The sequence below is a fragment of the Nonomuraea sp. NPDC049637 genome (assembly GCF_040675235.1).
Lineage (GTDB): Bacteria > Actinomycetota > Actinomycetes > Streptosporangiales > Streptosporangiaceae > Nonomuraea.
This window is the reverse complement of sequence record NZ_JBFAOM010000018.1, coordinates 79,839-178,940: the sequence shown is the minus strand read 5'-3', so window position 1 is coordinate 178,940 and position 99,102 is coordinate 79,839. Positions and strand designations below refer to the sequence as shown.

The 99,102-nt window shown below is 71.2% G+C and carries 92 protein-coding genes (1 of these 92 cut by a window edge); 39 read left to right on the top strand and 53 right to left on the bottom strand.

The window, feature by feature from the left end:
* Positions 1-73: 73 nt before the first annotated feature.
* Positions 74-694, bottom strand: a complete 621-nt coding sequence (locus tag AB0J71_RS25275; RefSeq protein ID WP_352326144.1) for a TetR/AcrR family transcriptional regulator — start codon at positions 692-694, stop codon at positions 74-76.
* Between the two features lie 103 nt (positions 695-797).
* On the opposite strand from AB0J71_RS25275, the gene AB0J71_RS25270 reads away from it, so the two are divergent.
* The 6 genes from AB0J71_RS25270 to AB0J71_RS25245 all read left to right on the top strand — a co-directional run bounded on the left by AB0J71_RS25270 (position 798) and on the right by AB0J71_RS25245 (position 7,830).
* The gene (locus AB0J71_RS25270; RefSeq protein ID WP_364416315.1) at positions 798-2,150 is read left to right on the top strand and encodes an MFS transporter; all 1,353 of its coding nucleotides are present in this window, start codon (positions 798-800) and stop codon (positions 2,148-2,150) included.
* Positions 2,151-2,170: 20 nt separating this feature from the next.
* Positions 2,171-2,923, top strand: coding sequence for an IclR family transcriptional regulator (locus tag AB0J71_RS25265; protein WP_352326147.1), 753 nt, complete (start codon positions 2,171-2,173; stop codon positions 2,921-2,923).
* Positions 2,924-2,975: 52 nt separating this feature from the next.
* On the top strand, positions 2,976-4,466 hold the full coding sequence (gene glpK, locus AB0J71_RS25260) for a glycerol kinase GlpK (protein WP_364416313.1): 1,491 nt from the start codon (positions 2,976-2,978) through the stop codon (positions 4,464-4,466).
* Positions 4,467-4,480: 14 nt separating this feature from the next.
* Entirely contained in the window at positions 4,481-6,031 is a 1,551-nt protein-coding gene (locus tag AB0J71_RS25255) for a glycerol-3-phosphate dehydrogenase/oxidase (protein WP_352326150.1), read from the top strand.
* Positions 6,032-6,223: 192 nt separating this feature from the next.
* Complete coding sequence (locus tag AB0J71_RS25250; protein ID WP_364416311.1) at positions 6,224-7,276, top strand: glycosyltransferase family 4 protein; 1,053 nt, start codon at positions 6,224-6,226, stop codon at positions 7,274-7,276.
* Positions 7,277-7,347: 71 nt separating this feature from the next.
* A complete protein-coding gene (locus tag AB0J71_RS25245; protein ID WP_352326153.1) occupies positions 7,348-7,830 on the top strand; it encodes a hypothetical protein in 483 nt (160 codons plus the stop codon).
* Between the two features lie 262 nt (positions 7,831-8,092).
* Here AB0J71_RS25245 and AB0J71_RS25240 read toward each other — a convergent pair whose 3' ends face one another.
* From AB0J71_RS25240 to AB0J71_RS25225, 4 genes are read right to left on the bottom strand one after another with little or no spacing between them, the layout of a single operon-like run.
* Positions 8,093-9,502: an NAD-dependent malic enzyme gene (locus AB0J71_RS25240; RefSeq protein ID WP_352326154.1), complete on the bottom strand. Its 1,410-nt coding sequence runs from the start codon at positions 9,500-9,502 to the stop codon at positions 8,093-8,095.
* 56 nt (positions 9,503-9,558) lie between these two features.
* Entirely contained in the window at positions 9,559-10,188 is a 630-nt protein-coding gene (locus tag AB0J71_RS25235; RefSeq protein WP_352326155.1) for a cytidylate kinase-like family protein, read from the bottom strand.
* 9 nt (positions 10,189-10,197) lie between these two features.
* Positions 10,198-11,136, bottom strand: a complete 939-nt coding sequence (locus AB0J71_RS25230) for a tetratricopeptide repeat protein (RefSeq protein WP_364389087.1) — start codon at positions 11,134-11,136, stop codon at positions 10,198-10,200.
* On the bottom strand, positions 11,120-11,671 hold the full coding sequence (locus tag AB0J71_RS25225) for a MarR family transcriptional regulator (RefSeq protein WP_352324306.1): 552 nt from the start codon (positions 11,669-11,671) through the stop codon (positions 11,120-11,122). The genes AB0J71_RS25230 and AB0J71_RS25225 overlap by 17 nt, the downstream gene beginning before the upstream one ends.
* A 229-nt stretch (positions 11,672-11,900) precedes the next feature.
* Between AB0J71_RS25225 and AB0J71_RS25220 the strand changes: the two genes are divergently transcribed.
* The 6 genes from AB0J71_RS25220 to AB0J71_RS25195 all read left to right on the top strand — a co-directional run bounded on the left by AB0J71_RS25220 (position 11,901) and on the right by AB0J71_RS25195 (position 16,069).
* Positions 11,901-13,232 (top strand): hypothetical protein, encoded by a 1,332-nt coding sequence (locus AB0J71_RS25220; RefSeq protein ID WP_352324305.1) that lies wholly within the window; start codon positions 11,901-11,903, stop codon positions 13,230-13,232.
* Between the two features lie 59 nt (positions 13,233-13,291).
* Positions 13,292-13,963, top strand: coding sequence for a DUF4230 domain-containing protein (locus tag AB0J71_RS25215; RefSeq protein ID WP_352324304.1), 672 nt, complete (start codon positions 13,292-13,294; stop codon positions 13,961-13,963).
* 229 nt (positions 13,964-14,192) lie between these two features.
* Complete coding sequence (locus AB0J71_RS25210) at positions 14,193-14,345, top strand: hypothetical protein (protein ID WP_352324303.1); 153 nt, start codon at positions 14,193-14,195, stop codon at positions 14,343-14,345.
* 234 nt (positions 14,346-14,579) lie between these two features.
* Positions 14,580-15,038: a hypothetical protein gene (locus AB0J71_RS25205; RefSeq protein WP_358283488.1), complete on the top strand. Its 459-nt coding sequence runs from the start codon at positions 14,580-14,582 to the stop codon at positions 15,036-15,038.
* A gap of 145 nt (positions 15,039-15,183) precedes the next feature.
* The gene (locus AB0J71_RS25200) at positions 15,184-15,792 is read left to right on the top strand and encodes a sigma-70 family RNA polymerase sigma factor (RefSeq protein ID WP_364416309.1); all 609 of its coding nucleotides are present in this window, start codon (positions 15,184-15,186) and stop codon (positions 15,790-15,792) included.
* Entirely contained in the window at positions 15,785-16,069 is a 285-nt protein-coding gene (locus AB0J71_RS25195; RefSeq protein ID WP_364416304.1) for a hypothetical protein, read from the top strand. The genes AB0J71_RS25200 and AB0J71_RS25195 overlap by 8 nt, the downstream gene beginning before the upstream one ends.
* Positions 16,070-16,148: 79 nt before the next feature.
* Here AB0J71_RS25195 and AB0J71_RS25190 read toward each other — a convergent pair whose 3' ends face one another.
* Positions 16,149-17,330, bottom strand: a complete 1,182-nt coding sequence (locus tag AB0J71_RS25190; protein ID WP_364416302.1) for an acetyl-CoA C-acetyltransferase — start codon at positions 17,328-17,330, stop codon at positions 16,149-16,151.
* An 86-nt stretch (positions 17,331-17,416) separates the two neighbouring features.
* Here AB0J71_RS25190 and mce point away from each other — a divergent pair, with 86 nt between their 5' ends.
* The 3 genes from mce to AB0J71_RS25175 all read left to right on the top strand — a co-directional run bounded on the left by mce (position 17,417) and on the right by AB0J71_RS25175 (position 20,585).
* Positions 17,417-17,839 (top strand): methylmalonyl-CoA epimerase, encoded by a 423-nt coding sequence (gene mce / locus AB0J71_RS25185; RefSeq protein WP_352350044.1) that lies wholly within the window; start codon positions 17,417-17,419, stop codon positions 17,837-17,839.
* Between the two features lie 191 nt (positions 17,840-18,030).
* A complete protein-coding gene (locus tag AB0J71_RS25180) occupies positions 18,031-19,320 on the top strand; it encodes a DivIVA domain-containing protein (RefSeq protein WP_352324296.1) in 1,290 nt (429 codons plus the stop codon).
* Between the two features lie 125 nt (positions 19,321-19,445).
* Complete coding sequence (locus AB0J71_RS25175) at positions 19,446-20,585, top strand: AI-2E family transporter (RefSeq protein ID WP_364416300.1); 1,140 nt, start codon at positions 19,446-19,448, stop codon at positions 20,583-20,585.
* Here the strand turns inward: AB0J71_RS25175 and AB0J71_RS25170 are convergent.
* The 3 genes from AB0J71_RS25170 to AB0J71_RS25160 all read right to left on the bottom strand — a co-directional run bounded on the left by AB0J71_RS25170 (position 20,545) and on the right by AB0J71_RS25160 (position 22,421).
* Entirely contained in the window at positions 20,545-21,339 is a 795-nt protein-coding gene (locus AB0J71_RS25170; protein ID WP_352324294.1) for an alpha/beta fold hydrolase, read from the bottom strand. The two genes, AB0J71_RS25175 and AB0J71_RS25170, sit on opposite strands and share 41 nt — an antisense overlap.
* Before the next feature lie 119 nt (positions 21,340-21,458).
* The gene (locus AB0J71_RS25165) at positions 21,459-22,220 is read right to left on the bottom strand and encodes an SDR family NAD(P)-dependent oxidoreductase (protein WP_364416298.1); all 762 of its coding nucleotides are present in this window, start codon (positions 22,218-22,220) and stop codon (positions 21,459-21,461) included.
* A gap of 75 nt (positions 22,221-22,295) precedes the next feature.
* Positions 22,296-22,421 carry a hypothetical protein gene (locus AB0J71_RS25160; protein ID WP_364416296.1) on the bottom strand — a complete coding sequence of 42 codons (126 nt, stop codon included), beginning with the start codon at positions 22,419-22,421 and terminating at the stop codon, positions 22,296-22,298.
* Between the two features lie 29 nt (positions 22,422-22,450).
* Between AB0J71_RS25160 and AB0J71_RS25155 the strand changes: the two genes are divergently transcribed.
* Entirely contained in the window at positions 22,451-22,666 is a 216-nt protein-coding gene (locus AB0J71_RS25155) for an ATP-binding protein (protein WP_364416294.1), read from the top strand.
* Here the strand turns inward: AB0J71_RS25155 and AB0J71_RS25150 are convergent.
* Genes AB0J71_RS25150 through AB0J71_RS25140 form a run of 3 tightly spaced genes read right to left on the bottom strand, consistent with a single transcriptional unit; the run spans position 22,629 to position 25,079 of the window.
* A complete protein-coding gene (locus AB0J71_RS25150; RefSeq protein ID WP_364416292.1) occupies positions 22,629-23,333 on the bottom strand; it encodes an alpha/beta hydrolase in 705 nt (234 codons plus the stop codon). The genes AB0J71_RS25155 and AB0J71_RS25150 overlap by 38 nt on opposite strands.
* A 10-nt stretch (positions 23,334-23,343) precedes the next feature.
* A complete protein-coding gene (locus AB0J71_RS25145; protein WP_352324289.1) occupies positions 23,344-23,634 on the bottom strand; it encodes an ATP/GTP-binding protein in 291 nt (96 codons plus the stop codon).
* The gene (locus AB0J71_RS25140) at positions 23,631-25,079 is read right to left on the bottom strand and encodes a 3-hydroxybutyryl-CoA dehydrogenase (RefSeq protein WP_364416290.1); all 1,449 of its coding nucleotides are present in this window, start codon (positions 25,077-25,079) and stop codon (positions 23,631-23,633) included. The genes AB0J71_RS25145 and AB0J71_RS25140 overlap by 4 nt, the downstream gene beginning before the upstream one ends.
* Before the next feature lie 36 nt (positions 25,080-25,115).
* Here AB0J71_RS25140 and nucS point away from each other — a divergent pair, with 36 nt between their 5' ends.
* From nucS to AB0J71_RS25115, 5 genes are all read left to right on the top strand, one after another.
* The gene (nucS, locus tag AB0J71_RS25135) at positions 25,116-25,778 is read left to right on the top strand and encodes an endonuclease NucS (RefSeq protein WP_352324287.1); all 663 of its coding nucleotides are present in this window, start codon (positions 25,116-25,118) and stop codon (positions 25,776-25,778) included.
* Positions 25,779-25,884: 106 nt separating this feature from the next.
* Positions 25,885-27,186 (top strand): carotenoid oxygenase family protein, encoded by a 1,302-nt coding sequence (locus tag AB0J71_RS25130; RefSeq protein WP_364416288.1) that lies wholly within the window; start codon positions 25,885-25,887, stop codon positions 27,184-27,186.
* 2 nt (positions 27,187-27,188) lie between these two features.
* The gene (locus tag AB0J71_RS25125; protein ID WP_352324285.1) at positions 27,189-27,746 is read left to right on the top strand and encodes a GNAT family N-acetyltransferase; all 558 of its coding nucleotides are present in this window, start codon (positions 27,189-27,191) and stop codon (positions 27,744-27,746) included.
* A gap of 32 nt (positions 27,747-27,778) precedes the next feature.
* Positions 27,779-29,251: an aldehyde dehydrogenase family protein gene (locus AB0J71_RS25120; RefSeq protein ID WP_364416286.1), complete on the top strand. Its 1,473-nt coding sequence runs from the start codon at positions 27,779-27,781 to the stop codon at positions 29,249-29,251.
* Between the two features lie 144 nt (positions 29,252-29,395).
* On the top strand, positions 29,396-29,938 hold the full coding sequence (locus tag AB0J71_RS25115) for a TetR/AcrR family transcriptional regulator (protein ID WP_352324283.1): 543 nt from the start codon (positions 29,396-29,398) through the stop codon (positions 29,936-29,938).
* A 168-nt stretch (positions 29,939-30,106) separates the two neighbouring features.
* Here the strand turns inward: AB0J71_RS25115 and AB0J71_RS25110 are convergent, their stop codons facing one another.
* From AB0J71_RS25110 to AB0J71_RS25095, 4 genes are all read right to left on the bottom strand, one after another.
* Positions 30,107-30,424, bottom strand: coding sequence for an STAS domain-containing protein (locus AB0J71_RS25110; RefSeq protein WP_352324282.1), 318 nt, complete (start codon positions 30,422-30,424; stop codon positions 30,107-30,109).
* A gap of 63 nt (positions 30,425-30,487) precedes the next feature.
* Positions 30,488-31,657, bottom strand: a complete 1,170-nt coding sequence (locus AB0J71_RS25105; protein ID WP_352324281.1) for a histidine kinase — start codon at positions 31,655-31,657, stop codon at positions 30,488-30,490.
* Complete coding sequence (locus AB0J71_RS25100) at positions 31,658-32,767, bottom strand: ABC transporter permease (RefSeq protein WP_352324280.1); 1,110 nt, start codon at positions 32,765-32,767, stop codon at positions 31,658-31,660.
* Entirely contained in the window at positions 32,764-33,660 is an 897-nt protein-coding gene (locus AB0J71_RS25095) for an ATP-binding cassette domain-containing protein (RefSeq protein WP_352324279.1), read from the bottom strand. The genes AB0J71_RS25100 and AB0J71_RS25095 overlap by 4 nt, the downstream gene beginning before the upstream one ends.
* 127 nt (positions 33,661-33,787) lie before the next feature.
* On the opposite strand from AB0J71_RS25095, the gene AB0J71_RS25090 reads away from it, so the two are divergent.
* Entirely contained in the window at positions 33,788-34,378 is a 591-nt protein-coding gene (locus AB0J71_RS25090) for a cob(I)yrinic acid a,c-diamide adenosyltransferase (protein WP_352324278.1), read from the top strand.
* Here AB0J71_RS25090 and AB0J71_RS25085 read toward each other — a convergent pair.
* The 19 genes from AB0J71_RS25085 to rpmE form a co-directional block, all read right to left on the bottom strand.
* Positions 34,375-34,755, bottom strand: a complete 381-nt coding sequence (locus tag AB0J71_RS25085) for a DUF2550 family protein (RefSeq protein WP_364389097.1) — start codon at positions 34,753-34,755, stop codon at positions 34,375-34,377. The two genes, AB0J71_RS25090 and AB0J71_RS25085, sit on opposite strands and share 4 nt — an antisense overlap.
* 29 nt (positions 34,756-34,784) lie before the next feature.
* Positions 34,785-35,186 (bottom strand): F0F1 ATP synthase subunit epsilon, encoded by a 402-nt coding sequence (locus AB0J71_RS25080; RefSeq protein ID WP_080042501.1) that lies wholly within the window; start codon positions 35,184-35,186, stop codon positions 34,785-34,787.
* Positions 35,187-35,254: 68 nt separating this feature from the next.
* Positions 35,255-36,703: a F0F1 ATP synthase subunit beta gene (gene atpD / locus AB0J71_RS25075; RefSeq protein WP_352320423.1), complete on the bottom strand. Its 1,449-nt coding sequence runs from the start codon at positions 36,701-36,703 to the stop codon at positions 35,255-35,257.
* A 1-nt stretch (position 36,704) separates the two neighbouring features.
* Positions 36,705-37,607: a F0F1 ATP synthase subunit gamma gene (locus AB0J71_RS25070; protein WP_352320421.1), complete on the bottom strand. Its 903-nt coding sequence runs from the start codon at positions 37,605-37,607 to the stop codon at positions 36,705-36,707.
* Positions 37,608-37,610: 3 nt separating this feature from the next.
* Entirely contained in the window at positions 37,611-39,260 is a 1,650-nt protein-coding gene (gene atpA, locus AB0J71_RS25065; RefSeq protein WP_352320419.1) for a F0F1 ATP synthase subunit alpha, read from the bottom strand.
* A 40-nt stretch (positions 39,261-39,300) separates the two neighbouring features.
* Positions 39,301-40,110 (bottom strand): F0F1 ATP synthase subunit delta, encoded by an 810-nt coding sequence (locus AB0J71_RS25060; RefSeq protein ID WP_352320417.1) that lies wholly within the window; start codon positions 40,108-40,110, stop codon positions 39,301-39,303.
* Positions 40,110-40,661 (bottom strand): F0F1 ATP synthase subunit B, encoded by a 552-nt coding sequence (locus AB0J71_RS25055; RefSeq protein WP_352320415.1) that lies wholly within the window; start codon positions 40,659-40,661, stop codon positions 40,110-40,112. The genes AB0J71_RS25060 and AB0J71_RS25055 overlap by 1 nt, the downstream gene beginning before the upstream one ends.
* A 32-nt stretch (positions 40,662-40,693) precedes the next feature.
* Positions 40,694-40,924, bottom strand: coding sequence for an ATP synthase F0 subunit C (gene atpE, locus AB0J71_RS25050; protein ID WP_138666586.1), 231 nt, complete (start codon positions 40,922-40,924; stop codon positions 40,694-40,696).
* Between the two features lie 69 nt (positions 40,925-40,993).
* Positions 40,994-41,791, bottom strand: a complete 798-nt coding sequence (gene atpB, locus AB0J71_RS25045) for a F0F1 ATP synthase subunit A (RefSeq protein WP_352320413.1) — start codon at positions 41,789-41,791, stop codon at positions 40,994-40,996.
* 67 nt (positions 41,792-41,858) lie between these two features.
* Positions 41,859-42,074 (bottom strand): AtpZ/AtpI family protein, encoded by a 216-nt coding sequence (locus AB0J71_RS25040; RefSeq protein WP_229824207.1) that lies wholly within the window; start codon positions 42,072-42,074, stop codon positions 41,859-41,861.
* A 65-nt stretch (positions 42,075-42,139) separates the two neighbouring features.
* Positions 42,140-42,562 (bottom strand): hypothetical protein, encoded by a 423-nt coding sequence (locus AB0J71_RS25035; RefSeq protein ID WP_364416284.1) that lies wholly within the window; start codon positions 42,560-42,562, stop codon positions 42,140-42,142.
* 131 nt (positions 42,563-42,693) lie between these two features.
* Positions 42,694-43,983 (bottom strand): MraY family glycosyltransferase, encoded by a 1,290-nt coding sequence (locus tag AB0J71_RS25030; protein WP_352320408.1) that lies wholly within the window; start codon positions 43,981-43,983, stop codon positions 42,694-42,696.
* A 57-nt stretch (positions 43,984-44,040) separates the two neighbouring features.
* The gene (glyA, locus tag AB0J71_RS25025; RefSeq protein WP_352320407.1) at positions 44,041-45,306 is read right to left on the bottom strand and encodes a serine hydroxymethyltransferase; all 1,266 of its coding nucleotides are present in this window, start codon (positions 45,304-45,306) and stop codon (positions 44,041-44,043) included.
* Between the two features lie 187 nt (positions 45,307-45,493).
* Positions 45,494-45,868, bottom strand: coding sequence for a hypothetical protein (locus tag AB0J71_RS25020; RefSeq protein WP_352320405.1), 375 nt, complete (start codon positions 45,866-45,868; stop codon positions 45,494-45,496).
* Positions 45,868-48,366 (bottom strand): hypothetical protein, encoded by a 2,499-nt coding sequence (locus AB0J71_RS25015; protein ID WP_364416282.1) that lies wholly within the window; start codon positions 48,364-48,366, stop codon positions 45,868-45,870. The genes AB0J71_RS25020 and AB0J71_RS25015 overlap by 1 nt, the downstream gene beginning before the upstream one ends.
* An 88-nt stretch (positions 48,367-48,454) precedes the next feature.
* Positions 48,455-49,111, bottom strand: coding sequence for an L-threonylcarbamoyladenylate synthase (locus AB0J71_RS25010; RefSeq protein ID WP_352320401.1), 657 nt, complete (start codon positions 49,109-49,111; stop codon positions 48,455-48,457).
* A 1-nt stretch (position 49,112) separates the two neighbouring features.
* The gene (gene prmC, locus AB0J71_RS25005) at positions 49,113-49,967 is read right to left on the bottom strand and encodes a peptide chain release factor N(5)-glutamine methyltransferase (RefSeq protein ID WP_352320399.1); all 855 of its coding nucleotides are present in this window, start codon (positions 49,965-49,967) and stop codon (positions 49,113-49,115) included.
* Complete coding sequence (gene prfA / locus AB0J71_RS25000) at positions 49,964-51,016, bottom strand: peptide chain release factor 1 (protein WP_352320398.1); 1,053 nt, start codon at positions 51,014-51,016, stop codon at positions 49,964-49,966. The genes prmC and prfA overlap by 4 nt, the downstream gene beginning before the upstream one ends.
* A gap of 85 nt (positions 51,017-51,101) precedes the next feature.
* Positions 51,102-51,320, bottom strand: coding sequence for a 50S ribosomal protein L31 (gene rpmE / locus AB0J71_RS24995; protein WP_352320396.1), 219 nt, complete (start codon positions 51,318-51,320; stop codon positions 51,102-51,104).
* Positions 51,321-51,541: 221 nt separating this feature from the next.
* Between rpmE and AB0J71_RS24990 the strand changes: the two genes are divergently transcribed.
* Positions 51,542-52,612, top strand: coding sequence for a hypothetical protein (locus AB0J71_RS24990; protein WP_364416280.1), 1,071 nt, complete (start codon positions 51,542-51,544; stop codon positions 52,610-52,612).
* 40 nt (positions 52,613-52,652) lie between these two features.
* Here the strand turns inward: AB0J71_RS24990 and AB0J71_RS24985 are convergent, their stop codons facing one another.
* From AB0J71_RS24985 to thrC, 5 genes are all read right to left on the bottom strand, one after another.
* Positions 52,653-53,288 carry a response regulator transcription factor gene (locus tag AB0J71_RS24985; RefSeq protein WP_352320392.1) on the bottom strand — a complete coding sequence of 212 codons (636 nt, stop codon included), beginning with the start codon at positions 53,286-53,288 and terminating at the stop codon, positions 52,653-52,655.
* Positions 53,289-53,298: 10 nt separating this feature from the next.
* Positions 53,299-54,564 (bottom strand): sensor domain-containing protein, encoded by a 1,266-nt coding sequence (locus AB0J71_RS24980; RefSeq protein WP_364416278.1) that lies wholly within the window; start codon positions 54,562-54,564, stop codon positions 53,299-53,301.
* A 141-nt stretch (positions 54,565-54,705) separates the two neighbouring features.
* Positions 54,706-56,709 carry a transcription termination factor Rho gene (gene rho, locus AB0J71_RS24975; RefSeq protein WP_364416277.1) on the bottom strand — a complete coding sequence of 668 codons (2,004 nt, stop codon included), beginning with the start codon at positions 56,707-56,709 and terminating at the stop codon, positions 54,706-54,708.
* A 454-nt stretch (positions 56,710-57,163) separates the two neighbouring features.
* Positions 57,164-58,069 (bottom strand): homoserine kinase, encoded by a 906-nt coding sequence (gene thrB / locus AB0J71_RS24970; protein ID WP_352320388.1) that lies wholly within the window; start codon positions 58,067-58,069, stop codon positions 57,164-57,166.
* Between the two features lie 44 nt (positions 58,070-58,113).
* Positions 58,114-59,172, bottom strand: a complete 1,059-nt coding sequence (gene thrC / locus AB0J71_RS24965; RefSeq protein ID WP_352320386.1) for a threonine synthase — start codon at positions 59,170-59,172, stop codon at positions 58,114-58,116.
* Between the two features lie 248 nt (positions 59,173-59,420).
* Here thrC and AB0J71_RS24960 point away from each other — a divergent pair, with 248 nt between their 5' ends.
* The gene (locus AB0J71_RS24960) at positions 59,421-60,809 is read left to right on the top strand and encodes a glycosyltransferase (protein WP_352320384.1); all 1,389 of its coding nucleotides are present in this window, start codon (positions 59,421-59,423) and stop codon (positions 60,807-60,809) included.
* A 20-nt stretch (positions 60,810-60,829) separates the two neighbouring features.
* Here the strand turns inward: AB0J71_RS24960 and AB0J71_RS24955 are convergent, their stop codons facing one another.
* Together AB0J71_RS24955 and AB0J71_RS24950 are read right to left on the bottom strand one after the other, a co-directional pair.
* Entirely contained in the window at positions 60,830-62,497 is a 1,668-nt protein-coding gene (locus tag AB0J71_RS24955) for a glycosyltransferase (protein WP_364416276.1), read from the bottom strand.
* Entirely contained in the window at positions 62,494-63,564 is a 1,071-nt protein-coding gene (locus AB0J71_RS24950) for a family 2 glycosyl transferase (RefSeq protein ID WP_364416274.1), read from the bottom strand. Before AB0J71_RS24950 ends, AB0J71_RS24955 begins: the two co-directional genes overlap by 4 nt.
* Positions 63,565-63,800: 236 nt before the next feature.
* Here AB0J71_RS24950 and AB0J71_RS24945 point away from each other — a divergent pair, with 236 nt between their 5' ends.
* From AB0J71_RS24945 to AB0J71_RS24930, 4 genes are read left to right on the top strand one after another with little or no spacing between them, the layout of a single operon-like run.
* Entirely contained in the window at positions 63,801-64,238 is a 438-nt protein-coding gene (locus tag AB0J71_RS24945; RefSeq protein ID WP_352320379.1) for a hypothetical protein, read from the top strand.
* Positions 64,235-65,731 carry a glycosyltransferase family 2 protein gene (locus AB0J71_RS24940; protein WP_364416272.1) on the top strand — a complete coding sequence of 499 codons (1,497 nt, stop codon included), beginning with the start codon at positions 64,235-64,237 and terminating at the stop codon, positions 65,729-65,731. Before AB0J71_RS24945 ends, AB0J71_RS24940 begins: the two co-directional genes overlap by 4 nt.
* Positions 65,728-67,767 carry a glycosyltransferase family 2 protein gene (locus tag AB0J71_RS24935; RefSeq protein WP_364416270.1) on the top strand — a complete coding sequence of 680 codons (2,040 nt, stop codon included), beginning with the start codon at positions 65,728-65,730 and terminating at the stop codon, positions 67,765-67,767. Before AB0J71_RS24940 ends, AB0J71_RS24935 begins: the two co-directional genes overlap by 4 nt.
* Complete coding sequence (locus tag AB0J71_RS24930) at positions 67,764-69,452, top strand: glycosyltransferase (protein WP_364416268.1); 1,689 nt, start codon at positions 67,764-67,766, stop codon at positions 69,450-69,452. The genes AB0J71_RS24935 and AB0J71_RS24930 overlap by 4 nt, the downstream gene beginning before the upstream one ends.
* A 16-nt stretch (positions 69,453-69,468) precedes the next feature.
* On the opposite strand, the gene AB0J71_RS24925 is transcribed toward AB0J71_RS24930, so the two are convergent.
* The 4 genes from AB0J71_RS24925 to AB0J71_RS24910 form a co-directional block, all read right to left on the bottom strand.
* A complete protein-coding gene (locus tag AB0J71_RS24925; protein WP_352320372.1) occupies positions 69,469-70,758 on the bottom strand; it encodes a homoserine dehydrogenase in 1,290 nt (429 codons plus the stop codon).
* On the bottom strand, positions 70,755-72,095 hold the full coding sequence (gene lysA / locus AB0J71_RS24920; protein ID WP_364416317.1) for a diaminopimelate decarboxylase: 1,341 nt from the start codon (positions 72,093-72,095) through the stop codon (positions 70,755-70,757). Before lysA ends, AB0J71_RS24925 begins: the two co-directional genes overlap by 4 nt.
* A 163-nt stretch (positions 72,096-72,258) precedes the next feature.
* On the bottom strand, positions 72,259-72,891 hold the full coding sequence (locus AB0J71_RS24915; RefSeq protein ID WP_364416266.1) for an anticodon-binding protein: 633 nt from the start codon (positions 72,889-72,891) through the stop codon (positions 72,259-72,261).
* Positions 72,892-72,907: 16 nt separating this feature from the next.
* The gene (locus AB0J71_RS24910) at positions 72,908-74,752 is read right to left on the bottom strand and encodes a hypothetical protein (RefSeq protein ID WP_352320369.1); all 1,845 of its coding nucleotides are present in this window, start codon (positions 74,750-74,752) and stop codon (positions 72,908-72,910) included.
* 83 nt (positions 74,753-74,835) lie between these two features.
* On the opposite strand from AB0J71_RS24910, the gene AB0J71_RS24905 reads away from it, so the two are divergent.
* Together AB0J71_RS24905 and treS are read left to right on the top strand one after the other, a co-directional pair.
* On the top strand, positions 74,836-76,458 hold the full coding sequence (locus AB0J71_RS24905; protein ID WP_352320367.1) for an asparagine synthetase B family protein: 1,623 nt from the start codon (positions 74,836-74,838) through the stop codon (positions 76,456-76,458).
* A gap of 264 nt (positions 76,459-76,722) precedes the next feature.
* Positions 76,723-78,417 (top strand): maltose alpha-D-glucosyltransferase, encoded by a 1,695-nt coding sequence (gene treS / locus AB0J71_RS24900; protein WP_352320365.1) that lies wholly within the window; start codon positions 76,723-76,725, stop codon positions 78,415-78,417.
* Positions 78,418-78,435: 18 nt separating this feature from the next.
* Here the strand turns inward: treS and AB0J71_RS24895 are convergent, their stop codons facing one another.
* The 3 genes from AB0J71_RS24895 to AB0J71_RS24885 are packed head-to-tail and all read right to left on the bottom strand — an operon-like array spanning position 78,436 to position 81,934.
* Positions 78,436-80,706: an FtsX-like permease family protein gene (locus AB0J71_RS24895; protein WP_364416264.1), complete on the bottom strand. Its 2,271-nt coding sequence runs from the start codon at positions 80,704-80,706 to the stop codon at positions 78,436-78,438.
* The gene (locus AB0J71_RS24890; protein WP_352349946.1) at positions 80,703-81,431 is read right to left on the bottom strand and encodes an ABC transporter ATP-binding protein; all 729 of its coding nucleotides are present in this window, start codon (positions 81,429-81,431) and stop codon (positions 80,703-80,705) included. Before AB0J71_RS24890 ends, AB0J71_RS24895 begins: the two co-directional genes overlap by 4 nt.
* A complete protein-coding gene (locus tag AB0J71_RS24885; RefSeq protein ID WP_352320361.1) occupies positions 81,428-81,934 on the bottom strand; it encodes a PadR family transcriptional regulator in 507 nt (168 codons plus the stop codon). The genes AB0J71_RS24890 and AB0J71_RS24885 overlap by 4 nt, the downstream gene beginning before the upstream one ends.
* A 130-nt stretch (positions 81,935-82,064) precedes the next feature.
* Here AB0J71_RS24885 and AB0J71_RS24880 point away from each other — a divergent pair, with 130 nt between their 5' ends.
* The 9 genes from AB0J71_RS24880 (at position 82,065) to AB0J71_RS24840 (ending at position 92,450) form a co-directional block, all read left to right on the top strand.
* Positions 82,065-83,312: an ABC transporter substrate-binding protein gene (locus AB0J71_RS24880; RefSeq protein WP_352320359.1), complete on the top strand. Its 1,248-nt coding sequence runs from the start codon at positions 82,065-82,067 to the stop codon at positions 83,310-83,312.
* Positions 83,313-83,320: 8 nt separating this feature from the next.
* A complete protein-coding gene (locus AB0J71_RS24875) occupies positions 83,321-84,649 on the top strand; it encodes an ABC transporter substrate-binding protein (protein ID WP_352320357.1) in 1,329 nt (442 codons plus the stop codon).
* A gap of 12 nt (positions 84,650-84,661) precedes the next feature.
* Entirely contained in the window at positions 84,662-86,035 is a 1,374-nt protein-coding gene (locus AB0J71_RS24870) for an ABC transporter permease subunit (protein ID WP_352320355.1), read from the top strand.
* Positions 86,032-86,931, top strand: a complete 900-nt coding sequence (locus tag AB0J71_RS24865) for a carbohydrate ABC transporter permease (RefSeq protein ID WP_352320353.1) — start codon at positions 86,032-86,034, stop codon at positions 86,929-86,931. The genes AB0J71_RS24870 and AB0J71_RS24865 overlap by 4 nt, the downstream gene beginning before the upstream one ends.
* 82 nt (positions 86,932-87,013) lie before the next feature.
* Positions 87,014-88,387: a M1 family metallopeptidase gene (locus AB0J71_RS24860; protein ID WP_352320351.1), complete on the top strand. Its 1,374-nt coding sequence runs from the start codon at positions 87,014-87,016 to the stop codon at positions 88,385-88,387.
* Positions 88,388-88,456: 69 nt separating this feature from the next.
* The gene (locus AB0J71_RS24855) at positions 88,457-89,134 is read left to right on the top strand and encodes a uracil-DNA glycosylase (RefSeq protein ID WP_352320349.1); all 678 of its coding nucleotides are present in this window, start codon (positions 88,457-88,459) and stop codon (positions 89,132-89,134) included.
* Positions 89,135-89,144: 10 nt separating this feature from the next.
* Positions 89,145-89,474 (top strand): hypothetical protein, encoded by a 330-nt coding sequence (locus tag AB0J71_RS24850; RefSeq protein WP_352320347.1) that lies wholly within the window; start codon positions 89,145-89,147, stop codon positions 89,472-89,474.
* Positions 89,475-89,600: 126 nt separating this feature from the next.
* On the top strand, positions 89,601-89,891 hold the full coding sequence (locus AB0J71_RS24845) for an MTH1187 family thiamine-binding protein (protein WP_352320345.1): 291 nt from the start codon (positions 89,601-89,603) through the stop codon (positions 89,889-89,891).
* A gap of 957 nt (positions 89,892-90,848) precedes the next feature.
* Positions 90,849-92,450 carry an FAD-dependent monooxygenase gene (locus AB0J71_RS24840; RefSeq protein WP_364416261.1) on the top strand — a complete coding sequence of 534 codons (1,602 nt, stop codon included), beginning with the start codon at positions 90,849-90,851 and terminating at the stop codon, positions 92,448-92,450.
* A gap of 117 nt (positions 92,451-92,567) precedes the next feature.
* Here AB0J71_RS24840 and AB0J71_RS24835 read toward each other — a convergent pair whose 3' ends face one another.
* From AB0J71_RS24835 to glgX, 4 genes are all read right to left on the bottom strand, one after another.
* The gene (locus tag AB0J71_RS24835; RefSeq protein ID WP_364416259.1) at positions 92,568-93,578 is read right to left on the bottom strand and encodes a hypothetical protein; all 1,011 of its coding nucleotides are present in this window, start codon (positions 93,576-93,578) and stop codon (positions 92,568-92,570) included.
* Positions 93,579-93,723: 145 nt separating this feature from the next.
* Positions 93,724-95,436: a malto-oligosyltrehalose trehalohydrolase gene (gene treZ / locus AB0J71_RS24830; RefSeq protein WP_364416257.1), complete on the bottom strand. Its 1,713-nt coding sequence runs from the start codon at positions 95,434-95,436 to the stop codon at positions 93,724-93,726.
* Positions 95,426-97,576 carry a malto-oligosyltrehalose synthase gene (gene treY / locus AB0J71_RS24825; protein WP_352320337.1) on the bottom strand — a complete coding sequence of 717 codons (2,151 nt, stop codon included), beginning with the start codon at positions 97,574-97,576 and terminating at the stop codon, positions 95,426-95,428. Before treY ends, treZ begins: the two co-directional genes overlap by 11 nt.
* A protein-coding gene (gene glgX, locus AB0J71_RS24820; protein WP_352320335.1) for a glycogen debranching protein GlgX crosses the window boundary here: on the bottom strand, positions 97,569-99,102 show its 3' portion. Its footprint extends 560 nt past the window's final position; only the last 1,534 of its 2,094 coding nucleotides appear in the window; its start codon lies off the right edge, out of view — the gene reads right to left on this strand; the stop codon is at positions 97,569-97,571. The genes treY and glgX overlap by 8 nt, the downstream gene beginning before the upstream one ends.

The window sequence follows — 99,102 nt, the reverse complement described above, 5'->3', positions numbered from 1 at the left end:
TTTTTCTTGTTTTTTGACTTGTTTTCTTTGGTGTCCTTGACCCCGCCCGCGCGGGAGGCCCCGTCGTGCCGCGTCAGGCCTCCCGCGCGACGAACGCGCCGGCCCGCGCCGCGGCCAGCGTGCGCAGCGCCGCGTCGCGGGCGACCGCCAGGTCCACCGGTTCCTTGGTGACCAGCAGGCGGTAGTAGAGCGGCGCGGAGATCGCCCGGATCACCTCCATGCCGTCGGTGCCCTCGGGCAGCTCACCCCGTTTCACCGCGAGGTCGACGACCTTGGCCCACTCCTCGATGCGCCGCAGGTAGAACGCCCGCAACGCCTGGACGGCCTGCGCGTCGGAGGTGCCCGCCGCGATCACCGCCTGGAACGTGGCCCCGAGCCGGTGGTCGGTGACCGCGCCCACGACGGCCACGGCGTTGGCCAGCAGGTCGCCCTCGATGGATCCCGTGTCGGCGTGCGGTGACGACTGCTCGGCCAGCTCGGTCATCAGGTCCGTCACCAGCCCGGCCCTGCTGCCCCAGCGCCGGTAGACCGTGGTCTTGCCCACGCCGGCCCTGGCCGCCACCTGGTCCATGGTCAGCCCATGGAAACCGTGCTCGACCAGCTCGTCCTGAGTGGCCTCCAGCACGGCCGCGCGCACGCGCGCGGTGCGGCCCCCTGGCCGCACAGTCCCCGCCAAACGGGACTCTTGTTCCATTAATGCCCCTCTCGTGCTATCGTCGTGCCGCATCTTAACGGAACTAGCGTCCCATTAGGGGGATGGCATGACCGTGCTCGCCGATCGGCCCCGATCCGATCGCATGACGTCCGCGCAGCGGCTGGTTCTGGTGCTCCTGCTGGGGTCCCAGTTCATGCTCGCCGTGGACTTCTCCATTCTGAACGTGGCGCTGCCGGTGATCGGTTCAGGTCTCGGCTTCGCGCTGTCCGACCTCCAGTGGGTGGCCACGGCGTTCGCGCTGGCCGCCGCCGGGTTCACGTTGCTGTTCGGCAGGATCGCCGACCTGTTCGGGCGGCGCCGGCTGTTCCTGGCCGGCATGGTGCTGCTCGGCGTCTCCTCGCTGGCCGGCGGCCTGGCCGTCTCACCCGGCATGCTGCTGGTCGCCCGGGTCGTCCAGGGCCTGGCCACGGCCGTCGTCACGCCCGCCGGGCTCGCGCTGCTCACCACGTCGTTCCCCGAGGGGCCGCTGCGGGCCAGGGCGCTCGGCCTGAACGGCGCGCTGATGTCGGCCGGGTTCACCTCGGGCGCGATCCTGGGCGGGCTGCTGACCGAGCTGCTGAGCTGGCGGTGGGCGTTCTTCGTCAACGTGCCCGTCGCGCTGGCCGTGGTCGTCGCCGCGCCCGTGGTGCTGAAGGAGAGCCGTCCCGCCGAGCGGCCCAGGATGGACCTGCCCGGCGCGGTGACCGTGACCGCCGGCCTGCTCGCGCTGGTCTTCGGCCTGACCAGGGCCGGCGAGCACGGCTTCGCCGACGCCCTCGGCCTCGGCGCGCTGGCCGTCGGCGGCGCCCTGCTCGTCGCCTTCTGGTACGTCGAGCGCCGCGCCGCCGCGCCCCTGGTGCCCGTCTCGATCCTGGCCAGGCCCAACGTCACGTGGGGCAACCTGGCCGGGCTGATCGCCTTCGCCACCGAGACGTCCCTCGTCTTCCTCATGACCCTCTACCTGCAGAAGGTGCTCGGCTACTCGGCCCTGGCGACCGGGCTGGCGTTCGGGGTGCTGGGGCTCGGCACCGTGCTCGGCGGCGTGCTCGCGCCCCGGGTCCTCGGCCGGCTCGGCAGGGGCCGGGCGCTGGCGGCCGGGTTCGGGCTCCAGGCCGTCGCGACGGCGTCGCTGGCGCTGCTCGGCGCCGGGCCCGGCTGGATCTGGCTGCTGCTGGCGGCCACGTTCGCGGGCGGGATCGGGAACATGGTGGCGATCGTCGGGTTCATGGTGACGGCCACGTCCGGCCTGCCGGACTCCGAGCAGGGCCTGGCCACCGGCCTGGCGACGATGACGCAGCAGGTCGGCATCACCATGGGCATCCCCGTCATGAGCGCCGTGGCCACGGCCGCGATGGGCACCGTGCTCCAGGGCGTGATCGTGGCGGTGCTCGTCAACGCCGCACTCACGTTCGGCGGAGTGCTGATTTCCCGCAAGCGTTCGGCAATGTCGAACTGATCTGCGCTAGGGTGGCCGCCGTGGGAGAGACGATTCAATCGGTGGAACGGGCGGCCGCGATCCTGCGGCTGCTCGCATCCGGCCCCCGCCAGCTCGGCGTGGCAGAGCTGGCCAGGGCGCTGGGCCTGCCCAAGGGCACGCTCCACGGCATCCTGCGCACGCTGGTCCGGGTCGGCTTCGTCGAGCAGGACGCCGCCACCGGCAAGTACCGGCTCGGGGCCACGCTGCTCCACCTGGGCAGCAGCTACCTCGACGTCAACGAGCTGCGCACCCGCTCGATCAACTGGGCCGACGCCCTGGCCGGGCGGAGCAGGGAGAGCGCCTGGATCGGCACCCTGCACGAGGGGCACGTGCTGGTGATCCACCACGTGTTCCGCCCCGACGACAGCATGCAGACCCTCCAGGTCGGCACCTACCTGCCGACGCACGCCAGCGCGCTCGGCAAGGTGCTGCTCGCCTACGACCCGTACGGCGAGTCGCTCGCGGCCCCGCCGCTGCCGGCCTACACCGACCGCACGCTGGTCGACGCCGCCAAGCTGGAGGAGGAGCTGGAGCAGGTCCGGGCCAGGGGGTGGGCGGCCGAGATGGAGGAGCTCACCGAGGGCGAGGTCGCCATCGCCGCCCCGATCAAGGACCCGCGCGGCCTCGTGGTGGGCGCCATCGGCATCCGCGGCGCGGTCGAACGGCTGACCGCCGACGGCGCCCTGACCATGGAGTACGTCTCCTACGTCCGCGACGCCGCCCGCGCGATCACCCGCGATCTGGCCAGATGACCGGTTGAACAACACCGGGGCGAACACGTAACATCGCTCACATCGTTCGACAATGTCGAACCCCGACTCCCAAGCGAGGAACCTCGTGCCTCGACCGCACTACATCGCCGCCATCGACCAGGGCACCACGTCCAGCCGGTGCATCGTCTTCGACCAGGCCGGCAACATCGTCACCGTCGCCCAGCGCGAGCACCGCCAGATCTTCCCCAAGCCCGGCTGGGTCGAGCACGACGCCGAGGAGATCTGGCAGTCGGTCCGGACCGTCATGGCCGAGGCCACCGAGGGGCTCGACATCGCCGCGCTGGGCATCACCAACCAGCGGGAGACCACCGTCCTGTGGGACCGGGAGACCGGGCGTCCCGTCTGCCCCGCGGTCGTGTGGCAGGACACCAGGACCGACGCGCTCACCCGCGCGCTCGCCGAGCACGAGGGGCTGTTCAAGGAGAAGGCCGGCCTGCCGCTGACCACGTACTTCTCCGGGCCGAAGATCCGCTGGCTGCTCGACGCGTACGGCCTGCGCGAGCGGGCCGAGCGCGGCGAGGTGCTGTTCGGCACGATGGACAGCTGGCTGCTGTGGAACCTGACCGGCCGCCACCTGACCGACGTGACCAACGCCAGCCGCACGATGCTGATGAACATCCACACGCTGAGCTGGGACGACGACCTGCTCGCCGCCCTCGGCGTGCCGCGCGCGATGCTGCCGGAGATCCGCCCGTCCGCCGAGGTCTACGGCCACACCGCGGCCGGCGTGCCGGTGGCCTCCGCGCTCGGCGACCAGCAGGCCGCGCTGTTCGGCCAGACCTGCTTCGAGCCCGGCGAGACCAAGAGCACCTACGGCTCGGGCAGCTTCCTGCTGATGAACACCGGCCAGGAGCCCGTCGTCTCCCGGCACGGCCTGCTGACCACCGTCGGCTACCAGATCGGCGACGGCCCGGCCACGTACGCCCTGGAAGGCGCGATCGCCGTCACCGGCTCGCTGGTGCAGTGGCTGCGCGACAACCTGGGCCTGATCTCCAGCGCCGCCGAGATCGAGACGCTGGCCAAGACCGTCGACGACAACGGCGGCTGCTACTTCGTCCCGGCCTTCTCGGGGCTGTTCGCGCCCCACTGGCGTTCCGACGCCCGCGGCGTGATCGCCGGGCTGACCGGGTTCGTCACCAAAGGCCACATCGCGCGGGCCGTCCTGGAGGCCACCGCCTGGCAGACTCGCGAGGTCGTCGACGCGATGAACGCCGACTCCGGCCTCGACCTGACCACGCTGCGCGCCGACGGCGGCATGACCGCCGACAACCTGCTCATGCAGACGCTGGCCGACGTGCTGGCCGTCCCCGTGATCAGGCCGATGGTCGCCGAGACCACCGCGCTCGGCGCCGCGTACGCCGCCGGCCTGGCCACCGGCTACTGGCCCGACCTCGACAGCCTGCGCGCCAACTGGCACAAGGCGTCGGAGTGGCGGCCGGAGATCGACGAACAGGTCCGCGCGCGGGAGTACCGCAATTGGAAGAAGGCCGTGGCCCGCACCCTCGACTGGGTCGAACAGTAGGACTGGAGCACGTCATGAACATCGCCATCGGCGCCGACCGGGCCGAGGTCCGGCACGAGCTCTCGCGCGCCACGTACGACCTGCTGGTGATCGGCGGCGGCATCCTCGGCACCTCCGTCACCTGGATGGCCGCGCAGGCCGGGCTGCGGGTGGCGATGGTCGAGGCGGGCGACTTCGCCGGGGCCACCTCCAGCGCGTCCTCCAAGCTGGTCCACGGCGGCCTGCGCTACCTGCAGACCGGCAACGTCAAGCTGGTCGCCGAGAACCACCGCGAACGCCGCGCCCTGGCCGCCGACATCGCGCCCCACCTGGTCAAACCGCTCAGCTTCCTGGTGCCGATCTACAAGGGCGGCCCGCACGGCGCGGCCAAGCTCGGCGCCGGCGTCTTCCTGTACTCCGCGCTGTCGGTGTTCGGCGACGGCATGGGCAAGGTCATCACGCCGCACCAGGCCATGACCCGCGTCCCCGCGCTGCGCAGCGAGGGCCTGCGCGCCGCCGCCGTCTACGGCGACCACCAGATGAACGACAGCCGCGTGGCCGTCATGACCGTGCGCGCGGCCGTCGACGCGGGGGCGGTCGTGCTCAACCACGCCGAGGTCGTCGGACTGCGCAAATCGGGCGCCAACGTGACCGGGGCCGAGCTGCGCGACCGCCTCGACGGCACCGAGTTCGGGGTGGACGCCCGGCTCGTCCTCAACGCCACCGGCCCGTGGGTGGACCACCTGCGCCGGATGGAGGACCCGCACGCCGCGCCGAGCATCAGGCTCTCCAAGGGCGCCCACCTGGTCATGCGCCGCCACGACCCGTGGAAGGCCGCGCTCACCACGCCGATCGACAAGTACCGGGTCTCCTTCGCCATCCCGTGGGAGGACCACCTGCTGCTCGGCACCACCGACGAGGCCTACGAGGGCGACCCTGCCGACGTGCGCGCCACCGACGCCGACATCGCCCAGATCCTCGACGAGGCCGGCCACGCCGTACGCGACTGCCAGCTCCGCCGCGAGGACATCACCTACGCCTTCGCCGGGCTGCGCGTGCTGCCCGGCGGCCCCGGGCAGGTGTCGGCCGCCAAGCGGGAGACCGTGGTGACCAGGGGCGCGGGCGGCATGTTGTCGGTCGCGGGCGGCAAGTGGACCACCTACCGGCACATCGGCAGGCACGTCCTGGAGACCCTCTCCCGCCTGCCGGGCCGGCCGCTCGGCGACGACCTGGCCGACATCCTGCCCGCCGTGCCGCTGCCCGGACTGGCCAGCCCGGACGCCGTCGCCATGCGCCTGTGGACCGAACGCGAGCCGGGCGCCCGCATGGACCCGCTGGTCGCCCGCAACCTGGCCACCCACTACGGCACGATCGCCTTCGACGTGGCCCGGCTCATCCGCGACGACCCCTCGCTCGGCGAGCGCATCCACCCCGACGGGCCCGACATCTGGGCCCAGGCCGTCTACGCCCGCGACCACGAGTGGGCGGCCACCGTCGACGACGTCGTGCGCCGCCGTACCACGCTCACCGTGCGCGGCCTCGACACGCCCGACGTCCGCACCCGCATCGAGCAGCTCCTCGCCTGATCGTCAACCGGGCCGCGGCGGCACCCCGCCGCCGCGGCTGCGACGAACGTCACCGCAGATCACAGGTTCGAAGCGGCCGGTACGGGGAATCCGAGATGTCGCATCTGTCGCCGCGGCCCCCCGGGCCACACCGACGGCGTCGGAGCGCCTACCGGCCGAACCCTCTTCTGCCGCCCCCATGGAGGTGACGTCATGTCCACCAAGTCCCGGCTGCACATCGCGATGGTGGCTCCCCCGAGGTTCGAGAACCCGCCCCGCTCGTACGGCGGTGTCAAGGTCATGATGGACGACCTCGCGCGGGCCCTGCTCAGACTGGGCCACCAGGTCACCCTGATCGGCGCGGGCCGGTCGGGCACTTCCCCCCACGTCCTGGCCGCCTACACCCAGCCGCCCTCCCACCCATTGGACGAACCCGCCCCTGGGGCGGCGGTCCCCGACGTCCGGCCGGAGGACCTGGACGTGGACGTCGTCCACGACCACTCCCCGGCGGGCTCGGTGACCGCCCTGAACCCCCGGATCCCGACGGTGGCCACCGTCCACGGCCCGGCCTCGGGCGAGCAGGCCGAGCGCTACCGCCGGCTCGGCGACTCCGTCAGCCTGGTGTCCACCTCGACGTCCCAGCGTATGCAGGCCCCCGACCTCAACTGGCTGGGCACCGTGCACAACGGCGTGGACCTGAAGAGCTTCCCCTTCCGCGAGCGCAAGGAGGACTACGCGCTCTTCCTCGGCCGGTTCAGCCCGGACAAGGGCGCCCACCTGGCCATCGACGCCGCCCGGCGGGCCGGCCGGCGCATCGTGCTGGCCGGCCGGCTGACCGAGCCGTCCGAGCGGGAGTACTTCGACCGCCACATCCGCCCCCGGCTCGGCGACGACGCCGTCTATGTCGGCGAGGCCGACGGACCGCGCAAGCGCGAGCTGCTGGCCGACGCCCACTGCCTGCTCTTCCCCAGCCGCCGGGAGGAGGCGTTCGGCATGGTCATGATCGAGGCCATGGCGAGCGGCACCCCGGTGGTCGCGCTGCGCGGCGGCGCCGTGGGCGAGGTCCTCGTCGACGGCATCACCGGCTACGTCTGCGACGACCCCGCCGACCTGGCCGAGGCGGTCGAAGCCGCGGGCGGCCTGAACCCGGCCGACTGCCGCATGCACGTCAAGCGCAACTTCGACGCGCTCGGCATGGCCATGGGCTACGAGAAGATCTACGAACTGAGCATCCGCGACCGGCGTCCGGCGCCGTTCGCCGCCTGACCCGCGCGTCCCCGTGCGGCGGATCGCCGCCGCACGGGGTGTCGCCCCCGTCCCGGGGGAAGGGGGTAGGCATGCGCACTGCCATGAACGAGGCTCTGATCAGGCATTTCACCGACCTGCGCGACGGCGTCCACGGCGGCGTCACCGCGCGGGAGGACAAGGAACGCCTGTTCGCCACGGCGGTCGAGCTGCTCGACCCGGTGGCGCGGGCGACGCTGGACGAGTTCAACGCCGACCTGCTCCTCGGCACGGGGCAGGTGGTGGCCAGCGGGCTCACCAGGTCTCAGGAGGGCGGGCTCAACGCCATGTGGTCGCTCACCTGGCCGGAGCAGCGCGACAAGGACATCCTGCCGATCGCGATCGTGGCCCACTACGGCGCCGACTTCCACCACCCGCACCTGCGCGGCAACACGGTCGGCGACTGGCCGCTGAACGTCTTCGACCACTCGGACGCGGCCGGCCAGCTCACCACCCTGCGCGCCATCGCCGCCGCCGACGCCCACAACCTGGTCTTCCAGGAAAGCTACCGCCTCATCCCCGCCGTCACCCGGTAGCCGTCCCCGCCCTCACGACTTCGAGCCTTCCGTCCTCACGGCCGCGAGCGTTCCGTCCTCACACCCACAAGCCTTCTGTCCTCACGGCCGTGAGCCTTTTTCCGTCTTTACGGCTTCGCGTGGTCAGGCCACCCGCCGTACTCCGGCTGGTGGCCTTCCAGGGCACGCCCGCTGACCCTTCACCGGCGCGCCGCCGTGACGGTGCGCTCTGTGGGCCGCCTGGGTGCGGGGGCCGAGCCTGTCTGGAGCGGCCCCCGCGCCATCACGCCTCGGTGAAACCGCGGGCCCGGCCGCCGGCGCTCTCGCGGACCGCGGCGGCCACCGCCGTCGCCACGTCGGGGTGGAAGACGCTCGGCACGATGTAGTTGGGGCCCAGCTCCTCCGGGGTCACCACGGCCGCCAGCGCGCCCGCCGCGGCCAGCAGCATCTCCTGCGTCACCCCGCCGGCCTGCGCGTCGAGCAGCCCGCGGAACACGCCGGGGAAGGCCAGCACGTTGTTGATCTGGTTGGGGTAGTCGGAGCGGCCGGTCGCCACCACGGCGGCGTGCTCGCGCGCGTCGTCGGGCGAGACCTCGGGCTCGGGGTTGGCCAGCGCGAACACCACGGAGTCCTTGGCCATCGTCGCGATGTCGTCGCCGGTCAGGATGCCGGGCGCGGACACGCCCACGAACACGTCGGCGTCCTTGACCGCGCCGCGCAGGTCGCCCGCGTAGCCGTCGGCGTTGGTGTGCTCGGCGATCCAGCGCAGCGAGTCGTCGAGATCGTCGCGGCCCTTGTGCACGGCGCCCAGGTAGTCGCAGACGACCACGTTGCGGGCGCCGGCGGCCAGCAGCAGCCGCAGCACCGCGTTCCCGGCCGCGCCGGCGCCGGCCATCGTGATCCTGACGTTCTCGATGGACTTGTTCACCACGCGCAGCGCGTTGGTCAGCGCCGCCAGCACGCAGATCGCCGTGCCGTGCTGGTCGTCGTGGAAGACCGGGATGTCCAGCAGCTCGCGCAGCCGGCGCTCGACCTCGAAGCAGCGCGGCGCGCCGATGTCCTCCAGGTTGATGCCGCCGAACCCGGGCGCGATCAGCTGCACCGTGCGGACGATCTCGTCGACGTCCTGGGTGTCGAGGCAGATCGGCCAGGCGTCGATGCCCGCGAACCGCTTGAACAGGGCCGCCTTGCCCTCCATGACCGGCAGCGCGGCCTCCGGCCCGATGTTGCCCAGCCCCAGCACCGCCGACCCGTCGGTGACCACGGCCACCGAGTTACGCTTGATCGTCAGGCGCCGCGCGTCCTCCTTGTTCCTGGCGATGGCCATCGACACGCGCGCCACGCCCGGGGTGTAGGCCATGGACAGCTCGTCGCGGTTGCGCAGCGGCACCTTCGACTTCATCTCGATCTTGCCGCCGAGGTGCATGAGGAACGTGCGGTCGGAGACCTTGTGGATGACGACGCCCTCGACCGCCTCCAGCTGGTCGACGATGGCCTGCGCGTGGTCGGTGTCACGCGCGGCGCAGGTGACGTCGATGCGGAGCTTCTCGTGGCCCGCGTTGGTGACGTCGAGGGCGGTCACCACGCCGCCGGCCGACTCTACGGCGTGGGTGAGCTGGCTCACGGCCTTGCCGCCTGCGGGCACCTCGAGACGCACGGTTATGGAGTACGACACACTCGGGACGGTCGCCACGTCAATCGCTCCTTCGGGACTGACCAAGAAGTCATCCAAGGATAGGGGGCATCAGGTCAACCCAGTGCCGTCGCTGCGGTGACGATGAGATCGACACACGCGGGGACGGGAATCGTCGTGCTGTCGAGCACAAGGTGATAGTGGCACGGATCACCCGGATCCGCGCGGTAGAAGTGGCGGACGTAGGCCGTCCTGGCCCGGTCGTTGTCCTCGACGACGGCCCGCGCCTCCCGCTCGCTCGTGCCGCTCAGCGTGGCCGTCTGGCGGACCCGGCGCTGCAGCGGCGCGTCGAGCCTGACGTGCAGGGCGCCGGGATGGTCGGCCAGCACCAGGGCGCCGGCACGGCCCAGGAAGACGCCTCCCCGGGCCAGGGCCGTCTCCTTCATCATGCGCTCGGTGCGCCGGACGAACTCCTCGGGCGGCAGCGGCATCGCGCCGGGGACGTACATGTCCACGCCGCCGAAGGTGACCGTGGGCAGCCGGATGGCGCCCGACAACAACCAGCCGAGGCCGTGTTCGGCGCGGTCGTCGTGGGCCAGCGCCTCCTCCAGCGTGCAGCCGAGCTCCTTGGCCACGGCGCTGGGGATGGCACGGTCGACGAAGGGCACGCCGAGCCGTTCGGCGACGGCCGGGCCGATGTGGCTGCCGGCCGTGCCGTAGGCCGCGGAGATCGTGACGACCCGCATACCCCCAGGTTAGAACAGGGCGCTCGCCAATGCTCTACGCGCTTTCGCCAAAGATGGGTCGTCCGACGGCAACGCGTCGAAAAGCCCGAGCAAGTGCTTCCTGGCCCGGTCGCGGTCGTCGCCCGACGTGCGCTTGACCACGGCCACCACGCGCTCGAACGCCTCGTCGACCGCGCCGGAGAGCATCTCCAGGTCGGCGGCCAGCAGCTGCGCCTCGATGTCGGACGGGTCCTGGGCGCGCCGCTGCACGTCGGCCGGGTCGGCCGCGGAGGTGCGCTTGATCAGGCCGACGCCCGCCAGCCCCATCTTGGCGTCCTCGTCGCCGGGGACGCGGGCCAGCAGCCGCTGGTAGGCCGCCTCGGCCGCGTCGAGGTCGCCGGCGTCGATGGCCTGCTCGGCCGCCACCAGGTCGGGGTCGGCGGGCGGCCCCTCGGGCGCCTGCGGCCCCTCCTCGGCCGCCGGCGGCCGGGCGTCGGGGTTGGCCTGGTAGAACTGCTCGACCGCGCCCATCAGCTCGTCGAGCCAGCGGCGCACCTCCTGCTCGGGCAGCACCTGCTGGAAGCCGGTGACGGCCTGCCCCTGGAAGATGGCCAGCACGGTCGGCACGGCCTGCACCCGCAGCGCCTGCGCGATCTGGGGGCTGGCATCGACGTTGACCTTGGCCAGCACGGCCCGGCCGCCCAGGTCGCCGATCACCTTCTCCAGCACCGGGCTGAGCTGGGCGCTGCCGGGCGCCCTCGGCGACCACAGGTCGAGCACCACCGGCACGGTCATCGACCGGTCGATGACGTCCGTCGTGAACGTCTCCTCGGTCACGTCGACGACCGAGGCCGAGGTGGCCCCCTGGGGACCGGCGGCCTCCCGCCGGGCCTGGGCCTCCAGTGCCTGTTTGCGCGCGCCCAGGTCCACAGCTCCGTAGAGCGACCCGGGCCTAGAGAAGTCCGCCATGCTCCTCATCTTGCCGCATGGACGGGCCCGCGAAGTCACCCGCCGCCACCCTCAGCGTGCGGAGCTGGTCGAAGATCTGGCGGAGTTCGTCCTCGGCGTACATCGTGAGGCCGAACTCGGCGGCCATCAGGTCGTCGGTGGCCCGGCGCACGACGTCCCTGCCCTTGCCGGTGATCTCGGCCAGCACGCCGCGGCCGTCGCGGGGGTTGGGCAGGCGGCGAACGAACCCGGACTTCTCCAGCCTGTCCACCGTGTTCGTGACGCTGGTGGGGTGGACCATGAGTCGTTCGCCGATCTTCCACAGCGGCAGCGAGCCGGTGTGGCTGAAGGTCAGCAGGACCAGGGCCTCGTAGCGGGCGAAGGTGAGGTCGTGGGGCTTCAGCAGGGAGTCGAGCTGCGACAGCAGGATCTGCTGCGCTCTCATGATCGAGGTGACCGCGGCCATCGCGGAGGAAGGCCCGAAGCGGGCACGCCAGCTCTCCGCGGCGCGGTCGATGGGATCGAACGGCAGATTGAGCGGCTTCGGCTGGGACACAGCGCTACGGTAGCGTGCCTCTCGTCCCGGTTTCGTCGGGCTACCTGGAGCGACAGGCTTCACCGCTTGACCAAGAATCCGACCGTCAATCATCACGCTCCGTTATGGTTCTCTCACGTAAGGTGACGCGGAAGCCAAGTCCATCTGCCGTGGGGACGGGTCTGGGCTGGCATTCTTCCGCTTTGCCGAGGGCACGGGGGGTGCTTGGTGAACATCAACGGGATACAGGGTGCGTGAGCACGCGGGCGTTACACGCGAGGAGCTGAAGCACAGCGCGGCCGTGACAGTGGCGGTGCTGCTCGCTCTCGGCCTGGTCGCGGCGTGGAACGTCCTGATACCCGGCGTCGACGCGTGGGAGAACATCCTGGCCGCGGTCATCGGCTCGTTGCGGATGACCGGGCCGGTGGCGGCCGCGTTCGCCGCGTGGGTGGCGTTGCGCAAGCGGCGCGCCCTGCGCGGGCGGTCGCTCACGACGTGGCGGGCGCTCAAGGCGCCGCTGGCGATCGTGGTGGTGGTGCTGGGCTCGTTCGGCGCGACGGTGCTGGTGCTGGCGGTCAAGACCGTGCTCACCGACCAGGCGGGGCGGCTCAGCCTGTCCGGCCTGGGCATGGGCATGGCGGGCCTGGCGCTCTACGCGGTGATCGGGTGGGTGGCCGGCTGGGTCGTGCCCAAGGCGCTCACGCCGCCGATCACGGGGCTGGCCTGCTACGTCGCCTTCTCCTGGCTGGCCGACGACCGGGGGCTGGCCGACCGGCTGGTGCCGGGCACGGGCGAGCCGTACGACCTGTTCCAGGGGCTGGGCGGGGCGCCGTTCTTCGACCAGACGATCTGGCTGCTCGGCATCACCTGCGCGCTGCTGCTCGGCTGGGCGGCGCTGGTGACCAGGCAGGCCCTGGTGCTGGCGTGCGCGCTGCTGGCCGTGCTGGCGGCGGGCATGGGCGTGTCGCGGATGCTGGCCCATCCCAAGCCGGCCGCGGCCGAGGACATCGCCTACGCCTGCCAGGAGTGGCCGATCACAGTCTGCCTGCACCCCGGGATGCGGGCCGGGCAGACCGAGCTGGGCGCGGTGTTCACGCAGATCGCCTCGCGCCTGGCCGGCACGCCGGCCGCGTTCACGCGGGTGGAGCAGCGGCCGCTGGACGAGCCGCTGAAGCCCTCCAACGGCCTGGCGCCGATCCACGTGCCCGACCTGTCGGCGGGGTTCGCCGAGGAGGCGGCCTACGAGTACATCGACGCGCTGGCCGCCCGCTGCCCCGGCACGCCGGCCGACGGCTACCGGGAGATCGTGATGGCCTGGCTGCGCGGCGAGCCGCTGCCCGGCGGCCCGCTGCCCGAGCACCAGTACGCCGCGTCCTGGTTCTCCGGTCTCGACGAGCACCAGCGCAGGGAGTGGCTGCGCATGTTCTACAGCGACTTCCAGGCGTGCCGCCTGTCCAGCACGCACTTCGGCGGCGGTCCGGCCCCCACCGCCGTCATCACGCCCCCCACCGGCGCCACGCCCGAGAGCAGCCACGTCTACCCGGTCTATCCCGATCCCGGCACGGCGGGCACCACCAGCTGAGGACGAAGATGTCACCCCGCGGCTGGCACTGATGATCGCCGAGCGGGTAGTCATGCCCCATGACGACTTCCCAGACGACGCCGCCGGACCTGGCTCCCCGGCGGCGGCGCAGGTGGCGATATGCGGCCGGGTTCCTCGTCCTGGCGGTCCTGCTCGTGGTGGGCGGCCGGCTGGCCTGGACCTGGCTCAACCCGTTCGGAGAGCAGACCGTCGACCGCAGCCAGCCGGTGCTGCTGCAGTCCATCAAGGACCTCAGCCGGTTCGAGGCGGCCACGGGCACCTTCCAGGTCGTCGTCGACCTGGAGAAGGACGCCAAATTCCTGCCCGACGCGGTCAAGGGCACCCGCACGCTGTTCGTGGGCGCGGGCGGCGTCGACGCCTACGTCGACTTCTCGGCCATGGGGGCGGGCGCGGTGACCGTGAACAAGGAGCGCACCGAGGCCACCGTCCGCCTGCCGCGCGCCCAGCTGGAGAAACCCAACCTGGACAACAGCCGCTCGTACGTGTTCGCCCAGCAGCGCGGCCTGCTCGACCGCGTCCAGGACTTCCTGTCGGGCTCCCCGGGCGACCAGCGTGAGCTCTACCTGCTGGCGGAGAAGAAGATCACCGAGGCGGCGGTGGCCAGCGACCTGCGGGCGCGGGCCGACGCCAACACCAGGTCGATGCTCACCGGCATGCTCAAGTCGCTCGGGTTCGCCAAGGTGACCGTGAAGTTCACCGACGAGCCCTGACGGGCGTCCTTACCCTGCCTGCGGGCCGCCCCACCCGAGGTGGAGCGGCCCGTCCGCGTTCCCGCCTAGGTATGCCGGGACGTCCTTAGTCCATGGGCACGGCTGCCTAAGTACCTCCCTACCTGCCCGAACCCCGGCAGATAGGACATCCGCCCGATGTGGCGGGAGGGGCCTTAGGAGGAGTCTTAAGAGTGCAGGGAACAAGGAACACGAACAGCAGGAGCATCGGATGAACGCCGAACTCGAGTACTCCGTCATGCAGCACCACGCCGCCGAACTCCGTCGGGCCGCCGCCGAGCAGCGGCGCGTACGGGAGGCGCTGAAGGGACAGCGTTCCGAGCGTCGCCACCGCTCGGTCTTCGCCAAGTTCCTGGCTTCATGACCGTCCACAAGCAGCCCGGCCGCAGCCTCCCTCGCGGCCGGGCTGAGATGCCCCCTTAGGGGGGCGCGCCGGTGCCGGATTCCTGGCCGGCCCGCGCGCAGCGTCACCGACACCCCGGTCCCGTTCCTGGTCGGACCGGGGTTTCGCGCGTTCACGCCGTACGTCGCGGGGGCTCGTACGGCGTGAACAGGACACTGACGGAGGATGTCAGTGATCGGCGCATACCGTCCGGGCATGGACAACAGCTTCGACTTCTTCGTCGGCACCTGGACCTCACGGCAGCGGCGGCTGCGCAAGGCGCTGGCCGGCAGCGACGAATGGTACGAGTTCACCGGCCGCACCAGGTGCTGGAGCGTCCTGGACGGCGCGGGCAACATCGACGAGGTCACCTTCCCCAGCGAGGGCTCCGCCGGGGTGACCCTGCGCCTGTACGACAAGGCGGCCGGCACGTGGTCGCTCTACTGGGCCGGCAGCGCCACCGGCATGTCCCTGCCGCCCGTCGTGGGCCGCTTCGACGACACCGGAGTCGGCCTGTTCACCTGCGACGACGTGTACGACGGCAGGCCGATCAAGGTGGCCTACGTCTGGTCGGACATCACCGCCGAGTCGTGCCGCTGGGAGCAGCGCTTCTCCCCCGACGGCGGGACGACCTGGGAGACGAACTGGACAGCCGACTTCACCCGCGCCTCCTGAATCCTTTTCGGCGGTCGGCGCCTCTCATGTCCGTACAACGGAACGAGACAATGGGAGCCCATCATGGTGATCGCCATCGCGGCCGGCGCTGCGGCCGTACTCATCTGCACGTGCGTGGTCGTCCTGCGGCGAAGGAGCAGGGAACGTGGCTGACCCGCGGCGCCTCGGCACGGCGGCCGGGCCCGGCGCCCCGGCGCCGGAGCCGGCCGGCGGCGGGCGCGCCTGGTCGGACGAGCAGCTGATCAACGCGGCCCGGGCCGGCGACGCCGACTCGATCGCCGCGCTGGTGTCGGGCGCCCACCCGCACGTGCGGCGCTTCGCCCACACGCTGTGCGCCACGCCGGAGGACGCCGAGGACGCCGCCCAGGAGGCGCTGATCGTCCTGTACCGCAAGATCGGCACCCTGCGCGCGTCCGGAGCGCTGGCCTCGTGGATGTTCCGGATCATCCGCAACGAATGCATCAGGCGGGCCCGCCTGATGCTGCGTCCCGGGCCGCCCGCGCCCTCCTCGGCCGCCGTGCGGTCGGCCGAGGAGGAGATGTTCGAACGGCTGGAGGCCGCGCGGGTGGCCGAGGCCATCGCGGCACTCCCCGCCGACCAGCGGCGGGTGCTCATCATGCGGGACGTGCAGGGGCTGAGCGGCCGCATGGTCGCCGACGCCCTCGGGCTGAGCGTCCCGGCGATGAAGTCCCGCCTGCATCGCGCCCGTGCGACTGTGCACGGCCTGCTGTCCCAAGGAGCCGTCCATGACTGAGCCCACCGCGGGGACGTCACTGCCCCGTCACCTGGCCCGCGGCGCGCTGGGCTTCGGCGCGCTGATCGCCTCGGTCGCGCTGATCCCGTGGACCGGGCCGGTCAGCCTGGTGCTCGCCATCCCTGGCGCGATCGCCCTGCGCGGCTGCCCGGCGTGCTGGGTGATGGCGCTGGTGCAGCTCGTCTCCATGGGACGCATGCAGCGCCAGTGCACCGACGGCGTGTGCGAGCTGGTCCCGGCGGGCGGGCGGCACACGGGCAAGGGCGCGGCCCATTGACCGCGCCCTGACCGGCGACCGCCCGCAGGGGCGGCGGACAGGCCCACCCGACGACAACGACCGGGTGGGCCAGGCCGGGTCAGGGCACGCGGATGATGAGCGCGTCGCCCTGCCCGCCGCCGCCGCACAGGCCGGCCGCCCCGAGGCCGCCGCCCCGCCGCTTCAGCTCGTACGCCAGCGTCAGCACGATCCGCGCCCCCGAGGCCCCGATCGGGTGCCCCAGGGCGATGCCGCCGCCGTTGACGTTCACCTTGTCCAGCGGCACGCCGAGCTCCTTGGCCGACTGCAGGACCACGCTCGCGAACGCCTCGTTGATCTCGATCAGGTCGAGGTCGTCCGCGGTCAGGCCCTGCTTGGACAGGGCGTGCTTGATGGCGTTGGCCGGCTGCGACTGCAGGGACGCGTCGGGCCCGGCCACGTTGCCGTGCCGGCCGATCTCCGCCAGCCACGGCAGCCCGAGCTCCTCCGCCTTGGCCTTCGACATGACCACCACGGCGCACGCGCCGTCGGAGATCTGCGAGGCCGACCCGGCGGTGATGGTGCCGTCGGCGGCGAAGGCCGGGCGCAGCTTGGCCAGCGTCTCGGCGGTGGTGTCGCCGCGGATGCCCTCGTCCTCGCGGACGACCACCGGCTCGCCGCGGCGCTGCGGGATCTCGACCGGGACGATCTCCTCCTCGAAGACGCCGTTCTTGGTGGCGGCGGCGGCGAGCTGGTGGGAGCGGGCCGACAGGGCGTCCTGCTCGTCGCGGGCGATGCCGAGCCGGGCGTTGTGCCGCTCGGTCGACTCGCCCATCGCGCACTGGTCGAAGGCGCAGAACAGGCCGTCGTGGGCCATGGAGTCGACGACGTCGGAGCCGCCGTACTTGACGCCCTTGCGCAGCCCCGGCAGCAGGTGGGGGGCGTTGGTCATGGACTCCATGCCGCCCGCGACCACGATGTCGAACTCGCCGGCGCGGATGAGCTGGTCGGCCAGGGCGATGGCGTCGAGGCCCGACAGGCAGACCTTGTTGACGGTCAGCGAGGGCACGGTCATCGGGATGCCGGCCTTGACGGCGGCCTGGCGGGAGGGGATCTGGCCGGCGCCCGCCTGGAGCACCTGGCCCATGATCACGTACTCGACGGCCTCCGGAGCCACCCCGGCACGTTCCAGGGCGGCCTTGATGGCGATGCCGCCCAGCTCCACGCCGGACAGCCCGGACAGGGCGCCGAGCAACTTGCCGATGGGGGTACGAGCTCCGGCGACGATGACGGAACTGGACATTGGCGGCGGCCTCCTGTGCTCACGAGGGGTTCTTTGACACCATACCCACGAGTAGGAGCTCGCCCGCTATGGAGGTAGGCCACACAATGTTCATGCGCATCGACCACATCGGGATCGCCTGCCACGACCTGGAGGAGAAGATCGCGTTCTTCTCGGAGACGTTCGAGCTGACCGTCGTGGCCCGCGAGGTCAACGAGGCGCAGGGCGTCAAGGAGGCGATGCTGCACATCGCCGACGGCGAAGGCGGGGGCTCCTACATCCAGCTGCTGGAACCGCTCTCCGACGACTCGCCGGTGGGGAAATTCCTCGCCAAACGGGGCGAAGGTGTCCACCATGTGGCATTTGGGGTTTCCGACGTCGCCGAGGCCATGACTAAGATCAACGAGAAGGGCGTGAGGGTGCTGGACGAACGTCCGCGGCACGGTTCGATGGGGTCGCAGATCGCGTTCCTGCACCCCAAAGATGTGGGAGGAATGCTCACCGAGTTGGTCCAAGCGGCCTCGCGCTAGCAAACGGAAATTTCGTACATAAGTAACTAGTCACGCAGAAAGCTGGACGGGGCCCGAAGGTGGCACCAGCGGAGTACGCTGGCTTCCCACCGGACAGGGAGCCTGCCGCGAGGCACAGGCTCCTGGCTCGGCTGCCCCGAACCCCCCGTCCGGCCCGTGTAGCCGTCTCGACAACCCAGGATCGAGCCTCCATGCAGTCCGACATCGACGCCCAGCTCAACAACTTCTTCGAGGACGCCCCGGCACGCGAGTTCGACGTCGTGCTCAGGGGCTACGACCGGCACCAGGTGCACGACCACCTCAAGCAGCTCGACCTGGAGCTACGCCAGTCCAGGGAGCAGGTCGCCAACCTGCAGCGCGATCTGTCCGACTCCCAGCGCCAGCTGCAGGAGCAGGAGCGTCCGACGTACTCCGGTCTCGGCGCCCGCATCGAGCAGTTGCTGCGCCTGGCCGAGGAGCAGGCCACCGAGCTCGTGCAGGCCGCCCGGACCGAGGCCAACGAGATCAAGGCCGCCGCCAAGGTCGAGGCCGCCGACCTGCGGGCCGCCGCCGAGGCCGAGGCCGCCGAGAAGCGGGCCCAGGCCACGCGGGAGAGCGACGACATGCGCTCCACCGCCGAGCGGGACGCCGAGGAGATCCGCTCCACCGCCCGCCGCGAGGCCGACGAGCTGACCAACACCACCGAGCGTGAGGCCGCCAAGCTGCGCGCCACCGCCGACCACGAGGTGGCCGAGAAGCGGGCCGACGCCGAGCGCGAGATCGCCAAGCTGCGCACCACCACCGAGCGCGAGGTGGCGCAGCTGCGCGCCTCGACCAAGCGCGAGCGCGACGAGGTGCTGACCACCGCCAAGCGGCAGGCCGACGAGATGCGCGCGCAGGCTCAGCGGGTGCTGGAGGAGTCGGAGGCCAAGCGGGCCCAGGACGAGGCCGAGTTCGAGATCCAGCTCGCCTCCCGCCGGGAGGAGGCCGAGCGCCAGGAGGCCGAGCGCCACGCCACCGCCCAGGCCAACACGCAGAAGATGGTCGCCGAGGCCGAGCAGCGGGCCGCCACGGCCGAGTCGCGCGCCACGAAGGCCACCCAGCAGGCCGAGCAGACGCGCCGCGAGGCCGACCTGCACGCCAAGCAGCTCGTCGCCAACGCCCGCAAGAGCGCCGAGACGATCATGTCGGAGGCCAAGAGCAGCGCCGAGACGATCGTCACCGAGGCGAAGAACGACGCCGAGCGCACCCGCACCACGATGCAGCGCCAGGTCGACGAGCTGACCAGGCAGCGCGACAGCATCACCAGCCACCTGGCCCAGCTGCGCCAGCTGCTCGGCGGCGCCGCCCTGCCGGGCCTGGAGCCGGAGCCCGCGGTCGCCGCGGCCCCGGCCAAGCCGGCCATCGCCGCACCGGCCGCCGAGCCGGTCGCGCCGCCCACGACGCCCGCTCCCAAGGTCGAGGCCAAGAGCGAGGACGACGCGGAGTGGTGGCAGGAGTGACGGCGGGCTAGCACGGGAGACCGCACACGGGGGCAGCGAACGGTTGGGAAGAGAGCCTGGTGACCTTGGGTCGCTAGGCTCTCTTTCTGTTTCACCGACACCTCCCGTCCCCCTAGGAGCCCCCCGTGTCCGCAGAAACCGAGTCCAGGACCGCCGAGGAGGCCGAGGCGCCCCAGGAGTCCGGGCCCACCGAGGAGCCGGGGCCCGCCGAGGAGCCGGCGCCGTACGGGCTGCCCGGCAAGCCGTTCGCCCGCGGGCCGTTCCTGTTCGGGCTGGTGGGCGGGCTGGGCGTGCTGACCGCCATCGCGCTCGCGCAGATGATCGAGAAGTCGCTCAGCACGATCATCCTCATCGTCGTGGCGATGTTCCTGGCCGTGGGCCTCAACCCGGCGGTCGAGGCGTTGCAGCGGCGCGGCCTGGGCAGGCGGCCGGCGATCTCGATCGTGTTCACCGGGGTGGTCGTGGCGTTCGCGCTGTTCGGCCTGGCCGTGGTGCCGCCGGTCAGCCAGCAGTTGTCGGAGTTCATCGCGGCCGTGCCCGGCTACATCACCGACCTGAGCAACCATCCGACGGTCCGCCAGATCGAGGCCGAGTACCACGTGCTGGCGCAGGTGCGCCAGTTCGTGACCAGCACGCTCGGGCCCGCGCTGGCCAGCGGCATCATGGGCGCGGGGCTGGTGGTGCTCAACGGCGTGTTCACCACGGTGACGCTGCTGGTGCTCATGCTGTACTTCCTCGGCTCGCTGCACACGATGCAGGAGTACCTGCTCAAGCTCGTCCCGGCCTCGCGCCGGCCGCGTACGTCGGCCATCACCGAGCAGATCCTCACCGGCATCGGCGGGTACGTGGCGGGCAACGTGCTCATCTCGGTCATCGCGGGCGTGCTGACCTGGATCTTCCTGTCGATCGCCGGGGTGCAGTACGCGCTCGCGCTCGCCCTCGTCGTGGCCCTGACCGACCTGATCCCGCTGGTGGGCGCCACGATCGGGGCGGTGCTGGTCACCGGGGTCGCGCTGCTGCAGTCGCTGCCCGCCGGCATCGCCTGCGCCATCTTCTTCGTGGTCTACCAGCAGATCGAGAACTACTTCATCTATCCCAGGGTGATGAAGCGCTCGGTGGACGTGACGCCCGCGGTGACGGTGATCGCGGCGCTGTTCGGCGGCGCCCTGCTCGGCATCGTCGGAGCGTTGCTGGCGATCCCGGTGGCCGCCGCCATCGCGCTGATCATCCGGGAGATCGTGCTGCCCCGCCAAGCTCGGTCCTGAGGAACTCGGTCACCGTCGCGTTGAACGCCTCCGGCTGCTCGACCGCGCTCAGGTGACCCGCCTTGGGGATGACCTCCAGCCTGCCCTCGGGCGCGGCCCGCGCCATGGCCTCGGCGTCGGCGGGCGGTGACAGCTCGTCCTCCTCCCCCACGACGATCAGCAGGGGCACCTTCAGCTCGCCCAGCGTGCCGAAGGAGTCCGGGCGCGCGGCCATGGCCCGTTGCGCCCAGGCCACGGCACCCGGCGGGGCCGACTGCACCAGGCCCTTGACCCGGCCGAAGACCATGGCCCTGCGTTCTTTGGTCGTGGGCCCGATGAGCGCCGGCAGCACCTCGCTGACCAGCACCTCGCTCCCCTCGTCCAGCACGGCGCGGGCGATGCGTTCCCGGTTCTCCCTGGCGGCGGGCGGGTCGGGGCTGGCCTTGGTGTCGGCCAGGACCACGCCCAGCACCCGGTCGGGATGCCGGCGGCAGAACGCCATGGTCACGTAGCCGCCCATCGACAACCCGCCGACCACCGCCCGGTCGATGCCCTCGTCGTCGAGCAGCCTGGCGACGTCGTCGGCCATCAGGTCGAGGGAGGGCTCGTCGTCGCCCAGCCGGGAGCCGCCGAACCCGCGCAGGTCGGGGGTGATGACCCGGCAGACCGTCGACAGCCCTTCGCGCTGGGCCAGCCACATCGCCGACGACAGCGGGAACGCGTGGAGCAACACCACCGGGAGTCCGCTCCCGGCCGATCTCGTGTAGAGCTGCACGGACCACACGGTAGCCCGGTTCACGGAGACATTCACTTATTGACCTATGCCGGTATACCGCGATAAGCCCGACCGCTTCCGGATTTGCCGTGCGGTGGTCGCGCACCGAGCACGCGGGCTCAGCCGATCGCGGTGGCCCCGCCGTCGACGAACAGCACCTGTCCCGTCATGTACGCCGACGCCTCCCCGGCCAGGAACACGGCCGGCTGGGCCATCTCCTCCGGCGTGCCCCAGCGCCGCATGGGCACGCCCGCGACCGTGGCCGCGGCGGCCGCCTCGTCCTGCCACAGGTTGCGGTTGAGGTCGGTGGCCGTCCAGCCGGGGCACAGGGCGTTGACCCGGACGCCCGCCGGCGCCCACTCGGCCGCGAGCGTCTTGGTCAGGGCCACCAGCCCGGCCTTGGCGGCGGCGTACGGGGCGAGCAGCGGAGCGCCGCGGGCCGCCACCGAGGCCACGTTGATCACCGAGCCGGAGCCGCGGCCCAGCAGGTGGGGCGCGACGGCGTGGCAGACCGCCATGGCGGAGTCGAGGTTGAGCCGCATCAGCTTGTCCCAGCCGGACAGGCGCAGGTCCTTGAACTCGACCAGGAAGTTCGAGCCGCCGGCGTTGTTGACGACCACGTCGAGGCGCCCGAGCCCGTCGATCGAGGCGGCGACGGCCGCGGCGGCCGCCTCGCGGTCGGTGAGGTCGGCCGGGATCACGACGGCCCGCCTGCCGAGCGTCTGCACCTCCTTGGCCACCTCGGCGAGGGGCTCGGCCGACCTGCTGACCAGGGCGACGTCGGCGCCCGCCGCGGCGTAGGCGAGCGCGATGGCCCGCCCGATGCCCTTCGACGCCCCGGTGACCAGAGCCGTCCTGCCGGACAGGTCGAACGCGCCCACACTGCCTCCTCGCTCGGAACCGAACAAGATTCTACAAATCTTGCCCGGCCCGCGCTATGCCCATACCACCCCGAATCACGACAGGACGGGCGCCGCGGGCGCGGCCGGAGCCTGCGGCGCGGCCGGCAGCCTCGCCCCTCGCGGCAGCAGCGACTCGCACGCCCTGACCGCCGCCCCGTACGTCGCCGACAGGGCGTCCACCCGCGCTCAGCGTCGCCAACAGCGGCCCGGTGATCCCGCCCGACCGGGTCGCGACGCTGCTCCAGCCGTTCCAGCGGCTGGCGGGCGGCCGCCGGGCGGTCGGCGACGGGCTGGGGCTCGGGCTGTCGATCGTCGCCGCCGTCGTCCAGGCCCATCACGGCACGCTGGAGGTGGTCGCGCGGCCGCAGGGCGGGCTGGAGGTGACCGTCAGATGTCCGTCGGCAGCGGGTACGCCCCCGGATTGACCCGCCGGACGATCTCGTTCAGCACGATCCGGACGTAGGGCTCGCCCACCCACAGGTGCTTGGCGCCGTCGACGCCGATGACCTCGGCCTGCGGCACCCTGGCGAAGCGCCGCCGGGCCTCCTCCGGACGCAGGTAGTCGTCGAACTCGGGCACCATCGCCACCAGCGGCCGGCCGAACCGGGCCCAGGCGTCGAGGTCGTCGTCGGTGGCCCTGTGCAGCGGCGGCGAGAGCAGGATCGCCCCCTCGACCAGGGGGTCGTGGGCCCATTTCAGGGTCAGCTCGGTGCCGAAGGACCAGCCCACCACCCACACCCGCGGCAGGTCGTTGAACTCGGCGTACTCCAGCGCCGCCGCCACGTCGAACCGCTCGCCCTCGCCGCCGTCGAAGGCGCCCCCGGAGGTGCCGCGTTCGGAGCTGGTGCCGCGCGTGTTGAAGCGCAGCACGGCGAGGTCGGCGAGCGCGGGCAGCCGGTTGGCGGCCTTCTTGTAGACGTGGCTGTCCATGAACCCGCCGTGGGTGGGCAGCGGGTGCAGGGTCACCAGGGTCGCCACGGGCGGCCGGTCGAGGGGCTGGGCCAGCTCGCCGACCAGGGTCAGGCCGTCGGCCGTCTGCAGCTCGATCGGTTCACGCCTGGCGGGCAGCACGGTGGCCGCGCGAATCTCCACGGGGGTCCTCCTAGTAGCGGCTGCGGCCGGGGCCGCGGTCGAGTCTCTTGCGCCAGCAGGCCGGATGCCAGTGGCGGCGCTCCTGGTCGCCGCCCGGCCAGTCAGGCCAGGCGACCAGGTGCGGCCTGCCGCCCAGGATCTCCTGGTCGCAGCCGGGGCAGCGGTAGGTCTTGGTCGAGGACGCGCCCGTGAGCATGCGCACCTTCCAGTCGCCGTCCGGCCATTCCTCCACCTTGTCGTTGCCGGTGGGCAGGCCGAGAGGGCGGGAGTCGTCCCTCCGGCGGGCGCGGCGGGGGCTCATGAGCGGGGGAACTCGCTCACACCGGCCGTGACGAGCTGGTCGAGCAGGGGGGCGGGGGCGAAGGCGGGCTCGCGGTACTCGGCGTACAGGGCCCGCAGGCCGTCGCGGACCCTGGCCGGGCCGAGGTAGCCGAGCATCTCGAACGGGCCGGCCGGGTAGCCGCAGCCCAGCCGCATGGCGGCGTCGATGTCGGCGATGGAGGCGTAGCCGGCGTCGTACATGCGGACGGCGTCGTTGAGGTAGGGGAACAGCAGGGCGTCGGCCACGAACCCGGCCCGGTCCTTGCACGAGACGGGCACCAGACCGGCGACCCGCATCAGGTCGCGCGCCGCCTTGGCGGCCGCGGGCGAGGTGAGCGCGGTGCCGGCCAGCTCGGCCACCTTGTCGCCGACGACGTGCACGCCGACCATCCTGGTGGGGTCGGACAGGCGTACGGCATGCTCGATCACCGGACGATCGGTGCAGCGCAGCACGGTGTCGGGCGCGTCGGACGGCCCGAACCCGGAGGCCCGCAACCGCTCGCCGAGCCCGTGCACGTCGGGCCCGTCGATGGCGAACGTGATGACCGTGGACTTCTCCGGCTCCTTGGCCGGCTCCTGCGGCCCGTAGAAGCCGTGGCCGCTCTTGCGGCCGAGCCGCCCGGCGGTGACCAGCTCGCGCAGCAGCGGCGAGGGCGCGTGCCGGCGGTCGCGCGTCTCGTCGAACAGCACCTCCATCACCTCGTACGCGGTGTCGAGCCCGATCAGGTCGAGCAGCGCGAACGGCCCCATCGGCAGCCCCACGCCCAGCCGCATGGCGTCGTCGATGCCGTCGCGCGTGGCGATGCCCAGCTCCAGCAGGACGGCGGCGTGGTTCAGATAGGGCAGCAGCAGCCGGTTGACCACGAACCCGGCCCGGTCGCCCGCCGGTACGGCGGTCTTGCCCAGCCGCCCGGCCAGCTCGCAGATCTCCGGGACCACGCCGGGCGCGGTCACCACCGTGCCCACCACCTCGACCAGCCGCATCACCGGCGCCGGGTTGAAGAAGTGCATGCCGACCACGCGCCCGGGCCGGCCCGTGGCGGCGGCGACGGCGGTGACCGGCAGCGAGGAGGTGTTGGTGGCCAGCACCGTCTCGGGCTTGCAGATCCGGTCGAGGTCCTGGAACAGCGAGATCTTCAGGTCGAGCACCTCGGGGATCGCCTCGATCACGAGGTCGGCCTCGCGCAGGTCCTCGCGCGAGGTGGTCAGCGTGATCCGCCCCAGGATCTCGGCCCGCTGCGCGGCCGTCAGCTTGCCCCGGTCGGCCGCCCTGGCCGTGGAGCGCTCGACGTGCCCGCGCCCTCTGGCCAGCGCCTCGACGTCGGCCTCGACGCCGATCACCCGGAGCCCGGCACGCGCGAAGACCTCGGCGATCCCGGCGCCCATCGTGCCGAGCCCGACAACTCCCACCGTTTCAAACGCCATGCGACCAGTTTTCCAGAGCCGCTAAGGTGGACCGTCATGCGGCTGGTCATCGCGCGGTGCAGCGTGGATTACATCGGACGGCTCACGGCGCATCTGCCGATGGCGCCGAGGCTCGTCCTCATCAAGGCGGACGGGAGCGTCAGCATCCACGCCGACGACCGCGCCTTCAAACCGCTCAACTGGATGAACCCTCCGTGCAAGCTCAAGGAGGACGGCGAGACCTGGACGGTCACCCACGGCAAGACCGGCGAGAAGCTGGTCCTGACCATGGCGGAGATCATCCACGACTCCAGCCACGAGCTGGGCGTCGACCCCGGCCTGATCAAGGACGGCGTGGAGGCCCACCTCCAGGAGCTGCTGGCCGAGCACATCACGACCCTGGGCGAGGGCTACTCGCTGATCCGCCGCGAGTACATGACGGCCATCGGGCCGGTCGACATCCTGTGCCGCGACGCGCAGGGCGCGACGGTGGCCATCGAGATCAAGCGGCGCGGCGAGATCGACGGCGTCGAGCAGCTCACCCGCTACCTGGAGCTGCTCAACCGCGATCCGCTGCTCGCGCCGGTGCGCGGGGTGTTCGCGGCGCAGGAGATCAAGCCGCAGGCGCGCGTGCTGGCCACCGACCGGGGCATCGACTGCGTCACCCTCGACTACGCCGCCCTGCGCGGCATCGAGCCGGAGAACCCGACCCTCTTCTAGCCCTCCCGGCCTCGCAGCGGGCCGGGATTCCCCATGGCATGACATTCCTGTGTTGACACGTCTCTTCTGGACGTTCTAGTTTCGACATATCGAGATTGGAGTGTTCATGGACGTTCCCGCGTATCTCAGCGGTGACCTGGCGCCCGTCCCCGACGAGATCGAGGCGCACGACCTGGAGGTCACGGGCGCGCTGCCCGCCGAGCTGACCGGGCGCTACTTCCGCAACGGGCCCAACCCCCGGCCGGGCGAGGATCCCGGCCACTGGTTCGCCGGGCACGGCATGCTGCACGGCGTCCGGCTGCGGGACGGGCGGGCCGAGTGGTACCGCAACCGCTGGGTGCGGACCAGCAAGTTCACCGACGACGCGCCGTTCGTCACCGACACCGGCGTCGACCGCGCCGCCGTGACCGCCAACACGCACGTCGTCCGGCACGCCGGGCGCATCCTGGCGCTGGTGGAGAACGGCCTGCCGCACGAGGTGACGCCCGAGCTGGCCACCGTGGGCCCGTGCGACTTCGGCGGACGGCTGACCACCGCGATGACCGCCCACCCCAAGCACGACCCGCTCACCGGCGAGCTGCACTTCTTCGGCTACGGGTACTTCCCGCCGTTCCTCACCTACCACCGGCTCTCGGCCGCCGGCGAGCTGGTGGAGAGCAGGGAGATCGAGGTGCCGGGGCCGACGATGATGCACGACTTCGCCGTCACCGAGCACCACCTGCTCTGGCTGGACCTGCCGGTGGTTTTCGACCTGAACCGCCGCGGCATGCCGTACGCCTGGGAGGACGACTACGGCGCCAGGATCGGCGTCGCCCCCCGGACGGGCGGCCCGACCCGCTGGTTCGACGTCGATCCCTGCTACGTGTTCCACGTCGGCAACGCCTGGGAGGACGAGCGGGGGCGCGTCGTCCTGAACGCCGCCCGCTACTCCCCCGGCGCGTGGTCCGCCGTCTGGAAGCAGATCGGCGGCGCCGCCGACCCGGCCCGGCACGCGGGCGCCGCCGGCGCGGCCGCCCTGCACCGCTGGATCCTCGACCCGGCCACCGGCACGGCCACGGAGGAGGCGCTGGACGACCGCGGCGTGGAGTTCCCCACCTTCAACGAGGACCTGCTCGGCCGGCCCAGCCGCCACCTCTACACGGTGGGCGCCGACGCCGTCGTCAAGTACGACGTGCGCGACGGCTCCGCCCAGGTCAGGAAGACCGGCGGCGCCACCGGCGAGGCCGTGTTCGTGCCGGCCGAGGGGGCCACGGGCGAGGACGAGGGGTGGCTGCTGTCGATCGTCACCTCCGGGGAGTCGTCCGAGCTGCTGGTGCTGGACGCGAGCGACCTGTCCGACGTCGCCTCGGTGCGGCTGCCCAGGCGGGTGCCGGCGGGCTTCCACGGCTCGTGGTTCGCGGAGGGCTGACGGTGGAGATCAGGCCGGCCGACGACTTCGACGCCGCCGGCGGCGCGCTGGCCAGGGCCTTCCATGACGATCCGGTGGTCGGGTGGCTGCTGCCCGGCGGCCGCGGCGCGGCGGGGATGTTCGCCACGATCGCCCGTCACCTGCACGCGTTCACCGACACGGCGCTCAGCGGGGGCGGCGCCGTGGCGGGGGTCGCGCTGTGGGACCCGCCGGGCCACCGGCCCGACGCGGAGGCGGCCGTGCCCGGCCTGCTGGCGGCCATGGGCGACCGGGTGCGCCAGGGCCTGCTGCTAGAGGAGGAGTTCGCCCGGCACAAGCCCGGCGGCCCCTACTGGTACCTGGCCCAGCTCGGCACCGTGCCCGAGCTCCAGGGCACCGGCGTGGGCGGCGCGCTGCTGCGCGCGGGCCTGGCCAGGTGCGGCGGGCTGCCCGTCTACCTGGAGAGCAGCAAGGAGTCGAACGTGCCCTTCTACGAGCGGTTCGGGTTCGCGGTCACCGAGCGGTTCACCCTGCCGGACGGGCCGCCGGTGTGGGGGATGCTGCGCCCGCCCCGGAGCTAGTAAGCGACGGCTTACCGGTTTATCGTGACGCCATGACCACGCTGACGTTCGACTCACTGAACCCGGCTACCGGCGAGGTCGTCGGCAGTCACCCCAAGAACGACACGCAGGCCGTGCACGAGGCCGTGGCCAGGGCCGAGACGGCCGCGGAGTGGTGGGCGGCGCTGCCCGCGGGCGAGCGCAGGCGCCGCCTGCTCGACTACAAGGCGGTCATCACGCGTCGCCTCCGGGAGCTGGCCGCACTGGTGCACGAGGAGACCGGCAAGCCCGTGGGCGACGCCACGCTGGAGATCGTGCTGGCCGTCACGCACCTCGACTGGGCGGCCCGCAACGCCGCCAAGGTGCTGGGCCGCCGCCGCGTGGCGACCGGCATGCTGGGGCTCAACCTGGCCGCCACCCTGGAGTACCTGCCGCTCGGCGTGGTCGGCGTGATCGGCCCGTGGAACTACCCGGTGTTCACCCCCATGGGGTCCATCGCGTACGCGCTGGCCGCCGGCAACGCGGTCGTGTTCAAGCCCAGCGAGCTCACTCCCGGCGTGGGCGTGCGGCTGGCGGAGCTGTTCGCCGAGTCGGTGCCCGAGCAGCCGGTGTTGCAGACGGTGACCGGGCTCGGCGAGACCGGCGCGGCGCTGGCCGCCGACCCCCGGGTGCGGAAGGTGGCCTTCACCGGCTCGACCGCCACCGCCAAGCGGGTCATGGCGGCGTGCGCGGAGAACCTCACGCCCCTCGTGGCCGAGTGCGGCGGCAAGGACGCCTTCATCGTGGACGCCGACGCCGACCTGCCCGCCGCGGCCGACGCCTGCCTGTGGGGCGCGATGTCGAACGCGGGCCAGACCTGCGCCGGCGTCGAGCGGGTCTACGTGGTGGACGCCGTGTACGAGCCGTTCATGCGGGAGCTGTCGGAGCGGGCCGCCCAGGTCAAGGCCGGCCAGGACTACGGCCCGATCACCATGCCGGCCCAGATCGACATCATCCGGCGGCACATCGACGACGCCACCAAGTCCGGAAAAGTGGTGACCGGCGGCCCCGACTCGGTACGGGCGCCGTTCGTCGACCCGGTCATCGTGGCGGACGTGCCCGAGGACTCCCCGGCCGTGCGCGAGGAGACGTTCGGGCCGACGATCACCGTCCGGCGCACCCGCGACGCGCAGGAGGCGCTGGAGCTGGCCAACGCCTCGGCGTACGGGCTGGCGGGCACGATCTTCTCGCGGAACGCGCGCCGGGCGACGCAGCTCGCGCGCGCGATGCGGACCGGGATGACCGCCGTCAACTCGGTCATCTCCTTCGCCGGGGTGCCCGCGCTGCCGTTCGGCGGGGTCGGCGACTCGGGGTTCGGCCGCATCCACGGAGCCGACGGCCTGCGCGAGTTCACCAGGCCGAAGGCGGTCTCCCGCCAGCGCTTCGCCCTGCCCGGCATGAACCTGACCTCCTTCAGGAGGGGGCCCGACGAGCTTGAGCGACTGATCAGGCTTGTCACGTTCTTGCACGGACGACGTAAAAGATAATCATCGCGCTCTTTCCCAAATCCGATCATCCGTCCATAATTGTGTGCTCTGGGGGCCACGATCATGTTGGACGGGTGGAATGTGAACCGGTCTTACCGGGGAATGTCAGCTGAGCAAAGGCTGGCGGACAGACGCGAGCGGCTGATGACGGCCGCCTACACGCTATACGCGAAACCAGGTTTCGCGGCGACGACCATCGAAAGATTGTGCTCGGAGGCGCGGATCTCCAACCGCGCCTTCTACGAATGTTTCGGCGGCCGCGAGGAGTTGCTCCAGGCGCTGCACGAGCGGTGCGTGGAGGAAAGCCTCGCAGTTGTGGCCAAAGCGTTACAGGAGGCGCCGGGCACGCTTGACGGAAGAGTCAAGGCGGGGATTCGCGCCTATATCGAGTTCGCCGCCGCCGACTGGCGGCGGGCCCGCATCATGCACCTGGAGGTACGCAGATCGGGCGACGTCCTGACAGCCTCGCGTCAGCGGGCGGTGGACTCCTTCGCCCGGCTCGTGGAGGAGGCGTCGGCGGATTTCCCGCAGGCCCGCTCGCTGAATCGGCGTCTGGTGGCGCTTGGCGTAATTGGCGCGCTGCAAGAGCTGCTGATCGAATGGATACTGGCCGACGAGCAGCCGACCATCGACGATCTGGTCGAGGTGGCGGTGCACATCTTCATCCGCAGCCTCAGTCCGTCGTGACCCGCCGATTACCCGCAGTGATGGGGTCACAGAATAATCACTTTCACAGTTCTTTGCGAGTGCCCACGCCCGTGATAGCGGGCCGGCCGAAATCTACATTCCCTCTATATTCGGCTCGTGAAAGGGCACGGGCGACGGCTGATCGGCGCCCGGCCCCGATATGTGACCTCAGGCCACCGCGGCCGCGGGAACCTCGACGTGCAGGACCCGATTCAGCCGGGTCACCGCCAGGATCCGCATGATCCGCGGGGGCACCCCCCGAAGAACGAGGCGGCGTTGCACGCTGATCGCGCGCCGATGCGCTCCGACCAGCACCCCGAGCCCGGTGGCGTCGATCATCTCCAGCTTGGAGAGGTCGAGGATGAGGTCGCCCTCGCCGGCGTCGAGCGCGGCGTGCAGCCGTTCGCGCACGCCGGCCGACGTGCCGGCGTCGAGCCGGGCGCCGATCCGTACCGTCTGGCCTCGTGGATTACGCCGGACGCGCATGCCACCTCCTCAATCACGCACACGGCGTGTGGTCGCCGGGATCGAAACCCCCGCTCTCCTCCCCTACCCATCTATCGGGAGTGACACGACAGCCGTCAGCAGGAACTGCCCGTCGCCGGTGGGACGGGCCGTCATGCGGCCGCCCACGGCGGCCATCCGCTCGCCCATGCCGGACAGCCCGCTGCCCAGGTCGTCGGCCTGCCTGCGCGCCACGCCGTCGTTGCGCACCGCCAGTTCCGCCTCCTGGTCGGTGAACCGCAGCGTGATGTCGCAGAAGGTCGCGGCGCTGTGCTTCAGCACGTTCGTGACCGCCTCACGCACCGCGTAGGCGAACACCGGCGCGACGCCCTGCGGCAGCTCGCGGTGCGGCAGGCGCACCTCGCAGCGGACGCCGGCCGCTTCGAGCACTCCCTTCACGCTATTCAGCTCAGCGGTCAAGTCAAGTTCGCGGTAGCCGCGCACGGCCTGGCGCAGCTCGCGCAGGGCCTTGCGGGTCAGCGTGTTCACCGCCGCCATCTCGTCCTTCGCGGCCTTGCCGTCGGCGTCGGCCAGCCGTACGGCCAGCTCGGTCTTGACGGCGATGGCCGAGAGCTGGTGGCCGACGAGGTCGTGCAGGTCCCTGGCGAAACGCAGCCGCTCCTCGGCCAGCGCCAGCCGGGTGTGCGCCTCGCGGCCGTCGTGGGCCTGCACGGCCAGCGACCAGATCCAGGCCCACATCCTGTTGGTGCAGGGCAGCGCCGTGGCCCACACGACGTCGAGGGCGGCGATGACGAGCAACGACACGAGGAAGGAGTCACCGCTCAGCGCCAGCAGGCCCGTCCCGCCCAGCACGGAAAGCGCGCCGAGCCCGACGCAGGCCGCGCACGTCGCCGCGCCCAGCGCCAGCGCCCGGCGCGCGGGCAGCCCGATCACCACCACGGACAGCCAGACCATGGGCACGAACCCCCAGCCCATCGGGTCGGCCCCGCCGAGCAGCGCCGCCAGGAACGCCAGAGCGCCGGTCCACACGACCTCCCTCGTGGGATACCGGCGCTCCATGACCGCGGCGACGACGCGTACGTAGAGCCAGGTGAAGGCGAGCGCCGCGATCGTCGCGAGCGCCAGGCGCGGCCAGCCGGCCGCGCCCGAACCGAGGCTGAACACGGTCGACGCGATCAGGAAGATCCACATGATCACGAGCGTCGAGTTCAGCATCCGGCGGGCCAGCCGGCGCGCCCGCGTGATCGCGTCCATCTAGCCGGCGCGCAGCACGTCGCCGAGCTTCAGCCGGGCGCCCGTGCGCAGCACCGCCCGCTCGTAGACCTTCGCGCCGAACGACAACACCGCCAGCACGGCCACGGCCATCGCCGCCATGGACGCCGCCACCTGCCACATCGGCACGTCGGCCGCCGCCATCCGGACCGGCATGATCATCGACGAGAACGGCGGGATGTAGGACATCACCGTGGCCAGCGTGCCCGTGGGGTCGTTGGTGGCGTAGAAGGCCACGAAGTACGTGACCATGATGAGCATGGTCAGCGGCGACATCACGCTGCTCACCTCCTCCTGGCGGGAGACCAGCGAGGCGAAGGCGGCCGCGAGCGTGGCGAAGAACGCGTACCCGAGCACGAACCAGACCAGGACGGCGACCACCAGCCCCGGCACACCCGGCGGGAAGTCGGCGGCGAACCCCGACACCGACGTGGCGACCAGGCCGACGGCGAGGATGGTGAGCAGGTTGATCAGCCCGAGCACGCCCAGCCCGACGATCTTGCCGCCGAGCAGCTGCCACGGGCGCACCGCCGCGAGCAGGATCTCCACGATCCTGCTGCCCTTCTCCTCCACGACGCCCATGGCCACCATCATGACCTGGCCCATGAGCAGCATGAAGAGGACGAGCACCAGCACCACGGCGATGCCGGTCTTGGCCGCCTGGTAGCGGGTGTCCACGCCCACGGAGACCATCTGCAGCGGCGGGATCGTCACCCCGGCCGCGCCGAGCCGCATCTCCCGGTTGGTGCTCTGCATGAGCACGCCGAGCTTGCTGTCGATCTCGCCGTCGGTGAGCACCTTGTCGCCGTTGACCAGCACCGCGTCCACGTCGCCGGCCAGCACGGCCTTCTTGGCCGCGGCCTCGTCGGGGAAGGAGCGCCACTCGAACTCGGCGTCCGGCGCGGCGGCCTTCAGCGGGAGCTGCTGGGAGTTGACCGTGCCCAGCGTGTACGAGTCGTTCCCACCCATGATCTTCGGCGCGAAGGAGACCGCCGCCACCAGCAGCGCGGTCACCAGCAGGCCGACCAGGAACGTCTTCGTGCGCACCTGCGTGACGATCTCGCGGCGGGCGACCAGCATCAGTCCGTTCACGCCACGGCCTCCTTGAAGATCTCGGTGAGGGTCGGCTGCTCGACCCCGAAGTGCTCGACGCGGCCCGCCTTCATGGCGCGGCGCAGGATCTCCTGGTCGTCGCCCTCGGCCGTCCGCAGGGTGTGCAGGCCGCCGTGGACGGTCACCGTGCCCGGCAGGCCGTCGGCCCAGCCCGGGGCGGGGTCGCGGACCTCCACGCGCAACGTGTCGCCCTCGGCGGCGCGCAGCTCGGCCACCGTGCCCGTCGCGACCATCCGGCCGCCGGAGACGATGCCCACCGAGTCGCACAGCCGCTCAACCAGGTCGAGCTGGTGGCTGGAGAAGATCACCGGCACGCCGCTCCTGCAGCGTTCCTGGAGCGCCCCGGCCAGGGCGTCCACGGCGAGAGGGTCGAGCCCCGAGAACGGCTCGTCCAGGACCAGCGCCTCGGGGTCGTGCACCAGCGCCACGGCGAGCTGCACGCGCTGCTGGTTGCCCAGCGACAACGTCTGCACCGCGTCGCCCCTGCGCTCGGTCAGCCCCAGCCGCTCGATGAGCTCGTCGGCGGCCTTCTTCGCGGCCGCGGGGGCGAGCCCGTGCAGCCGGCCGAAGTACTCGATCTGCTCGCTGACCCGCATCTTCTGATACAACCCGCGCTCCTCGGGCATGTAACCGAACCGCGTGCGGTCGTCGTAGCCCAGCGCGCGGTCCCGCCAGCGCACCGATCCGGAGTCGGCCTGGAGCACGCCCATGACGATGCGCATCGTCGTCGTCTTGCCCGCACCGTTCGCGCCCACGAAGCCGTACATCTCGCCCGGACGTACCGTGAAGCTGATCCCGTCCAGGGCGACCTTGCCGCCGGGGTTGTCGGGACCGCCCGCGAAGCGCTTGCGCAGCTCGCTGATCTCGAGCATCAGGTCCTCTCTCTCGTCATGGGTAGATTGTGGCTTTGGCGGCGTTCGCCCTGGTAGTCGTGGAAATCATGCGCGCGACATGGAAAGCGCGTCCCGTTCGGATGACATTTGTCATTACGCTGGGCTCATGACGCGTGCCGACAAGGACAAGCCCGTCGTCCTCTCCCGCATCTACACCCGTACGGGCGACGACGGCACCACGAACCTGAGCGACATGAGCCGCGCGGCCAAGACCGACACCCGGCTGGCCGCCTACGCCGACGTCGAGGAGGCCAACGCCTGCCTCGGCCTGGCCCTGTCCCACGGCACCCTGTCCGCCGACCTCGTGGCGCTCCTCGTGCGCATCCAGAACGAGCTGTTCGACGTGGGGGCCGACCTGGCCACACCGGTGGTGGACGAGCCGGAGTTCCCGCCGCTGCGCGTGGAGCAGTCCTACATCGACCGGCTGGAGGAGCAGTGCGACCGGCTCAACGCCGAGCTCCAGCCGCTGCGCAGCTTCATCCTGCCCGGCGGCGACCCGGCCACGGCCGCGCTGCACCTGGCCCGGGTGACCGTACGCAGGGCCGAGCGCACCACGTGGGCGGCGCTGGAGGCCCACGACGACGTCAACCCGCTGACCGCCAAATACCTCAACAGGCTGTCCGACCTGCTCTTCATCGCCTGCCGGGTCGCCCACGGCGGCAACGAGATCCTCTGGAAGCCCGGCGGCACCCGCTAGGCGACGTCGAGGTAGGCGCTGGGCGGCGCCGACTCCAGCCAGGCGAGGAAGCCGGTGAGGGCGTCGGCGCTCATCGCCAGCGACAACCCGCGCGTCGTGCCGCCGCAGTCGACGGCGTAGAGGCCGCCGTCGATCTCACGCCGAGCGGAAACGACGAGGCCGCGCCTCGCGATCGCGTGGCGCGGCCTCAGTCGGACGCCCATGAGCGGAATCCAGTGGAGCTCACCGTCGGCGTAGCGGGCCACCCCGCTCTGCCACCCTCGGCTGCCCACTTTCAGCCGACAGGGTACGCTGCCGCGCGAACGCGCGAGCGTCACCCCTCGCAGGACCACGAGGACGACCAGCAGCAACAACAAAACCGAAACCGTCGCCACCATGGCCGCCCCCCTGAATCCCGTTGTATGTATTAAACCTCTTCGCCCGCCGCGCGCAGCCGGGCCCTGGCCCGCTTGGCCTCGATCGCCGCGTCGGCGTCCTCCTGGTTGGCCTCGATCGAGGCCTGAGCCCGGTCGAGAGCGTCTCGGGCGGCCGCGACGTCGACCTCGGAACCGAGCTCGGCGACCTCGGCGAGCACCGACACCTCATCATCGGCCACGGAGATGAACCCCCCGTGAACGGCCGCGACGAGCTCGGGCTCACCTTCCCGCTTGACGCGCAGCACGCCGCCCTCGACGAGGACGCCGAGCACGGGTGCGTGTTGCGGCATAATACCGATCTCGCCGTCAACGGTCTTGGCAATCACCATGTCGGCCTCGCCCGACCAGATCTCACGCTCGGGTGAGACAACCCCTACGCGTAGCTTCGCCACTTCAGCAGGTTCCTTTCCGATCAGGTAGCGGCACGGGTTCTCCCACCCGTGCCACTACCGTAGGGCGATCAGCGACGCTCGAGTTCCTTGGCCTTGGCCACGGCCTGGTCGATGCCGCCGACCATGAAGAACGCCTGCTCGGGCAGGTGGTCGTACTCGCCGGCGCACAGGCCCTTGAAGGAGGCGATCGTCTCGTCCAGCGGGACGTTCTCGCCCGGCTGGCCGGTGAACGCCTCGGCGGCGTACATCGGGTGCGACAGGAACCGCTCGATGCGGCGGGCCCGCTGCACGGTGACCTTGTCCTCTTCGGACAGCTCGTCGATACCGAGGATCGCGATGATGTCCTGGAGCTCGCGGTACTTCTGCAGGATCCGCTTGGTCTCCTGGGCCACCCGGTAGTGCTCCTCGCCCACGACCTGCGGGTCGAGGATCCGGGAGGTGGAGTCGAGCGGGTCCACCGCGGGGTAGATGCCCTTCTCCGAGATCGGCCGGGACAGCACGGTCTGCGCGTCGAGGTGCGCGAACGCGTTGTGCGGGGCCGGGTCGGTGATGTCGTCGGCGGGCACGTAGATCGCCTGCATGGAGGTGATCGAGTGACCGCGCGTCGAGGTGATGCGCTCCTGGAGCACACCCATCTCGTCGGCCAGCGTCGGCTGGTAACCCACCGCGGACGGCATGCGGCCGAGGAGGGTGGAGACCTCCGAGCCCGCCTGCGTGAAGCGGAAGATGTTGTCGATGAACAGCAGCACGTCCTGCTTCTGCACGTCGCGGAAGTACTCCGCCATCGTCAGCGCGGACAGGGCCACCCGCAGACGGGTGCCCGGCGGCTCGTCCATCTGGCCGAAGACGAGCGCGGTGTCCTTGAGGACGTCCGCCTCCTCCATCTCCAGCCAGAGGTCGTTGCCCTCACGGGTGCGCTCGCCGACGCCGGCGAACACCGAGGTGCCACCGAAGTTGCGGGCGACACGGCGGATCATCTCCTGGATGAGAACCGTCTTGCCCACACCGGCGCCACCGAACAGGCCGATCTTGCCACCCTGCACGTACGGGGTGAGCAGGTCGATGACCTTGATACCCGTGACCAGCATCTCGGTACGGGACTCGAGCTGGTCGAAGGGCGGGGACGGCCGGTGGATGCCCCACTTCTCGGTGACCTGGAGCGAAGCGGTCGGCACGTCGAGCGACTCGCCGAGCGCGTTCCACACGTGACCCTTGACGACGTCGCCGACGGGCACCGAGATCGGGTGGCCGGAGTCGGTGACGGCCGTACCGCGGACCAGGCCGTCGGTGGGCTGCATGGAGATGGCGCGGACCAGGTTGTCACCCAGGTGCTGGGCGACCTCCATGGTCAGGGTCTTGGTCTCGCCGCCGAGGGTCACCTCGACGTTGAGCGCGTTGTAGATCTCGGGCATCGCCTCGACGGGGAACTCCACGTCGACGACGGGCCCCTTGACGCTGGCCACACGACCGGCACCGGCCGACGTGGGCTCAACAGTCTCAACAGCCTCTGCAGTCATTTCACTCTTTCCCCGCTGCGGCGTCAGCCAGCGCGTTGGCGCCTCCGACGATCTCGCTGATTTCCTGGGTGATCTCGGCCTGGCGAGCCTGGTTCATCTGCATGGTGAACACGCGGATCAGCTCGTTGGCGTTGTCCGTGGCGGACTTCATGGCGCGGCGGCGCGCGGCCTCCTCCGAAGCAGCCGACTGCAGCAGCGCCGTGAAGATGCGGGACTCCACATAGCGCGGCAGCAGCGTCTCGAGCACGTCGCCCGCGGTGGGCTCGAACTCGAAGTACGGCGGGATCGTCTCGGTGGCCGTCGCCTCGGTCTCCTCGACCTCCAGCGGCAGCACGCGCTTGACCACGACGTTCTGGGTCAGCATCGAGACGAACTCGGTCGAGACGATGTGGATCTCGTCGATCCCCGCCTCTTCCTTGAAGGAGTCGATCAGCGTCTGCGCGATCTCCTTGGCGTCGGCGTAGGCCGGCTTCCTGGAGAAGCCGACCCACTGGCCGCCCATCGTACGGTTGCGGAAGCTGTGCCAGGTGACACCCTTCCGGCCGGTGACGAACGGCACCACCGTCAGGCCGCGGCTCTCCAGCAGCCCGCGCAGGGCCTCGGCCTCGCGCAGGACGTTGGCGTTGAAGCCGCCACAGAACCCGCTGTCGCTGGTGACGATGAGGACGCCCGCCTTGGCGGGGTTCTCCTTCGCCACGGTCAACGGATGGTCGACGCTGGCCGCGTTGCTGACGACGCCGGTGACGGCGCGAGTGATCTCACGCTCGTACGGCAGCGCCGCCTGCATCCGCATCTGCGCCTTCACGATCCGCGAGGAGGCGATGAGCTCCTGGGCGCGCGTGATCTTGGCGGTCGACTTGACCGACCTGATCCGCCGCCGCAGCAGCCTTAGCTGGGCACCCATGAGCTACTTCTCCGTCGCCGGACGGACGACCTTCTTGATCTTCTCCTGGCCGACCTCGTCGGCCTCGAGCGGCGCCACCGGCTCGTCCTTGACCAGGAGCTCGCCCGAAGAGGTGGTGAAGCCCTTCTTGAACTCCGTGACGGCGTCCTTGAGGCTGGTCACCGCGTCGTCGGACAGCTCGTTGGTCTCGCGGATGCTGTCGAAGATGCCCTTGTGGCTGCTCTGCAGGTAGTCGAGGAACTCCTGCTCGAAGCGGCGGATGTCCTCGATCGGAACCTCGTCGAGCTCACCCGTCGTGCCCGCCCACACCGACACGACCTGACGCTCCACGGAGAACGGCGAGTACTGCGGCTGGATGAGCAGCTCGGTCAGGCGCTGACCGCGCTCCAGCTGGGCGCGGGAGGCCGCGTCCAGGTCGGAGGCGAAGGCCGCGAAGGCCTCCAGGTCGCGGTACTGCGACAGCGACAGACGCAGCGTGCCGGCCACCTTGCGCATCGCCTTGATCTGCGCCGAGCCACCGACTCGGGAGACCGAGATACCGACGTTGATGGCGGGACGGATACCGGCGTTGAAGTAGTCGGTCTCCAGGAAGATCTGGCCGTCGGTGATGGAGATGACGTTGGTCGGGATGAACGCCGACACGTCGTTGCCCTTGGTCTCGATGATCGGAAGACCGGTCATCGAACCGCCGCCCATGTCGGCGGAGAGCTTGGCGCAGCGCTCCAGCAGACGGGAGTGGAGGTAGAAGACGTCACCGGGGAACGCCTCGCGGCCCGGCGGGCGGCGAAGCAGCAGCGAGACGGCGCGGTAGGCGTCGGCCTGCTTGGTGAGGTCGTCGAAGATGATGAGGACGTGCTTGCCCTGGTACATCCAGTGCTGGCCGATGGCCGAACCGGTGTAGGGGGCGATGTACTTGTAACCGGCCGGGTCGGAGGCCGGGGCGGCGACGATCGTGGTGTACTCCAGGGCGCCGGCCTCTTCGAGACGGGAGCGCACCTGGGCGATCGTCGAGCCCTTCTGGCCGACCGCGACGTAGACGCAGCGCACCTGCTTCTCGGGGTCGCCCGACAGCCAGTTGTCGCGCTGGTTGAGGATGGTGTCGACGGCCACGGCGGTCTTGCCCGTGCCACGGTCACCGATGATCAGCTGGCGCTGGCCGCGGCCGATCGGCGTCATGGCGTCGATCGCCTTGATGCCGGTCTGCAGCGGCTGCTTCACCGGCTGCCGCTGGACGACCGAGGGGGCCTGCAGTTCGAGGGCGCGCAGGCCCTCGGACTCGATCGCGCCCTTGCCGTCGAGGGGGTTGCCGAGCGGGTCGACCACACGGCCGAGGAAGTTGTCGCCGACCGGCACGGACAGGACCTCGCCCGTCCGGCGGACCGTCTGGCCTTCCTCGATCTTGCTGAAGTCGCCCAGGACCACGACGCCGATCTCTCGGGGGTCGAGGTTCAGGGCCAGGCCGCGCGTGCCGTCCTCGAACTCGAGCAGCTCGTTCGCCATCGCCGAGGGAAGGCCGGAGACATGGGCAATGCCGTCGCCGGCGTCGACGACGGTCCCGATCTCCTCGCGCGCGGCGCCTTCCGGTTCGTACGCCTGGACGAAGCGCTCAAGCGCGTCCCGGATCTCGTCCGGCCGGATCGTAAGCTCCGCCATCTCTACTCTGTCTCCCTATTCATTCGGCGCTCACTGCGCCTCAGCCGGCCAACCGGCGGCGGACTTCTTCAATTCGTCCCACGATCGTGGTGTCGATGATCTCGTCGCCGATGCGGACCGAGAACCCACCGAGCACTCGCTTGTCCACCTCGACGTTCAGGTGCACGTCGCGACCGTAGGAGGTGCGCAGCCAGTCGGCCAGTCGCTGCTTCTGCGCGTCGGACAGCTCGACCGCGCTGCGCACGACCGCCACCAGGCGTCGGCGCTGCTGGGCCACGAGCTGGCCGAACTCCTCCAAGCCCGTCTCCAGGCTACGCCCTCGCGGGTGCACCGCCAGCTGCGTGATCAGGCGCTGGCTGGTGGGGGCGACCTTGCCGCCGAGCAGGTCGCCCAGCAGCTGCCGCTTGCCCTCCGCGGGCGCGGCCGCGTCGGCGAGCGCGCGTCGGAGGTCGGGGTTGGCGGCGACGATGCGGCCGAAGCGGAAGAGCTCGTCCTCCACGTCGTCGAGCCTGGACTGGCCCTCCGCCTCGGCGGCCGCGGCGACGACGCCGAGCCGTTCGAGCGAGTCGGCCAGGTCACCGGCGCGCGACCACCGGACCGAGACCGCGGCCTCGGTCGTGGCGATGGCCGCCTCGGAGACCTTGCCGCCGAGCAGGGCGCGGATGGTGCCCGCCTTCTGCTCGGCGGGCCTGGCCGGGTCGGACAGCGCCCGGCGCAGGCCGTGCTCGCGGTCGAGCAGATCCGCGACGGCGAACAACTCGTCGGAGAGCGCGCCGAGGTCGGCGCTGCCCGCGACCGCGTTGAAGCGCTCCTCGACCTCTGCCAACGAGGTCCTGCTCAGACCTCTCATTAGCGCACCGCCTGCGCGTTGCTGCTCTCGAGCTCGTCGAGGAACCTGTCCACGATCCGGCTCTGGCGGACCTCGTCCTCGAGGGACTCGCCGACGATGCGGCCGGCCAGCTCGGTGGACAGGCGGCCGATCTCCGTGCGGAGCTGCGCGAACGCGGCGGCGCGGTCGGCCTCGATCTGGGCGTGCGCGGCCTCGACGAGACGACGGGCCTCGGCCTGCGCCTCCTCGCGGAGCTCCGCCTTGATCTGCGCGGCCTGCTCGCGAGCCTCTTCGCGGAGCCGGCCGGCCTCGCGGCGGGCCTCCTCGAGCTGCTGCGCGTACTGCCGCTGGAGGTTCTGCGCCTCGGCCTGGGCCTCCTCAGCCCTCTTGATGCCACCCTCGATCGCGTCGGTCCGCTCGGCCAGAGTCTTCTGGATGCGCGGAACGAGAATCTTGCCGACGACGAGGAGGACGACGAGGAACGAGAAGATACCGACGACGAGCTCGAACGTGTGCGGAAGGAGCGGGTTCGCCCCTTCTTCCTGCGCGAGGAGCGTAGCTGCCTTAATCATGGGTGCAGCCTTTCGTCAGAATTCTTCTGGTCCTAGATGCCCTGGAAGATGAAGGGCGCGACCAGACCGATCAGGGCGAGGGCCTCGGTGAGGACGAAGCCGAGGAGCATGTTCTGGCGGATCAGGCCGTAAGCCTCGGGCTGACGCGCGATGGCCTGCACGCCCTGACCGAAGATGATGCCGACGCCGATGCCGGGGCCGATGGCGGCGAGACCGTAACCGATGGCGGTGACGTTGCCGGAGACCTCAGCGAGAACGCTCATTGCTATTTCCTTTACTGGACGGCCGGTGAAGGGAGTCCCACCGGTCATGGATATTCCGGTATGTGGTTCTCAGTGATCCGGGTGCAGCGCGCCGCCGATGTACATCGACGCCAGCATCGCGAACAGGAACGCCTGCAGGAACTGGATGAACATCTCGAACCCGGTCAGGAGGATCGTCATGAGCACGCCCACCACGCCGACGGGTGCGCCCAAGGGCGTCAGCTTCTCGAACAGGAACCAGAAGCCGACCATGCTGAAGAACGCGAGCAGCATGTGACCGGCGAACATGTTCGCGAACAGTCGGACCGCGTGCGTGAACGGCGCGATGATCATGTTCGACAGGAACTCGATCGGCGCCAGAAGGAAGTAGATGGGCTTGGGCAGGCCGGGCGGGAACATCATGTTCTTGAAGTAGCCGATGCCGCCCTGGTGCTTGACGCCCAGGTAGATCTTGATCGCGTAGATCGAGAGCGCGAGGACGGCCGGGAACGCGATGTGCGAGGCGACCGGGAACTGCGCGAGCGGGATCACCCCGAGGATGTTCCAGAACAGGACCAGGAAGAAGAGCGTGACCAGCAGGCCCATCCACCGATCGGCGTCCTTGCCGAGGAACGGCCGGGCGATCTGGTCGCGGACGAACATGTAGCCGTACTCGACGACGTTCTGGGTGCCCCTCGGCACGAGCTTCGGCTTGGCGAAGGCCACCCAGCACACGGCGATCACCACGAGCGCGCTGAGCATCGCCAGCAGCACCGGCTTGGTGAACCAGGTCACCCCGGGAATGATCGGCGTGAACGAATTGAACAGCTCATCGGGCGATGGCGCCCGGAAGTTGTCTTCGGGGGCGAGGACCGTCAGCGCAATCACGCGGCGTTCCCTTCAACGTCGTAGTGGATCACAAGGGTTTCCTCAGCGAGGCGATCGCTGCGTCGGGTTAGCGACCGAACTTCCGGTAGACCGCGTAGCCGCCGAGCACGACCCCAAGGACCACGCCTATGGGGAAGAACGCGGACATGTCGAGCCACCGGTCCAGCAACCACCCGAGACCGCCATAGACCGCCATCCCGGCGAGCAGATAGCTGGGGACTGACCACATGGCATCGGAGAAGTCGCGACCGTCGTGTTCCGGCCGGCGTTCCTGTGCGCTCATCGCGGCCCCGACGATAGCAGGCGAGTGGAGGACTAGTCATATCGGACCCCATCCCTTTACCTGCCTCATGAGTCGCCCTTTCTGGGGACCGAGGCTTCGGGGTCGACGTAGAGCATCTTGGTCTTCATGAACGCGCGGACCTCGAACCCGGTCCAGACGAGCGTGCATCCGACCACGGACCACGCGAAGGCCTGGGTGTTCCAGGCGGTGGTCTCACGGAAGGCGGTGAGCACCGCCATGATGGCGATGACCTTGACGAGGTAGCTGACCATGGCCGCGATCGCCATCATCTGCGGGGAGACGCGGGCGGCATAGGAGACCGCTACCACGCTGATGCTGAAGAAAACCCCGACGAGCAAGGTGCCGAGGGCCGCGCCGAGCGCTCCCTTGCCGCCCGCGAGGAGGAACGCCACGATGACCGCGACCACCCCGACCGCGAAGGTCGGAACAGCGGCGCTCTTGAGTACGCGCACGTCGTTGGCCTGCATCGGTGCTCCATCAGCATGTTGTCAAGCGAGCGTTTGCTACCTCCAGAACATGTGCGTCCGGAGGTCCCTGCTCGTGAAAGATATCACAAGCTCACGGAAGACCGCTTTTACCTGCCGTTTCTAGTTCCCGATCACGGACGGCTCGGAAATGCAGGAATGACCGGTTTGCCCTCGGCGCTCGCGCGTTCCTGCGCCGAAGGGCCGCCCTGCGGCGGCATCTGCCGCCTGACCTGGGTGTCCGGGCCGATCGGCGGCATCGGGCCGGTGGGCGGGCCGTCGTCGTCGGGCTGCTTGTCGCGCGTGGCGGCATGCGCGCCGCCCCTCCCCCGCCACCGCGGCGCGGCCATCAGGACGAGCACCGCCAGCGCCAGCACGATCACCACGACGAACAGCAGCACCGGCACGCCCTCGCGGGACATCGCCACCAGGCCGAAGGCGAACAGGAACGCCCACGCGTACATGATCAGCACCGAGCGGCGGTGCGAGTGGCCGATGTCCAGCAGCCGGTGGTGCAGGTGACCGCGGTCGGGCGCGAACGGCGACATGCCGTGGGACGTGCGCCGGACCACGGCGGTGATCAGGTCGATCAGCGGCAGGACCAGCACCGCCGCCGGCAACATCAGCGGCAGCAGCACCGGGACCTTGTTCATGTCCTCGATGGCGGCCGGGTCGAGCGGCGTCACCGTGACGATGGAGGAGGCGAGCACCAGCCCGATCAGCATCGCCCCGGTGTCGCCCATGAAGATCTTGGCCGGATGGAAGTTGTGCGGCAGGAAGCCCAGGCACGTGCCGATGAGCACGGCCGCGATGGCCGCCGTCGTGGTGATGTTCCCCACGCTCATGCTCTGGGCCAGCAGGATCGAGTACGCCCACGTGGCCATGGCGGCGATGCACACGATGCCGGCCGCGAGCCCGTCGAGCCCGTCGACGAAGTTCACGGCGTTGATGGTGACCACCACGATCATGATGGTGATGATCGTGCTCAGCGTGTAGTCGAGGCTCGTGGAGCCGCCCCAGTCCTTCGGCAGCGGGATGTAGAGCAGCCGCAGGTCGAAGTAGACCAGCACGCCCGCCGCCGCGATCTGCCCGCCGAGCTTGATGAAGGCGTCCATGCCCCACCAGTCGTCGAGGAAGCCGGTGAGCGTGATCAGGCCGCCGGCGACGATCAACGCGGTGACGGCTCTGCCGTCGTATCCCGACAGCGCCGCGCCCGTGTGTTTCAGCTGGCTGGCGACCAGCAGGCCGACCACCAGGCCGCCGTACATGGCCAGGCCGCCGAGCCTCGGAGTCGGCGTGGTGTGCACGTCGCGCTCGCGAACCTCGGGCATGGCGCCGATGCGGATGGCGAAGCGGCGCACCAGCGGGACCAGCAGATACGTCACCGCTGCCGAGATGAGCGCCATGAACAGGTATTCGCGCACGGACCTAGTTTCCCGGATGCTCCGGCCAGCTGTGACCGGAAACCGACACAGACCAGCTTAATATTCGCTGAGATATGGCTGATGGATGGCGAGAAGCGCCGCCACTCTTTCCCTGACCTCGGGCGCTGCGGCCGGGTCGCGCACGGACATCGACAGCAGACTTCCCAACTCCTTCATCTCGCGCGGGCCCATGCCCTGCGTGGTCACACAGGCCGTGCCCACCCGGATCCCGGAGGTGACGGCCGCCGGCTCCGGATCGTACGGGATGACGTTGCGGTTGAGGGTGATCCCGGCGGCCACGCAGCGCCGTTCGGCCTCGGCGCCCGAGACGCCCAGCTCACGCAGGTCGATCAGGGCCAGGTGGGTGTCGGTGCCGCCGGTGACCGGACGCATGCCCTCCCCGTCCAGCGCGTCGGCGAGCGTGCGGGCGTTGGCGACGACGCGGCTCGCGTACTCGGCGAACTCCGGCCGCAGCGCCTCCCCGAACGCCACCGCCTTGGCCGCCACCGCGTGCATCAGCGGCCCGCCCTGCACGAACGGGAACACCGCCCGGTCGATCTTGGCGGCCAGCTCCTCCGTGCACAGGATCGCGCCGCCGCGCGGCCCGCGCAGCACCTTGTGCGTGGTCAGCGTCACGACGTCCGCGTACGGCACCGCCGACGGGATCACCCCGCCCGCCATCAGCCCGATCGGGTGCGCCACGTCGGCCAGCAGCCACGCGCCCACCTCGTCGGCGATGCCGCGGAACACCGAGAAGTCGATCAGCCGCGGGTACGCCGTCGCGCCGCACACGATGACCTTCGGCCGGCGTCGCAGCGCCACGTCCCGCACCTCGTCGTAGTCGATGAGCTCGGTGTCGCGCCGCACGCCGTAGGAGGCGACGTCGAACCACCGTCCCGAGAAGTTCACCTTCGAGCCGTGCGTGAGATGGCCGCCGTGCGGGAGCGCCATGGCGAGCATGGTGTCGCCGGGCTGGAGCAGGGCGGCGTAGGCGGCCAGGTTGGCGCCGGCGCCGGAATGCGGCTGGACGTTGGCGTGCTCGGCCCCGAACAGCCTGCGCGCCCGCTCCACCGCCAGCCGTTCGGCCCGGTCGACGACCTCGCAACCACCGTAGTAGCGCCTGCCGGGGTAGCCCTCGGCGTACTTGTTGGTGAGGGTGGAGCCCAGGGCGGCCATGACCGCGGGGGAGGTGAAGTTCTCGCCGGCGATCAGCTGGATGCCGGTGCGTTCGCGTTCGAGCTCGTCGAGCAGCACCTGCGCCAGCTCCGGATCCTGCCGCCGCAACCGCCCGAAGTCAGGCCCGTAGAACGGCTCCCCACCCATTTCTCCACTGTACGACCGCATGTCCGTTTTGCCCAGATAGCTGGTCCCGTGACGGGCAGGGGGCCTTGAGGTCGTTTACCCACGAAAACCGGAGGACCGCGAAGCACCGGAACCGCAATGCTCCAGGGACGGCGAGCTCCAGGGAAGGCGAAGTGCCGGAACCGAGAAGCTCCGGGGAAGGTGGAGGTCAGGGGAAGGCGTGCGGTGCGCCGGTCTGGCTGGGGATCCACCTCGGGGTGTCGTCGGCCTCGTCGCTGATCGCGGTGAGCACGGCGTGACGGTAGAGAGCCAGCTTGGATCGCCATTCCCGGATGTCCTGCACATATCGATCGCCGACCGGCGCGTCCCAGGTCTGCGGGCTCTTGGCCAGCGCGTACGCCTTGTCGAGGGCCGTGCTGAGCTTCTCCAGCATGGGCATGACGGTGTTCCACGCGGTGACGAGACGTTCGTAGTCAGGGTTGAACTCGTAGGCCAGCGGCTGGTTGTCCAGCGGGCCCGCGGCGGTGACGGGCGGCATCTCGTCCCTGCTCCTGGGCCTGGGGGCGGGCGGGTCGACGTACATCACGCGCTCCTTCCCGACGTCCCGGGATCGACCTCACCCGATGGACCGTCCGGCCTGATGTCCCTGAGCCCCCAGTCACCCTCGCCGTACTCACCGGGCGGAACCTCCATGGACGGCATGTCGAATGGCTGAACGTCGCGGACGTCGTCGATCAAAGTCGCGATCGCCTCCGGCCCGGCCGCGAAAACATCCACAGCCACAACCCCGTCCCCCTCACTCACCCACTTCCCACCGGCACCCCCGCCATCCAAGCCCTGCGCCCCACCATCCCCATGACTCCCGACACCATGCCCCCCGCCACCGTGAACAGCCGCGCCCTGCCCCCCTGTGACGCCACCACCAGCGGACACGTCTCCTCCACCAGAAACGGCCGCCCCTCCGCCGGGCGCCGTAGGCGGAATCCGCACCCCACCAGAACCGTCACCCCGCCCCGCCACACCACCATCCGCACCCGCCCGACCAGCGTCCACCGCCCCACCATCAGCCCGAGCGCCATCCGCCGCCCCGCCGTCAGCGCGACCGGCATCCGCCGCGCCGCCACCGGTACCTACACCGGCACGCCCACCACCCGCGCCCCCATCGGCACGCCCGCCGTGGGTGTTGCCGCCAGTGCCCCCGCCGGCGTCACGGCTGCCGTTGCCGGTGCCCGCGTCAGCGCGGCTGCCGTTCGCGGCCTTGTCGTCGGCGCAGGCGGTGCCGTCACTGCGGCCGGTGTCCGTAGCGCCGCCGTCGGAGCGGCCGTTGTCGCTGTTCGCGCCACCGCCGGAGCCGTCACCGCGGCCCGTGTCCGTAGCGCCGCCGTCGGAGCGGCCGTGGTTGTTCACGCCGCCGCCGGAGCCGTCGGCTCGGCCTGTGCCGGTGTCCGTGTGGCCGTTTGCGCCGTCGGCTCGGCCGTGGTCGCCGATGGGCTGGTTGCCGGTGGCGTCGGGGCGGGTTGGGGTGGAGGAGGCGCCGTCGGCGTGGGTGCCGTGGGCGTTGCCCGTGTCTCCTGGGATGCCCTGGTGGGCGCCTGTGTCGCCCGTGGTGCCGCGGTAGGTGTCTCCTGTGGTCCCCGAGTGGGTGGCCGCATCGCCTTGGGTGCCGTTGGGGGACGTGGTGTCCCCTGCGGTGCCGAAGTGGGCGCCCGTGCCTTCTGACGTGCCATGGTGGTGGCCGGTGGCAGTTGCGGTGCCGTCGGGGGACGTCGTGTCCCCTGCGGTGCCGAAGTGAGCGCCCGTGCCTTGTGACGTGCCGTAGGGGTGGCCGGTGGCGGTTGGGGTGCCGTGGTGGTGGCCGGTCGCCGTTGTGGTGCCGTGCGGGTGGCCGGTGGTGCTGTCCGAGGTGGTCGCCGAGGGGTCGGTGCCGCCCTCTCCTGTCGGCACCGACAGCCCTTCGCCTCCGCCCCCCGTCGCCCCGGCGCCATCGGCGCGCACGGTCGGCATGTCGGCGGGTTGCGCGTTGTCGACGTTCTTGAGCAGGGATTCCAGTTGTTCGGCCGTGGGCGGGTCGATGGGGACCTGGAGGACCTTCACGCCGTCGACCACCACGACCTTGGGCTTGTGCGCATCGTCCGGCTGGTCGTCCGCGGGGACGTTGGCCGTGCCGGTGTCGGCCTCCGCTCCCCGGTCGCGCCTGCTGTCCTGGTCGGGGGCCTTGGGGTCGTCGCCGGCCGGGGTGTCGCCAATTCGGTCGCCGATCCGGTCGCCGGTGCGGCCGTCTGCGCGGTCGCCGGTCCGCTCACCGGTCCGGTCGTCGGTCCGGGTGTCGTTTCCGCTGGTCCCGGTGTCCTTGTCGGCGCCGTCGCACGCCTTCCCGTCCCCGTCGGCCCTGGCACCGTCGTCACCGGTCTTGCTGTCGGGTTCCTTCGGCGTCGGCGGATGCGTCGGCTTGGGGTCGTGGTCCCTCGACGCAGGCGGGTCCGTCGGCTTGGGGTCGTGGTCCCTCGACGCAGGCGGGTCCGTCGGCTTGGGGTCGTGGTCTTTCGGTGCGGGTGGGTCCGTGGGCTTGGTGTCGGGGGTTTTGGGGGGTGGGTCCGTGGGTTTCGGGTCGTGGTCCTTCGGGGTCGGGGGATGCGTGGGCTTCGGGTCGGCGGGGTGTTCCGGAGTGGCGGGGTCGGTGTGCTTGGGCGGGTCGTCGGCGCGGGGGTTGCCGTACTTGTCGTCGCGGCTGCCCGGCGACTCCTTGGGCTCGTCGGCCGTGCCGCCGCCGCCCGTTTTCGCTGTGTCGCCAGTCTTCGCCGTGTCGCCCGTCTTCGCTGTGTCGCCAGTCTTCGCCGTGTCGCCCAGTTTCCCGTCGGCGCGCTTCTCCAGGACGGCCAGCCGCGCGTTGACGTCCTTGACCATGTGATCGGCGGAGTCGGCCACCTGGACCGGACGGTGGGTGCTCCGCGTGGACAGCCCGGCACGGCTCAGCACCGCCCTGACCTGGTCCTCGGCCGTGCGCAGCGCCGAGGACGCGTGCTTGACCTCGGTCAGCAGGTCACGGACCAGCTGCGGATCCATGCCGTCGAACTTGCCCATGGGCCACTCCCGGACGTGTCGCCGTTCCGGGACTCACGGTAATCGCGGCCGCGGCGTCGCCGCAGCCGGGATGCAAAGACGGTATACGTCAGTCGTCGGTGGCGACGTAGCCGATGATGCCGCGCAGCTTCTCGACGGGGATCGCGCCGCGGCGCAACATCCGGGGCACCGCCGTGGTGAGGTCGAGGATGGTCGAGGGCGTGTTGTCGGTGGTCTTGCCGCCGTCGAGGTAGACCGCGACCGAGTCGCCGAGCTGCTCCTGGGCCTCCTCCGCCGTCGTCGCCGCGGGGGCGCCGGAGCGGTTGGCGCTGGAGACGGCCATCGGGCCGGTCTCCTTGAGCAGGTCGAGGGCGACCGGGTGGAGCGGCATGCGGACGGCGACCGTGCCCTTGGTGTCGCCCAGGTCCCAGGAAAGGGCCCTGTTGGCCCTGCAGACCAGAGTGAGCGGCCCGGGCCAGAAGGCGTCGATGAGATCCTGCCCGTAGGGCCCGAGGTCGTCCACGAGCGCTGTGGCGGCTCTGACGGTGCCCACGAGCACGGGCGGCGGCATGTCGCGGCCGCGCCCCTTGGCGTCGAGCAGCGCGGTGACGGCCGGCGGCATGAACGCGTCGGCGCCGATGCCGTAGACGGTGTCGGTCGGCAGCACGACCAGCTCGCCGCGGCGCACGGCGGTGGCGGCCTCGATCAGGCCCTCGGCGCGCTGGTCGAGGTCGGAGCAGTCAAAGCGTCTTCCCACGGCGTGCATCCTAGTCCTGGCCGAGTCTGGCCGTGACGAAGCGGTCCCTTCGGGTGAGGTCCTGGCGCAGGCGTACGTCGCGCCAGCCGTTGTCCTCCGGGAAGGTCAGATAGACGGCCCTGCCCTGCTCGTCGGCGTGTTCGACGGCCACCCAGCCGCCGGGGCGCAGCAGCCGGCGGGCGGTGCGTTCGACCGCGCGCACCTCGCCGAGGCCGTCGTCGCCGGAGCCGTAAAGGGCCCTGGAGGGGTCGTAGTCGCGGACCTCGGGGTCGCGCGGGATGGCGCCGGGCGGGATGTACGGCGGGTTGGAGATCACCAGGTCGACCTTGCCGTTGAGCTCGGGAAGGGCTTCGGCGAGGTCTTCCGGGTGCAGGTGCGTACGCCCCTGGCCCAGCTCGGAGATGTTGCGCTTGGCCCAGGTGTAGGCCGCGGGGTCGACCTCGACGGCGTGCACCTCGGCGAGCGCGACCTCCTGGGCGATCGACAGCGCGATGGCCCCCGAGCCGGTGCCGAGGTCGACGACGAGCGGCGCCGTCACGTCCATGGCGCGCAGGGTCTCGATCGCCCACCCGGCCATGACCTCGGTCTCCGGCCGCGGCACGAACACGCCGGGGCCGACCGCGAGCTCCAGGTAGCGGAAGTACGCGTGGCCGGTGATGTGCTGCAGCGGCTCACGCGCCTCGCGCCGGGCGATGCCCTCCCAGAACAGCGCGTCGAAGTCGGAGTCCTTGACCGTGTGGAGCTCGCTCCTGCGCACGCCGTGGACGAACGCCGCGATCTCCTCCGCGTCGGTGCGCGGCGAAGGCACACCTGCCTCGGCCAGCCGGGCGGTGGCGAGAGCGATCTCGTCCAGCAGAAATGTCATGAGTGTTGTGCGAGCTTCTCCGCCATCTCGGCGTCGATGAGTGCCTGGGTGACGGCGTTGAGCTCGCCGTCGAGAACCTGGTCGAGGTTATACGCCTTGAAGCCTACGCGGTGGTCGGAAATCCGGTTCTCGGGAAAGTTGTACGTGCGGATGCGCTCGGAACGGTCGACCGTGCGGACCTGCGACTTGCGCTCGGCCTGCGCCGCGGCGTCGGCCTGCTCCTGGGCCACGGCCAGCAGCCGGGCCCGCAGGATGCGCATCGCCGACTCCTTGTTCTGGAGCTGGCTCTTCTCGTTCTGGCAGGAGACGACCACGCCCGTGGGCAGGTGGGTGATGCGCACGGCCGAGTCGGTCGTGTTGACGCTCTGGCCACCGGGACCGCTGGAGCGGTAGACGTCGATGCGCAGGTCGTTGGGGTCGATCTGGACGTCGACCTCCTCCGCCTCCGGGTAGACCAGCACGCCCGCGGCGCTGGTGTGGATGCGGCCCTGGGACTCGGTGACGGGCACCCGCTGCACGCGGTGGACGCCGCCCTCGTACTTGAGCCTGGACCACACGCCCTCGTCGCCCTTGGCCTTGATGCCGACCGTGACGTCTTTGTAGCCGCCGAGGTCGGAGGGCTGGGTGTCGATGATCTCGGTCTTCCAGCCGAGGCGCTCGGCGTAGCGCAGGTACATCCGCAGCAGGTCGCCGGCGAACAGCGCGGACTCCTCGCCGCCCTCGCCCGCCTTGATCTCCATGATGATGTCTTTGTCATCGTTGGGGTCGCGCGGGATGAGCAGGTGCTTGAGCTTCTCCTCAAGCTGCGGGATGCGCTCCTCGATCTCGGCCGCCTCGGCCGCGAAGCCCTCGTCCTCGCCGGCCAGTTCCTTGGCCGCCGTCAGGTCCTCGCGGGCGGTGTCGAGCTCCCGGTAGGTGCTGACGATCGGGGTGAGCTGGCTGTAGCGCCGGCCGAGTGTGCGGGCCTTGTTCTGGTCGGCGTGCACGGCGGGGTCGGCAAGCTGCAGCTCCAGCTCGGAATACTCCTTGAGCAACTCGTCGAGGTTCACCGTGGGTCCTTCAGTGGTTTGAATGCCGTTTCACCAACAACGCCGACCCGGCGCACGTGGTGCGGCCGGGTCGGCGTCGGTGAAGCTACTTGCCCGTGGCCTTCTTGCCGAAGCGCTTCTCGAAGCGAGCCACCCGGCCGCCGGTGTCGAGGATCTTCTGCTTGCCCGTGTAGAACGGGTGGCAGGCCGAGCACACGTCGGCGTGGATGACGCCGTTCTTCGCGGTGCTGCGGGTGGTGAACGTGTTGCCGCAGGAGCAGGAGACCTGCGTCACGTGGTAATCGGGGTGGATGTCGGGCTTCATGGCTGTCCTTTCGGGCTGCGGCCGCCGGGTCGCCTTCACGCATGGCGTGAACCGGAACCGCAAAATGGTCAGCTACCAGTGTGCCAGATCGTGCAACCTGCCCAGGCCATGGGGCATTCCCGCGATCTTCATGACGCGGCCGCACGCGCCACACTAGGCTCCCTCGCACAAAACCATCACTTTTCCCACAAATGGGACTTAGCCAAAGGATCATCCAACTGATGAAGAGAAGGGTGCGGCTGCTCCTCGCGGCCGCCACGGGGGCCGCCGTTCTCCTCGGAGGCGCCGGTCTCTCGGCCACCGGCGCGTCGGCCTCGGCCCACGCGCTGGCGGACGACTTCGCGGGGGACGCGTCGGCGAGCGCGTACGTCCCGCTGGAGAAGGACGTCGACGCCACCGTCACGCTCAGGCTCAAGAACCCGGGCAACGTGACCAGCGTGACCGGCTCCATCGAGCCGCCCGGCAAGTCGGCCAGGGCGGTGTCGTTCGACTTCACGCCGAGCACCTCCACCACCACCCCGACCCCCACCCCGTCCCCGGCGACCGAGAAGACGGTCACCGGCAAGTGGACGATCACCAAGGACGACCCGGCGGGCGACTGGAAGCTCACCGTCAACGTCGCCCGCAGCGGCTCGAGCTACTCCACCCCGTTCTCCGTCAAGGTCTCCGGCAAGCAGGGCATCTCCGGCGCGAACGTCACGCCCGACCCCGTCCAGCTCGTCAAGGGCAGGGACACCAAGGTCACGGTCGAGGCGTCGGTGAAGGACGCGGGCACGGTCTCGGCCAAGCTCGTCAGCGACACCACCAGCGAGTACTACGACCTCGGTGCGCTGGCCCAGGAGTCGGACGGCTACTACCGCGGCGTCACGTACTTCACCGACGACACCACCGAGGGCGACTGGACCCTTGAGGTGTACGCCACCCGCGGCGGCCAGACGCTCAAGGGCGAGGCGTCCTTCTCGGTCGTCGCCCCGACCGGCGGCGCGTCCAAGAAGGCCAAGACCAGGGTGACGATCTCGGCGCCGAACAAGGTCACCAAGGGCCGCGCGTTCAAGGTCTACGGCAAGGTCTACCGCGGCGCCAAGGCGTACAAGAACAAGATCGTGGAGGTGTACTTCAAGACGAAGGGCACCAAGACGTACAAGTTCATGGGCTACGCCAAGGCCACCTCGGCCGGCAAGTACAGCAAGACCTTCAAGGCCAAGAAGGACGGCTACTTCCAGGTCAAGGTGCCCGGCACGAGCAAGACGCGCACCTCCCTGTCGCCGCAGGAGTTCGTGGACGTGAGGTAGCGGGTACGGCCCGCATCCCCAACCCCGGGTGCAGGCCGTATCAGCGACCCAGATACGTCAGGACGGCGAGAACCCGCCGATGGTCCTCGGGCGCGGGCCCGAGGGCCAGCTTGGCGAAGATGCCGGACACGTGTTTCTCCACCGCCCCTTCGGTGACGACCAGCCTGGAGGCGATCGCGGTGTTGGAGCGGCCCTCGGCCATCAGCGCCAGGACCTCGCGCTCCCGGGGGGAGAGCAGGTCGAGCGGCGCGCCCCTGCGCCTGCGGCTGAGCAGTTGCACGACGACCTCAGGATCGATCACCGTGCCGCCCGCCGCCACCTCGCGCACCGCCTCCATGAACTCGGCCACGTCGGCCACCCGTTCCTTCAGCAGGTAGCCGACGGCCTTGCCGATCAGCTCGCCCGCGTAGCGCTCCTCGACGTACTGGGACAGGACCAGGATCGGGAAGTCGGGCCTGGCCTCGCGCACCCGCAGCGCCGCCTTCAGCCCCTCGTCGGTGTGGGTGGGCGGCATGCGCACGTCGACGATCGCCAGGTCGGGCTCGTGTTCGTGGACGGCGGCCACCAGCGCGGGCCCGTCGGAGACCGCAGCGACGGTCTCGAAACCGCCGTCGGCGAGCAACCGCGCCAGCCCCTCGCGCAACAGTACGGAATCCTCGGCGATGACCACGCGCATGTGCACATGACTACCATTCGCAGGGCAGCTCCGCACGCACGATCGTCGGCCCCCCGACGGGGCTGTGCAGCACGAGCACGCCGTCGATGGTGGCCGCCCGGTCGGCCAGGCCCGACAGCCCGCCGTCCGGCGTGACGACGGCGCCGCCGATGCCGTTGTCCCACACGTCCACGACCACGCCGCGGTCGCCCTCGAACACCGCCACCGACGCCTCCGTCGCGCCCGAGTGCTTGGCGAGGTTGGTCAGGGCCTCGGCGACGATGAAGTAGGCGATGCTCTCCACCGCGGCGGGCGGCCGCTCGGCCAGTTCGACGGAGACGTCCACGTGCACCGGGGCCCGCGCGGCCAGCCCGGACAGCGCCGCGTCGAGCCCGCGGTCGGTGAGGATGGCCGGGTGGATGCCGCGGGCCAGGTCGCGCAGCTCGGCGATGGCCGCCTTGGTGCCCGCGTGGGCCTGGACGATCAGCGTCCTGGCCTCCTCCGGCTCGGTGTCGAACTTGGCCTGCGCCCGTCCGAGGTCCACCGCCACCGACAGCAGCCGCTGCTGCGCGCCGTCGTGCAGGTCGCGCTCGATCCTGCGGCGTTCGGCCTCGGCGGCGTCGATCCCCCTGGCCCGGCTGGCCCGCAGCCGCTCCTCCTCGCTGCCGCCGAGCAGCACCGTGGCCAGGGTGCCGTGCAGCCAGGCCATGCCCCGTACGAGATAGGCCGTCACGACGAGCAGCGCCACTCCGGCCGCGCCCGCGACCAGCACGCCCGCCCAGTCGTCGATGATCAGGCCGGTGCGCCCGTCGCTCAGGACGTACAGGACGCGCGCCAGGGGCGCGAGGAGCAGCACCGCCGTCGCCGTCCACAGGGCGAGCGACAACGCGGACTCGACCAGGCCCAGCGGGAGGAGCATGAGGAGGTAGCCGAGGTCCTGCCAGGTGGCCTTGTCGCCCAGCAGCCAGGTGAGGTGCGTGAGCAGCCCGCCCTCGGGCCTGCTCCGGTACGGGTCGGCGATCCGCACCCCGAACGCCGCGCCCATCAGCCGCCGCTCCAGCATCGCCCCGCCGCGCCACATCAGCACGGTCGCCATCGTCAGCGGCAGCCCCACCCAGACGATCACCAGCGGCACCGCCACCGTCGTCGCCATGGCCACCACGACGAACCAGACCAGCCCCAACCCCGCGCTGACCAGCAGGTACGGAGCCGCCCGCCAGGTCATCGGGTCCACCAGCACCCCTAACGGCCCCTTCGGCCCGAACCGCACCCTGTCCTTCAGCCTCACCGATCGCATGCCCCCAGCCTGCCGGGCGCCGCGGACGGGGTGAATGGAGCAGACGTCCGATCCGCAGGTGGGGTTAACCCCACCCCGCGCCCTGACATGCGAAAGGGGCGGCGGGAGAACCTCCCCGCCGCCCCTCAAGGCGCGTGGCCGCTAGTCGCGGTCGTTGCTCACCGTGGTCTTCTGCACCTGCAGAAGGAACTCGGCGTTGGACTTGGTCTCCTTCATCTTCTCCAGGAGAAGCTCCAGAGCCTGCTGCATGTCCAGAGCGTGCAGCACCCGCCGCAGCTTCCAGACGATCTGCAGCTCCTCCTTGGCCATGAGGATCTCTTCCTTACGCGTGCCGGACGCGTCGACGTCGACCGCGGGGAAGATGCGCTTGTCGGCCAGGGAGCGGTTGAGCTTGAGCTCCATGTTGCCGGTGCCCTTGAACTCCTCGAAGATGACCTCGTCCATCTTGGACCCGGTCTCGACCAGGGCCGTGGCGAGGATCGTCAGGGAGCCGCCGTTCTCGATGTTGCGCGCGGCGCCGAAGAAGCGCTTCGGCGGGTAGAGCGCCGTGGAGTCGACACCACCCGACAGGATACGACCGGAGGCCGGGGCCGCCAGGTTGTAGGCGCGGCCGAGACGCGTGATCGAGTCGAGCAGGACGACCACGTCGTGGCCCAGCTCCACCAGGCGCTTGGCGCGCTCGATGGCCAGCTCGGCGACCGTGGTGTGGTCTTCGGCCGGACGGTCGAAGGTCGAGTGGATGACCTCGCCCTTGACCGACCGCTGCATGTCGGTGACCTCTTCGGGACGCTCGTCCACGAGCACGACCATCAGGTGGCACTCGGGGTTGTTGCGGGTGATCGCGTTGGCGATCGCCTGCAGCACCATCGTCTTGCCGGCCTTCGGCGGCGAGACGATCAGACCACGCTGGCCCTTGCCGATCGGCGAGACCAGGTCGATGATCCGCGTGGTGAGGATGTTGTGCTCGGTCTCCAGGCGCAGGCGCTCCTGCGGGTAGAGCGGCGTCAGCTTGTTGAAGTCGGGCCGGTTGCGGGCCTGCTCCGGGTCCATGCCGTTGACGGTGTCGAGGCGGACCAGGGCGTTGAACTTCTCGCGGCGCTCGCCGTCGCGCGGCTGGCGCACCGCGCCGGTGATGACGTCGCCCTTGCGCAGGCCGTTGCGGCGGATCTGGGCCAGCGAGACGTAGACGTCGTTGCTGCCCGGCAGGTAGCCGCTGGTCCTGACGAACGCGTAGTTGTCGAGGATGTCGAGGATGCCGGCGATCGGGATGAGCACGTCGTCGTCGCCGATGACGGGCTCGGTGCTGTCGAAGCGGTCACGGCCGCGGCCGCGGTTGCGCTCCCTGAAGCGGCCCCTGCGGCCACGCCCGCGCTCGTCGTCGTCGCCGCCGCGCTGGTCGCGCTGGTCACCGCGCTGGTCACCGCGCTGGTCACCGCGCTGGTCGCCGCGCTGGTCGCCGCGCTGGTCGCCCCTGCCGCCGGCGTCCGTGGCGCGCTGGTCGCCGCGGCTGCTCTCGGCACGGCCGCCCTCACCGCGGTCGGCACGGTCGCCGCGCTCACCGCGCTCGCCGCGGTCGCTACGCTCACCGCGCTCGCCGCGGTCGCTGCGCTCGCCACGCTCACGGCGCTCGCCGCGGCTGCGCCGCTCGCGGCGGCTCTCGCGCTCGCCCCGCGTGTCGGCCTGACCGGCGTCCACGACCTGGGCCTGCTGCTCGACGGCCGGCTCGGCCGGCGCGGCCACGGGCTCGGGGGCCGCGGCCACCGGCTCGGCGGCCTGCGGTGCGGCCTCGTCGGCGGGCTTGGTGCGGGAACGTTCCCTGCGCGTACGGGTGGGCCGCTCGGCCACGGGAGGCGCGGCCTCCGTCAGGACGGGCGCCGCCTCGACCGCGGCCGCCGCCGGAGCGCCGTCTCCGGAAGCGCCACCCTGCTTCTCCTGGATGGCCGCGATGAGCTGGCTCTTCCGCATGCGCCCGGTGCCGCTGATGCCCAGCTCAGCGGCCATCTTCTGCAGCTCGGGCAGCACCTTGGCGGACAGGCCGGTGCCGGAGCGACGCGCACGAGGCTTGGCCGCGGCGCGGGTGGGGGTGTCGCCGGACGCGGGCTGAGCGCCTGGTGCGTCGGAGAGGAGTTCGGTGGTGTCGCTCAACTAAAAGGTCCTTCCCAGGGGTCGGGCGCCGGTTTTGTTCTGCCGGGCGTCCCGGAGGTGCTTGCGACCCGGCGGGACAGACCGGGTCGGGGTGCACGTTGCGATCTTCGGCTGTCGCGGACGGCCGCCACTCTTGGGGAGGGGTTCGTCCAGGCCGCCACAGGACCGTGGCGCGTGGCTGACACCCCCCAGATTGCTGTCGCCAACCAGATGTCGATGTGCGTCGAACGCGCAGGTCCCCGTCGTCGCCGCCTCACGTTGGGCCAACCGGGTGTGGGCCAACCGGAGGCAACGGATTCCGGGGAGACAGCCGCGCTGCTCACGCCTCGCGACGTGAAGCATGATGCAGCGATGTATGGCTGACAAGCACGCACCCACCAAGGGGGCATCTGGTGCGGCTATCAGCCTAACATCACCAGCGCACACGGCTATTCCCTGAAGGTCTAAAGAGGCATCAGCGTGTCTCGGGGAACTGAACGTTCGCACCAACCGGGTCGACGTCCATTTGCTGGATGTGCCAGTCATTACCCACTTCTGGCGCGATCAAATCCTGCGTATCCGGTGACGAAAACGCAAGAACCGTGGGACCCGCCCCCGAAACGACCGCGGGCACGCCGACTGCACGCAGACGTTCTACCAGACGCGCGCTCGCCGGCATGGCAGGCGCGCGATAGGGCTGGTGGAGACGGTCTTCGGTGGCGGCGAGCAGCAGCTCTGGTTCCGGCCGCGAGGTCAGCGCGGCGATCAGCAACGCGGCCCTGCCGGCGTTGAAGGAGGCGTCCTTGTGGGGCACGTCCTTCGGCAACAGCCCCCGAGCGGTCTCCGTGGCCAGCCGCGTCGAAGGAACGACGGCGACCGGGCGGACCCTCTCGTCGGGGGCCAGCTTCACCATACGCGGTACTCCCGCATGGTCGGTCCAGGCCACCGTCAGGCCCCCGGCCAGGCACGGAGCGACGTTGTCCGGGTGGCCCTCCATCTCGGTGGCCAGCGCGAAGACCTCGTCGTCGGACAGGCCGCCGTCGCTCAGCGCGCGGGCGGCCAGGATGCCGGCGCAGACGGCGGCCGAGGACGAGCCCAGGCCGCGGGCGTGCGGGATGCGGTTGACGCAGCGCAGGTCGATGCCCGCGGGCTGCGGCGCCCCCATGCGGGCGTACGCCTCGCGCATCGCCCGGACGACGAGGTGTCCCTCGCCGAGGTCGACCTCGCCCGCGCCTTCGCCCTCCACGCTCACGCGCACGCCGGGCTCGGCGGTGAGCGTGGCCTCCACGTCGTCGTAGAGGGTGAGCGCCAGGCCGAGCGCGTCGAAGCCCGGCCCGAGGTTGGCCGACGTGGCCGGCACGCGGATTCGCACCGTCGTCATCAGTTCACTGTTCCCTTGTCATTCGCTCACTGCCCGTGCGCCTCTCAGGCGAGGTTGAGCGCCGCGGCGGCGGCGTGCACGTCGATCGGGATGACCACCGGGGCGGGCGCGCCCGAGATGGCCCAGTCGGGGTCCTTCAGGCCGTTGCCGGTGACGGTGCAGACGATGCGCTGCCCGGCCGCCACGAGCCCCTGGGAATGCGCCTGGAGCAGCCCCGCGACGCTCGCCGCCGAGGCCAGCTCCACGAACACGCCCTCCTCCTGGGCCAGCAGCTTGTACGCCGCCGCGATCTGCCGGTCGGTCACCGCCTGGATGACGCCGCCGGACTCGTCGCGGGCCGCGGTGGCCAGGCCCCAGGACGCCGGGTTGCCGATGCGGATGGCGGTGGCGATCGTGTGCGGGTGGGTCACCGGGGCGCCCTCGACGATCGGCGCGGCGCCGCTGGCCTGGAAGCCGAACATGCGCGGACGCTTCGTCGAGACGCCGTCGTCGGCGTACTCCTGGTAGCCCATCCAGTAGGCCGAGATGTTGCCCGCGTTGCCCACCGGGATGCAGTGGATGTCGGGGGCGTCGCCGAGCGCGTCGACGATCTCGAACGCCGCAGTCTTCTGGCCCTGCAGCCGGAACGGGTTGACCGAGTTGACCAGCGCGATCGGGTAGCTGGAGGACAGCTTGCGGGTCATCTCCAGGCAGTCGTCGAACGACCCCTCGACCTGCAGCAGCGTGGCCCCGTGGACGAGCGCCTGGGCCAGCTTGCCCATCGCGATCTTGCCCTTCGGCACCAGCACGGCGCAGGTCAGCCCCGCGCGTACGGCGTAGGCCGCCGCGGAGGCCGAGGTGTTGCCGGTGGAGGCGCAGATGACCGCCTTGGCGCCCTCTTCGACCGCCTTGCTGATGGCCATGGTCATGCCACGGTCCTTGAAGCTGCCGGTCGGGTTCGCGCCCTCGACCTTGAGAAAGACCTCGCATCCCGTCAGCGCCGACACGCGGTGCGCCGGGACGAGCGGGGTGCCGCCTTCGAGGAGCGTGACGACGGGCGTCTTCGTGGTGACCGGAAGACGCTCTCGGTACTCCTCGATGAGGCCACGCCACGACCTGCCCATGATGACTCCCTACCTGCGGTGTTGGCCACCGAGTGTACGGGGTGCTCGACGCGGACGCGGAGCCGAGTCCATTGGGTGGACAGGTACGTGGACAGGTCGTTGGACAGCGCCACTATTCAGGAAATTCTCAGCATCTCCCGATAAGGTCTCGGCAGGGGGTCACCATGAACGCGCGTCCTGCTTTGAGGCAGAACGACTATTCACCAGTAGTGCCGCCGGAACTCGGGGGCTGGTCGCCGGGGTTGTCCGTGAGCGTGGTGATACCGGCGCACGGCGGGCAGGACAAGCTGGACCTGACGCTGGCCGCGCTGGCCGCGCAGACGTACCCGGACCATCTCATGGAGGTCCTGGTCGTCGACGACGGCAGCGCGCCGCCCATCCGGCTGCCGGAGATCCGGCCGGTCAACACCAGGATCGTCCCGGTACGCGACGGCTGGGGGATCTCCAACGCGGTCAACACCGGCGCCAAGGCCGCCGACGGGGAGATCATCCAGCGGCTGGACGCCGACATGGTCGCCTGCCGCGAGCACATCGAAGCCCTGGCCCGCTGGCATCACGTGACCGACTACCTGGTCACGATCGGGATGAAGAAGTTCGTCGAGGCGCCGCCGGTCACCCCGCGGCAGGTCTACGGCGCCGGGCGCCTGGACGAGGTGTTCGACCTGGCCGGGGCCGTGTCGAGCTCGACCGAGGCGACGATCGAGAAGACCGACGGGCTGCGCAGCAGCCGCAATCCGTACCACGTGTGCACCGGGCCGACCTTCGCCCTGACCCGCGAGGTCTTCGACGCCGTGGGCGGGCTCGACCCGACCGTGGTGCGCGGCGAGGACACCGAGTTCTCCTACCGGCTGGCCATGCACGGCGTGGTGTTCGTGCCCGACCCGGCCGCCCAGGCGGTGCACCTCGGGCTGCCGGCGCAGCACCGCGACCGGGAGCGGGCCGTGCGGGCGGTGGAGCCGTACCTGGCGCACCGGATCCCGCTCCGCCGGGACCTGCGCAAGGACCGCGGGCGGCGGTGGCTGGTGCCGTACGTGGAGATCGTGCTGGACGTCACCGACACCTCCGAGTCTGTGGTGCGGCGCGCGGTGACGGCGGCCCTGGACGGCAAGCTCCAGGACGTCGTGCTGACGCTGGTGGGCCCGTGGTCGCGGCTGGACGACGGGCGGCGCGCGGTGTTGTCGGACCCGTGCTTCGAGCTGCGGCTCATGCGCGACCTGTTCGCGCACGACGAACGCATCCGGCTCATCGACGAGGCCGCACCCACGCCCGCGCCCACGCCGTTCCGCTACCGGGGCCCGGTGGACGTGCCGCTGCACCGGGCGACGCTGGAGCGCATGGTCGAGTCGGTGCAGAAGGACCTGGCCGGGGTGCTCGTCGTCGACCTGCCCGACGGGCGCACGGCCCGGCTCGAACGCACCTCGGCGCTGGGCCGGGCGCTGCTGCTGGCCGGCCCCGGCGCCGACCTCGACGACGTCATCGACACCACGCACGGCGTACGGCACGAGCCGCCGGACCGCTACTGGCCCGCGCCGCCGCAGCCGGAGCCGGTCACCATCCCCGCCACGGTCGCGGTGCCGGCCGAGTCCGCCGACAACACCCTGTTCAGGCGGCTGAAGTCGGCCCTGCGCCCGAACTGACCGCCGCCGGCGGGACGCGGTCAGCCGCGCAGACGGCGGCCCAGCGCCCGTTTCATCGTGGCCGACAGCAGGGTGCGCAGGCTCTGCTGGGCGCGGTTCGCCGCGGCGAGCTGGCGGCGCAGGGTGCTCACGTCGCGCCGCAGCTCGACGGCCGTCCTGCGCCACCGGGTGGCCTCGTCCCGCCACTTGGTCACCTGGGCGCGCAAGCGGTCGGCCTCCGCCGCCAGCCGCTCGGTCTCGGCCTGGGCCTCCAGCCGCGCCCGGTACGCCCCGCGCCGCCCGATCAGCGGCGCCGCCTCCGTGGTGAACCCGTAGGTCTCCCCCTCGACCCAGGACACGCCGGACACGGCGTCCACCACGTCGTCGAGGTCGCCGGGCTCACCGTGCTCACCGTGCTCACCGGGGTGGTCGGCGGCCACCATGCGGGCCCTGGCGAAGGCCGAGCAGCGTTCCAGGCGGGCCGCCACGACACCCTGCGACGACTCCCGCAGCAGCACGGCGACCAGGCCGAGGCCCTCGTCGCGGGCCAGGTCGAGCAGGCGGGCGAGGGTGTCCTCGCCGGGGATCCAGCCGGGCGGCAGGCGCAGCACGAACGGCGTGGCCGGGTCCACCTCCTCGGCCGTGGCCAGGCGCACCCGTCCTTCGTGCAGGTAGTGGCCGTGGACGAGGGCCAGGTCGAGGGCGGGGTCCTTGAGCGGGGAGCGGTGCTCGCGCTCCAGGTCGTCCCAGGGGCCGAGCAGGAGCACCGACAGGTCGGGAACGGTCCCGGCGAGCAGGGCGTCGACCGTCGCGCGCACGCTGTCGTAGCCGGCCGTGCCGTCCACGACGGCGGTGACGTACGGGATCTTCCACTGGCGGGACGGATGGGAGCGCAACCACCGGTACGCCGGGATGCGGTCGGCCACGAACGCGTGGCTCACCCGGTCGATGGACTCCTTGTCGCGCATGCGCATGGTCGGGCCCAGATGGTAGGCGCGGGCGCGCGGCTCGGGCACGAACACCGCGCCCGCCTGGCCCAGCCGGTAGCCCATCTCGGTGTCCTGGCCGAGGATCAGCTCGTCGTCCATGGGGCCGGCGGCCTCGATCAGGCGGGCGCCGACCGAGGTCGCGCCGCCGACGTGCAGGCTGAAGGGACGCTGGGGGTTGGCGGTGAGGCCGTCGGTGCGTTCGACGAGGTCGACGATCCAGGTGTGCGGCTCGGCGGGCTCGAAGTGCTCCTCCAGGTCGGCGGGCAGCTCGGCGGGCAGCTCGGCGTCGGTGAACCTGATGTAGCCGGTCACGACCAGGTAGGGGGCCGTGTGGTGCCAGCGCATGTGGGCCTCGATCGCGCCCGGGGTGAGGACGACGTCGGAGTCGAGCCAGTGGATCACGTCGCCGGTGGCCTCGGCCAGGCCGGCGTTGCGGGCGTTGGCGCGGCCGGGCCGGTCGCAGACGATCAGGCGGGTGCCCTCGGGGCGGACGGCGGGCAGCCGCAGGGGCGGCAGGCTGCCGTTGTCCACGACGATGACCTCGGTGAGGGCGGCCGGGTAGGTCTGGCGGGCGAGGCCGGCCAGCACCAGGTCCAGCTTGTCCTGGCCGCCGTAGGCCGGGATGATCACGCTGACCGTGAGCGACGGGGTGAGGCCCTCGCCGGGCCGCAGCACGCGATAGTCGTTGCCGCGCACCGGCGGCTTCTGGCCGTTGTTCATGCGGCTTCCATCAGCAGGCTCGGCCGGAAGCCGTGCCATTGGTTCGTGGCGATCCTGACGAAATGGGCCAGGGGCAGCTGCCAGGTGTGCTCCTCGGTGAGACCCCTGCGCAGGACGTAGCCGAGGCCGTGCGTGCGATAGGTGCGCGCGCCGATCTTTTGCGCCGCTTTCAGGAACTCCAGATCGACCGCACGCGGGAGCGCAGGAAACCCTCCAATTTCCCGAAATTTCGCGCTTTGGAGCAAAATTGTGCCTCCAGCTACGTGATCCGCCCAAACCTCGCTAGGGTACGCCGCTCCGCTCGCGAACGTCGTCCGCCGGATCGTGGCGCGCAACGGCTCCAGGTAGAAGAACTCGGCCGTCGTGCCCACCACGTCGGCCCCCGCGTACGAGCGGGCCATGAGCAGGTCGGACAGGTGGCAGGGGCCGTACCAGTCGTCGTCGTCCCACTTGGCGAGGTAGTCGCCCGAGGCCAGGGCGGCGGCCCGGTTCAGCACCTCGCCGAACGGCACCGTCCGGTCCGCCTCGACCCACCTGACGGGCAGCGAGCACGCCTCGACGGCCGCGCGTACCTGCTCGAACGCCACCCCGTGCAACCCGAGCAGGACCTCGGCCTCGACGCCCCGCTGCCGCTCCATCTGCGCCAGCGCCGCGCCGACCAGGGCGGGCCGCTTGGTCGACATGACGATGCTGACCGTCGCGCGAGGGGGCCGGTGGACCAGCCGCCGCAGCCGTACGCTGTGCTCCTCGCGCCGCAGGTCGGCCAGGGAGCGCCCGGTGCCGTCGGCGGGCTCGGCGAGCCAGTCGCGGTCGGTGAGCAGCGCGGCCAGGTCGCCCGGCACCCAAGCGGGGGCGTCCTGGGCGGTCAGCGGGATCCCGGCGCCGGCCAGCTCGGTCAGGCCGTCGAGCGGCACCGGCGCGGCGGGCCAGTCGATCTCCAGCCCGCGCCGGGGACGCAGCTCGGGCACGTCGGGCGGCCCGCCGTCCACCTGCCATCCGTCCGCCCAGTGCAGCCGGGCGAACCCCTTGCCCGGCGTACGCGTGAAGCCGCAGGGGGTGACGGACATGGACGATGCTCCTCGACCGGACGGGACTGGATCGGCGCCTACCTTACGCCCGTTTTTACACGTCAGTAGACAGACAGGCAGGTATCGCATGGCGGGCGGCACGGGTCCCGAGGCGGCGGTTCCCAGTTTTCCTCCAGGAACTTATGGCACGGTAGTGGTCAGGTTTTATTAGGGTGGCAAATATCCCGCCCATCCTCCTATGCCCGACTCGTCGTGACTATGAAAGGTTTGCGCGGATGCTCTCGCCCCGCCGACTGGCAGCGGCCGCCGCACTTCTCTCAGTCGTGGCCGCCGGGGTGCTCACCCTCCTCGTCCTGGCCGGCCTGCTCACCCTCGGCGCGGCGGCGGCCGTCGCGGCGTTCGCGGTCACGCTGGCCGCCCTCGCCCTGCTGCTGCTCACCGTCCGCCGCGTGGACGGCAAGGCACACCGGATCGACCTGCGCATGAAGAAGCACGAGGCCGAGCTCGCCCGTGCGACGACCGCGGTCAAGAACCTCGAATCCCGGCTGGAGCTGCTGGTCCAGGCGGTCGAGGAGTCGGCCGCGCGGCGGGCCGACGACATCGGGGCGATCCTCGCCTCGCTCGGCGAGGACCGCGTGAACGCCATGACCAGGGCCCGGGAGGTCGAAGAGCTGCGCGAGGAGGTTCGCGCGCTGGCCAAGGGCCTGGCATGACCCGCGTCCGGCACAACGACTACGGGGTGCTGCGCCCGCCCGCGATCGGGGACTGGACGCCCGAGCTGCGCGTGTCCGTGGTCATCCCGGCCTACGACTGCCAGGAGGCGCTGGAGCGCACGGCGTCCGCGCTGGCCGCGCAGACCTACCCGGCCGAACTCGTCGAGATCGTGGTCGCCGACGACGGCAGCACGCCGCCGGTCGAGCTGCCGGGGGCCCGCGTCGTACGGGTGACCGGCGGCTGGGGACGCGGCGCGGCCCGGCAGACCGGGCAGCTGGCCGCCACCGGCGAGGTGATCCACTGGCTGGACTCCGACATGATCCTGGCCCCCGACCACCTTGAGGCGCACATGCGCTGGCACCACCTGCTCGACCACGCGGTGGTGATCGGCGACATCCGGTTCGTGACGGCCCCGGGCGAGGAGGGCACGCAACCGGAGTACACGCGCAGGACCCTGGAGTCGACCCGGATGCTGAAGGACGCGGGGACGAGCGCGTACCTGCTGCACACGGGGGCCTCCACGTCGGTGCGCGCCGAGCTGCTGCGCGCGGCCGGCGGCGTGGACGCCTCGCTCAACATGGCCGAGGACACCGAGCTGGGCTACCGGCTGGCCCAGGCGGGGGCGGTGTTCGTACCCGATCCGCAGGCCAGGGCGTGGCACGTCGGGCCGTCCACGGTGATGCTGCGGGAGAAGGAGGTGCACCGGCACAACTGGTCCTTCCTGGGCGATCTCGTGCCGGATCTGCGCTGGCTGCGCGGCCATCCCCGGCGTCACTGGCGGGTGCCGTACGTGCGGGTCGTGGTGCGCGCGACCACGTACGAGGAGACCCGGGCGAGCGTGGACGCGGCGCTGGCGGGCACGCTGCCCGACGCCGCGGTCACCGTCGTCGGCCCCTGGGGCCGGCTGACCGGCGAGCGCCGGTCCAGCCTCGACGACCCGCTGCTGGACCTGCGGCTGCTGCACAACCTGTACGCCCACGAGCCGCGCGTCACGTTCGCGGAAAGCGAACCGGTCAGCGCCGCCCCCACCCCGTTCCTGCTGCGGCTGCCCCCCGGATGGGTCCTCGGGGCCGACACCCTGGCCGGGCTCGTGCGACTGGCCGACAAGGACGTGCTCGGCCTGCTCTGCGTCGCCCTGGCCGAGAACGCGGACGGCGTCGTGGCCGCCCGGCTGGAGCGCACGGCCGCCTTCGCCCGCGCCGCACGCTTCGACGGCCCCACCGACGACCTGGTGGACGAGCTGTTCGGCGTCCTGTGGGTCGAGGGCGGCGAGCACGGCTTCGGCACCGCCGCGGAGCCGCCGCCGCTGGCCGGCGACCCGGCCAAGTGGCGTGCGCTGGCGGCCCGGCGGCTGGCGGAGACCAAGGAGCTGCGGGCCCAGGTCGACCGGCTCTCCGCCGAGGTCGAGCGCCTGTCCCGCGCGCAGGACGAGGAGGACCCCGCTCCCGGGCCGCTGAGCTCCCTGATCCGGCACCTGCGGAGCGCCGGGTGAGCGCAGAGCGGCGGACGGTCACCGCGCTGCTGGCCGAGCTGCCGGACGCCCGCGTGTTCCTGGCCGGCATCGAGGGCCACACGTTCGTGGACGGCGGCGAGGGCCGCGCCGGGCTGCCCGCCGGCGCCGTGGACCTGGACCGGGACCTGCTGGAGCCGCCCGCCGAGCCGGAGTCGGCCGACCACGTCCTCGTGCTCGCCAGGACGCCCGCCGACCTGCGCAGGGTGGCGACCCTGCACAAGCTGCTCCCGCTGGCCGGGCGGGTGGTGGTGTGCGTGCTCGACGCCCCCGCCTCGCACCCCGCGCCGGTGCCCACGCCGACCCCCGCCCACCGCTGGCGCTCGCTGACCGACCTGCGGGTCTACCAGCCCAGGAGCCGGGTGTGGGTGGTGGACGCCCGTTTCTCGGCCGCGACGCCCGCCGGCCGTACGGTGACGGCCACCGCCCGCGCCTTCGCCGGTCACCGCCTGGACGTGATCGCCGCGCCCGCCGCCGGCATCGCCGGGATCGGCTCGGCCGACTGGCGTCCCGGCGACCCGAACGCCACGCCCGCCGAGGTGAGCGGCCCGGTCCCCGAACGCGTCGGCGCCCCCGGCAGCGACGTCGTGCTCCGCACGCTGGGCGACGTCGCCCTGCGCGGCCTGCCCGGCGACGCCCTGCGCCCGCCGGGCGACAGCCGGGTCCCGGACGCGCCCCCGGCCCCCACGCCGGGCGGGTCCGCCGAGCCCGGCGGGATCGGCTGGGCCGGGGATCAGGCGCCCGTCGAGCGGCCCACGATCGTCGCGGCGAGCTGGGAGAGCATCCGGCGTCCCGGCGGGGCGGGGTCGCCGCTGGCCGATCCCGACGTGCTCGGCGAGCCGTCGATGGTCCCGCCCGTGGACGAGCGCCTGGTGAACCCCCAGGGGTTCGTGACCACGCCGTCCCGGGGCATGGCCGCGCTGGCCGAGCGCGACGGCCGCTGGTCGGTGCTGCTCGACGGCAAGGTCGTGACGACGTTCGCCGAGTCGGGCGGGGTCACCGACGCCGACGTGGCCAGGCTCCGGCAGATCCGCGGCGTCGACGTGAGCTGGCAACATCCGCACAGCGGCCCGCTGGCGGCCGTGCGGGTGCTGGCCGGGCTGGCCGCCGCCGGGGTGCCGCTGGTCACCGGGGCCGTGCCGCGCTGGGCGGGCGCTCTCGGGGACGAGCTGGTCGCGCTGCTGCCCGCCGCCCCCGACCTGTCCGACGAGCTGCGACGCGAGGAGCACAGCATCCGGCTGCGCCGGGCCGCCCTGCGCACCCACGGCGTGGCGGCGCGGTGGGAGCAGCTCGGCGCGCCCGCCCCCGCTCCCCCGCTCACCTCCGTCCTGCTGGCCACCCGGCGCGCCGAGATGGTGCCGTTCGCCCTGCGGCAGATCGCCCGCCAGCGCGACGCGCAGCTCGAAGTGGTGCTCGCGCTGCACGGCGTCCCCCGGGAGCACCCCGACGTCGCCGCCGCCCTGGCCGCCTTCGCCGGCCCGCTGACCGTGTACGAGGCCGACCCCGCGGCCGTCTTCGGCGAGGTGCTGAACGAGGCCGCCGCCAGGGCCTCCGGCTCGTTCCTGCTCAAGATGGACGACGACGACTGGTACGGCCCCGACTTCCTGGCCGACCTGCTGCTCGCCCACGCCTACTCGGGGGCGCAGGTGGTCGGCACGGTGCCCGAGTTCGTCTACCTGGCCTCGATCGACGTCACCGTGCACCGCAGCCAGGTCACCGAGCAGATCACCAGCTTCGTGGCGGGCGGCACGATCCTGGTGGAACGGTCGGCGTTCCAGGCCGTGGGCGGCTTCCGGCCGCTGCGCCGCTCGGTGGACACCCAGTTCCAGGAGGCCCTCCAGGCGGCGGGCGGCCAGATCTACCGCACCCACGGCCTGGGCTACATCCTGCGCCGCGGCCCGGCCGCCGCCCACACCTGGCAGGAGCCGATCGGCACGTTCCTGCGCCGCAACCGGCGCCAGTGGCGTGGGTTCCGCCCGAACGCCCTGATGGAGCTGGAGGGGAGCAGCCGCCCATGACCGTCCCGCGCATCCGTGGCAACGACTTCGGCGTCCTCGACCCGCCCGAGCTGGGGGCCTGGGAGCCGGAGCTCGCCGTCACGGTCGTCATCCCGGCGCACGACCGCCAGGAGACCCTGGACCTGACGCTCGCCGCCCTGTCCGCGCAGAGCTACCCGGCGCACCTGCTCGACGTGATCGTGGTGGACGACGGCAGCGCCACCCCCATCCGCCTGCCCGGCCTCGCCCCCGGCGGCACCAAGCTGATCTCCAGCCCTCCCGGCGGCTGGGGGCGCGCCTGGGCCGTGCAGGCGGGCCTGGACGCCGCCGCCGGCGACGTCGTCCTCGTGCTGGACGCCGACATGGTCCCGCACCGGCGGCACGTCGAGGCCCAGCTCCGGTGGCACCACCTGGCCCCGTACGTGGTGGTGCTCGGCTGGATCGACTTCACCTCGGCCGGCGAGCCGCCCACGCCGGAGCAGGTCGTCCGGGCCCTGGACGCGGGCGCCGAGGACGACCTGTTCCCCCTGTCGCCGCACCGGCACGACTGGGCCGAGAAGATCATCCACGATCACGACGGCCTGCGCACGGCGTCCGGCGCGACGGCCGCCCGCGTGCACGTGGGGGCCACGGCGTCGTACCCGGCGGCGCTGCTGCGCTCGATCGGCGGCCTGGACACCTCGCTGGTGCTGGCCGAGGACACCGAGCTGGGGTACCGGCTCGTGCAGGCGGGGGCGGTGTTCGTCCCGGACCCGCAGGCGCGGGCCTGGCACGTCGGCCTGCCGACCGCGATGCGCGACGTCGCGGAGTTGAAGCGGTACAACGACCCGTACGTGGCCGACCGGGTTCCCTACCGGCGGTACCTGCGTACGGATCCGGGGCGGCAGTGGCTGGTGCCGTACGTGGAGGCGGTGGTGGCGGCGGACGGCTACGAGGACACCCGCGCCACCGCGGACGCCGTGCTCGCCTCCTCCATCCCCGACGTGCGCCTCACCCTCACGGGCCCCTGGACCGCGCTGCCCACCGGACGCCGCTCGCCCCTGCGCGACCCCGACCTGGACCTTCGCCTGCTCAAGGCCACCTTCCAGCACGACCCGCGGGTCCGCCTGGCCGCCGAGCCGCCTCCCGGGCCGCCCGCCGGCACGACGGCCCCCTTCCGCCTGACCGTGCCGCCCGGCTGGACCCTCTCCCCCGGCACGCTCGAACGCCTGATCGCCCACCTGGACGAGCACGACCTCGGCAGCCTGTGCCTGGCCCTGGACGAGACCCCGCAGGGCGTGGTCGCCGCCCGCCTCGACCGTACGGCCGCCCTGTCCAGAGCCGCCCTGGTCGCCGCCCCCGGCGACCACCCGGACGACCTGATCGACGCCCTGTACGGCCTGGAATGGGCGGACGGCGCGTCGTGGGGCCTGCGCCGCCGCCCCGACGTCTACCCGCCGCGCAGGCCGCCGGTCGCGGAGCTCGCCCTGCTCACCGCCCGCCACGAGAAGGACCTGGCCCTCCACCGCAAGCGCGTCGCCGCCCTGCGCGCCGAGCTCGCCCAGCTGCGCCGGGAGGCCGCCAAGAACGGCAGGGACGCCTCCCGCTGGCGGGAGAAGGCCGAGAGCTGGCGGCGCGAGGCGGTGCGCCTGGCCCGCGAACAGGACCGCACGGTCCTGAAACGCGCCGTCCGCCGCGTCCGCGACCTGGCCTTCCCCGCCCACTGACCGGGCGGGGCGGCTGTCAGTCGTCGCCCTCCACGCGCATCACGCCGGCGACCGCGCGGACGATGTCGAGCTCGCGCAGCCCCTCCATGGTCGCCGTGAGGGCCGCGTCGGTGGCGCGGTGGCTGACGATGACGAGCTGGGCGTCGTCGCCGTGCCCCTCCTGGCGGACGGTCTGGATGGACACGTCGTGCTTGGCGAACAGGTCGGCCACCCGCGCCAGCACGCCGGGCTTGTCGGCCACGTCGAGCGCCACGTGGCAGCGCGTCACCGTGTCGCCCATCGGGTGGACGGCCAGGTCGGCGTAGGTGGACTCCTCGGGCCCGTGGGTGCCGGCCAGCCGGTTGCGGCCGACGGCCACGAGGTCGCCGAGCACGGCCGAGGCCGTCGGCGCGCCGCCGGCGCCCTTGCCGTAGAACATGAGCTGTCCGGCCGACTCGGCCTCCACGAACACCGCGTTGTACGCCTCGCGCACCCCGGCGAGCGGGTGGGTGCGCGGGATCATCGCCGGGTGCACCCGCACGCCGAACGAACGGCCGTCGTCGGAGCGCTGGCAGATGGCCAGCAGCTTGATGACGTAGCCCATGGCCTTGGCGGAGGCGACGTCGGTCGCGGTGATCTCGGTGATGCCCTCGCGGTGCACCTTGTCGGCGGTGACCCGGCTGTGGAAGGCCAGGCCGGCCAGGATCGCGGCCTTGGCGGCGGCGTCGAAGCCCTCGACGTCGGCCGTCGGGTCGGCCTCGGCGTAGCCGAGCGTCTGGGCCTCCTCCAGGGCGTCGGTGAAGGACGCGCCCGTGCTGTCCATCTTGTCGAGGATGTAGTTGGTGGTGCCGTTGACGATGCCGAGCACGCGCTTGACGTGGTCGCCGGCCAGCGACTCGCGCAGCGGGCGCAGCAGCGGGATCGCGCCGGCGACGCTGGCCTCGAAGTAGAGGTCGCCGCCGCCCCGGCGGGCCGCCTCGTGCAGGGCCGAGCCGTCCTCGGCCAGCAGGGCCTTGTTGGCGGTGACGACCGACTTGCCGCGTTCGAGGGCGGCCACGATGAGCGTGCGGGCCGGCTCGATGCCGCCGATCACCTCGACGACGATGTCGATGTCGTCGCGGGTGACCAGGGACTCGGCGTCGGTGGTCAGCAGCGCCGGGTCGACCTCGATGTCGCGCTTGCGCCCGAGCCTGCGCACGGCCACGCCGGCCAGCTCCAGCGGGGCGCCGATGCGCGCGGCCAGGTCGTCGGCCTGCTCGTGCAGGAGCCTGATGACCTGCGAGCCGACGACGCCGCAGCCCAGCAGAGCCACTTTCAGCGGTTTCACAGCTGCCCCCTCAACAGGTCGTCCTCGGTCTCGCCCGCCACGATCACCCGGGCCGCGCCGTCGGCGACGGCGACCACGGCGGGCCTGGGCAGGTAGTTGTAGTTGCTGGCCAGCGAGCGGCAGTAGGCGCCGGTCGCGGCCACGGCGACCAGGTCGCCGGGCGCCAGGTCGGCGGGCAGGTGGCAGTCGCGCACCAGGATGTCGCCGCTCTCGCAGTGCTTGCCGACCAGGCGGCTGAGCATGGGCGCGGCGTCGCTGGCGCGGCTCACCAGGGCGGCGGTGTACTCGGCGCCGTAGAGGGCGGTGCGGACGTTGTCGCTCATGCCGCCGTCGACGCTGACGTACGTGCGCAGCCCCTCGACGTCCTTGACCGTGCCGACCTCGTAGAGGGTGATGCCGCCCGGGCCCACGATGGTGCGGCCCGGCTCGACGGTCAGGCGCGGCACCGGCAGGCCGGCGTCGGCGCAGACCTTGGTGACGATCTCGCGCAGGCCGTCGGCCAGCTCCTTGATGTCGGGGGCCTCGTCGCCCTCGACGTAGGCGATGCCGTAGCCGCCGCCGAGGTCGAGCTCGGGCAGGACGACGCCGTGCTCGTCCTTGATCTGCACCAGCAGCGTGGCCAGCCGTCGCGCGGCCACCTCGAAGCCGGCGGTGTCGACGATCTGCGACCCGATGTGGGAGTGGAGGCCGACCAGGTCGAGCTGCGGCAGCGCGAGAATGCGGCGCACGGCCTCGGCGGCGGCGCCGGTGTTGAGCGACAGGCCGAACTTCTGGTCGTCGTGGGCCGTGGCGATGAACTCGTGGGTGTGGGCCTCGACCCCGGTGGTCACCCGGATCATCACCTTGGGCCGCTTGCCGAGCTGCTCGGCGAGGTAGCCGAGGCGGGCGATCTCCTCGTAGGAGTCGACCACGATGTGCCCGACGCCGCACTCGAGGGCGCGGGTCAGCTCGGCCTTGGACTTGTTGTTGCCGTGGAGGGTGATGCGCTCGGGCGGGAAGCCGACGCTGAGCGCCACCGCCAGCTCGCCGCCGCTGGCGACGTCGAGCCCGAGGCCCTCCTCGGCCAGCCAGCGCACGATCTCCTTGCACAGGAACGCCTTGCCCGCGTAGTGGACGTCCGAGCCCTGGAAGGCCGTGGCGTAGTCGCGCATGCGTGAGCGTACGTCGGCCTCGTCGAGGACGTAGAGCGGCGTGCCGAACTCGCGGGCCAGGTCGCGCACGTCGACGCCGCCGACCGTGAGCGTGCCGTCGGTCCGGGTCGACGTTCGGGGCCAGATCGCGGGGTCGATCCGGTTGAGGTCGGCGGGCGCCATCGGCGGGCGCTCGTGGGGCAGCATCTCGGCGTGCCGGTCCCCGGCTGGATGGACGAAGCTCACCCGATCGAGGCTATCGGAACCGCCGCCCCTCCCAGGACCGCTGCCCACGTATCGAGACGCGATCAAGGTCAACAAGCAACATTTTCACGATTTTTCGCGCTTTAGCCGGATATTTTACGATCCATCACAATCTTTCCGGCCCAACCAGTACCCCCCGGACGGCCTCCGCCAGCCGCACCCGCGCCGTGTGCACCGGCCGGACCGGCTCGTCCCCCATCGGGACGGCGGGGGCGTGCTCGTGGGCGTCGTGGTAGGCCAGCGCCAGCCGGACGGAGAAGGCGTCCCAGCCGGGGTCGCGGCTGACGGCGCGTCCGGGCAGCTCGGCCAGCACCCGCAGCACCCGGCGGTCGTGGGGGCCGTCGAGCAGCTCGGGCCGGAAGCCGGTGAGCGGCACCCCCAGCTCCCCGGCCCACCGCCGCACCGCGCAGGCGCGGGCGCGGGCGTACCGGACGACGAAGCCGGGGTTGTCCCACGTGCGCGGGAAGTCGGGCCAGCCGGGTTCGGGCAGGACGGGCGGGTCCAGGGACTCGACCAGCCGTCCCGGCACGTCCACGACGATGCGCAGGAAGCCGTTCGGCCGCGCCCGCGCCTCGGCCACCCCGTCGAGCGCCCGCACCCCCGCGGCCAGCTCGTCCGGCGGGACGCGGCGGCGCAGCGCGGCGGCCGACACGTAGACGGCCTCGCGCTCCCAGGTGCCTTCGGGCGCCGGCGGCTCCCCCAGCACCTCCTCCAGCGACTGGGCGAGCAGGTCGGTCATCGACTCAGCGTAGGCGTCAGATCAGCGCGTGCGGCTCCGCGGAGCCGTACTCGACCAGGTGGGCCGCGCCGAGCAGCCAGCGGTCCTCGTCGCGCACCCGCACGTAGCCGAACCGGTCGGCGGAGAACACCTTGACGCCGTCGGTGCGGCACTGGCGCATCATGACCTCGTCCCAGCCCTCGGTGAGGTCGGCGAAGCCCACCTCGCGCAGGGCGTTCCTGCGGGCGAGCAGGGTGGCCCCGGCGATCTCGGGGAGGTAGGAGTACTCGGCCTCGGGCTGCTTGAGCAGGGTCGCCTGGGGCTTGCGCAGGTGGGCGTAGAAGGCGGCCTTGCCGACGATGTCGGCCGTGCTGAACAGGAAGGCCCGGCGCAGGTCGGACAGGTAGTGCGGGCCGTAGACGTCGCGCGGGTCCATGACCGCGACCAGGTCGGCCTCGCACAGGTCGAGGCCCTTGGCCAGCATCGCGCCCTCGCTCATGGCCGGGTGGGGCCGCCGGTACAGCACCTCGGCGTCGGTCAGCACGTCGCGGGCGCGCAGCTCGGCCTCGGGCGGCCCGATGACGATCACCTGGGCCACGCCGGACTGCCTGGCCACCTGGGCCAGCGCGTGCTCCATGCGCGACGGGTCGAGGATCGGCAGCAGCACGGAGGTGTCGAGAGTGGCGCGGGCGCTGGGCAGGCCGATGGCCTCCAGCAGCTCGTCCACGCGCTCGGTCATCGTCCCCGTGTCGTAGGCCCGGCGCAGCGCCACGTGCGCCCGCCGCGAGTCCGGCTCGGTGCCGATCGGCGTGCCGCAGGCGGCGATCTCGGCCAGCCGCCACTGCGGCGTTCCCGGCGGGCAGTCGGCCGCGGCCGGCCAGCGGTAGGAGGTGAGCGCGTCGGGATAGGCCAGGTGCGGCGGCAGGAGCTGGTCGAGCGTGAGCACCCGGTCGACCCGTCCGCCGGCCAGCGGCAGCGGGTTGTGCACCCGGGGCTGCACGCCGAAGTGCAGGCGCGGCCACGGGACCGTGGTGTCGGCGGTGAAGCGGTGCTCGAACAGCTCGGCCGCGGCGGCGTAGTCGGCCACGTCGCCCTGGGTGTGCCAGAAGACGGTGCGGATGCCGCGCTCGGCGCACCAGGCCAGCAGCGCCCTGAGCCCCTCGCCCGGCTCGCCGGTCAGCTCCTCCAGCCAGGGCCCCTGCGTGACGGACTCCACCACGAGCAGGTGGGGCACCTCCAGCGGCAGCACGCGGGCGAAGTCGCGCGGCGTGAACCCGGTCGTCTGCCGCCACTCGTAGCGCAGCAGCGCCTCGACGTGCGGATCGGCGACGACGGCGGCGGTCAGGTGCGGCCGGGTGTTGGGCCCGGTGGGAATCCGGTACGGCTTGAGCTTGAACGACGCCCCGCCCAGCGTCCTGGTCGTGCTGGTGGCCTGGAACGACGCCCCCGGACGCGCCTCCTTGGCCCCCTGGACGGCCACCGGCCGGCGCTTGGGCGCGCTGGGCCGCTTGACCGGCCTGGCCGCGCCCCTGAGCCCCTTGGCCAGGCGCATCGGGTTGTTCTTGCCGCTCTTGATGGCGTCGCCGAGCCGGTTCCAGCGGGCGACCTTGATCGAGGACAGCTTCCAGTTGGCGACTTCGGCCTGGAAGCGCTGCTCGGCCAGCTCCTTGCGCAGCCGGTCGGCCGCGGCCCGCTCGGCCTCCAGCCGCTCCTCGGTCTCGCTCAGCTGCTCGGCCAGTTTCCTGGCCTCCTCGGCGCTCTGCTCGGCGGCCGCCAGCCTGGACTGCGCGGCGTCCAGCAGCCTGGCCAGTTCGGCCGCGCGCTCGGCCTGCGCGACAGCATCCCGCAACGCCCGACGCGTGCTCTCCAGCTCGGTAGACAACCGGACCTCCGCTCTCTTAGCCCGGCAAAGGATACTCTTTTGCAGGAAGCGTCTCGAAGGGATGAGATCCGGTGCAGTTCAACGTGCGACCCTACGTATGCGGCGCTCTCGGCCGGATCGACATCTCCATACTGGGAAAACTCGCCGCCGCGGGCCCCAAGGTGCGGCCCGCGCTCCAGACGGACGAGGCCGCGCTGTTCAGCTCCGCGCCGCTGCCGCCGTACCACCGGGCGGGCGGCGCGTTCGCGTTCTCGTGGGGCGAGCGCAAGCCGGCCGCCGCCGAGGACTGGATGACGGTCGCGGAGACGTACGAGACGCCCGGGCTGATCGGCGACGGCGCGCGGGTGACGCTGCACGGCGGCGCGCTCGGCCTGGTCGACGTCTACTACGTCCGCCAGGGCGACGCGGTCTACTTCTCCTCGCTGATCCAGCCGCTGCTCAGCCTGGTGCCCATCGAGATCGACTGGGCCGCCTGGGCCTCGATCATCCAGGTGACGTTCCCGCTGGGCGAGGCGACCCCGTACCGGGAGGTCAGGCGGCTGCCGGGGTCGAGCGCGCTGGTGTTCGAGCACGGCCGCCTGGCCACCGAGCGCCGGTTGCCGCGCTGGCTGCGCACGGAGCCGTACGAGGCGTGGACCAGCCCCGAGGAGATCGTGGAGCTGCTGCACCACGTCTACGAGGACTACGACGGCCGCAGGCTGCTCGTGCCGGTCAGCGGCGGCTACGACTCGCGCCTGCTGGCCAGCGTGGCCGTGGCCCGCGGCGCCGACGTCGAGTCGTGGACCACCAGCCCCGACGACGGCACCGACACCGACATCGCCTTCGCCAGGGCGATCACCCGCGAGCTGGGCATCCCGCACCGGGTCGTCACCCAGGACGCCGCCGCCTACCCCGCCGACGCCGCCGAGGTGGCCCGCCGGCTGGAGTACCTGACGCCGCACCACGCCTGGTACGCGCCGTTCGCCAAGGAGGTGCACGGCTCGGGCCGCATCCTGGTCGACGGCCTGGCCGGCGGCCCGCTGCTGAAGAACTTCATGGTCAGCGGCGCCGCGCTGGAGGCCAGGACGCAGGCCGAGCGGTCGGCGGCGCTGCTGGGCTCGCTGTCGCTGGGCGCGCCCGCGCAGCCGTTCCTGTCCAAGGCGGCCGCGCAGTGGATGGAGGAGACCGTGCGCGAGCAGTTCGCGGCGGCCACCTCGATGCTCCACGGCCACCGGGCCGAGCTGCCGCTGTCGGTGCTGCACACCAGGACCGTGCGCGGCATCGCGCGTTCGGCGGTCAACCTGGTGGGGCCGGAGGCGTCGTTCGCGGCGCCGTTCATCCATCCCGCCTTCTTCGACGCCGCGCTCAGCGTCGGCGTCGCGCGCAAGGACAAGGGCCGCTTCTACCGCGAGGTGCTGCACGCGGCCAATCCGAGGGTGGCCGCGCTGCCCTCCACGAACGTGGTCAAGCAGCCGCTCCAGCGGGTGCCCCTGCGTTCCACGGCCGCGCCGGCGCGGGCCTATTCCCACGCCATGCTGGAAGTCGTGGCCCGCCGCGTGCCCGCGATGCTCTCCGACGAGCTGCACGAGGTGATCGCCGGCGGCCCGGACGCGCTGACCCGGTTCAACGGCTGGAACGACCGTTTCTGGGTGCGCGGACTGGTGCTTTTCGGACTCTGGCTGAACGACTTCGAGAACGACCTGCCGGACGTCACCGCACCTTTTTAGTGAACTCTGGGTAACAGGGCGATTACATACGGATCTCGCGGGTATTACACGTCGCACAGCAGAAGCGGGTTCCGGAAAGCCACCGGGCTGGTAGTGTTCGGCCCGTAAGCGCCGCAACAAACGGGCACCAGATCACAAATCCGGTCTCGTTCGAGGGCATGGAGTTCGCAGGGATGACGACTCCACGCGGCGCGGTCACCAGCTAAGAACGCCGGGGTAACCGGTGACTTCGTCCTGCCCACATCTCTTCCTGTGAGCGACATCATGATCAACGCATCCCCATCACCTGAGTCGATCTCTGAGGCTTTCGTCTCGGAAGATCCGCGATGGTACAAGCGGGCGGTGTTCTACGAGGTTCTCGTCCGGGGGTTCAAGGACTCCAACGGTGACGGCACGGGCGACCTGCGCGGTCTCATCGAGAAGCTCGGGTACCTGGAATGGCTCGGCGTCGACTGCCTCTGGCTGCTGCCGCTGTACGAGTCCCCGCTGCGCGATGGCGGTTATGACATCTCGGACTATATGAAGATCCTTCCGGACTTTGGTGACCTGGGGGACTTCGTCCAGTTGATCGAGGCCGCGCACGAGCGGGGCCTGCGGATCATCACCGACCTGGTCATGAACCACACCAGCGACAGGCACCCGTGGTTCCAGGCTTCCAGGCACGACCCGGAGGGGCCCTACGGGGACTTCTACGTCTGGTCCGACGAGCCCACCGGCTATCCGGACGCGCCGATCATCTTCATCGGCGCCGAGGAGTCCAACTGGACGTACGACCCCGTGCGCAAGCAGTACTACTGGCACCGTTTCTTCCACCACCAGCCGGACCTGAACTATGACAACCCGGCGGTGCAGGAGGCCATGCTGGAGGTGCTGCGGTTCTGGCTCGACCTGGGGATCGACGGCTTCCGCCTCGACGCGGTGCCGTACCTGTTCGAGCGCGAGGGCACGGCGTGCTCCGGGCTGCCCGAGACGCACGCGTACCTGAAGAAGATCCGCGCGGAGGTCGACCGGCTCTACCCCGACCGGGTGCTGCTGGCCGAGGCCAACGGCTGGCCCGAGGACGTCGTGGAGTACTTCGGCGACCCCACCACCGGCGGCGACGAGTGCCACATGGCCTTCCACTTCCCGCTGATGCCGCGCATCTACATGGCGGTGAAGAAGGAGACCCGCGAGCCGATCTCCGAGATCATGTCCCGCACCCCCAAGCTGCCCGACACGGCACAGTGGGGCATCTTCCTGCGCAACCACGACGAGCTCACGCTCGAGACGGTGACCGAGGAAGAGCGCGACTACATGCACAAGGAGTACGCCAAGGACCCGCGCATGCGCGCCTACCTCGGCATCCGGCGTCGCCTGGCGCCCCTGCTGGACAACAACCGGGACCTGATCGAGCTGTTCACGGCGCTGTTGTTGTCGCTGCCGGGCTCGCCGGTCATGTACTACGGCGACGAGATCGGCATGGGCGACAACATCTGGCTGGAGGACCGCGACTCGGTCCGCACGCCGATGCAGTGGAGCCCCGACCGCAACGCCGGGTTCTCCTCGGCCGACCCGGGCCGCCTCTACCTGCCGGCCGTCATGGACCCGATCTACGGCTTCCAGGCGGTCAACGTGGAGGCCCAGCAGCGCCACGCGGGCTCCCTGCTGCACTTCACCCGCAGCATGCTGGAGATCCGCAAGAACCACCCGGTGTTCGGCCTGGGCGCCTACACCGAAATGTGGTCCTCCAACCCGTGCGTGCTCACGTACGTGCGCGAGGACCGCGACGACGTGATGCTCTGCGTCAACAACCTGTCGAAGTTCCCGCAGCCCGTCGAGCTGGACCTGCGCAGGTTCGAGGGCATGGTGCCGGTCGAGGCCCGCGGCGGGGTGCGCTTCCCGAAGATCGGTGAGCTGCCCTACCTGCTGACCCTGCCGGGCCACGGCTTCTACTGGTTCGCGCTGAAGGCCGGGGACTGAGCACAGCCCCCGGGCGGATCAGCGTGACGTGACAGGCACCTGGGCACGGGCCGCGCGGCGGGCGGGAATGAGCGCCACCGCAAGGGCCGTGCCCACTGCCGTCACCACGGCCACCGCCAGCGTCACCGGCGAGGGCGCGCGGCCGATGCCCGCGCCCACGCCGCTCGTGTGACCCTGCAGGTCGATCAACCCCACCACCACGGACGCCCCCACCGCCGTGCCGGCGCCGACGCCGAGCACGACCAGCAGGCCGGTGCCGGTCACCAGCGTGGCCATCACCTGGCGTGGCGTCAGCCCCATGGCCTTGAGCACGGCCAGGTCGAAGGCGTGGTCGCGCAGGCCGATGGCGCTCGCGGTGAGCAGGTTGGCCAGGCCGATCAGGGCCAGCACGGCGATCAGCGCCACGATCACCACTCTGATGATCGACAGCCGGTCGGCCGGGTTGACCGCGGCCTGCACGTCGAGGTTCTCCCCCGACTCGGCCAGCAGCCTGGCGCGCACCTCCGCCTTGTCGGCGCCCGGCCGCAGGGCCAGCGCGTAGTACTGGGGCGGCACGGAGTCCTTGGCGGCCAGGCTGTCCAGGCCTACCGAGAGCACCTCGCCGTCCAGGTCGGGCTCGACGGTACGGCCCACGATCCGGACGATCAGCGGCGAGCCGCCCACGGTCAGCCGCACCCGGTCGCCGATCCTGACCCCCAGCAGGTCGAGCAGCCCCTGCCCGGCCACCGCCTCGCCGCGCTCGGCGTAGCCCCTGCCCTCCATCACGGGGAACGGGTAGGGGTCGGTCGAGCTGCCGACCGCCCGCACCCGGACCGATCGGGCCTCGCCCGGGGCCAGGGCGTTGACGTCGCTGCCCGGGTAGACAGCGCGCACGTCGCGGTCGCGTTCGGCGATGCGCTGGGCCTCGGCCGACTCCATCTGCTTGCCGGGGCGGACGTACAGGCCGGCGTGCTGGCCGACCTGTTCGGGGTGGCTGAGGAAGTTGTCGAGGGTGGCCCAGACGCCGAGGCCGATCGTGATCATCATCATCGGCACGGCCAGGCCGAACGCCGTCAGGAACGCCGGCACGCGCCTGGTGAAGGCGTCGCGGGTGCCCAGGATCAGGGCGGGCGGGAGGCGTACGAGCAGGCCGAGCCGGGCCAGGCGGGACAGGTGGCCGCGCGGCGGCGAGGCCGGCACGGCGGGGATCGGCGGCGTGCGCGCGCCCCGCCAGGCGGGCACCCCCACCGCCCCCAGGACGACCAGCGCCGTGCCCGCCACGATGGCCAGCACCGGCACCGGCGCGGCCGAGTACGTGCCGAGCACCACCGCCGTGGCCCCCCAGCCCGCCAGCGCGCCGAGACCGACGCCGAGCAGGCCGAGCGCGCCGTGCTCGACCAGGAGCAGCAGGGCGACCTGGCCGCCGGTGAAGCCCATGGACTTGAGCGTGGCCAGGTCGCGGAGCTGGCCGAGCACCCGGCCGCCGGCGGCGTTGGCCAGCGCGAGCGCCGCGGCGACCATGCCCACCACGCCGAACAGCGCGAGCAGCGTGCCGAGCAGCCGGTTGTCCAGCTCCATGGCGGCTCTGACCTCGCGCCAGGTGTAGACGCGCTGGAGCTTGTCCTCCAGCATCACCACGACGCGCTGGGCCACGACCTGGCTGGCGTCGGGGTCGGACAGGCGCAGCCCGGTGACCCATTCGCTGCGGCCCAGCATGGGCTCGACGCGGTCGAGCGTGGCGGGCAGCACCCAGGCCAGGCCGGGCGTCCATTCGGGGTAGAAGCCCTGGTCGGCGGAGTCGGCGATGCCGCGCACGTACAGCGTGTGGCGTTCGCCGTTGAGCGCGATGACGGTGAACGGCGAGCCGATCGCCAGGCCCAGCGATCTGGCGAAGGAGTGTTCGACGACCACGCCGTCGGGCTGCGAGCCGTCGAGCCACCTGCCCTCGGCCAGCACGGGATGGGCTACCCGGGGCGGCGAGGCGGGCATCGCGCGCAGCGACGCGGGCTCCTTCTTGCCCTCCTGGGCCACGGTGACGGGGGCGGAGCGGTAGGGGCCCGCGGTGCCGGTGACGCCGTCGATGCCGCCCAGGGCGACGTCGGGGTTGTCGTCGGTGTAGACCCAGACGTGGGCGCCGTCGGTCTGGGCCGACAGGCTGCGCCACGGGTTGGTGCCGTCCTCCAGGAGGGTCGCCGCGGTGATCAGGGCGGCCACGATCCCGGCCACGACCAGCACGGTGAGCACCGCCTGGCCCTTCCTGGCCCGCAGGTCGGCCTTGATCCACCGGCTTCCGGCCAGGGTGGTGCTCATCGGAGGTCGATCACCTCGCCGGCGGTGCGGGTGCGGCGGCGGGCGATGCGGCCGTCGTCGACGATCTCGCCGTCGAACAGCGACACCAGCCGGTCGGCCAGGCCCGCCACCCGGGCGTCGTGGGTGACCATGACGATCGTCTGCCCCTCTTTGTGCACGTCGCTGAGCAGGCGCAGCACGTCGCGCGTGTTGCGGCTGTCGAGGTTGCCGGTGGGCTCGTCGGCCAGCAGCAGGCTGGGCTTGTTGGCCAGGGCCCTGGCCAGCGCGACGCGCTGCTGCTCGCCACCGGAGAGCTGGGCGGGCGAGGCCCCGGCGCGGTCGGCGAGGTTGAGCGCGCCGAGCAGGCTCTCGCGCCGCTCGCGCGCCACCTTGGGCGAGGCCCCGGCCAGCAGCGCGGGCAGCTCGACGTTGTCGCCGACGGTCATGTTGGCGACCAGGTTGAAGAACTGGAAGACGAAGCCGACCTTCTTGCGCCGCAGCAGCGCCCAGGCGCTCTCGGAGAGGGTGTCGACCCGCTGCCCGTCGAGCCAGATCTCGCCGCTGGTGCGCGCGTCGAGGCCGCCGAGCATGTGCACGAGCGTGGACTTGCCCGAGCCGGACGGCCCCATCACCGCGACGAACTCGCCCGGCTCGACCTGGAGGTCCACCCCGCGCACAGCCGGCACCGGCACTGCGCCATCTTGGTAGATTTTGACCAGATTGACCGTTTTTAGGACCGAGCTCATGCCAGATCCTCCTGGCATCGCTCCAGCCAGTCAAGATCGGCCTGAAGGTGCAGCATGGCCCCTTCGATCAGCAGCAGCGCCACCCGGTCGGCAGGCGCCGTACGGGAGAGCAGGTCGTTGAGGTCGCCCATGAGCGACAGGTAGTGGCGGCGCTGGCGGTTGATCAGCGCCATCCGGTCGGCGATGCCGGTGAGCGGCGCGAGCACGAGCTTCATGAAGAACTCGTCGCGCACCCGAGGCCCCTCGGTGGGCTCGTCGACCCAGATGGTGAGCAGGTCGCGGCCCTTGGCGGTCAGGTAGTAGACCTTCTTGTTCGGCCGGTTGGACTGCTCGACGTCGACGGCCCGGACCAGCCCGTCCTTCTCCAGCCGGCCGAGCGTCACGTATATCTGCCCGATGTTCGGGGAGGGGTAGGCGCTGCCGAACGTCTGTTCAAGGGCCTGTTTGAGCTCGTAGCCGTGGGCCGGTTCCTTGGCCAGGAGCGCCAGCAGGTGAAGCCGCACGCCTCACCTCCCCGCTTTGTGTTACGTGAGCGTTACGTAGGTATCCGTTGACCATCAGATTACAGGTGTGCATAACATGAATGCATCTACCTAACACGTATGTAACCCCGCTGATTGTGGAGGAAACAGAGTGCTGCGCCCGCTTTCGTTCGCTCTGGTCGTCGTGCTGGCGGCCGGATGCACGGTGGCGGGCGACGAGGGCGGCGGCGAGAAGGGGACGGGCGGCACAGGCCCGATCACCTTCGCCACCGGACGCGACACCACGGCGTACCTGCAACCCTTGCTGGACCGCTGGAACCAGGCCCACCCGGCCGAGAAGGTGACGCTGCTGGAGCTGCCCGAGGCCGCCGACGAGCAACGCGCCCAGATGGTGGCCAACCTCCAGGCCCAGAGCAACCGCTACGACGTGCTGGGGCTCGACGTGGTGTGGACCGCCGAGTTCGCGGAGAACGGCTGGATCATCCCCCTGGAGCGCGGGTTGTTCCCGCTCGACAGGTTCCTGCCGCCCGTCGTGGACACGGCCGTCTACAAGGGCAAGCTCTGGGCCGTCCCGTACACCAGCAACGCGGGACTGCTCTATTACCGGACCGATCTCATCAAGAAGCCGCCGCAGACCTGGGCAGAACTTCGCGATGAAGCACGAGAAGTAACGAAAAAGCGGGATATCGGAGGCTATGCGGCCCAACTCCTGGCCTACGAAGGCTTGACCGTGAACTTCTCCGAGGCAGTGCAGTCGGCGGGCGGGCAGATTCTCAACCACGACGGCACGGAAGTGACCCTCGATCCGGCCAAGGGGAAGATCGCCCTCGACTTCCTGATGCAAGGGCTGCGGGAACGCTGGATCACCGGCGACTCGCTGACCTTCAAGGAGGAGGAGACCCGGCTGGCCTTCCAGGACGGGAAGCTGGCCTTCGCCCGCAACTGGCCGCACGCCTACGGCCCGGCCAGGGCCAAGCTGGGCGACCGCTTCGCGGTGACCCGGCTGCCCGGACTCAACGGCCAGGGATCCAGCTCCCTCGGCGGGATCAACCTGGCCGTCAGCGCCTACTCCAAGCACCAGCAGACCGCACAGCAGTTCATCCGCTACTTCACCAGCCTGGAGAACGAACGCCGCGTCCTCACCGAGGGCTCCTTCCCGCCCGTGTGGACCGAGCTGTACGACGACCCGGCCCTGATCAAGCGGTTCCCGTACCTGCCCGTGCTCAAGGAGAGCATCCTCGCCGCCAAACCGCGGCCGGTGAGCGCCAACTACAACCAGGTGAGCCTGGTGATCGCCAGCTCGGTCGCCAAGGCCCTGGCCGACCCCGAGAACGAGTCCGCCGACGACGTCGCGGCCTCCATGAAGTCAGAACTCGAAGAGATCATCAGAACCCAGTGAGGCAAGCCATGCGTAAAGCCAGAGCAGCAGTAGTCCTGGCAGGGCTCGCGGTAGCCGTCGCCGCCTGCGGCAACGCCCCGACGACGACGACCCCCACCGCCTCGGAGTCGGCGCCGGCCAGTTCCGCCGCCGGCGCCAAGACGCTCGAAGGCGTCAAGCTGGAGGTCGCGGCCAAGTGGACCGGCGCGGAGCAGAAGAATTTCGAGCAGGTGCTCAAGGCCTTCTCCGACAAGACCGGCGCCACCGTCACCTACGCCTCCACGGGTGAGGACACCGGCGCCTACCTCGGCCCGCGCATCCAGGGCAAGAACCCGCCGGACGTCGCCATCCTGCCGCAGCCGGGTCTGGTGCAGCAGTACGCCAAGCAGGACGCGCTCAAGCCGCTGTCCGCCGAGGTCACCCAGGAGATCGACACCAACTACACGCCGTACTGGAAGGAGCTCGGCTCCGCGGACGGCAAGGTGTACGGCGTGCTGATCAAGGCGGCGCACAAGTCGCTGGTCTGGTACCGCTCCGAGGCGTTCGAGGAGGCCGGCGTCCAGGTGCCGACGACCTGGGACGAGCTGATCAAGGCCGGCCAGACCATCGCCGACTCCGGCACCCCGCCCTTCTCCCTCTGCGGCGCCTCCGGCTGGACGCTGACCGACCTGTTCGAGAACGTCTACCTGTCCAGCGCCGGCCCGGAGAACTACGACAAGCTCTCCAAGCACGAGATCCCCTGGACCGACGCCAGCGTCGCCACCGCCCTGGAGAAGATCGCGCAGATCGCGGGCAAGAAGGAGTTCGTGCTCGACGGCGCCTCCGGCGCGCTGCAGACCGACTTCCCCACCTGCGTGACCAAGGTCTACGGCAACAAGAAGGCCGCCATGGTCATCGAGGCCGACTTCGTCGCCACCCAGGCCACCCAGGACGGCGCCAAGGTCGGCGAGGGCGCCAAGTACTTCCCGTTCCCGAAGGCCGGCGACACCGCCCCGGTCGTGCTCGGCGGCGACGTGGCCGTGGTCATGAAGGACTCCCCCGGCGCGATGGCCCTGGTGCAGTTCCTGGCCTCCAAGGAGGGCGGCGAGATCTGGGCCAAGCTCCCCGGCTACCTGTCGCCCAACAAGAACGTCTCCCCCGACAACTACCCCGACGAGCTGACCAAGCAGCTCGGCCAGACGATCGTCTCCGCCGGCGACGCCGTCCGCTACGACATGTCGGACCTGGCCCCGAGCGCCTTCGGCGGCACCGACGGCAAGGGCGAGTGGAAGGTCCTCCAGGACTTCCTGCGCAACCCGAGCGACGTCAAGGGCGCCCAGGCGGCGCTCGAGGCCGAGGCCAAGAAGGCCTGGAAGTAAAGAGGTAAGGCCGTGACCGAACGGTTGGACGGCCCGGCGGCCCCGCCCGCGAAGATCGCGGGCGGGCCTTCCGCAGGACCGGCTGAAACCCCCCGTACGAGACGACGCCTCGGCCCATCGCCGGCGGTCGCCATCGCCTTCCTCCTGCCGGCGGCCCTGCTGCTCGGCGTCTGGGTGGTCTACCCCATCGTCTACTCCATCTTCCGCAGCCTGTTCGACGCCTCGGGCAGCGGGTTCGTGGGGCTGGGCAACTACGCCACGATCTTCAGCGACCAGGGCATGCTGGTCACGATCCGCAACAACCTCATCTGGGTGGTCGTGGCGCCGATCGTCGTCACCACGATCGGCCTGATCTTCGCGGTGCTGACCGAGCGCATCAAGTGGGCGACGGCGTTCAAGCTGATCGTGTTCATGCCGATGGCGGTCTCGCTGATGGCCGCGGGCGTCATCTTCCGCCTGGTGTACGAGGAGAGCCCCGACAAGGGCCTGGCCAACGCCGTGCTCACCACCGTGCACGACACGTTCTCCTCCTCCAAGGGCTACCCCGAGGCCCGGCCGCGCGGCGGCGACGACTCTCCGGTGACCGAGCAGAACGGCGCGGTCGTCACCAAGGAGCCCGCCCAGGCGGGCCGGCCGGTGCTGATCCCGATCGTCGGCGTCAAGCCGCAGACCATGCCGTCCAACGCCCAGCCCGCCCGCGCTCCCTCGGGTGACGGCCTGGCCGGGACCGTCTGGTTCGACTTCACCCAGGGCGGCGGCGGCCAGAGCGGCGCGGTCGACCCGACGGAGAAGGGCCTGCCCGGCATCACCGTCGAGGCGGTCCAGAACGGCAAGGTGGCGGGCACCGCCACCACCGCCGACGACGGCACGTTCCGCTTCGAGGGCCTGCCCGCGGGCTCCTACGTCGTACGGCTGCCGGAGTCGAACTTCCAGGCCAGCTACGGCGGCCTGACCTGGCTCGGCCAGACGCTCATCACGCCGGCGATCATCGGCGCGTTCGTCTGGGTGTGGGCCGGGTTCGCGATGGTGCTGATCGCCGCCGGCCTCGCCGCCATCCCGCGGGACGCCCTGGAGGCCGCCCGCATCGACGGCGCGACCGAGTGGCAGGTGTTCCGGCGGATCACCGTGCCGCTGCTGTCGCCGGTGCTGCTCGTCGTCTTCGTGACGATGATCATCAATACGCTGAAGGTCTTCGACCTGGTCTACATCATCGCGCCGGCCTCGGTTCAGCCGCAGTCGAACGTGGTCGCGCTGGAGATGTGGCGCGTGTCGTTCGGCGGCGGGAACAACCAGGGGCTCGGCAGCGCACTCGCGGTGTTCCTGCTCATCCTGGTCCTCCCCTTCATGATCATGAACATCCGCCGGTTCAGAAGGGAAGACACATGACGACCGCGACCGTGAACGCGCCTCACGGACTGGAGTCGGGCGCGCCGCGCAGGGGCGTGGCGAGCAGGATCGTGGACCGCCTCGGCGGCGGGGCCGTCCAGGTGATCATGATCGTGCTCGGCCTGTTCTGGCTGGTGCCGACGCTCGGCCTGCTGGTCGTCTCCCTGCGCACGGTGAAGGTGAACAACGCCGAGGGCTGGTGGACGATCTTCACCAAGCCCGCCGAGCTGACCCTGGCCAACTACAAGAACCTGCTGGCCAGCGGCTTCACCTCGTCGTTCTGGAACACGGTGGCCATCACCGTGCCGACCACGATCCTGGTGATCGGCATCGCCGCCATGGCGGCGTACGCGTTCGCGTGGATGGAGTTCCGCGGCCGGGACACGGCGTTCCTGGTCGTGGTGGGCCTGCTGATCGTGCCGATCCAGATCGCGCTGATCCCCGTCGCCGCCTTCTACGGCGGCATCGGGATCTTCGGCACGATCCCCGGCGTGGTGCTGTTCCACACGGCGTTCGGCCTGCCGTTCGCCATCTTCCTGCTGCGCAACTTCTTCGTCGGCATCCCGGCCTCGCTGCTGGAGGCGGCCAGGATGGACGGCGCACCCGAGTGGAAGATCTTCGCCCAGGTCGTGTTCCCGCTGGGCAAGCCGGCCATCGCCTCGCTGGGGATCTTCCAGTTCCTGTGGGTGTGGAACGACATGCTCATCGCGCTCGTGTTCGCCAACACCGACAACCAGCCGATGACCAAGGCCCTGCAGTCTCAGATGCGGCAGTTCGGATCGAACGTCGACATCCTCTCCTCCGGGGCGTTCCTGTCACTGATCATCCCGCTGGTGCTGTTCTTCGCCTTCCAGCGGTACTTCGTCCAGGGCATGATGGCCGGTTCCGTCAAGTAGGCCATTCCCGGCGGGCGCCCGCCTCCCGAGGGGGGCAGGCGGGCGCCCGTAACATGTCCTTACGGACCTCCGATGATTGTTCATGAAGCGTCTTCTCGCCCTCGCCGCAGCAGCCTTCATCTCCCTCCCCCTCACCCCCGCCGCCGCGCTCGGCGGCACCCCGGGCGCGCCCGGGGCGGGCGACCCGTACTTCCCCGGTCAGGGGAACGGCGGCTACGACGCCGGCCACTACGACCTCGCCCTCGACTACGAGCCCTCCTCCAACGTCCTGACCGGTCTCGCCACCCTCACCGCCCGCGCCACCCAGGCGCTCAGCCGCTTCGACCTCGACCTGTCCGGCTCGCTGTCCGTACGCTCGGTCACCGTGGACGGCCGGCCCGCCGCCTTCACCCGCAGCGGCGACGAACTGGTCGTCACCCCCGCCGCCGGGCTCGCCTCCGGGCAGGGCTTCTCCGTCGCCGTCCGGTACGACGGCAGGCCCACCCACGTCCTCGACCCCGACGGCTCCAGGGACGGCTGGATCAGGACCAGCGACGGCGTCTTCAACGCCAACGAGCCGCAGGGCGCGATGACCTGGTACCCCGGCAACCACCACCTGTCGGACAAGGCGACGTACCGGTTCTCGGTCACCGTGCCGAGCACCAGGGTCGCGGTGGCCAACGGCGACCTGGTGGCCAGGACGTCGGCCGGCGGCCGCACCACCTACGTGTGGGACGCCCGCGAGCCCATGGCCAGCTACCTGACCACGGTGTCGATCGGCAAGTTCCAGCTCACCGACACCAGGTCCGGCGGCTACCGGGTGATCACGGCCGTGGACCCCAAGTTCGCCGGCAAGGCGACGGACTTCGCCGCCCGCCACGCCCCCGTCCTGGACTACTTCAGCTCGCTCTTCGGCCCGTACCCCTTCTCCTCCACGGGCGGGATCGTGGACCACGAGCCGAACGTCGGCTACGCCCTGGAGACCCAGACCCGGCCCATCTACCCCGCGGTGCCCGGCGAGTCGCTGCTCGCGCACGAGCTGGCCCACCAGTGGTTCGGCGACTCGGTGACGCCGACCTTATGGCGGGACATCTGGCTGAACGAGGGCTTCGCGACGTACGCCGAATGGCTCTGGCTGGAGAAGATCGGCAGCCGTACCGTCCAGGCGTCCTTCGACGGCGTCTACGCCAGGCCCGCGGACGACGAGTTCTGGCAGACGCCCACCGCCGACCCCGGCGGCGCCGCCGCGCTCTTCCACGACCCCGTCTACGACCGCGGCGCGGCCACCTTGCATGTCCTGCGCCGCACCGTCGGCGACAGCGCGTTCTTCACGATCCTGCGCACCTGGGCGAACGACCACAAGTACGGCAACGCCGACACCGCCGCCTTCGTCGCCCTGTCCGAACGCGTGTCCGGCAGGCAGCTCGACGCCCTCTTCGACGCCTGGCTCTTCCAGCCCGGCAAGCCGTCGTTGTGATCATTCCGGTACGGCCTGCGTGTCCGTTCGGGCGGCAAGCCGTACCAGACCTAGATAAGCTTCACGGCCATGGCCGGTCGTCCTTTGCATGAAGTCGTCGAAGCCGGATGGGCTCAGGCTCTTGAGCCCGTATCCGAGCAGATCTCCTTGATGGGTGAGTTCCTGCGCAACGAGATCGCCGAGGGCAGGCAGTACCTGCCCGCGGGCCCCAACGTCCTACGCGCGTTCAACCAGCCCTTCGACGACGTCAGGGTGCTGATCGTGGGCCAGGACCCCTACCCCACGCCCGGCCACCCCGTCGGGTTGTCGTTCTCGGTGGCGCCCGAGGTGCGGCCGATACCCGGGAGCCTGCTCAACATCTACAAGGAGATGGAGTCCGACCTCGGCCTCCCCCGCCCCGCCAACGGCGACCTGACCCCGTGGGCCGAGCAGGGCGTGCTGCTGCTCAACAGGGTCCTGACCGTCATGCCCGGCAAGCCCGCCTCCCACCGGGGCAAGGGCTGGGAGCAGGTCACCGAGCAGGCCATCCGCGCCCTCGTGGCCCGCGACAAGCCGATGGTCGCCATCCTGTGGGGCCGCGACGCCCGCAACCTCGCGCCCATGCTCGGCAGCGTGCCGCGCATCGAGTCGGCGCACCCGTCACCGCTGTCGGCGCGCAGCGGCTTCTTCGGCTCGCGGCCGTTCAGCCGGGCCAATGAGCTGCTCACCCAGCAAGGCGCCGCACCTGTCGAGTGGAAGCTGCCCTAGCATCGTCGCCATGAGTGATGAACCGAAATACCTGCGCCTTACGGTCGAGCTGACCGTCGAGGTGCTCGACGTGAACGCGCTGCAGGCGGCGGCGCTGGCCGAGATCCGGCATCCCGACGCCGACCTCAGCGACGAGGAGCGCTCCGAGCAGGCCGACCTCGTCAACTCCGACGAGACCGGCGCCTCGGCGCTGCAGTGGCTGATCGAGCCGGACCACGTGCTGCAGCTCGTGGACCACATCACCGAGATCGAGCCGCGCGAGGCCGTTCTCGGGGTGGAGCCGTCCGAGGGGCCGAGCGAGGACGAGGACGAAGACCACCACGACCACGACCACGCGTGACCTCTCGCACGTGACGTGACGTGACGTACGGCGTTCAGCCACGACGCCCCACCCGCGTCGTGGCTCTTCGCCCCGGATACGATCGTCCCGTCCGGGCTCTTTCCGTTCTCCGAGGGATCTGTCGCCATGATCGTGGCTTTCTCCATCACCCCGCTGGGCGTCGGCGAAGGGGTCGCCGAACCGGTCGCCCGCGCCGTCAAGGTGGTCCGCGAGAGCGGCCTGCCCAACCGCACGGACGCGATGTTCACCACGATCGAGGGCGAGTGGGACGAGGTCATGGACGTCGTCAGGCGCGCGGTCGACGCCGTCTCGGAGGTCGCCCCGAGAGTCAGCCTGGTCCTCAAGGCCGACCTGCGTCCGGGCGTGACGGACGGCATGACCACCAAACTCCAAAGCCTCGAACGCCACCTCCCCTGACCCACCGTCCCACCGCAGAACAGCTCAACCCCACCAGGGACACCTGGGACCTGGGTCCCAACAGGGACTTTGCGCCGGAGTCGCTCCCCGCAATCCGCCCTCGCCAGCGCCCCGACACAGAGGCACCCGCTGGAAACCGACACCCGCCCCATGCCCGGCACCCCACCCATGTCCGGCACCCGCCCCCCGGCCCAGTAGCCACCCCCGGCCAGCGCCTGGGCGGCGGCCCGAAACTCAACATGCTCGAAGCCCTCGGACGTGGGCGCGTACCGCGGAGCCCGCAATGAACACACGGCGCGCGGCCCCGCGCGGCGGCAAGAGGGCAGGGCACCTCCTGTGGCGGGCACATGTTGACGAGTCCCGCACCAGGCACCTGGCCCGCAAGCCCCCACGACGGACACAGGACTCGGAGCCCCGACCCAGGCACGTACCGCGGAGCCCCGCAGCGGGGCATGAGCGCGGCGCCACGGCGTTCAGGGTGGCGACGGCCGGCGCCCGCGCGTGATGCGAACCCCCGGGCCCATGCGTAGCGCAAACCCCCGGGGCCCATGCGTAGCGCGCACCCCCGGGCCCGTGCGTAGCGCGCACCCCCGGGCCCGTGCGTAGCGCGAACCCCCCGAGGCCCCTGCGTAATGAGAAGCCCCCCGAGGCGCGTGCGTAGCGCGAAGCCCCGTAGCGGGCGCATCGGACCGAGTTCCAGATCGGGCACGTGTGCTGAAGGCCTGCCTCAACGTGCCACAACGCGGCCTCCTTGGGATGTCAGCGCTGCACGATTCCCGGGTTGGGCGGACATCGCCCGTTGGGCCGTGGCTCCGAAGGCGGAGCGCTTCTTCACGCAGCCGGAGAGCTCCGATGAATGGCGGGATTCGCGATATGTCTTGACCGGCTGTGTAAACGCGACATATCGTGTCGCTTGATCGGCGAACGCGATACTACTCGTGCCCGGAGGTGGAGGCAATGAGACAAGAGCGAGTGCCCGTGCTGGTGGTCGGCGGCGGGTACGCGGGCCTGAGCGCTGCCGCGCTGCTGGCGTGGCGCGAGGTGCCCGTCATCCTGGTCGAGCGGCACCCGAGCACGTCCATCCAGCCCAAGGCGTTCGGCATGGGACCACGAGCCGTCGAGCTGCTGCGGCCGCTGCCGGGGATCGAGCAGACGTTCGCCGACATCTGGATCGGCATCGGCGACTCCATGCGCATCGCGATCGCCAGATCGCTGGCCGACCCCGACCCGCAGATGATCTTTGAGGACACGGGCGAATCCGACGCCCTGGCCGACCTGACCCCCGTGCCCCGCGTGGGCGCCCCCCAGTCGGAGGTCGAACGGGTGCTGCGCGCCTACGCCGACGAGCTCGGCGCCGACCTGCGCTTCTCCACCGAGCTGATCTCCCTCGACCAGGACGACGACGGCGTCACCGCCGTGATCCGCGCCGCCGACGGCGAGGAGAGCATCGTACGGGCCGACTACGTGGTGGCGGCCGACGGCCACCGGAGCCCGCTGCGCGAGCGGCTGGCCGTGCCCACCTCCGGCAGGGGCGACCTCGTGCAGATGTGCTCGATCATGTTCGACGCCGACCTGACCGGCCTGGTGAACGAGCGCGAGGTCATCATCTGGTACCTCCACAACGACGCGTTCACCGGCGTCATCGTGACCGGCACGGGCGTCGGCGCACACGTGCTCGGCATCAACCAGACGCCCTCCGCGGACGGCGGCGCCGAGCCCCTCACCGAGGAGCGCTGCGTCGAGCTCATCCGCGCCGGAACCGGCATTCCGGACCTGGACGTGCAGGTGCTGGACACGGCGACGTTCAGCCTGGCGCACGTCGTGGCCGACACCTTCCGCGCCGGACGCGTCTTCTTCGCCGGCGACGCCGCCCACACCATGCCGCCCACCGGCGGTCAGGGCGGCAGCACCGCCCTCCAGGACGGCTGCGACATCGCCTGGCGCCTCTGGCTGGTGCTCAGCGGGCAGGCCGGCCCCGGCTTCCTGGACACCTACGACGCCGAACGCCGCCCGATCGGCGCCCTGACCGCCGACGCCCAGCTCGCCAACCTCAGCGTGCGGATGCCCGTGGACGAACGCTCCGACTACCCCGAGCCCCTGGAGGACTTCCTGCAGGCGATGCTCGGCTACCGGTACCACTCCGCCGCCGTCCTGGAGGAGCCCGGCGACGACGGCTCGCTGCTGGAGGACCCGCGCGTTCCGAGCGGGCGGCCCGGCAGCCGCGCCCCGCACGTCGTGCTCGACTGGGAGGGGCAGCGCATCTCGACCATCGACCTGTTCGGCTCGGGCTTCGTCCTGCTGGCCGACAAGAGCGGCGGCCAGGTGTGGATGGACGCCGGCCGCGTGGTCAAGGAGCGCCTGGGCGTGCAGCTCACCCGCATCCTGGTGGACGACGAGCTGGTGGACGTGGAGGGCCGCTGGCGAGAGCGGTACGGGGTACGGGAGGGCGGCGCGGTCCTGGTGCGGCCCGACGGGTACGTGGCCTGGCGCGCCCCTCGCCCCACGCCGGACCCCATGTCCACGCTCGACCAGGCCCTCACCCGGATCCTGCACCGCTGACCACCTGCCTCTCGCCGGACCCGGGCCCGATGGCCTTCGCCGGGGTCGTGAGACGTGCGTATGAGCGGGGAGGCACGTACGTGCTCCATGGGTCTGGCCGTCTCGCGGGGGCGGAGGTCAGGCGGCGAGGGCCGGGCGTGCGGCGTGGTCGGCGGAGGTCAGGTCGAGGCTGCCGGCGGCGCGGAGCCAGTCGTTGACCGAGCCGGTGAAGCCGGACGGCGGCCCCACCTTCAGACAGGTGAGCCGGCCGGAGCCGGGGGCGGGGCCCACCTTCAGGCGGCGGATGGCGCCCGAGCTGCCCGGCCCGCCGCGGTCGGCAAGGTCGGCGAGGTCCGCAAGGTCCGCAAGGTCCGCAAGGTCGGCGTCGCAGGGAGTCAGTCGCACGCCGAAGGGCGGGACTCCCCGGAGAGCACCGGACGGCTGGATCCGCAGGAGGTCGTCGATCTCGTGGCAGGTGGCCAGCGGGTGCGCCCGCAGGTGGGCGAGCTGGTCGGCGACCAGGCGATGGGCCACTGATCGGAGGAGGGCGGTCGCGCACAGGCTGTGGGCGCAGGCGGCGCCGTCGAGCGTGATCTCCGGCAGGGCGAAGCGGCGCAGGCCGCGCGAGGTGACGCGCAGGCAGTCGCAGGCGGCCGTCTCGGACGGGTCCCACGGCGGGCAGGTGGCGTCGTCGCGCATCTGCACGTCCCAGGTGAGCCAGTCGTCGGCGAGGCGGAAGTCTCCCGGCTCGCCCGGCGACCTCGGGCAGGCGGGCACGGCCGAGGCGGTGGACGGGTCGATCAGCAGGCCGCCGCCCTGGCGGGCGAGGGCGCGGGCGACGGCTCTGGCGGTCTGCACGTTGCCGGGCAGGCGGCGTGGGGGCGCGGTGGTGGACACCAGCACGTGTTGACCGGCCCGGTGCAGCCGCCGGCGTTCGTCGCCCGTGAGGGTGAGGCCGGCCGGTCGCCAGGGGGCGGGGACATGGGTGACGGTCAGGGACGGCGGGGTGTCGAGCGCGTCACGGGCCGCCTTCCGGTACGGCCCGGGCACGCGCCAGGGCACGAACGTGTCGACGTCGAACGGCAGGTGCTCCACGGCTACGACGAACAGTGAGGTCAGCATGGCGGGGAGCGGCAGAACGATCTTCATGAGGTGCCTCGCCTTCGAAACGTGGTGAGGCACCCAGGATCCGGAACCGGGCCGGCCACGGTGCGGCCGAACCTGGTTCTGGGGACGAACCCACCGACCGGCCCCCACCCTGTGGACAACCACCGGGGAGGCGGAGGGCCTTCGGTCAGGGAGTGGTGCGGGTGATGGCGAGGGTTTGGCCGGGGAGGCGGAGGCCGTCGGGGCCGGCGGCGACCGGGTCGTCCGAGGCCAGGAGGAGGGTGGCGCCCGCCGGCGGCAACGTCAGCGTCTCCGGGGAGAAGTTGACGCTGACGCACACCGTCCCGCGCCACATGACCAGCCACCTGCCCTCCGGATCGCTCTCCACCCGCACCCGGTCCAGCCGCGGGTCCGACAGCTCCGGCAGCGCCTTGCGCAGCGCGATGAGGTCCCGGTACCAGCACAGCAGGGACCAGTTCTCCTCCTCCTTCAGCTCGCTCCAGTCCAGCTTGGAACGCAGGAACGCCTCCTCGTCGGACGGGTTCGGCGCGTCCCAGGCGTACCCGAAGCCGTCGAACTCGCGCTCGCGCCGCGTCCCCTCGCTCTCCCGCAGCTCGGGCTCCACGTGGTCGGAGAAGAACAGGAACGGCGTGCCGGCCCCCCACTCCTCCCCCATGAACAACATCGGCGTGAACGGCGAGGTCAGCAGCAGCCCGGCCCCCAGCCTGAGTGCGGAGACGGGCAGCCGGTCGCCGCCGGGCCGGTTGCCGATCTGGTCGTGGTTCTGCAGGCAGGCGACCAGCCGGTGGCCGGGCACGCCGGTGAAGGGCTGCCCGTGCGTCCGGTCGCGGAAGCTGGAGTAGCCGCCGTCGTGCAGCACGCCTCGGGTCAGCACCCTGGCCAGCGCCGACGGGTCGGCGAAGTCCTCGTAGTAGCCGTGGCTCTCGCCGCTCACGGCGGTGTGCAGGGCGTGGTGGACGTCGTCGTTCCACTGCGCGGTCATCCCCAGGCCGCCGGCCTCCAGCGGGCGTACCATGCGCGGGTCGTTGAGGTCGGACTCGGCGATCAGCGACAGCGGCCGGCCGAGCGAGCAGGCCAGCGCGTCGACCTCCTCCGACAGCTCGGCCAGCAGGTGGCGGGCGCGCTTGTCGTGCAGCGCGTGGACGGCGTCCAGCCGCAGCCCGTCGATGTGGTAGTCGCGCAGCCACTGGACGGCGTTGCCGACGAAGTACCGGCGGACCTCGTCGGACCCCGGCCCGTCCAGATTGACCGCTTCGCCCCAATAACTACCAGCAAAGCCGGAAAAATACGGACCGAAGGGGTGGAGGAAGTTGCCCGACGGCCCCAGGTGGTTGTAGACCACGTCCAGGATGACGCCGATCCCGGCCCGATGGCAGGCGTCCACGAACGACTTCAGCCCGTCGGGCCCGCCGTACGTCTCGTTGACCGCGTAGAGGTCGACGCCGTCGTACCCCCAGTTGCGCCCGCCGGGCACGGGGGCCACCGGCATGATCTCCACGAAGTCCACGGAGAGCTCGACCAGGTGCTCCAGCCGCTCGATCGCCGCGGCGAACGTGCCCTCGCCGGTGAACGTGCCGACGTGCAGCTCGTAGATCACCGAACCGCGCAGGTCGCGGCCCTTCCAGTCGTGGTCGGACCAGGTGAAGCGGTCGTGCTCGTAGACCGCGCTCGGCCCGAACACCCCCTCCGGCTGCCGCCGGGAGCGCGGGTCGGGGTAGGGCCCGCCGCCGTCGAGGACGAAGGCGTACCTGGTGCCGTGACCGGCCTCGGCGACCTCGGCCCACCACCAGCCTCTCTCCCCCCGGGACATCGGCCGGCGTCCGTCCAGAACGTCGACCTCGACAGCCGTGGCCTTCGGTGCCCAGACCTCAAAGATCATGTCGCTCCAGCAGTGAGACGGGGTACTGATCGAGCAGCCGGGCCAGCGGAACCGTCCCCGAGTGCGGCTCGCCGGTGAGCAGGTCGCGCCAGGATCCACCGGGCAGCGTCAAGGTGGTGTCGCCCCACACCGAGTGGCCGGTGACCGCGGCGCGGCGCGCGAGGCGTACCGGCAGCCTGGTGGCGACCGCCACCGCCCGCGGGCCTTCGCCCCGGGCGAAGGCGATCGCGTGCTCGGCCGCCTCCCCCTCGGCCCGCAGCGGCAGGTACGGCGCCGCGCCCCCGAGCCGCCGGCGCAGCCGCAACGCCTGGGTCGTGACCAGGAGCTTGGCGGCGTCCCAGGAGGTCTCGGGCTTGCGCGGGTACGTCACGGGCCGCCGGTTGTCCGGATCGACCAGCGAGAAGTCGGTGGTCTCGTTGCCCTGGTACACGTCGGGCACGCCGGGCATCATGAGCTGCACCAGCTTGGCCCCGAGCGAGTTCGACATCGCGAACGGCTCGATGCGCTCGGTGAACTCCTCCACCGGCAGCCGCACGGCGGCCTGCGCGAACTCCCGCAGCCGTCGCTCGTAACCGGCGTCCGGACGCACCCACGAGATCGCGGTCTTGGCCTCGCGCGCCGCCTTGAGCAGGTAGTCGGTGAAGCGTTCCGCGGAGATCGGCCAGGCCGCCATGAGGTTCTGCCAGGCCAGGTAGTCGAGGTGGGGGTCGAAGGAGAGCTCCCGCGACCACTCGGACACCGTGGACGCCCACTCCCGCGGCATCTCCGACAACACCGACAACCGGGCCCGCACGTCCTCCGACCGCTTGGTGTCGTGCGTGGACAGGGTCGTCATCGTGTACGGGGACATCTCCCCACAGAAGTCGTGGAACTCCTCGACCGAGACGCCGAACACGTCCGGCTCGCCGCCCACCTCGTTGAGGCACGACAGGGGGAACCACCGGTACAGCGCGGTGTCCTCGACGCCCTTGGCCATGACCGGCCCGCACGTCTGCTGGAAGCGGACGATCGCCTCCGGCGAACCGTACAGGACCTGCTGGACGAGCGGCCGCACGGCGGGCGAGCACTCGGCGGCGGCCAGCTCGACGATCTCCACCGACTCCGGCGGCGGCTCCTCCCCCGGCACCAGGTAGGCGCGGTAGAGCGGCATCGCGGCCAGCAGCTCCGACACCGCTGACGGCGCGCAACCGGTGACCCTGGCCAGCCGGTCGATCTCCGCCCCGAAGAACAGGTCGAGCACCTCGCGCTTGGCCTGCGTCATCACCGGACGGTAGTCGTCGGGCTGCCCGGTCAGCTCGCTGAACAGCCGGACCAGCGGCTCCTTGCCCGAAGGGTCGACGAACAGGCCGTTGACCCGGTTGAGCACCTCGTAGCCGGTCGTGCCGTCGCACGCCCAGTCGGGCTGCAGCCGCTCGGGGCCGATGAGGATCTTCTCCACGACCGTCCAGGGGCCGCCGGTCCGCTCGCGCAGCCGGTCGAGGTAGCCACGGGGGTCGGCCAGGCCGTCGGGATGGTCGATGCGCAACCCGTCGACCAGGCCCTCGTCCAGCAGCCAGAAGATCACCTCGTGCGTGGCGGACAACACCGCCGGGTCCTCCACGCGCAGCCCGATCAGCGAGGAGACGTCGAAGAAGCGCCGGTAGCCGGGGCCCTCGCGCCAGTCGACCAGCCGGTAGTGGCCCGGGTGGGGGAAGGCGTGCTCGTGGTAGCGCAGGACGTCGCCGTCGACCACGGGCTCGGTGTCGTCGCCGAGCACCGGCAGCGCCACCTTCCCCTCCACCCATTCGATGTCGAACCAGTTCGCGTACGGCGAGGCGGGCCCGTCCTTGAGCACCGACCAGAACTGGGCGTTCATCGTGTTCATGTGGTTGGGTACGATGTCGATGACGATGCCCAGGTCGTGCGCGGCCAGTTCCTGGGCCATCTCGCGGAAGCCGGTGGCCCCGCCGAACTCCTCCCTGATCCTGGAGTGGTCGACGACGTCGTAGCCGTGCCGCGAGCCGGGCGTGGCCTGCAGCACCGGCGACAGGTAGACGTGGCTGACGCCGAGGTCGCGCAGGTAGCCGGCGATCTCGGCGACCTGCGCGAAACCGAAGTCGGGGGTGAGCTGCACCCGGTACGTCGAGGCCGGCCTAGACACGGCGCAGCACCCGCACGCTGCGTCCGGGGACCTCGATCGCCTCGCCCGCGCGCACCATCCGCACGTCGAGCCTGATGGGCATCGCGGTGTCGATCTCGGTGTGCCACATCTCGCCGTAGTCCTGGGGGATCGTGAACTTGATCGTGTCGTGGTGGGCGTTGAACAGCAGCAGGAAGGAGTCGTCCCTGATGGGGCGGCCGCGCCGGTCGGGCTCGGTGATGGCGTCGCCGTTGAGGAAGACGGCCAGCGACTTGGCGTAGCCGACGTTCCAGTCGCTGTCGGTCATCTCCTCCCCGGACGGGGTGAGCCAGGCGATGTCGCTCAGCCCGCGTACCGGCCTGCCGTAGAAGAACCTCCTGCGCCGGAAGACCGGATGTTTCTTCCGCAGCGCCGCGAGCTCCTGGGTGAACTCCAGCAGCAGCCAGTTCTCCCTGACGTCGGACCAGTCGACCCAGGTCAGCTCGTTGTCCTGGCAGTAGCCGTTGTTGTTGCCCTTCTGGGTGCGGCCCAGCTCGTCGCCGTGCGAGAGCATCGGCACGCCCTGCGACAGGAACAACGTGGTGAGGAAGTTGCGTTTCTGCTGCTCGCGCAGCGACTCGATGGCCAGGCTCGCCGGGCCCTCCTCGCCGCAGTTCCACGATCGGTTGTCGTCGGTGCCGTCGCGGTTGCCCTCCTTGTTCGCCTCGTTGTGCTTGTCGTTGTACGCGACGAGGTCCTGCAGGGTGAAGCCGTCGTGGCAGGTCACGAAGTTGATGGAGGCGGCCGGGCGGCGGCTGTCGTCCTTGTACAGGTCGCTGGACCCGGTGAGGCGGGAGCCGAACTCGGGCAGCGTGGCGGCCTGCCCGCGCCACAGGTCGCGGATCGTGTCGCGGTAGCGGCCGTTCCACTCGGTCCAGCGGGAGGGGAAGTTGCCGACCTGGTAGCCGCCGGGGCCGACGTCCCAGGGCTCGGCGATGAGCTTGACCTGCGACAACACCGGGTCCTGCTGCACCAGGTCGAAGAACGCGCTCAGCCGGTCGACCTCGTGCAGCTCGCGGGCGAGGGTGGAGGCGAGGTCGAAGCGGAACCCGTCGACGTGCATCTCGATGACCCAGTAGCGGAGCGAGTCCATGATCATCTGGAGGACGTGCGGCGAGCGCATGAGCAGGCTGTTGCCCGTGCCGGTGGTGTCGACGTAGTAGCGCTTGTCGTTCTCGACCAGGCGGTAGTAGTTGGTGTTGTCGATGCCCCTGAAGCCCAGCGTCGGCCCGAGGTGGTTGCCCTCGGCGGTGTGGTTGTAGACGACGTCGAGGATGACCTCGATGCCCGCCTCGTGCAGGCTGCGCACCATCGCCTTGAACTCCAGCACCTGCCCGCCGCGCTGCCCGGTGCTGGAGTAGCGGTTGTGCGGGGCGAAGAAGCCGATGGAGTTGTAGCCCCAGTAGTTGGACAGGCCGCGCTGCTCCAGGATGTGGTCGGTGACGAACTGGTGCACCGGCATCAGCTCCAGCGCCGTCACGCCGAGCTTGGTGAGGTGGTCGAGGATC

Coding starts and splice junctions, on each gene's coding strand:
- AB0J71_RS25275 (WP_352326144.1), bottom strand. CDS start 694: ATGGAACAAGAGTCCCGTTTGGCGGGGACTGTGCGGCCAGGGGGCCGC.
- AB0J71_RS25270 (WP_364416315.1), top strand. CDS start 798: ATGACGTCCGCGCAGCGGCTGGTTCTGGTGCTCCTGCTGGGGTCCCAG.
- glpK (WP_364416313.1), top strand. CDS start 2,976: ATGTCGAACCCCGACTCCCAAGCGAGGAACCTCGTGCCTCGACCGCAC.
- AB0J71_RS25255 (WP_352326150.1), top strand. CDS start 4,481: ATGAACATCGCCATCGGCGCCGACCGGGCCGAGGTCCGGCACGAGCTC.
- AB0J71_RS25250 (WP_364416311.1), top strand. CDS start 6,224: ATGTCCACCAAGTCCCGGCTGCACATCGCGATGGTGGCTCCCCCGAGG.
- AB0J71_RS25245 (WP_352326153.1), top strand. CDS start 7,348: ATGCGCACTGCCATGAACGAGGCTCTGATCAGGCATTTCACCGACCTG.
- AB0J71_RS25235 (WP_352326155.1), bottom strand. CDS start 10,188: ATGCGGGTCGTCACGATCTCCGCGGCCTACGGCACGGCCGGCAGCCAC.
- AB0J71_RS25230 (WP_364389087.1), bottom strand. CDS start 11,136: ATGGCGGACTTCTCTAGGCCCGGGTCGCTCTACGGAGCTGTGGACCTG.
- AB0J71_RS25215 (WP_352324304.1), top strand. CDS start 13,292: ATGACGACTTCCCAGACGACGCCGCCGGACCTGGCTCCCCGGCGGCGG.
- AB0J71_RS25210 (WP_352324303.1), top strand. CDS start 14,193: ATGAACGCCGAACTCGAGTACTCCGTCATGCAGCACCACGCCGCCGAA.
- AB0J71_RS25205 (WP_358283488.1), top strand. CDS start 14,580: ATGGACAACAGCTTCGACTTCTTCGTCGGCACCTGGACCTCACGGCAG.
- AB0J71_RS25195 (WP_364416304.1), top strand. CDS start 15,785: ATGACTGAGCCCACCGCGGGGACGTCACTGCCCCGTCACCTGGCCCGC.
- AB0J71_RS25190 (WP_364416302.1), bottom strand. CDS start 17,330: ATGTCCAGTTCCGTCATCGTCGCCGGAGCTCGTACCCCCATCGGCAAG.
- mce (WP_352350044.1), top strand. CDS start 17,417: ATGTTCATGCGCATCGACCACATCGGGATCGCCTGCCACGACCTGGAG.
- AB0J71_RS25180 (WP_352324296.1), top strand. CDS start 18,031: ATGCAGTCCGACATCGACGCCCAGCTCAACAACTTCTTCGAGGACGCC.
- AB0J71_RS25145 (WP_352324289.1), bottom strand. CDS start 23,634: ATGAGCCCCCGCCGCGCCCGCCGGAGGGACGACTCCCGCCCTCTCGGC.
- AB0J71_RS25140 (WP_364416290.1), bottom strand. CDS start 25,079: ATGGCGTTTGAAACGGTGGGAGTTGTCGGGCTCGGCACGATGGGCGCC.
- nucS (WP_352324287.1), top strand. CDS start 25,116: ATGCGGCTGGTCATCGCGCGGTGCAGCGTGGATTACATCGGACGGCTC.
- AB0J71_RS25130 (WP_364416288.1), top strand. CDS start 25,885: ATGGACGTTCCCGCGTATCTCAGCGGTGACCTGGCGCCCGTCCCCGAC.
- AB0J71_RS25120 (WP_364416286.1), top strand. CDS start 27,779: ATGACCACGCTGACGTTCGACTCACTGAACCCGGCTACCGGCGAGGTC.
- AB0J71_RS25115 (WP_352324283.1), top strand. CDS start 29,396: ATGACGGCCGCCTACACGCTATACGCGAAACCAGGTTTCGCGGCGACG.
- AB0J71_RS25110 (WP_352324282.1), bottom strand. CDS start 30,424: ATGCGCGTCCGGCGTAATCCACGAGGCCAGACGGTACGGATCGGCGCC.
- AB0J71_RS25105 (WP_352324281.1), bottom strand. CDS start 31,657: ATGGACGCGATCACGCGGGCGCGCCGGCTGGCCCGCCGGATGCTGAAC.
- AB0J71_RS25095 (WP_352324279.1), bottom strand. CDS start 33,660: ATGCTCGAGATCAGCGAGCTGCGCAAGCGCTTCGCGGGCGGTCCCGAC.
- AB0J71_RS25090 (WP_352324278.1), top strand. CDS start 33,788: ATGACGCGTGCCGACAAGGACAAGCCCGTCGTCCTCTCCCGCATCTAC.
- AB0J71_RS25085 (WP_364389097.1), bottom strand. CDS start 34,755: ATGGTGGCGACGGTTTCGGTTTTGTTGTTGCTGCTGGTCGTCCTCGTG.
- atpD (WP_352320423.1), bottom strand. CDS start 36,703: ATGACTGCAGAGGCTGTTGAGACTGTTGAGCCCACGTCGGCCGGTGCC.
- AB0J71_RS25070 (WP_352320421.1), bottom strand. CDS start 37,607: ATGGGTGCCCAGCTAAGGCTGCTGCGGCGGCGGATCAGGTCGGTCAAG.
- atpA (WP_352320419.1), bottom strand. CDS start 39,260: ATGGCGGAGCTTACGATCCGGCCGGACGAGATCCGGGACGCGCTTGAG.
- AB0J71_RS25060 (WP_352320417.1), bottom strand. CDS start 40,110: ATGAGAGGTCTGAGCAGGACCTCGTTGGCAGAGGTCGAGGAGCGCTTC.
- AB0J71_RS25055 (WP_352320415.1), bottom strand. CDS start 40,661: ATGATTAAGGCAGCTACGCTCCTCGCGCAGGAAGAAGGGGCGAACCCG.
- atpE (WP_138666586.1), bottom strand. CDS start 40,924: ATGAGCGTTCTCGCTGAGGTCTCCGGCAACGTCACCGCCATCGGTTAC.
- AB0J71_RS25040 (WP_229824207.1), bottom strand. CDS start 42,074: ATGAGCGCACAGGAACGCCGGCCGGAACACGACGGTCGCGACTTCTCC.
- AB0J71_RS25035 (WP_364416284.1), bottom strand. CDS start 42,562: ATGCAGGCCAACGACGTGCGCGTACTCAAGAGCGCCGCTGTTCCGACC.
- glyA (WP_352320407.1), bottom strand. CDS start 45,306: ATGGGTGGGGAGCCGTTCTACGGGCCTGACTTCGGGCGGTTGCGGCGG.
- AB0J71_RS25020 (WP_352320405.1), bottom strand. CDS start 45,868: ATGTACGTCGACCCGCCCGCCCCCAGGCCCAGGAGCAGGGACGAGATG.
- AB0J71_RS25015 (WP_364416282.1), bottom strand. CDS start 48,366: ATGGGCAAGTTCGACGGCATGGATCCGCAGCTGGTCCGTGACCTGCTG.
- AB0J71_RS25010 (WP_352320401.1), bottom strand. CDS start 49,111: ATGCACGCCGTGGGAAGACGCTTTGACTGCTCCGACCTCGACCAGCGC.
- prmC (WP_352320399.1), bottom strand. CDS start 49,967: ATGACATTTCTGCTGGACGAGATCGCTCTCGCCACCGCCCGGCTGGCC.
- rpmE (WP_352320396.1), bottom strand. CDS start 51,320: ATGAAGCCCGACATCCACCCCGATTACCACGTGACGCAGGTCTCCTGC.
- AB0J71_RS24990 (WP_364416280.1), top strand. CDS start 51,542: ATGAAGAGAAGGGTGCGGCTGCTCCTCGCGGCCGCCACGGGGGCCGCC.
- AB0J71_RS24985 (WP_352320392.1), bottom strand. CDS start 53,288: ATGCGCGTGGTCATCGCCGAGGATTCCGTACTGTTGCGCGAGGGGCTG.
- AB0J71_RS24980 (WP_364416278.1), bottom strand. CDS start 54,564: ATGCGATCGGTGAGGCTGAAGGACAGGGTGCGGTTCGGGCCGAAGGGG.
- thrB (WP_352320388.1), bottom strand. CDS start 58,069: ATGACGACGGTGCGAATCCGCGTGCCGGCCACGTCGGCCAACCTCGGG.
- thrC (WP_352320386.1), bottom strand. CDS start 59,172: ATGGGCAGGTCGTGGCGTGGCCTCATCGAGGAGTACCGAGAGCGTCTT.
- AB0J71_RS24955 (WP_364416276.1), bottom strand. CDS start 62,497: ATGAACAACGGCCAGAAGCCGCCGGTGCGCGGCAACGACTATCGCGTG.
- AB0J71_RS24950 (WP_364416274.1), bottom strand. CDS start 63,564: ATGTCCGTCACCCCCTGCGGCTTCACGCGTACGCCGGGCAAGGGGTTC.
- AB0J71_RS24945 (WP_352320379.1), top strand. CDS start 63,801: ATGCTCTCGCCCCGCCGACTGGCAGCGGCCGCCGCACTTCTCTCAGTC.
- AB0J71_RS24940 (WP_364416272.1), top strand. CDS start 64,235: ATGACCCGCGTCCGGCACAACGACTACGGGGTGCTGCGCCCGCCCGCG.
- AB0J71_RS24930 (WP_364416268.1), top strand. CDS start 67,764: ATGACCGTCCCGCGCATCCGTGGCAACGACTTCGGCGTCCTCGACCCG.
- lysA (WP_364416317.1), bottom strand. CDS start 72,095: ATGCTGCCCCACGAGCGCCCGCCGATGGCGCCCGCCGACCTCAACCGG.
- AB0J71_RS24915 (WP_364416266.1), bottom strand. CDS start 72,891: ATGACCGACCTGCTCGCCCAGTCGCTGGAGGAGGTGCTGGGGGAGCCG.
- treS (WP_352320365.1), top strand. CDS start 76,723: ATGATCAACGCATCCCCATCACCTGAGTCGATCTCTGAGGCTTTCGTC.
- AB0J71_RS24895 (WP_364416264.1), bottom strand. CDS start 80,706: ATGAGCACCACCCTGGCCGGAAGCCGGTGGATCAAGGCCGACCTGCGG.
- AB0J71_RS24890 (WP_352349946.1), bottom strand. CDS start 81,431: ATGAGCTCGGTCCTAAAAACGGTCAATCTGGTCAAAATCTACCAAGAT.
- AB0J71_RS24875 (WP_352320357.1), top strand. CDS start 83,321: ATGCGTAAAGCCAGAGCAGCAGTAGTCCTGGCAGGGCTCGCGGTAGCC.
- AB0J71_RS24865 (WP_352320353.1), top strand. CDS start 86,032: ATGACGACCGCGACCGTGAACGCGCCTCACGGACTGGAGTCGGGCGCG.
- AB0J71_RS24860 (WP_352320351.1), top strand. CDS start 87,014: ATGAAGCGTCTTCTCGCCCTCGCCGCAGCAGCCTTCATCTCCCTCCCC.
- AB0J71_RS24855 (WP_352320349.1), top strand. CDS start 88,457: ATGGCCGGTCGTCCTTTGCATGAAGTCGTCGAAGCCGGATGGGCTCAG.
- AB0J71_RS24850 (WP_352320347.1), top strand. CDS start 89,145: ATGAGTGATGAACCGAAATACCTGCGCCTTACGGTCGAGCTGACCGTC.
- AB0J71_RS24845 (WP_352320345.1), top strand. CDS start 89,601: ATGATCGTGGCTTTCTCCATCACCCCGCTGGGCGTCGGCGAAGGGGTC.
- AB0J71_RS24840 (WP_364416261.1), top strand. CDS start 90,849: ATGAGACAAGAGCGAGTGCCCGTGCTGGTGGTCGGCGGCGGGTACGCG.
- AB0J71_RS24835 (WP_364416259.1), bottom strand. CDS start 93,578: ATGAAGATCGTTCTGCCGCTCCCCGCCATGCTGACCTCACTGTTCGTC.
- treZ (WP_364416257.1), bottom strand. CDS start 95,436: ATGATCTTTGAGGTCTGGGCACCGAAGGCCACGGCTGTCGAGGTCGAC.